The sequence below is a fragment of the Rhizobacter sp. P2_G4 genome, assembly GCF_056403575.1.
The window spans coordinates 225208-338050 of the sequence record NZ_JBFUFG010000005.1 but is presented as its reverse complement, the minus strand read 5'-3'; the positions used below and the strand labels follow the sequence as shown (position 1 = coordinate 338050).

Here is a 112843-nt window from a genome sequence, read left to right as displayed (position 1 = left end):
TGCTCACCGAGCTGTTGCGCTACGTCTCCGAGCGCGCAGCGGGCGGCGGCGCCAGCGCGGCCGACCGCGAGCGCGTGCGTGCCCGGGTGGCCGGTGCGCGCTCCAACATTGCCGACGGACGCGCGGGGCTGAAGGTGGCACTGCGCAACCTGGAGCGCCTGGTCGGCGCGGCACCGGCCCGCCTCGATGTGGGCGGCCCGTCCAGCCTGGGCATTCCTTCCGAGTTGAACGCAGCCAAGGCACTGGCCGTCGCACAGAACGACGACCTGCTCGCCGCACGCGCCGAGATCGAGGCGGCCGACTGGGCGCGCTCGGCGTCGCTGGCGCGCTTCCTGCCGAAGCTGTCGGTCGAAGTGAGCCATGGCCGCAACGTCAATGCGGCGGGCACCGAGAGCTACTTCCGCGACACGAAAGCCATGGTGGTGCTGACGGTGCCCCTGCTCAACGGCGGCACCGACTTCGCCCAAACGCGGGCCAACGTCGCCCAACGCGAAGAGAAGAAGGCACGGGCACTGGCAGTCGAACGCCGGCTGCTGCAGGAGCTGGATGCTGCCTACGCCAACCTCGAATCTGTGGCCGAGCGCTACCGCTCGGTGAGCGAAGAGCTCGAGGCCGACCGCGCCGTGGTCCAGGCCTTCCAGGCCCAGCTGACCGCGGCCAACCGCTCGCTGCTCGACGTGCTCGACGCCTACCAACGCCTCTACCAGACGCAGCTCGACATGACGGCGCTGGTGATCGGCGAAACCCAGAACCACCTGAAGGTGGCCCACCTCACCGGCACGCTGATGGGCGCGCTCGGTGCCGTGCCGGCCGCCGACAGGCCGGCACCCTGAGGCACGGCCATGGAAGGCGGCAAGACAGCCAACTACTGGCCCGGCTTCGTGGACGCGCTCACCAACGTCGTGATCGCGATGGTGTTCGTGATCGTCGTGCTGGCCATCGCGCTCTCGTTTGCAGCGCGGCTGATGGGCCAGCGCCTGGCCGAAGAGATCGTCAAGAAGCACACCGCGGCAGCCGCGGCATCGGCAGCGGCTGCGCCCACCGCCGCAGCTGCTGGCGACACCGCACCCCGCAGCGAACTGCCGGGACGCACGCGCATCGCGGTGCAGGGCAACGAACATGCAGCGTCATCAGCTGGCGGGCGCGTGCGCAACGTCGGCAACCTGCTGCAGCTCGACTTCGCGGACACCGCGTTGACACTCGACAGCGCAGCCGCACAGCGCCTGCGCGACGCGCTCGCGTCGGGCCGCTCTGCCGCACCGCAAGCCAAGGTGCAGATCGTGGCCACCGGCCCCGCGCTGCAGCTGACGGAAAACCAGCGCTCGGCCTACGTCCGCGTGATGGCGGTGCGCAACGAGCTGCTCGACCAGGGCTACGACGCCAAGCACATCAGCGTGCGCATCGACACGGCCGCCAACGCCGCCCGGCCGATGGTCACGGTTTCGATCTCCGCTCCATGAGGCCGCCCGCATGACCGCCCCGCAACCTGCATCCGACAACCTGGCATCGCTGCAGCGCGTGCTGTTCCATTTCGACGGTCAGCTCGGCACGGCACGCCGACTGCGCAAGCCGCGCGCCCTGCTCTACGCCACGGCCGCTGCCGCGGTGCTGCTGCTGGTCTGGGCGGGCTTTGCCAGCGTGGACCGCGTGGTGCGCGCGCAGGGCCGCGTGATCCCCTCGGGTAAGCAGCAGCTGGTGCAGCACCTGGAGGGCGGCATCGTGTCGCAGGTCTTCGTGAGGGAAGGCGACGTGGTCACCAAGGGACAGAACCTGCTGGCCGTGTCGGACCTGCAAGCCCAGGCAGCGCGCGGCGAGAAGAACGCCCGGCTCAGCGGCTTGCAGGCCCGTGCGGCACGGCTGCAGGCCGAGGCCGACGGTGCCGAGCGCTTCAGCATGCCCGCCGGCCTGGACGCTACGTCTCCCGAGGCCCGCAACGAAAGCGCTTCGTTCCAGGCGCGCCGCGCGCGGCTGTACCAGACCACGCGCGTGCTCGACGAGCAGATCAGCCAGAAGCGCCAGGAAAGCAACGAACAGGAAGCACGCCGACGCGGCCTCATGGGCGAGCGCGAGGTGGCGCAGCAGCAGCTCGCGCTGATCACCGGCCTCTTGGCCCGCAGCGCCGGCTCGCAGCTTGAATTGCTGGAGGCACGCGCCCGCGTCGAGCGGCTGGCGACGCAGATCCGCGAATGCGAAACCGCCATGCCGCGGCTGGCATCGGCCGCACTGGAGTTGCAGGCGCGGCTGGCCGAGACGGTGGCGCAGTTCCGCAGCGAATCGCGCGCGACGCTGGCCGACACGCAGGTCGAGATCCAGCGCCTGCGGCAAGATCTGCATGCCGAGGATGACCGCGTCAAGCGCACGATGGTCGTCGCGCCGGTGGCCGGCAGCGTCAACAAGCTGCTCTTCAACACCGTGGGTGGCGTGGTGAAGCCCGGCGACACACTGCTCGAACTGACCCCCGACGACGAGGCCGTTGCCATCGAGACCCGCGTCTCACCCGCCGAGCGCGGTGCGCTGCAGGCGGGGCAGAAGGCGATCGTCCGCGTGGCGGCCTTCGACTACACGGTCTACGGCACGCTGGCGGCGCGGGTCACCGAGATCAGCGCCGATTCGCTGATCGACGAACACGGCGAGCGCTACTTCCGCGTCGGCGTGATCGTGGACCCGCACAGCCGGCGCGAATTCGGACAGGTGCTGACGCCCGGCATGACTGTCAGCGCGGACGCCGTCACCGGCAGCCGCACGATCCTGCAATACCTGCTTTCGCCCATCCGGGGCATCGGTGCAACTGCCTTCAGGGACCACAAGTGAGCGAATCCATCACTCTCCAACGGCCGGTGCCTGCGCCGGCTACGCGCCAGGGGCGGTTGCCCCGGTACTTCGCGGTGCTGATCTGGGCGCCGCCGCTGTGCATCGTGCTCGGGGCCATGGCGTCCTGGCACTTCGTGTCGTTCGCCTTCGTCTCCAACCCGGCACTGAACGGCCTCATCCTGGCGGTGCTGTGCTGCGGCTGCGTCACGATGGTCAACCACGTGCGGCGTGTGTACCGCGAGGACGCGGTCTTCCACGCCGGCCTGGACTGGCTGCGGCTGGGCGCCTGGAGCGACGAGCCCGACCCGACGCTCGGCCCGAATGCGCACGTGCTGGGCATGCTCGGCCGGCTGGAGAAGCTGGGCCTCGGGCACCAGGTCTACATGCAGAGCACGGTGATGGAGCCGGAGCTGAAGGACCTCGAGGCCTTCTTCGAAAAGCGGCAGGAGCTGTCGCAGTTCATCGTCGGCCTGATGGTCGGCCTGGGCCTGCTCGGCACCTTCGTGGGCCTGCTCGAAACGCTGATCAACACCAGCACGCTGATCTCCACCATCGCCAACAGCGTGGGCGGCAGCTCCGGCGGCGGGGGCATGGAATCGGAATTCGCGCGCATCGTCGGCGGGTTGCAGAAGCCGCTGGAGTCGATGGGCACCGCGTTCTCGGCATCGATGTTCGGCCTGATCGGTTCGATCATGCTGGGCTTCCAGATGATCTTGGTGCGCAAGACGGTGGGCGTGTTCGTCGACCGCGTCCGCGAAGAAGTGCTCTCGCTGGCCGAGAAGACCAAGGTCAACGCCAACGTCGAGATCACCGAGCGCTTTCTCGCGACGCTGCTCGCCGACATCCTGGAGCAGCACCGGCAGACGGTGACGCGGCTCGATGGCGTCAGCGCGCAGCTGGCCGAACTGGTGCCGCAGGTGCGCGAAGCCGCGCTGTCTTCGGCCGGTCTGAACGAGCGCCTGCGCTCGCAGGAAGAAGTGCTGGAGCGCACCGTGAGCGCGGTGGCCAGCGTGCGCGACGTGGTGCCGGTGCTGGGCGAACTCGCGAGTGCGTCGAGCGGCGTCTTCCGCGAGTCGCGTGAAGCCAGCGACCGGGTCGCGCGCATGCTCGAGTTTTTGCCCGGCCAGACCCAGATGCTGGAACAGCTGAAGGGCGCGCTCGGCCACGTGGGCGCGCTGAGCGCCGAGGTCGACGCGATGAAGCAGCGCACCGGCGAGCTGCTGGGCGAGGTGCAGGCGCAGAACAGCGTCGTCAAGCGCCTGGACGCCACGCTGTGGAACAACGAGAAGGCCGAGCTGCGCAAGCTGCTCGAAGCCGATTGATGATGGGCCGCATGGGCTTCATCGACGACGTGATCAGCGGCCGCACGCCGCTGCCGACCGTGCCGCGCGTGGTGCACCGGCTGATCGCCGGCCTGCGCCGAAGCGATGCCAACCTGAACGACCTGGCCACCGAGCTGGCGCACGACCCGGTGCTGAGCGCCCGTGTGCTGCGCCTGGCCAATTCGCAGTTCTACAGCGGCCGGCGCTCGTCGGCGTCGATCAACGATGCGGTGGCTGTCGTCGGCACCGGCGCGCTGCAGACGCTGGTGATCGCCTGCGGCGTGTCGTCGGCCTTCGTCGAGGTGCCGGGCGTGAACCTGCGCCAGTTCTGGCTCAATGCCGTCGTCACAGCCGCCACCGCACAACTGCTGGCTCAGCAACTGGATGCCGATGCGCACAGCGCCCACGCGGCCGGCTTGCTGCTGGCCACCGGCCACCTGATCCTGTGCCAGTCGCACCCGGTTGCGGCCGCCGCCCAGTTCACCCGTTACCGCAACCTGCACGGGCAGGCCCTGGCCGAGCGCGAACTGGCCGCATTCGGCGTGGCCCACCCGGCCGTCGGCGCGCTGTGGGTCGACCGCCTGGGCTTCCCGCGCGAGGTGGTGCAGGCGATTGCCGGCAGCCTCGACCCCGGCGCCGTGGAGACCGGCTCGCCGCTGGCCGCGATCGTGCGCGTGGCCAGCGATGTGGCGAACTCGGTCACCGGTGGCGATGCCGCCGCGGATGCGGTGGCCAAACTCGACGCCAACTTGCTGCGTCGGCTCGCATTGAACGACTACGTCACCGCCACGGCATTTGCCGAGCGCTATGAGCAGATGAAAGATCTGCCCGCACCGACATGACCGCCTACACGCCACGCCGCAGGAGCGCCGCATGTCGGTGATCCGCCTCACCTGGGCCTGCATCACCGCCGGCTTTGCGCTGGTGATGCTGGCCTGCTCGCTGCTGTCGATCGGCATTGCGCGCCGGCACGTGGCCGAGGAGATCGGCCACGTCAGCGCGGCCGCTGCCTCGGCGCTGGCGCAGCCGGAACTCGACGCGCAGGGCCGTGCGGCGCTGGCAGCAGCGCGTGCGGCGCAAGAACAGTGGGCTGCTTACGAGCTAGCCGATGCCGCGGGGCACCCTTTGCTGCAGCACGCACACGCAAAGCCGGGCGGAGCCGCGCCGGCATGGTTCGTTCACGCCGTTCCGTTGGACGTATCGCCAGCACGGGTGCAGCTGCCGGCTGGGGGCACGACCGGCGGCTCAGTCTCGGTGCTGGCGCGAACCGATCGGGCCCATGAATTTTTGTGGACGCTCAGCTGGGCCTTGCTGCTGGCGGTGGCACTGTGTGGCGGCTTGCTGGTGGTCACGCTGACTCGGGTGTTGCGCTGGGCACGTCGCCCGCTCGAAGGGTTTCAGGAACAGATCCGCGCGTTGAGCGAGCGGCGCCTCGTCTCGATCGCGCAGCCTGACGTGACCGAATGGGTGGAGCTGTCGAAGGCACTCAACGTGATGGTCGCGCGCGTCGGCCTGATGCTCGACGAAAAAGACGCCCGGCTCGACGCCATGAAGAACGAGACAGCGCACGACGCGCTGACCGGCGTGGCCAGCCGCGGCGCCTTCATGCAGCGCCTGCAGCAGGCGCTGGCCGACCCGCAGGGCAGCCAAAGCGGCAGCGTGGTGATCGTGCGCGCCCACGACCTGGTGGGCATGAACCAGCGCTGCGGGCGTGAGCGCACTGATGATTTCCTGCGTGCGGTGACCACTGCGCTGCGCACGCGCGTCTACCCCTTCGAGGCGCAGGGTGGCCTGCTGGCGCGGCTGAACGGCGCCGACTTCTGCGTGCTGCTGCCGGGCGTGGATCGTGCGGCGCTGGAAACCTGGCTGGCGAGCGCCGCCAAGGCACTGACCGGGTTGCACGACGAGCGGATCTCGGAATCGTGGAACGTGGCGTGGCTGGGCGCGAGCACCTACAAGTTTGAAGAACCCTTCTCCGATGTGCTGACCCGCTCCGACGCAATGGTGATGGCCGCCGAGACGCGCCGCGAGCCCTACTGCATCACGACGCCGGCCGAGCCGCTGCACCTGATCACCGTGGCGCAATGGCGTGGCCTGATCGAAACCGCGTTGGACACCGGCCACGTGCAGCTGGCGTTCTTCCCGGTGCAGGGCCGCGAAGCCGACCTGTTGCACCGCGAGGCGCTGCTGCGGCTGCGCAGCCCCGATGGCACGCTGATGCCCGCTGCGGCCTTCATCCCGCCGGCCATTCGCACCGGCCGCGTGACGGACCTTGACCTGCGTGCCGTCGAGCTGGCGCTGGCCGAACTGGCGCGCAGCCCGGGCGACGTGGCGGTGAACGTGTCGCCGCATTCGATCCTGCGGCCGATCTTCCAGCGCCGGGTCGAAGAGATGCTCCAAGGCGCCGGCGCGGCGGCATCACGCCTGTGGATCGAGGTCGACGAGTTGGGCTTGTCGGAATCGCTCGACGAACTGCAGCGCTTCGCACTGAGCATGAAGACCTTGGGCTGCAAGGTCGGGATCGACCACTTCGGCAGCCGCATCTTTGCCCTGCCGCGGCTTGGCCGCATGGGCATCGGCTACATCAAGCTCGACCGCGAATACGGCGTCGGGGTGCACGACCAGCCCGGCCAGCGCGCGTTCGTGCGGGCGATCGTCGAGGTGTCCGCAGCGATGGGCGTCAAGGTGATCGCCGAAGGGCTCAACGATGCGCGCGATCTGAGCGTGCTCGAAGAAGTGGGCGTGGACGGTGCGACCGGACCGCTGGTCTCCAGCGCCCTGCTGCAGGCACCGCGTGAGGCGGCGCTCGCAGAGCCGCTCTGAAACACGCCTTCTGAAACCCGCTACTTGACGCTGAGTGCGTTGCTCACCAGACGCGAGGTGATGTCGACGATCTGGATCATGCGGTCGTAGGCCATGCGGGTGGGGCCGATGACGCCGAGCGTGCCCACCACCTGGCCGTTCACCTCGTACGGGGCCGACACCACCGAGAGCTCTTCGAACGGCACCACCATGCTCTCGCCGCCGATGTAGATGCGCACGCCTTCGGCGCGGCTGCTTACGTCGAGCAGGCGCATCAGCTGCGTCTTCTGCTCGAACAGGTCGAACAGCTTGCGCAGGCTGCCCATGTCGCTGGAAAAGTCTTGCACGGTGAGCAGGTTGCGCTCGCCGGAGATGACGACCTGCTCCTGGTTGTCTTGCATCGCCTCGCTGCCGGTCTGCACCGCCGCCTGCATCAGCGTGGCGATCTCGCTGCGCAGGGCGTCGACTTCGCTCTTCAGCCGCTCGCGCACTTCTTCGATGGTGAGACCGGCGTATTGCGCGGTGAGGTAGTTGCTGGCTTCGATGAGCTGGCTCTGGGTGTAGTCGTGCGTGGTCATGATCACGCGGTTCTGCACGTCGCCGTCGGGCGCCACCAGGATCACCAGCACGCGCCGCTCAGACAGGCGCAGGAATTCGATGTGGTGGAACACGCTGACCTTGCGCGGCGCCGTGACCACGCCCACGAAGCTCGACAGGTTGGAGAGCATCTGCGCCGCGTTGGCGATCACGCGCTGCGGCTGGTCGGGCGCGAGCTTGGTCTCGAGCGGCGCGGAGCCGAGGTCAATGGGCTGTGCTGTCAGCATGGTGTCGACAAACAGGCGGTAGCCCCGTGCGGTGGGGATGCGGCCGGCGCTGGTGTGGGGGCTGGCGATCAGGCCCAGCTCTTCGAGATCGGCCATCACGTTGCGAATGGTGGCCGGAGAAAGGTCGAGCCCGGATGCGCGCGACAGCGTGCGGGAACCGACCGGTTGACCGTCGGCAATGTAGCGCTCGACGAGCGCTTTCAGCAGGGTTCTGGCTCGCTCATCCATGATGCTTTTCATTGTAGGGCGCGGGTGAGTCTGAGGCCTCATGCGCGCAGGCGCTGTGGTGTAATCCCGCGCATGCCGTCACGCTTTCGACATGCCGCGCTCATAGGCAAATACCAGGCCCGGGGCATCCGCGGCGTGCTGGAAGAGATCGCACATTTTCTGGTCCAGCAAGGCCTGGAGGTGTCGCTCGAACGCGAGACCGCACTCAACACCGGCATCTCCGAATTCAACGCGCTGAGCCCGGCCGAAATGGGCAAGCACTGCGACATGGCCATCGTGCTCGGCGGCGACGGCACCATGCTCGGCATCGCCCGCCAGCTCGCCCGCTTCAACCTGCCGATGGTGGGCATCAACCAGGGGCGGCTTGGTTTCATCACCGACATTCCGGTGGGCCAGTTCGCCGAGAACCTGGCGCCCATCATCGCGGGCGACTACGAAGAAGAGCGCCGCACCATGCTCGAGGGCAATGTGTGGCGCGACGACCAGAAGATCTTCGACGGCTTCGCCATGAACGACGTGGTGGTGAGCCGCAGCGCCACCGCCAGCATGATCGAAGTGAAGGTCGACATCGGCTCCGAATTCGTGGCCAATCTGCGGGCCGACGGCGTGATCATCGCGTCGCCCACGGGCTCGACGGCCTATGCGCTCTCGGCCGGCGGGCCGATTCTTCACCCCGGCATCGGCGGCTGGCTGCTGGTGCCGATTGCGCCGCACGATCTGTCGAACCGGCCGATCGTGCTGCCCGACGGGCAAGACATCACCCTCGAGGTGGTGGCCGGCCGAGACGCCAGCGTCAATTTCGACATGCAAAGCCTGGCCAGCCTGCTGCCCGGCGACCGCATCGTGGTGCGGCGCTCGGGGCACCAGGTGCGCTTTCTGCACCCGCAGGGCTGGAGTTATTACGCAACATTGCGCCGTAAATTGCACTGGAATGCAGGAGTGACCTGAATGTTGCGGCGTCTGGCTCTTCGCGATTTTGTGATCGTGACCTCGCTTGAAGTGGAAATGTCCAGCGGCTTCTCGGTGCTGACCGGCGAGACCGGTGCGGGCAAGTCCATCCTGATCGATGCGCTGCAGCTGGCGCTGGGCAGCCGCGGCGACGCGGGCGTGGTGCGCGAAGGCGCGGCACGCGCCGAGATCACGGCCGAGTTCGATTCGCCCGCCAGCTTGTCGTCTTGGCTCGAAGACGCCGGTTTCGAAGCGAGCGACAGCCTGCTGCTGCGCCGCGTGATCGACGCACAGGGCAAGAGCCGGGCATGGGTCAACGGCAGCCCGGCCACCGTGGCGCAGCTGCGTGAAGCGGCCGACCACCTGGTCGACATCCACGGCCAGCACGCATGGCAAAGCCTCACGCGCAGTGCATCGGTGCGCGGCCTGCTCGATGCGTACGCCGGCGTCGACACCGCGCCGCTGACAGCGGTGTGGGCAACGTGGAAGGCCGCCGGCGAAACGCTCGCCAAAGCGCGCTCGCAGCAAGCCGATCTGGAGCGCGAACGCGAGCGGCTGGCGTGGCAGGTGGGCGAAGTCGACAAGCTCGCGCCCGGTGCCGACGAGTGGGAAGAACTCAACGCCGATCACCAGCGCCTGTCGAATGCGCAGTCGCTGATGGATGCGGCACGCACCGCACTCGATGCGGTCAGCGATGCCGACGTGAGCGCCGATGGCCTGGCCGGCCGCGCAGCGGATGCGCTGCAGGACGTGGCGGAGTTCGACACCCGCCTGGCCGAGGTGGCCGCCATTCTGCAAAGCGCGCAGACCCAGTTGCAAGACGCTGCCCACACGTTGAGCAGCTACCTGAACCACACCGACCTGGAACCCGAGCGCCTGCAGGAACTCGACGAGCGCCTGTCGGCGTGGATGAGCCTGTCCAAGCGCTACCGCCGGCCGCCGGCCGAGCTGCCGGCCCTGCTGCAGCAGTGGAAAGCGGAGCTTCGTGCGCTCGATGCAGCGTCTGACCTCGATGGCCTGGAGCGCGCGTTGAAAGATGCGCAGGCGGCCTTCAATACCGAAGCACGCCGCGTCTCCGTCCAGCGCAAAGCGGCGGCGCCCAAGCTTGCGGCGGCCGTCACGCAGGCCATGCAGCAACTGGGCATGTCGGGCGGGCGTTTCGAAGTGGCCTTGACGACGCAAGATGCGCCGCAATCCTTCGGCCTGGAGTCGGCCGAATTCCTGGTCGCAGGCCATGCCGGCAGCACGCCGCGGCCCATGGCCAAGGTGGCCTCGGGCGGTGAGCTGTCGCGCATTGCGCTGGCCATTGCCGTGACCACGAGCCAGCTTTCTCAATCTGGTGAAGCGGCCGGCACGCTGATCTTCGACGAGGTGGACGCCGGCGTTGGGGGCGCCGTGGCCGACACGGTCGGCCGGCTGATGAAGCAACTGGGCCGCGACCGCCAGGTGATGGCGGTGACGCACCTGCCGCAGGTGGCCGCCTGTGCCGATCATCATTTCGTGGTCAGCAAGGCCTTGCGCGACGGCAGCACACGCAGCGACGTGACGCCCGTGAACGGCGAAGCCCGCGTGGCCGAGGTGGCCCGCATGCTGGGTGGCGAGCGCCTGTCGGGCACGACGCTGGCCCATGCGCAGGAGCTGCTGGCCGTGGCGGCCGAGTCCGCCGTGGCAACTCCGACCCGCAACACCCGAAAACGCACATGAACGTGAACCCGGTGAGTGCAGGCGAAGCACCAGTGCCCGTGCCGGCGCCGCATGAAGTGGTGCTCGTGACCGGCATCTCCGGTTCGGGCAAATCGGTCGCGTTGCACGCGCTCGAAGACGCGGGCTTCTTCTGCGTCGACAACCTGCCGCCCGAGCTGCTGCGTGAGTTCTTGCGGCTAGAACACGAGCGGCTGCAGCGGCGCGTGGCGATCGCGGTGGACGTGCGCAGCGCGGGCTCGTTGCCGCACTTGCTACAACTCTTTCAGGAGCTGCTCAGCGAAGGCATCGTCATCCGGTCGATCTTTCTCGATTCGAGCACCGACGCGCTGGTGCGCCGTTTCTCGGAATCGCGGCGCCCTCACCCACTGACCCAGCAGGCGATGACGCGCCCGCCGGCTCGCCGCAGGGACGACGAGGCCTACGATGGCCACCATGCGCTGAACGACGCCATTGAGCTGGAGCGTGAATTGCTCGCGGGTCTGCGTGAGGTATCCACGGTGATCGACACCAGCCAGCTCCGCCCGGCGCAGTTGCGCATATGGATGCGCGACCTGGTGAAGGCCAAGCCGAACGCGCTGACGCTGGTGTTCGAGTCGTTCGCGTTCAAGCACGGCGTGCCGCTGGATGCCGACTTCGTGTTCGACGTGCGCGTGCTGCCCAACCCGCATTACATCCGCGAGCTGCGCGCCCAGACAGGACGCGACGGCGACGTGGTTGCCTACCTGCAGGCCCAGCCCGAGGTGGCTGAAATGATGTCGCAGATCGAGGCCTTCATCGCACGCTGGTTGCCCGCTTTCGAGAACGATCAGCGCAGCTACCTCACGGTGGCGATCGGTTGCACCGGCGGCCAGCACCGATCTGTCTACCTTGTTGAAACGCTTGCGAAGCGCTTTGCCAGCCGCGGCATCACGCTGATTCGCCACCGAGAGCTTGATGCCCGAGACTGATTCGTTGTTGATCCCGCTGTTTCCGCTGCAGGCGGTGCTCTTTCCTGGTGGGCTGCTGAGTCTCAAAGTGTTCGAGGCTCGCTACCTCGACCTCGTCAGCGACTGCCTCCGCGAAAGCAAGCCCTTCGGCGTGGTGTCGCTGCGCCAAGGCGCCGAGCTGCGCAAGCCGGGCGAGACGGTGGTGACCGAAAGCATCGGCACACTGGCCGAGCTGCTGGATGTGGACAGCGCACAGCACGGCATCTTGCAGGTGCGTTGCCGCGGCACGCAGCGCTTCGAGGTGTTGTCGCGCGAGCAGCAGGCCGATGGCCTGTGGCAGGCGCAGGCTCGCCTGCTGCCCGACGACGACGCCATGCTGCCGACCGACAACCTGATCGAGACCGTGCGTGGCCTGGCCAATGCCATCGCCACGCTGAAGCAGCAAGGCTCCGAACCTTTCTTGAAGCCGTTCCTGTTCGACAACTCGGGCTGGGTGGCCAACCGCTGGTGCGAGATCCTGCCGATCTCGGGAGCAGCCAAGCAGAAGCTGATGGAGCTGCCCGACCCGCAGGTGCGGCTTCAGCTGGTCGACGAGTTCCTGCGCACCAAGGGCGTCGTCAAGTAGACCGCAGCAAGAGCTTGCGCAGCGGCGCGGGCAGACCCATTGCCATCGCTTCTTCGAGCGTGAACCAGCCGCCTGAGGGCAGGCTCGCGGTGATGTCGGCGATCTGTTTTTTCGGCGTGCTGGTGGGCACATCCCAACGCAGCGGGTGGAGCGTCCAGTCGAGGTGAGTCAGCACGTGAGTAAAGCTGGGCAGCGCGGTAGCCACGCCCGGCCAAGCGGTGATGGCTTGCTCCAGCGCATCGGGTGAGTCGAACTCTGGCAGGCTCCAGAGGCCCGCCCATACGCCGCTGTCGGGCCGCTGGCACAGCCAGAGCTTGTCGCCCCATGCGAGCCACAGCCAGGCGTTGTTGCGCGCGCCGCGCTTGAGCTTGCGCGTCTTGACCGGAAAACTCTCTTGCGTGCCCGCCTGCCGCGCCGCGCAGTTGGCCTGCACGGGGCACAGCAGGCATAGCGGTGCGCGCGCCAGGCACACGGTGGCACCGAGGTCCATCAAGCCCTGGGTGTAAGCCTCGATCTGCTCGTGCGGCAGCAACTCGGTGGCCTGTTCCCACAGCTCGCGCTCGTGGCGCGCGACGGCCAGGTCGCCGTCGAACGCGAGAAAGCGCGTCAGCACCCGCTTCACGTTGCCATCGAGAATCGCCACGCGCTCGCCGAAGCAGAAAGCCGCGATCGCCGCGGCAGTCGAGCGGCCGATGCCGGGCAGCGTCTGCAGCACCGCGCTGCTGCGCGGAAATGCCCCGCCGTGTTCGGCCACGACCGCCTTGGCGCAGGCGTGCAGGTTGCGGGCTCGGCTGTAATAGCCAAGGCCGCTCCACAGACCCATCACCTCGTCTTGCGACGCGGCGGCCAGTGCCTTCACATCAGGGAATCGCTGCAGAAAGCGCTCGTAGTAAGCGAGCACCGTGGCCACCTGCGTCTGCTGCAGCATGATTTCTGACAGCCACACGCGGTAGGGGTCGGTGGTGCGCTGCCATGGCAGGCTGTGGCGGCCATGCTCACGCTGCCACGCGATCAGTGGCGTGGCGAATGAATCCGTCTTTGAACGGCTCAGGCGCGGACGGCGTAAAGGACGCCGGGCGCTGTGGCAGGCGACTCGACCGGCGGGTCGAGCCGCGACTGCTCCTTGATGCGAACGGCAAGCTCGGTGCTGCGCGCGTGCAACTGCTGCAGCTGCTCGTCTTGCGCTTCGAGCTCGGCGATGCGCTGCTCCAGATCGCCTGAAGCACTCTGGATTCGCTCCAGCGCTTCGCGGCGGCGACGGAAGCCGCGGCGCCGCTCGCGCAGCTGCGAGTCGACCTGGGCAGAAGCCATCTTGTTCCACAGCTCCATCTCGCTGCTGGCGTTCTCGAACACCACGCGCAGCTTGGAGACCAGCATGCGACGGAACTGTTCCATGAATTTGGGCTGTGACAAGCGCAAAGCCTGCGTGAGGCCGAGGTACTGGACGTAGTTGCGCTGGATCAGCGAAAGCTCGCGCGCAAAGCGCTCGAGGTCAGGCGTCTTGGTCACCGCGAGGCTGAAACCGAACTCGGCATTGAGCTTCGCGAACGACGCGTTCAGCATGTCGTGGATCTCGCCGGCGCGCACTTGCGACGCTTCGAGCAACTCGCGCAGGCGGGCGCACAGCGCGAGGAACGCCTTTTTCGCGCCGAGGTTCAGCAGCGAGGCGTTCATCGCCGTCTGCATCTCGTTGACCTCTTCACGCAGGCGGTCGCTCGTCAGGTCGACGAGCGCGTTCTTCAGCATGCGGCTGTGAACCATGCGCATGGCTTGCAAGCGCGCAGTGCACTGCTCGAACTCTGCTGTTTCGGCATCGACGCGTTCGAGCATCAGGCGCGTCTTGGCGCTGCTCTTGCCGCGCAAGCCGCGCAACTCGAGCATCTGCTCGGCCGTCTGGCGGCGGCGGTCGCCCAGGCGGCGGGCGACTTGGGATTCCATGCGCTGGGTAGCTTCGGCCACCATCTGCTGGAGCACATCGCGGCGCTGCGGCAGCAGCTGGGCACCGAGCGCAGCCTCGAGTGCCGGCAACCGGCTCTCGGCCAGCGCAGACTTGTCGCCGTCGATTCGCGCCGCTAGTGCTTGGCGGGCGGACAGCGGGAAGATGCGTGCGGGCGCGGTGTCGAGCGTGCGGGCCGTCGCCTGGCGTTGCTGTTCGATCTGGTCGCGCACCTGCTCTGCGGTCGCGAGCGGGTCGACCAAGGCGTCGATCTTGTTGAGCACCACGAAACTGGTGTCTGACGGCGAGCCGAGGTGGTCGCGCCAGATCGCCATGTCGGACTTGGTGACGCCGGTGTCGGCACCCAGGATGAACACCATCGCGTGCGCAGACGGAATCAGGCTCAGCGTGAGCTCAGGTTCGGCGCCGATGGCGTTGAGCCCCGGCGTGTCCAGCACCACCAGGCCTTGCTTCAGCAAGGGGTGCGGGTAGTTGATCATGGCGTGGCGCCAGGCCGGCACTTCGACGCGGCCATCGTCGTCGGTGGGCGGGTTGTCGTCAGGCTGGTCGTCGTTCCAGAAGCCCAGGGCCTTGGCTTCGTCGACGCTGACCCACTGGGTGCGCATGACTTCAAGCAAGGCTTCGGACAGCTTGTCGGGCGAGCTGATGTCGAGCGGGAGATGCGTCCAAGCCTTGGGTTGGCCGCGCAGTTCGGTGAGCGACAGGCCTTCGAGCCGCGTGGAAATGGGCAGCAGGGCAAGCGCCGGTTCTTCACCGGCCTCAAACCCGAGTTCGACCGGGCACATGGTCGTGCGGCCGGGCGTGGCGGGCAGAACGCGACGCCCAGTGTCGGAAAAGAAGATCGCGTTGATCAGCTCGGACTTGCCGCGTGAGAACTCTGCCACGAATGCGACGATGAGTTTTTCGCCTGACAAACGGCGGCGCAGGGTGTCCAGCGATTCGTGGGCGGCGGGGTCGGCGACGTCGTGTTCGCTGAGGAAGCGGCTGTACTCGTCAATGCGCTGCCCGAGCGTCGTGCGCCACTGGGACAGTTCGTCAAGACTGCTTGCGAAAGAAGAAGCCATGTGAGAGATCGCGGCCCAGCAAATAAGCGTTAGCCATGGTAGCGCAAGGTGCATTTGCCGCAGGGCAGCAGAAACATCTGGTCACCCAAGCGGGTCGCCGTTCGTGCGGTATTTGGCTAATCGAAAGAGGCGAAAAGAGTCGTTTCAGCGCCGCTGGCAAGTGGGGCAGAAGAAAGTCGAACGCTGCCCCTGGACGATGCGACGAATGGGCGTTGCACAGACGTGGCAGGGCTCACCTTCGCGGCCATAGACCTGGGCCTGGAGCTGGAACTCGCCGGCCATGCCGTGGGCGTCCCGGAAGTCGCGCAGCGTGGAGCCACCCAGTGCCAGCGCACGCGCCAGCGTCTCGCGCACCGCGATGGCCAGGCGCTCGGCGCGCGGCCGGCTGATCTTGTCGCTGCGCATCCGCGGGTCGATGCCGGCTGCGAACAGCGCTTCGCAGGCGTAGATGTTGCCGGCGCCCACGACGATGTCGCCCGACAGCAGCGCCAGCTTCACCGCGACGCGTCGCCGCTGCAAGGCGGCGTGCAGGTACGTGCCGCTGAACGTGGCATCGAAAGGCTCCACGCCCAGGCCGGCAAGCAGCTTGCTCGCCATGCCCTCGGTCTGGCTGGTCGACCACACCACAGCGCCGAAGCGGCGTGGGTCGGTCAGGCGCAAGGTGCCGTGGGTGGTGCCAAGGTCGAAGTGATCGTGGTTGCCGAGGGGAGCGCTGTCTTCGTTGAAGGCGAGCGAGCCTGACATGCCCAGGTGCAGCAACAAGCCGCCCTGGGACAAAGGCAACCAAAGGTACTTGCCCCGCCGCGTTGCATCACCTACGGTTTGGTTCAGCAGGCTGTCAGGCTCGCAACCCAACGGCCAGCGCAAGGGCTTGCCCAGGCGTACAGCAGTGACTTTGGCGCCAGAAATGCGATGGGCAAAACTCTGGCGCGTGACTTCAACTTCGGGAAGTTCTGGCATTTTGGGAATTATCGCGGCGGGCCCGGGTCGCAGTAGCTGACTAGAATCTTTTGCAGCCCTCAGGAGCACCCATGCACCCCCTTCCCTTGTTCCCCCGCGCCGCCGTGGCCCTGGCCTGCGCGCTGGTGTTGATGCATGGCGCCCATGCCCAGACCGACCTGGCAAAAGCAGAGTCCGTCGCCCCGGTCGAGAACTCTTCGCTCGACGCACCGCTGTTCTATCAGCTGATCATTGGCGAAATGGAGCTGCGCTCCGGCGAGGCTGGCACCGCCTACCAGGTGCTGCTGGACGCAGCCCGCAAGACGCGTGACGAATCGCTGTTCCGCCGTGCCACCGAGGTGGCGCTGCAAGAGCGTGCAGGCGATCAGGCGTTGGCTGCCACACAGGCGTGGCGTTCAGCGTTGCCTGAATCGCTGGACGCCGTGCGTTATCAGCTGCAACTGCTGATCGCGCTGAACCGCCCGGCTGACACGGTCGAACCTGTCCGCACCTTGATCAAGCTCACGCCAGCACTTGAGCGGCCGGGCGTGATCGCCACGCTGCCGCGCCTCTTCGACCGTGGCACCGACAAGACGCAGTCGGCAAAGCGCCTGGAGCAGGTGCTGCAGCCTTCGCTGGCCGCGCCCGAAACGCGCGTCGCCGCGCAAGTGGCCATGGGCCGCGCCTGGCTTTCCGCGGGCGACACCGCGCAGGCGCTCAGCCTCGCCAAGACAGCGCATGCGCAAGATCCCGCCGCCGAAGCCCCCGCCCTGCTGGCGCTCGAGCTGATGGCGACCACGCCAGCGGCCGAAGAGATCGTGACGGACCACCTTCAAGCCAAACCGACGAGCACGCCGATCCGCATGGTCTATTCGCGCGTGTTGAGCAGCTCCCAGCGCTATGCCGATGCGGTGCCGCAACTCGAGGCCGTCTTGCGCGCCGACAACCCACCGGCCGCCGCCTGGCTGACCTTGGGCGCGCTGCATCTGGAACTCAAGCACCCGGCTGAAGCCACCACGGTGCTGAACCAGTACCTGGCGCGCGTGCAGGCCGGCACGGTCGCACCCGCGGTGCCTGAAGAAGACGACGACAACGACCCGTCCACGCCGGACCTCGGCAGCACGCAGGCGTATCTGCTGCTGTCGCAAGCGGCCGAACAACAGAAAGACTTTGCCGGTGCCGAAGCTTGGTTGGCAAAGGTGAACAACCCGCAGCGCGCGCTCGACGTTCAGGCCCGCCGCGCTTCGCTGCTCGCCAAACAGGGCAAGCTGAAAGAAGCTCGCGAGCTGATTCGCCGCACACCTGAAAAGACGGCCGAAGATTCGCGCGCCAAGCTGCTCGCCGAAGCGCAGCTGCTGCGCGACGCCAAGCAATGGAGCGAGGCCAACACGGTGCTGGCCTCGGCCAACCAGAAGTTCCCGGACGACGCCGACCTGCTCTACGAGCAATCGATGATGGCCGAGAAGCTCAACCGCATGGACGAGATGGAGCGCTTGTTGCGCAAGGTGATTGAGCTCAAGCCCGACCACCACCACGCCTACAACGCGCTGGGATATTCGCTGGCCGAACGCAACCAGCGCCTGCCCGAAGCGCTGGGCCTGATCAAGAAAGCACTCGATTTGGCGCCCGGCGAGCCTTTCATCACCGACAGCCTCGGTTGGGTCGAATACCGCATGGGCAACCGCGACGAAGCGTTGCGGTTGCTGCAGCAAGCCTACAAGTCGCGGCCCGATGTCGAGATCGGCGCGCACCTGGGCGAAGTGCTGTGGATGAGCGGCCAGCGCGACGAAGCCCGCCGCGTGCTGCGCGACGCCCGCAACAAGGACAACGCCAACGACGTGCTGAAAGAAACGCTGGCGCGCCTGCGGGTGGATTTGTGACGCGTGCGGCGKCCGCGTGGCTGCTCGCTGCCAGTCTGCTGAGCGGCTGCGCTTCAGTGGGACAGCGTGCGCCCGCGGGCGCGGAGACGATCTCCGGCAAGCTCTCGGTAAGGGTCGACGCCAGCAGCGAAGCGCCAGCGCGCAGCGAGAGCGGCAACTTCGAGTTGAAGGGTACGGCCGACAACGGCCAGCTCAACTTGTCATCGCCATTGGGCACAGTGCTTGCCCAGGCACGCTGGTCGGGTCGCCGCGCTTGGCTGACCACATCGCAAGGCGAAACGGCCTACCCCGACTTGGACGCCCTGACCGAGGAGATGCTGGGCGAACGCCTGCCGGTCGCCGCACTGTTTGACTGGCTCCGAGGTCGTCCGTGGACCGGAGCGCCAAGCCAGGCTCGAACAGCCACGGCCGGGCCTGGATTCCAGCAATTGGGCTGGTCGGTTGACCTGGCCCGCTTCGGCGAAGGCTGGATCGTGGCCCAGCGCGCCCAGACACCCATCGTTACCGTGCGCGCCCGCGTCGACGCTCCCTGAACATGGCCCTGACCGCCCTGTACGACGTGGCCGCGCCGGCCAAGATCAATCTTTTCCTGCATGTGCTGGGTCGTCGTGCGGACGGTTATCACCTTCTGCAGTCGGCCTTTGTGTTGATCGATTGGGCGGACACGCTGCATTTCGAGCGGCGCAGCGACGGCTGGCTCGCTCGCCACGACCTCGGCGCGGCGCTGCCTGCCGACGATTTGTGCCTGCGTGCAGCAAAGGCGCTTCAGGCCGAATCAGGAACCCTGCTTGGCGCTGATATTTCCATCGACAAGCGGGTGCCCTGGGGTGCTGGCATGGGGGGTGGGAGTTCTGACGCCGCGAGCACGCTGCTGGCCCTGAATCGTCTGTGGGACCTGAACTGGCCCGTGGCTCGCCTCATGGCGCTGGGGCTAAAACTGGGCGCCGACGTGCCGTTTTTCCTGGGTGGGCACAACGCGTGGGTGGAAGGCATTGGCGAGCAATTGACGCCGATCACGCTGCCCAGCCAATGGCTGGCTGTCGTCAAACCGCCAACGGCCATCGAAACCCGTGCCATTTTTACCAGCCCGCTCTTGGTCAGAAATACCGATGCTGTTATAGTTGAAGGCTTCCTTGCAGGGGCTGGCATTGATGCTTTGGTAGGGGGTTTCGGCCGCAACGATCTGCAGCCACCCGCCGAGCATGAACGTTCTGAAGTGGCGCAGGCCACTCAGCTGCTCAGGGCTCGTTTCGGCAACAGCCGCATGACGGGTTCAGGCAGTGCAGTGTTTGCAAGGGCTGGCACACTCGCAGAACCCGAGGCGACGCTTCCGGTGGATCTTCCGCCGGGCTGGGTGGGGCGGATGTGCCGCAGTCTGGACCATCATCCCTTGCTGGGTTGGTGCTCAGACTGAGCGAAGAGCAGGTTTCAGGTGGGCTGCGCGAGCAGTCAACCGGTGTAGGGGAGTCGCCAAGTTGGTTAAGGCATCGGATTTTGATTCCGACATGCGAAGGTTCGAATCCTTCTTCCCCTGCCAAATTTCTCTTGATTCCCGGTGCCTCGGGTCACACCAGAAGGCACACCGGGGCTGATGTAAAAAGGGTGCGCTGTGCCCCAAGGATGCGCCCCATGAGCCTCGACGGAGGGAATGTGCTTTTCAATACCGTTCTGTTCACCGGGAATGCCAACCCAGCGCTTGCGCAGGAGATGGCCGTTAATCTCGGCATCGAACTCGGCAAGGCCAAGGTCGGCCGCTTCTCGGACGGTGAAGTCGACGTCGAGATCCAGCAGAACGTTCGCGCCCGCGACATCTTCATCGTTCAGCCCACCTGCGCGCCGACGAATGAGAATCTGATGGAGCTGTGCATCATGGTGGATGCGCTGAAGCGCGCTTCGGCCCGCCGCGTCACGGCCGTGATCCCCTACTTCGGCTACGCGCGCCAAGACCGCCGCCCGCGCTCGACCCGTGTGCCCATCAGCGCCAAGGTCGTGGCCAACATGCTGGAAGCGGTGGGCGTTGAGCGCCTGCTGACCATGGACTTGCACGCTGACCAGATCCAGGGCTTCTTCAACATCCCGGTCGACAACATCTACGCCTCGCCGGTGCTGCTGTCTGACCTGCAAAGCAAGCGTTACCAAGACCTCGTGGTCGTGTCGCCGGATGTCGGCGGCGTGGTGCGCGCTCGCGCGCTGGCCAAGCAACTCGGCTGCGACCTCGCCATCATCGACAAGCGCCGCCCCAAAGCCAACGTGTCAGAAGTGATGCACGTCATCGGCGAGATCGACGGCCGCAACTGCGTGATCATGGACGACATGATCGACACCGCCGGCACGCTGGTGAAGGCTGCCGAGGTGCTGAAGGAGCGCGGCGCCAAGAACGTCTACGCCTATTGCACCCATGCGGTGTTTTCCGGCCCGGCAATCGAGCGCATCAAGGCCTCGGCACTCGACGAAGTCGTGATCACCAACACCATCCCGCTGAGCGAGGATGGCAAGAAATGTTCGAAGGTGCGCCAACTGTCGGTGGCCTTCCTGTTTGCCGAAACCATCCGTCGCATTTCCGACGGCGAATCGGTGACGTCCCTGTTCGCGGAGCAGAACAACAACTTCTGATTCGTAACAAGCGGCGCACTGGTGTGTGCCGTTCCGCCAGGTCGCAAGACCTTTCTTTGACGCCTGGTCGCGGGCGTCAAATCCATTTTTGGAGAACACCATGAAATTCGTCGCTTACGAGCGCACAAAGCAGGGGACCGGAGCGAGCCGCCGCCTGCGCCTGGCCGACAAAGTGCCCGGTATCGTGTACGGTGCAGGTACGCCTGCCATGATCGAACTCGATCACAACGCCCTCTTCCACGCACTGAAGAAGGAAGCTTTTCACTCGACCATTCTCGACATGGAACTGAGTGGCAAGACGGAACAAGTGCTGCTGCGTGACTACCAGCTCCACCCCTTCCGCCAGATCGTGCTGCACATCGACTTCCAACGCGTCGATGCCACCACCAAGATCACGAAGAAAGTGCCTTTGCACTTCATCAACGAAGAAACCTCGCCGGCCGTGAAGACGGACTCGTGCTTGGTGAACCACGTCGTCACCGAACTGCGCATTCAGTGCCTGGCCTCCAAGCTGCCTGAATTCCTGACGGTCGACCTGGCCAACCTGACCAAGGGCCAGGCCCTGCACGTGAGCGACTTGAAGCTGGCCGACGGCATCACCGTCGTGACCCAGGGCAAGCCGAACCCGGTGATTGTCTCGACCTCGGTGCAAGCCGCCGAAGAAGAAGTGGTCGCCGCACCCGTGGCGGTTGCCGCTCCTGCGGGCAAGGCCCGCAAGGTCGAAAAGATCAACAACAAGAAGTAATCCTTCTTCGGAAGGTCTTCAAGCCCCGCCTAGGTGGGGCTTTTTTTCGTCCCTATCTGTCACGTCTCCCACCTCGGTGGGGCTGCCTGGATGCCTGCCCACCGGGATAATCCGCGAGATCATGATTCGACTGCTTGTTGGCCTCGGCAACCCCGGGCCCGAATACGAAGCCACGAACCACAACGCCGGGTTCTGGTGGATCGATGCCGTGGCGCGGCAACTCAAGACCTCGCTCACGCCCGAGCGCAGCTACTTCGGGCTGGTGGCCCGTCTCAACGCGGCGTCGCCGGGACGCGACGGGCCGCTGTGGCTGCTCGAGCCGCAGACGTACATGAACCTCTCCGGAAAATCGGTGGCGGCGCTGGCGCGCTTCTTCAAGATCGCCCCCGAAGAGATCCTGGTCGCGCACGACGAGCTCGACCTCATGCCGGGCCAGGTGAAGATCAAGCGCGGCGGAGGCCATGCAGGGCACAACGGCTTGCGCGATATCCATGCCCAACTCGGCACGCCCGATTACTGGCGGCTGCGCCTGGGCATCGGCCACCCTGGCGTCAAGGCCGAGGTGGTGGACTACGTGCTGCGCAAACCCACGCCGGCACACCGCGAGGCCATCCACGACTCCATCGCGAAGACGTTGCCCGCGCTAGACCTCATCCTGGCCGGCGAGATGGAGCGCGCGATGATGAAGATCAACGCCAAGCCACCTCGCCCGAAGCCGCCGAGGCCTGAAGGGCTACCTGCGGAGCCGAAACCGTGAAAGCACTCGTCCTGATGATGGGCCTTCTCTGCATCGGCAGCAGCCTGCAAGCCCAAACGGTCTACCGCTGCGGGCCTGATGGCCGGGTCTACTCGCAATCACCCTGCCCGCAAGGCCGTGCGGTGGATGTCAGCGACGAACGCAGCGCCACTCAACGCGCTGCCGCTCAAGCCCGGGCTCGCGACGACCAGGTGCGCAGCGACGCACTCGAGCAGGAACGGCTGGACCGTGAAGCTGGCAAGCCCGCTGCGCCGGGAAAGATCGGTGGCAAGGCGGCGCCTGYCACAGAGCCGGTCGCTTCAAAATCCAAGGCCAAGGCGTCGAAAAAGAAGAAGCCGAAAACCGAGCAAGCCAGCGATGATTTCAAGGCCATCGCGCCCGCGCCGGCCAAGAAAGCCAAGAGTCGTTCCTAAGCGGCTGCCTGCAGGCGCCGGTACTTCTCCCACAGTGTCTCTTTCGACTCCACGTGCTGTGGATCAACCGGAATGCAGCTCACCGGGCACACCTGCACGCACTGCGGCTCATCGAAATGGCCCACGCACTCGGTGCACTTGTCAGGGTTGATCTCGTAGATCTGCACACCCAGAGAGATGGCCTGATTCGGGCACTCGGGCTCGCAGACATCGCAGTTGATGCATTCGTCGGTGATCAGCAGCGCCACAGGATCTCCATCCACCTCAGTCGCCCGCTGTCGCTGCGACACGCGATTGCAGGCGCTTCAGGACCGAAGGTGACACAAACTTGGAAACATCACCCTTCAAGGTGGCAATCTCGCGCACGAAGGTGCCCGAAACGAACTGGAACTGATCGCTGGGCGTGAGGAACACGGTCTCCACCTTGGGCATCAGCGTGCGGTTCATGCCGGCCATCTGGAACTCGTACTCGAAGTCGCTGACGGCGCGCAGGCCGCGCACCACGACCTTGCCGCCATGGCTCATGACGAAATCGCTGAGCAGGCCGTCGAAGGCAATCACTTCCACATTGGGGTGCTTGACTGCAAGTTCCTGTGCGATCTCCAGGCGCTCGGCGAGCGAGAACATCGTGCGCTTGTGATGGCCAGTTGCTACCGCAAGAATCAGCCGCTCGAACAGGCGGCTCGCGCGGCGCATCAGGTCTTCGTGGCCGAGCGTCATCGGATCGAAGGTGCCAGGGTAGACGGCGGTGAGGCGGGTCACGGAGGTCAAAGGGCTTCCTTCAGCGGCACGGGGTTGAGGGCAGTTTAGCCGGGCTCAGCCCGCTGGATCAGGTGGAAGTGCACGGCCCCAGCCCGCCCATGGCGATGCAAGCGCAAACCGAGTTCGGCCAGCAAAGGGTCGTCGACAAAGGATCGACTCGCTTCCAGGTAGATGACCCCGCTCGGCACGACGACGCGCACAGCCGCTCTCAACGCCGGCACGAACAGATCGGCGTCGAAGGGCGGATCGATGAACACCAGATCGAAGCGGTCGGGCGCGCTGCGCGCCATCCAGGCCAAGGCGTCGGCGGCTTCGACGCGCACGGTCTCGGCGGCCTTCAATCGTTCTTGTACGGCACGCAACCCACGAACCAGTTTCGAGTCGCGTTCGATCAGCGTGACTTCGGCCGCGCCGCGCGATGCCGCTTCGAAGCCCAGCGCACCGCTGCCGGCAAACGCATCGAGGCAACGCCAGCCATCGAGGTCCTGCCCCAGCCAGTTGAAGAGCGTTTCGCGAACGCGATCCGGCGTAGGGCGCAGACCCGGCGCATCGGCCACCGGCAACTTGCTGCGCTTCCACTGACCGCCAATGATGCGCAGCTCATGCGAGGCCCCGCGGGCAGCTGGTTTGGATGCGGCCCGGCGCTCGGCCCGCGGCTGAGATGTCATTGCCGGATCGGAATGCCGCGGCTCGCCATCAAGGCCTTGGCTTCGCCCACCGTGTGTTCGCCGTAGTGGAAGATGCTGGCGGCCAGCACGGCATCGGCACCGCCTTGCTGGATGCCTTCGACCAGATGCTCGAGGTTGCCGACGCCACCTGACGCGATCACCGGGATGTCGACCGCATCGCTGACCGCGCGCGTGAGCGGCAGGTTGAAGCCGATCTTCGTGCCGTCGCGGTCCATGCTGGTCAGCAGGATCTCGCCCGCACCGTACTCGGCCATCTGCCTGGCCCACGCGACCGCGTCGATGCCGGTGTTCTTGCGCCCGCCATGGGTGTAAACGTCCCAGCCCGAGCCATCGGCGCGGCCCTTCGCGTCGATGGCGACGACGATGCATTGCGCGCCATATTTCTGCGACGCATCGCGGATCACCTGGGGGTTGGCCACGGCGGCCGAATTGAAGCTGACCTTGTCCGCACCCGCATTCAACAAGCGCCGCACGTCTTCGACGGTGCGCACGCCACCGCCCACCGTCAGCGGAATGAATACCTGAGACGCCACCGCCTCGATGATCGGCAAGATGAGGTCGCGGCCATCGCTGGTGGCGGTGATGTCGAGGAAAGTGAGTTCGTCGGCACCCTGCTCGTTGTAGCGGGCGGCAATCTCCACCGGGTCACCGGCATCGCGCAGTTCGACGAAGTTGACGCCCTTGACGACCCGCCCGCCGGTCACGTCGAGGCAGGGAATGATGCGTTTGGCGAGCATGCAGGCTTTCGGACGCTACGCGGCGCCGTTGAGTTCATCGGCGCGCGTCTGCGCCAATGCGAAGTCGAGTGCACCGGTGTAGATAGCCCTGCCGCAGATCACGCCTTCGATGCCCTCGCCTTCGACGGCGCAGAGTTTTTCGATGTCAGCGATGTTCGACAACCCGCCCGAGGCAAACACCGGAATGCTGAGCGCCTGCGCCAGCTTCACCGTGGCCTCGATGTTGATGCCGGTGAGCATGCCGTCGCGGCCGATGTCGGTGTAGATCACGCCTTCGACTCCGTAGTCCTCGAACTTCTTGGCCAGGTCGATCACTTCGTGGCCGGTCAGCTTGCTCCAGCCATCGGTCGCGACCTTGCCGTCCTTGGCGTCGAGGCCCACGATGATGTGGCCACCGAACGCGCTGCAGGCATCCTTCAGGAAGCCCGGGCTCTTCACCGCGGCCGTGCCGACGATGATGAAGCTGAGGCCGTCGTCGAGGTAGCGCTCGATGGTGTCGAGGTCGCGGATGCCACCACCCAGCTGCACCGGAATCTCGTCGCCCACCTCGGCGAGGATGGCCTTGATCGCCACCTCGTTCACCGGCTTGCCGGCAAAGGCGCCGTTGAGGTCGACCAGGTGCAGGCGCCGCGCGCCGGCATCGACCCATCGTCTGGCCATTGCGGCCGGGTCGTCACCGAAGGTGGTGGAGTCGGCCATGTCGCCCTGTTTCAGGCGCACGCACTGGCCATCTTTCAGGTCAATTGCAGGGATCAGCAGCATGGCCGAGTCAGATGTGTTGGAAGATGAGGAAGGGGGAATGCCCGAGATGACGCAAGAGATGACGCAGTAGACGGCGCATCAACGCAAAGGTGCGGTCAGGGTTTCCAGTAGAGGAAGTTGCGGTAGAGCGCGAGCCCGTGCTCGGCGCTCTTCTCGGGGTGGAACTGTGTGGCGAAAATGTTATCTCGTGCCAGCGCGCAGGTAAAGCGGGTGCCGTAGTCCGTTTCGCCCACGCTGTGGCGCGGGTCGGACGGCCGCGCATAAAAACTGTGCACGAAATAGAAGTACGCGGAGTCGGGCACGCCCTCCCAAAGCGGATGGGGGCGCGCCTGGACCACCTGGTTCCAGCCCATCTGCGGCACCTTGAAGCGGCTGCCATCGGGCTGCAATTGGCCTTGCAGCTGGAAACGAATCACTTCGCCCGGGATGAGGCCGAGCCCGTCAGCGGGGCCTTCTTCGCTGCGCGTCAGTAGCATCTGCATGCCGATGCACACGCCCATCAGAGGCTTGCGAGCCGCAGCATCGAGCACCGCCTCTTGCAGGCCGGACTGTTGCAGTTCCCGCATGCAATCAGGTAAGGCGCCCTGGCCGGGCAGCACGACACGCTCTGCCGCATACACCTCATCGGGCCGCGAGGTAACGACCACGTCGACCCCGCTGCCCCGAGCCACATGCATCACGGCTTGCGAAACGGAACGCAGATTGCCACTTCCGTAATCGACGACGGCCACGGTCCTGGTCATGTCAGCCCCTCGCCCGATGAATACATCAAGCGATCCCCCGAGGGGATACTCGCTTGCTTGGGGCGGCCCAGCGCGGCGCTCATGTCAAAGACTGCCTTTGGTCGAAGGAATAACGCCAGATGCCCGTGGATCGATCTCTAGCGCCATGCGCAGTGCCCGCGCGAAGGCCTTGAAGATCGTCTCGCACTGGTGATGCGCGTTGTCGCCTTCGAGGTTGTCGATATGCAGCGTCACGCCGGCGTGGTTCGAGAAGCCCTGGAAGAATTCGTAGACGAGTTGCGTGTCGAGCGCACCGATCATGCCGCTCTTGAAATCGACACGCATGTGCAGCCCCGGCCGGCCCGAGAAGTCGATCACCACGCGCGACAGCGCTTCATCGAGCGGCACATAGGCGTGGCCGTAGCGGCGCAGCCCCTTCTTGTCGCCCACCGCCTGCGCCATCGCCTGGCCGAGCGTGATGCCAACGTCTTCGACTGTGTGGTGGCCGTCGATATGCAAGTCACCCTGGGCATCGATCTCCAGGTCGATCAGGCCGTGGCGTGCGATCTGGTCGAGCATGTGGTCGAAGAAACCGATGCCGGTCGCGAGCTTGGCCACGCCGGTGCCATCGAGGTTGATGGCCACACGGATCTTCGTCTCATTGGTGTTGCGGGTGACGTCGCCCTTGCGGTCGGTCATGACAGGCTCTCTTTCAGCGCTCGAATCATCAGGTCGTTTTCTTCCGGCGTGCCCACGGTCAGGCGCAGGCAGTTTGCCAGCAGCGGGTGCAGCTTGGACACGTTCTTCACCAGCACGCGGCGCTGCTTCAGTGCTTCGAACAACGCAGCGGAGTCCGGCACACGGGTGAGGACCATGTTGGCCTCGCTGGGGAAAGGCGTCACACCCGGCATCGCCTTCAATGCCGCGATGAGCCGCGTGCGCTCGCTGCGCAGCACGGCGGCCTGGCGCGCAAACTCGTCGGCATGCTCCAGCGCAAACAGCGCCGCTTCGGCGTTGAGCACGCTCACGTTGTAGGGTGGGCGCACCTTGTCGATCTCGGCCACCAGCGCCTTCGGGCCGAGCAGGTAGCCCAGGCGCACGCCAGCCAGGCCGAACTTGCTGAGCGTGCGCATGATGAGCACCTTGTCATGGCCGGTGACGCGGTCCATGTAGCTGCGCGATGCGAAAGGCTGGTAGGCCTCGTCGAACACCACCAGGCCCGGCGCGGCCGAGATGATCTTCTCGATCACCGCATCGTCGAACAGGTTCGCCGTCGGGTTGTTGGGGTACGCGATGTAGACGATGGCCGGCTGGTGCTCGACGATGGCGGCGAGCATCGCGGCCTCGTCCAACTCGAAATCGGCCGTCAACGGCACACCGACGAACTGCACACCCTGCAAGCGCGCCGACATGTCGTACATCACGAAGCCCGGCACAGGAGCCAGCACCTTGGCTCCAGGCACGTCGCAGGCCATGCTCAGCAGCGTGATGATCTCGTCGGACCCATTGCCGAGGATCAGGTCGTAGCCTTCCGGTAAGTTGACGTAGCGGGCCAGCGCGGCTCGCAGGTCGTCGATGCGCGCACCCGGGTAGCGGTTGATCGCCACGTTGGCCAGCCGCTTGCCCAGCTCGTGTCGCAAGGCCTCGGGCAGCGGGAACGGGTTCTCCATCGCATCCAGCTTGACCATGCCGGCGCTGGGCTGGATGGCGTAGCCGTGCATGGACTGAACGTCCTGGCGGATGTAGCGGGCGATGAGCGGGGAGAGTGACATGTCGGCCTTCGAACAAATCAGCGCTTGAGCCGCATCTCTGCCGCGCGCGCATGCGCCTGCAGGCCTTCGCCGTACGCCAGCTCGGCAGCGATCACGCCCAGCTTCTGCGCACCCTCTTCGCTCACCTCGATGAGGCTGCTGCGCTTCTGGAAGTCGTACACACCCAGCGGCGACGAGAAACGCGCCGTGCCCGAGGTTGGCAGCACATGGTTCGGCCCGGCGCAGTAGTCGCCCAGGCTCTCGCTGGTGAAGGCGCCAAGGAAGATGGCGCCGGCGTGCTTCAAAAGCGGCTCCCAGCGGTGCGCGTCTTTCGAACTCACCTCCAGGTGCTCGGGTGCAATGCGGTTGCTGATGGCGCAAGCCTCTTCCATCGAACGCGTGTGGATCAGTGCACCGCGGCCTTCGAGCGAGGCGCGGATCACGTCACGTCGCGGCATGTCGGCCAGCAAGCGGTCGATGGCGGCCTTCACCTCGGCGATGTAGCCGGCATCGGGGCACAGCAGGATGCTCTGCGCCAACTCGTCGTGTTCGGCCTGGCTGAACAGGTCCATCGCGACCCAGTCGGCGGGTGTGGTCCCATCAGCGAGCACAAGAATTTCGCTGGGGCCGGCAATCATGTCGATGCCGACTTTGCCGAACACGCGCCGCTTGGCACTGGCCACATACGCATTACCCGGGCCGGTGATCTTGTCGACCGCCGGCACGGTGGCCGTGCCATACGCCAGTGCGGCCACGGCTTGCGCGCCGCCGAGCGTGAACGCGCGGTCCACGCCCGCGATGGCGGCAGCGGCCAGCACCATCGCATTGCGCTCGCCCTTGGGCGTAGGCACGACCATGATGATCTCGCCCACGCCGGCCACCTTGGCCGGTACGGCATTCATCAGCACACTGGACGGGTAGGCGGCCTTGCCACCGGGAACGTAAATGCCCACGCGATCGAGCGGCGTGACCTTCTGGCCCAGCAGGGTTCCATCTGCATCGCGGTAGCTCCACGAGCGGCCGCAGGCGTCGAGCTGGCGCTGGTGGTAGTCGCGCACCCGCTCGGCGGCGGCTTCGAGCGCCTGGCGCTGAGCCGGCGTGATGGCGGAGAGCGCCGCCTGCAGCTCGGCCTGCGTGATCTCCAGGGCGGCAACCGAGTCAGCCGCCAGGCCGTCGAAGCGCTGCGTGTACTCCAGTACGGCCGCGTCGCCACGCGCGCGCACGTCTTCGAGGATCGCAGCCACGCGCTCTTCGATCGCATGGTCGGTCTCGGCCGACCAGTGCAGTACGCGCTGGAACTCGGCTTCGAAATCGGCGGCGGTCGTTGCGAGCTGACGGATGTTGACGGTCATGGCATCACGGCACTGGGTATCAGGACTTAGGACTCAGGAATGGCCGATGCAAAGGCATCGATGATCTGGCGAATGGGTTCGCGCTTGAGCTTGAGCGCCGCCTGGTTCACGACCAGGCGGGCCGAGATCTGCATGATCTGCTCGACCTCGACCAGGTGGTTCGCCTTCAGCGTGCTGCCGGTCGACACGAGGTCGACGATGGCATCGGCCAGGCCGGTCAACGGCGCGAGTTCCATCGAACCGTAGAGCTTGATCACGTCGACGTGCACGCCCTTGTCGGCGAAGTGATCGCGCGCGCAGCTGGTGTACTTGGTGGCCACGCGCAAACGCGAGCCTTGCTTCACCGCAGCGGCGTAATCGAAGTCATCGCGCACGGCGACGCTCATGCGGCACTTGGCGATGCGCAGGTCCAGCGGCTGGTACAGGCCTTGGCCACCGTGCTCGAGCAGGATGTCCTTGCCGGCCACGCCGAGGTCGGCTCCGCCGTACTGCACATAGGTCGGCACGTCGGTGGCACGCACCAGCACCACGCGCACATCGGGGCGTGTCGTGCCGATGATCAGCTTGCGCGACTTTTCGGGGTCTTCGAGCACCTCGATGCCGGCCGCTTTGAGCAGCGGCAAGGTCTCTTCGAAGATGCGTCCTTTGGACAGGGCCAGTGTGATTGTCATTTCACGCGCTCGATGTCGGCGCCGATGGAGCGCAGCTTGGCTTCCATCTGGTCGTAGCCACGGTCCAGGTGGTAGATGCGCTCGACCACCGTCTCGCCATCGGCCACCAGGCCACCGATGACCAGACTGGCCGATGCGCGCAGATCGGTCGCCATCACGGTGGCGCCTGACAACTGCGGCACACCCGTCACCACCGCGGTGTGTCCATCGACCTCGATCTTCGCGCCCAGGCGAACGAGTTCATTCACGTGCATGAAGCGGTTCTCGAAGATGGTCTCGGTCACTTTGGCTGTCCCGCTTGCAATGCAATTCAGCGCCATGAACTGCGCCTGCATGTCAGTCGGGAAGGCGGGGTATTCGCTGGTGCGAAATCCAACCGCGCGCGGGCGCTTGTCGTTCGTCACGCGGATCCAGTCGTCGCCGCATTCGATGGTGGCGCCGGCTTCACGCAGCTTGTCGATCACCGCGTCGAGGTGGTCGGCGCGCGCGCGGCGCAAGATCACATCGCCACCAGCCGCGGCCACCGCGCACAGGAAGGTGCCGGTCTCGATGCGATCGGGCACGATGCGATGGTTCACGCCGTGCAGCGCGTCGACACCCTGGATGCGGATCTTGCTGGTGCCGTGGCCTTCGATCCGGGCGCCCATGCCAATCAACATTTCGGCCAAGTCGAGCACCTCGGGCTCCTGCGCTGCATTCTCGAGCACCGTTTCGCCATCGGCCAGCGTGGCGGCCATCAGCAGGTTTTCGGTACCGGTCACGGTCACCATGTCGGTGGTGATGCGGGCGCCCTTCAAGCGCTTGGCGCGGGCGAGGATGTAGCCGTGCTCGACGGTGATTTCGGCGCCCATCGCCTGCATGCCCTTGATGTGCTGGTCGACCGGGCGCGAACCGATGGCGCAGCCGCCCGGCAGCGAGACCTTGGCCTCGCCGAAGCGCGACAGCAGGGGTCCCAGCACGAGGATGGACGCCCGCATGGTCTTCACCAGGTCGTAGGTCGCTTCGCGCGAACTGACGTTGGCCGCGCTGATCGACACGAGCTCGGGCTGCGCCTCGCTGCGCTCGGCCGGCACGCCCAGCATGCGCAGCAGCTTGAGGGTGGTGTTGACGTCCTGCAGGCGCGGCACGTTGGTGAGCGTGACCGGCTCGGCGGTCAGCAGGGCTGCGCAGAGTTCAGGCAACGCCGCGTTCTTGGCGCCCGAGATGGTGAGTTCACCCTGGAGCCGACGGCCGCCGCGAATCAGAAGTTTGTCCATGAGCTTGTGTGCAGAGCGCCGAACCACCACAACACCGATTCCGCAATGGGAACCGGCCAGCCGCGATGGCGCCGGCTGTCGTTCAGTGGTGGTGGCGGGCCCGTCGTGACGAGAGCGCAGCGCCTTCGAGAGGGGACAACAAGGTCATTGCAGCAGCACGGGAAGGAGCAGCGATTCTATCGCCCGCAGGCAAAGCCCATGTGGCCCGCCGATTGCCCTGCCCTATCACCCACATCTCACGTCCAGAACGATCATGAGCGCTGACCCTGCCCCACGCCTGCCCGAACGAGTCAACCTCGGCGACCCCGCTGCCGTGAAGCAGTGGTGCGAGCATTTCGGCATCACGGCGGAGCAGCTTGCCGAGGCCGTCAAAGCCGCAGGCGACAACCCGGCAGCGGTCAAGGAACAACTCCTGAACCAGGGCGGCAGCGCCGGTGCCGGCTAGTGCCCGCGGCGAATCGCGGTCGCGATCGCTTTCGACGCCGCAGCGCATCCAGCGGGCGCTCAGCGGCACCTTCGGACTGAAGGAGCTGCGGCCGGGCCAGCGCCAGGTGATCGAGCGCGTGCTCGCCGGCCAGCCCACGCTCGCGCTGATGCCCACCGGAGCCGGAAAATCGCTGTGCTACCAGCTGCCCGCCCTGCTGCTCGAAGGCCGCACGATCGTGGTGTCGCCGCTGATCGCACTGATGAAAGACCAGTGCGACCACCTGGGCGCCCTCGGCATCCCGGCCGTGCAACTGAACAGCGCGCTCGATGCCGACACGGTGCGCGCCGCCGAAGCCGCCGTGGCCGATGGCTCGGCGCGCATCGTCTTCGTCACGCCCGAACGGCTGGCCGAGGCGGAGTGCCAGGCCTTGCTGCGAACGCACGCCACCGCGCTGCTGGTGGTGGACGAAGCGCATTGCATTTCGCACTGGGGCCACGACTTCCGGCCGGCATTCCTCGAGATCGGCCCGACGTTGCCGGCACTCGGCCGCCCCACCGTGCTGGCGCTCACGGCCACCGCCATCGACTCGGTGGCCGACGACATCGCGCAGCAGCTCGGCATCCCTCGCACCGGCATCGTCAACACCGGCACCTACCGCCCCAACCTGCACTACCGCGTCGAGCAGGTCACTCGCGAGGACGACAAGCTGGCTCGCACGCTCGCACACGTCAAGGAGACGGCCGGCTCCGGCATCGTCTACACCGCCACGGTGAAAGCCGCGACGGCCGTGCACGCCGCACTGAAGGAGGCCGGCGAATCGGTCGGCCTGTACCACGGCCGGCTGGCCGCGCGCCAGCGCGAGGCAGTGCAGAACGGGTTCATGGAGGGCCAGACGCGCGTGATGGTCGCCACCAACGCATTCGGCCTGGGCATCGACAAGGCCGACCTGCGCTTCGTGCTGCACTACCAGATGCCCTCGGGGCTCGACGCTTACTACCAGGAGTCGGGCCGCGCCGGGCGCGACGGCGAAACAGCGCACTGCACCCTGCTCTTTCTTCGCAGCGACAAGGCCGTGCAGCAGTTCTTCCTGGCCCACCGCTATCCGGCCGAGGAAGACACCACCGCTCTGTACCGACAGCTCCACGAGCCACCCACCGAAGGCGAGGCCTGGGATTTGTCAAGCTTGCAGCAAGCGATGCAGCGCCCGCGCGCCAAATTGCAGGTGGCCCTGAGCCTGCTGCGGCGCCAGCGCATTGCCGAGCGAGACCGGGCAGGCCAGATCCGCCTTGTGCGCCGTGGCCTGGACCCAGCCGCGCTGGCGGCCCTGGGCTCGGCCTATGAAAACAAGCGCGCCGAAGACCAGGCGCTTCTCGAACAGATGGTGTTCTACGCACAGACCGGCTGGTGCCGCTGGAAGGTGCTGCTCCAGCACTTCGGCGCATTGCCCGAAGGCTTCAGCCAGTGCGGCGGGTGCGACAACTGCGCACGGATCGCCTGGCATCTGCAAGAAGCGCTCGCCGCGCAGGCGCAGCAAGAAGAAGCCGAGCCCGATGCCGGCGCCAGCACGTCACGGGCTGCCTTTTCGGTGGGCGACGCCGTGCGCGTGCGGCGCTACGGGTTGGGCGTGGTGACGGCGGCCGACGCGTTGTCGGTCACCGTCGAATTCAAGAACGGCGAGCAGCGCTGCTTCTTGCCGGAATGGGTGAGCCGCGCAGCGGCCCGGCGCAAGGCCGGTCAGCCACCGGCCGCGCGCTGATGCTCGGCGGGGGTCAACACCTTCATCGACAGCGCATGGATCTCTTCACGCATGCGGTCGCCCAGCGCTGCGTACACCCGCTGGTGCCGGGCCACGCGGCTCAGGCCTTCGAACTCGGCGCAAACGATGGTGGCAAAGAAGTGGCGCCCATCGCCTTCGACCTCGACGTGCTGGCAAACCAGCCCGCGCTCGATGTAGTCGCGAACTTGGGCAGGGGTGGGGTCGGAGGCCATGTGGGATGAGTCAGGTTACGAGCGAATCTTGTAGCCGATGCGCAGCAAGTGCAAGCACAAGGCACACACCAGCGCCAGGCTGGTTGCGACGATCGCGAGGCTGAGCCAGGGCGACACATCGCTGGTGCCGAAGAAGCCATGCCGGAAGCCGTCGATCATGTAGAAGAACGGGTTCAGGTGGCTCAGGGCCTGCCAGAACGGCGGCAGCGACTTGATCGAATAGAACACGCCGGAGAGAAACGTCATCGGCATGATGATGAAGTTCTGGAAGGCCGCAATCTGGTCGAACTTCTCGGCCCACAGCCCGGCCACCAGGCCCAGCGCGCCCATCATCGCGGCACCGGCCAGCGCGAAGACGATGATCCACAGCGGGTTGGCGATGGACAGCGGTGCGAACCACACGGTGACCAGCATCACGCCCGAGCCGACGACCACGCCGCGCACCACCGATGCGCCCACGTAGGCCACGAACCACGCCCAGTGGCTCAGCGGCGTGACCAGCAGGAACACCAGGTTGCCGGTGATCTTGCTTTGAATGAGCGAGGAGCTGCTGTTGGCGAACGCGTTCTGCAGCACGCTCATCATCACGAGACCAGGAATCAGGAAACTCGTGTAGCCGACCTCGCCGAACACCTTCACCCGGCCCTCGAGCACGTGGCCGAAGATGAGCAGGTACAGCATGGCTGTCAACACCGGCGCGGCCACGGTCTGGAAGCTCACCTTCCAGAAGCGGAGCATCTCCTTGTAGAGCAGCGTTCGTGCGCCTGACAACATCGCCGTCATACCGCCACCTTCACTTGATCGATGGTCACCGGGGGGCCCTGCATGATCTCGAGGAACACGTCCTCCAGGTCGGCACGGCCGATCTCGAGGTCTTCGGGTTGACAGCCTGCGGCGCGCAAGGTGGCAAGCACCTGTTCGACCTCGGCGGCATCGTGTGTGGTGACCTGAACGATGCGGCCCGTCACACGCGCGTGTGCTGCGAGTTCGGGCGGCAGCGGCGTGTCGAGCTTGAAGCGCATCATCGTGCTCGCGGTGCCGGCCAGCAGCGCCGAGGTGCGGTCGAGTGCCACCACCTTGCCCTGCTTGAGCATCGCGATGCGGCCGCACAGCGCTTCGGCTTCTTCGAGGTAGTGCGTGGTCAGCAGCACCGTGTGGCCCTGCTTGTTGAGCCTGGCGACGAACTGCCACAGCGTCTGGCGCAGCTCCACGTCGACACCCGCCGTGGGTTCGTCGAGCACGATCACCGGCGGCTTGTGCACCAGCGCCTGCGCCACCAGCACGCGGCGCTTCATGCCGCCGGAGAGCTGGCGCATGTTGGCATTGGCCTTGTCGGCCAGGCCCAGGCCCTGCAGCAGCTCGTCGATCCAGGCACCGTTGTTGCGCACCCCGAAGTAGCCGCTCTGGATGACCAGCGCCTCGCGCACGCTGAAGAAGGGGTCGAACACCAGCTCCTGCGGCACGATGCCGAGGCTGCGGCGGGCGGTGGCGTAGTCGGTGACGACGTCGTGCCCCAGCACCGACACATTGCCGCCGGTGGCACGCGTGAGGCCGGCGAGGATGCTGATCAGCGTGGTCTTGCCGGCACCGTTGGGGCCGAGCAGGCCGAAGAACTCGCCGGGCTCGATGTCGAAGCTCACACCGTCCAGGGCCCGCACCTCGCGGCCTGCGGCAGAGTAGGTCTTGCTGACGTTCTGGAACGAGATGGCTGGCATGAAGGGCGCGATTGTAGGCAGGCGGTTCTTTTCTCGCTGGCCGCCGGCCAAGCCCCTGCGGCAGGCTTGCGCGGTGCTAGATTCGCCGCAAAGACAAACGAGATTCGAGACAACATGGCCCCTCCCCCGAAGAAGCCACGGCGCACTGCCGAGCGCATTCTGGAAGTGACGCTGGAGCTGTTCAACCGCTTCGGTGAACCCAATGTGTCCACCACGCTGATCTCGGCCGAGCTCAACATCAGCCCGGGCAATCTCTACTACCACTACCCCGCGAAGGACGAGCTGATCAACTCGCTCTTCACCCGCTACGAAGAAGCCCTGACCCAGCTGCTGCATGCGGCCGACGACGTGCGCAACGTCGAAGACGCCTGGCTCTTCTTCCACATGCTGTTCGAGCTGATCTGGAAGTACCGCTTCCTGTACCGCGACCTGAACGACCTGCTCAGCAAGAACCGCAAGCTGGAGACGCAGTTCCAGCTGGTGCTGAAGAACAAGTCGCATGCCGTGCAGGGTGTGCTCAACGGCCTGTCGCGCGGCAACGCCTTGCACATCGCCAGCCGCGAGGCCGAACCGGTGGCCACGGCCATGGTGGTGGTGCTGACCTACTGGCTGAGCTACGAATACGTGCGCGACCCGCGCAATGCGCTCGAGCCCGAAAGTGCGGGCTCGGCGCTGCTGCGCGGCGCCTTCCACGTGCTCAGCCTGTTGATGCCTTACCTCGAAGCCAACCAGCGCGAGCACCTGCTCGGGTTGGTCGGCCACTACAAAAAGCCTGACCCGAAGCCCTGACCTCAAGGAGACAAAACCATGGCCAAGTGGACCGCCTTCCCGTACGACGCAGACGACTACCTCTACGACGCCGCCACGCTGAAGAAGAAGTGGGCGCGGCTGCATGCCGGCGATGCCGAGCCGCTGCCCAAGGACGACAAGGTGCTGGCCGCCTGGGCGCTGTTCCACGCCGGCGAATTCCAGAAGGCCACGGAGGCCGGATTGAAGATCGGCGGCGCGGGCATCACCGTGGCCAACAAGGCGCAGTCCATCTACGCCAACTACCTGGAGAAGAGCGAGAAGAACAAGTTCGCGCTCTTCCTCGAAGTGGCCGGCCGCGCTGAAGCACAGGCCGCCGAAGACCCAAAGAACGCCAACGCGCACTATCAGATCGCCTACGCGCTCGGCCGCTACAGCCAGGGCATCAGCGTGGCGAAAGCCTTGGCGCAGGGCCTGGGCAGCAAGGTCAAGGGCGCGCTCGAGACCGCCATCAAGCTGCAGCCCAAGCATGCCGATGCGCACATCACGCTCGGTGCCTTCCACGCCGAGGTGATCGACAAGGTGGGCTCGCTGCTCGGCCGCACGCAAGGGGCCAGCAAGGATGCCGGGCTCACGATGTTCAAGACCGCGCTCAAGCTCAACCCCACGTCGGCGATCGCGATGGTCGAGTACGCGAACGGGCTGGTCATGCTCGAAGGCGACAAGAAGATGAAGGAAGCCGAGAAGCTCTATGCGGACGCAGCGGCCTGCGAACCGCTGGATGCGATGGAGCGGCTTGACGTCGAGATGGCCAAGGCCGAACTCGAAGACTGAACGTCACTCGCGCAGAGCCGGGCGTCTGCTGGTTCTGCACTGACCGAAGGCCGTGGCGCCGCAGCTGCCACGGCTTGCCCACTTGCGACTCCCCATCGCCCCACGGCCGGGGCGGCAATAGCCTTGCAAATGCGAACCATTCGCATTAGAGTCGCCTCACCCTGAAACGAACGAGCGCCTCTCCAGGCTGATCGGGCCTCTGCCCTCCTTTCGTTACCGGGCCGCGCATACGCCAGCCATGTCGCCAGCCGTGCTTTCTGAAAAGAACTCACAGACCGGACGATGGCCATCCACATCACGCGTACCGCGGGCGAAGCGCATGCCCGGCAGCAGTCGGCTCACGGCTCATGAACATCACGGCACACACCCTGATGAGCCTGAAGACCTACAGCCTCGACCGGCGCAACCACAAGCAGCGCCTCATCACGTACCGCCGCGAACGCAGCCTGTCGCTCGGTCCCTGCATGCGCCTGCAGTTCGAAGACGAGCAGACGGTGCGCTATCAAATCCAGGAAGTGCTGCACGCCGAGCGCGTTGACGACCTCGACGACGCACAGCACGAGATCGACACCTACGCCCACCTGCTTCCCGACGGCAGCAGTTGGAAGGCCACGCTGATGATCGAGCTGCCCGACGCGCAAGAGCGCGAGCGTGAACTGCCGCACCTCAACGAAGCCGCCCACCGCCTGTACATCGAGCTGCCGCGACACCCACGCGTGTTCGCACTGGCAAACGAAGACCTGCCCGACCGCCACCTCGCGCGGCCATCGGCTGTGCACTTCCTGCGCTTCCAGTTCCCTGCGCCGCTGCGCATTGCCCTGCTGGCCGGCGCCGGCGCCACGCTCGGCTGCGCGCACGACCAGTACGCCTTTCGCCGACTGATACCCCTCGCCACGATGGAGCGCTTGCGCTGCGACCTGACCTCGGTCCACCACGACTGAACACGGAGGCCCATGCTCATGAACCATGCACACGCCCATCCCCACGGCCAGAGCCTTCCGCTCGCCCAGAGCGAGGTCGGCAACGTGTCGACCTGTTCCTGCGGCGTGGTCACCATCACCCTGCACTACATGAGCCTGCGCTTCGAACCCGCGGCCTTTCGCGAGCTGCTCGGCATGCTCAATTTCGCGCAGCGCCGCCTCGACGGCGACCCCGCCATCCAGGCCGCCCTGCAGCCGCCGTCGTCCATGGACGCACCGCCGGTGCATTGAACCGGAACCCACGCATGTGCAAACCCGACCCCAACCAACTCGAGACCCTGGTGCGCCAGGCTGTCCTCGACACCGGCGCCACCGTTCTGACGATCAACCCGTCCCAAGGAAGCGCCGGGCCGCCCCAAGCTTCCTTGACCCCCGCGGGGGGCGGCGGCCGCAACGCGGACGCATGGGCGTCGTCATCGCCCACCGGCTCGCGCCGCCGCCGGCTGTGGGAGCTCGACAGCCACGCACACTGCCCGGTCGTCGGCGTGTGCCTGCCGATCGCCGCGCTGCGCCGCCTGGTCGGCAAGGTGCTCGAAGGCCAGGCGGTGGCCGACGACTACGAGCTGCACTGCGGCGTGATCGCCGAGTGCCGCCTGCGCACGCCCGTCGCCGAAGCGGTGCAGCGCGAGCTCGACCGGCGCTGCATGCTGCCACTGCGCCAGGCCGCCAAGGCCAAGACCACCGAGGCGCTCGCCACCTGGTGGCATGAGGCCTCGCATGGCAAGGACCTGGCCGGTGCCTTCTGGGCCACGCTGACTCACGCGCGTTGCACACCGGCGCTCGAACACCAGGTGCTCGGCGAAGTGCACATGCTGCAGCACCAAGTCGGCATGGCGCGCCGCGTCGGCCTGCAGCACTTCGAGAACCTGATCGACGAGAACGCGGTGCTGGCCCGCGAGATGGCCGCCGCGCAGCAGCGCAGCACGCGACAGGCCGACGAATACCGCCAGCGCAGCGAGACCCAGCAGACGCAGATCGTGCAGCTGCGCGCTCAGCTCATCGGTCGCGACACCATCATCGCCTCGCTGCGCGAAGACCTGCAGACACTGGAGGCCGCCGCCCCCGGCCTGAAGAGCCGCTTCGAGCTGGCGCGTGAAAGCGAACGCCAGATCGAGCGCCTGCACCAGCTGGAGCGCACGCTGCTGCAGGCCCAGCAGGAGGCCGAGCGCCAGCGCCGCCGTGCCGACGAACTCGCAGCCGAGCTGCAGCGCCGCGACGCCGCCACCGCCGAGCCGCTGCTGGCCGGCATCAGCCCTGCGGCCCGCTTCGACGACCAGGCCGTGCTCTGCGTCGGCGGCCGGCCCGCCAGCGTACCGGTCTACCGGCACCTGATCGAGCGCACCGGCGGGCGCTTTCTGCACCACGACGGCGGCGAAGAAGACAGCCCCGCGAAGCTCGACTCCACGCTCGCCGCTGCCGACCTCGTGATCTGCCAGACCGGCTGCATCAGCCACGACGCCTACTGGCGCGTGAAGGACCACTGCAAGCGCACCGGCAAACGCTGCGTCTTCGTCGAAAGCCCAAGCAGTGCGGGACTCAAGCGCGCGCTGCTGCAGCTGGTGCCAGTGCCGGTCACCGCGATCGAAGCCCCGCCCTGATCCCTTCCTTCCCGACCGCAACAGAACAGCCAAAGCGCACATGAAAAATAGAACACCTCCCAAGGAGGCTCGTCGCCATTCACGGGCACTGATCACGAGCGCCGCGCTCGTTGCGATGGCCAGCACGGCACACGCCCAGACCGCCGCGCCCGCAGCCCCTGCCGAGGCGGCATCCGCCCCCGAGACCACGCTGCCGGCGGTGAAGGTGAAAGCCGCGGCCGACAACGAAACAGGCACGGGCCCGGTCACGGGCTACCGCGCCAAGCGCAGCACCACCGCCACCAAGACGGACACGCCGCTCAACGAAGTGCCGCAGTCCATCTCGGTCATCACAGCCGACCAGATCAAGGACCAGAACGCCCAGACCATGCAGGAGGCGCTGCGCTACACCGCCGGCGTGCGCTCGGAGATGTACGGCCTGGATAACCGCGGCGACTGGTTCTCGCTGCGCGGCGGCAGCGAAGGCTCAGTCTTGCTGGACGGGTTGCGCGTGCCATTGACCGGCTGGTACGGCGTGGTGCGCAACGAACCCTACGCGTTCGAGCGTGTCGAAGTGCTGCGTGGGCCGGCCTCGGTAATCGCCGGGCAGAACGGCCCGGGCGGCGTGGTCAACATGGTCTCCAAGCGGCCGCAGGCGGAATCGCTGCGCGAGATCTCCGTCCAGTTCGGCAACAACGACCGCAAGCAGGTGGCTGCCGACTTCGGCGGCGCGCTGAACACCGAAGGCACACTGCAGTACCGGCTGGTCGGCCTCTACAAGGACAGCGGCACCCAGGTCGACCACGCGTTCGACGACCGTCAGTTCATCGCGCCGTCGCTCAGCTGGAAGCCGAACGCCGACACCTCGCTTACGGCCTACGCCGAATACCAGAAAGACGAGTCCGGCAACACCAACGGCTTCTTTCCGATCGTCGGTACGCTGCGGCCAGCGCCGAACGGCCCCATCCCGAGCAGCACCTTCATCGGCGAGCCCGACTGGGACACCTACGGCGGCACGCGCAAGCGCGTGGGCTACCAGTTCGAGCAGCGACTGAGCGATGACTGGACGCTGCGCCAGAACCTGCGCCACGACCGCATAGAAGGGAAGATGCGCAGCATGTATGCCAACTGGTGGGATGGCTTCGTAGACGCCACCGGCGCCGCTGACCCCAACGGCACCTACCTGAACCGCCTCTGGTACTCCACCAACGACACGGCCCGCATCACCAACGGCGATCTGCTCTTCGAAGGCAAGCTGAAGCTCGGCGGCATGCAGCACACCGTGTTGGTCGGCGTCGATGCGATGCACTCGAACGGCCAGGCAAAGTCGTGGGGCGACGGCGTGGCCACGCCGCTCGACGTCTACAACCCCGTGTACGGCAGCTTCCCCGAGCCAGCCAGCAACGACGCAGACGCCAACGTGACGACCACGCGGATGAGGCAGTTCGGCCTGTTGCTGCAGGACCAGATCAAGTTCGACGCGCGATGGGTGGGTGTCGTGGGGATTCGTCACGACCGTGTGAAGACCGACTCGGTGGCCAGCACGCCCACAGACCCTGACGCGGTCACGAAAGCGCGTGACTCGGCCACCTCGACGAACCTCGGCCTCGTCTACCTGGCCGATGGCGGCTGGTCGCCGTATGCGAGCTATTCCGAATCCTTCGAGCCGGTCGCACCGTCGAGCGAACAGACGTTTAAACCCAAGCGGGGCAAGCAGGTCGAGGCTGGTGTGAAGTGGTCGCCGGCCGACACCGGCGTCACGGCTGCGGCGGCGGTCTACGAATTGAAGGAGAAGAACCGGGTGATGTCTGCACCGACCGCTGACAACCCGAACTTGCAAGTGCAGAGCGGCGAGGTCACGGTGAAGGGCTTCGAGCTCGAAGCCACCGCCAACCTGCGTGCCTGGGAGCTGGTCAGCAGCTACACCTACATGGACGCACAGCAGACCGCCGTCGGCAATGATGTGAAGTACCTCGGCCAGCAGCTGTCGGGCATCCCGAAGCACTCGGCGGCGGTGTGGGCCACCCACAAGTTCGGCGCCTACGGCCTGCCGGGCTTCAAGGCCGGCCTCGGCGTGCGCTACGCCGGCGAGACCAGCGACGGCACCGGTAACAACACCGTGCCCTCGGTCACGCTGCTCGACCTGCTGCTGGCCTACGACCGCGGCCCGTGGCGGCTGGCATTCAACGTCAGCAACCTGACCGACAAGACCTACATCGCCACTTGTCTCGAGCGCGGCGACTGCTGGTTCGGCAATGAACGCAAGGCCGTCCTGTCGGTCGCCTACCGCTGGTGATCGCGGCTCCGAAATCATTGCCCTCGCGGAGGTTTTCCATGCGCCCCCTTTTCGTCCGACTTCACCGCTGGTTCGGTCTCACCGCCGCCTTGTTCCTTTTCATCGCCGGGGCCACGGGTGCGGTGATCTCGTGGGACCACGAACTCGATGAGTGGCTGAACCCCCACCTGTACCAGGCGCGCACGGCCGGCACGCCGCTGCCCGCGCTGGAGCTCGCGAAACGCATCGAAGCGGCCGACCCGCGCGTGCGTGTCACCTACATGCCGCTCGATGTGGAGCCGGGCCACACCTTCACCGCGTCCGTCTCGCCGCGTGTCGACCCCAAAACCGGCCAGCTCTTCGAGCCCGGCTACAACCAGATCGCGCTCGACCCCGCCACCGGCGAGATCCAAGGCAAGCGCGAGTGGGGCAAGGTCTCGCTGACGCGCGAGAACCTGCTGCCCTTTCTGTACAAGCTGCACTACAGCATGCACATCCCCGAGGGCTACGGCATCGAGTTCGGCATGTGGTTCATGGGCTTGATCGCGATCGCCTGGGTGGTCGACACGCTGGTCGCGCTGTGGATCTCGTTCCCGAACTGGCGTGCATGGCGGCGCTCGTTTGCCTTCCGCTGGAAGAGCGGCGGCCACAAGATGACCTTCGACCTGCACCGCTCCGGCGCCATGTGGGTCTACTTGCTGGTGCTGATGCTCGCCATCACCTCGGTCAGCATGAACCTGCGAGAGCAGGTGCTGCGGCCGGTGGTGTCGGTGTTCTCCGATCTGACACCTTCACCATTCGCGAGCCGCGTGCCGGCACCGCCGACGCAGCCGATCGAACCCTCGGTGTCGAACGAGCGGGTGATCGATCAGGCCCGTGCCGAGGCCTTGCGCCGCGGCTGGACGCAGCCGGCCGGTGGCCTCTTCGTCTCGCCCGATTTCGGCATCGTCGGCGTGGGCTTCTTCGAGGTGCATAACGGCCATGGCGACGGTGGCCTGGGCAACCCGTGGCTGTATTTCGACTCGCGCACCGGCGCACCGGCAGGCCACGATGTGCCGGGCACCGGCAGCGCCGGCGACATCTTCCTGCAGAGCATGTTCCCGCTGCACTCGGGTCGCATCATCGGCGTCACCGGGCGAGTGATGATGTCGGTCATGGGCGTGGTGATCGCAATGCTGAGTGTCACCGGCGTGCTGATCTGGGCGCGCAAGCGGCGGGCGCGTGTGCAACAACAGGTGCAGCTGGCCACGCCAGCCAAGCGCTTTACGGCGACGGACCTGGCGACCTGATTCGCGGTTTGCCCCTAGCGGTGGCGGCGCACCGGCTTGCCGAACAGCTCACTTGCCATCGACAAGTCTTGCAGCCACTGCGCAAAGGCCGCTTCGTGCTCGGCCGGGTCGCCACGCAGCAGGGCCGAGGGGTGCAGCGTGACCAGCACCTGCAAGCCGTGCAGGCCTTCGTGCCACTGCCCGCGCTCACGCATCACCGCAGCCGGCCGGCCCAGCAGTGAGCGCGCCGCCGTGGCGCCGAGGGCAACGAGTGCCTGCGGCTTTACCTGGTCAATCTCGCTTTCCAGCCAGTGCAGGCAGGCGGCGGCCTCGCGTTGGGCAGGCGTCTTGTGGATGCGGCGCTTGCCGCGCAGCTCGTACTTGAAGTGCTTGACCGCATTGGTCACGTAGAGCCGCTCGCGCTCCCAGCCGAGCTGAGCGATGGCGCGGTCCAGCAAGCGGCCGGCCGGGCCGACGAAAGGCCGGCCTTGCAGGTCTTCCTGGTCGCCAGGCTGCTCGCCCACCAACATCAGCGTGGCACCGACCGGGCCTTCACCGAAGACCGATTGCGTGGCGTGCTCGCCCAGCGGGCAGGCGCGGCAGCGGTCGGTGGCCGCGCGCAACAGGGCCAGCGCTTTCTTGGGATCGTCGGGCAGCTGCAAGGGATGCGACTCGCTCACGTCGGTCTCCTTCGGCGGTTGCTGCGCACCGGCTGCGATGCGCCGTCGGGTCATTGTGGCGGGCGCTTCGATCATTCGGCCGGTAAGCAGCAAAGCCTGCGTTGCCAGTGGGCTGATGAGTTCGGCCTCGGGAAGGTTGTGCCAGTACTTGAGCGGCATCTCCTTGCACATCATCGCGAGCTTGAGGCGCGCGGGGTTGAAGATGTGGCGGTAGTAGGTGAGCCACAGCGCTTCGCCGGCATCGGCGGGCGGTGCGTCATCACGCCTGCCACCGGGGCCAAATTCCAGCCTCTCGCCGTCCCATCGAACGCTCCGCTCGGGCGTGAAGATGGCCCAGCGCATCTGCGTGAAGCGGCGCATGAAGAAGGGCGCCACCGCTTCGACGATGTGGTGCTCGGGTTCGAACCAGGCCACGTGCAAGGCGGCCGCGCCTTCTTCGCCCGGCAGCACGCGGAAGCGCACGAAGGCCGTCATCTTGTGCAGGTCCCGTCGAACGGCACGTGCCATGAGCTCGGCTCGCATGCGGTCGGCATCGAGCGCGTCTTCGCGCAACGCTGGCTCGTGCGCCAGCCGCCACAGCAGGCGATAGAGCAGGCCGAAGCGACCCGGGTCGCGGTGAAGCACGGCGCTTTCGCACAACGCCATGAACCAGGGCGGCACGCTTGGGGGTTCGGCCGACGGGGTGGTGGCTTGCGTGTACGCCACGTCGACTGCGGCGGCAACGGTGTCGGCGAACAGGTCTTCGGCGGCTGCAGCCTGCGTATGCCATGTCACGGCTTCCGGCGGCACCTGCTGTGCAAGCAACGCGCGGGCGTGGCTGCGGAACCCAGGCCAGTCGGCGTCACCGGCGAGAACGACCGTGCGCTGGCTCATCGCCGATGTCGGAGCTAGAGACCCGGAAAGAGCGAGGCCTGTTGCGGAGCCGCCTCGGCGATGGGCGGCGTGCGACCTGGCCGGTGATCGGGCAGCAACACAAAAGGCATGACCTTGGCGAGCGGCACGCGCAAGCTCGAGAGATCGTCGCTGCGCAGGCGGCGCACGCGGCGGGCGGCAAGCAGGCGGTCGACTGTCTTGGCACCCAGGCCAGGCACGCGCAGCAGCATCTCTTTCGGCGCGGTGTTCAGGTCGACCGGGAAGCGCTCGCCGTGCGCCAGCGCCCAAGCGAGCTTCGGGTCGACGTCAAGCGACAGCATGCCGCTGCTTGATGCATTTGACGGCACGATTTCGTCGTGGGCGAACCCGTAGAAGCGAATCAGCCAGTCGGCTTGGTAAAGCCGGTGCTCGCGCACCAAGGGCGGCGCCTTCAGCGGCAGCGACGCAGCAGCATCCGGGATGGGGCTGAAGGCCGAGTAGTAGACCCGCCGCAGCCCGTAGGCGCCGTACAGGTTGGCGCTGGTCGCGAGGATCGTTCGGTCATCCGTCGCATCGGCACCGACGATCATCTGCGTGCTCTGGCCGGCGGGTGCAAAACGCGGCGGTGTGGCGCGCTGCGGAGACGCCTTGGGCAGCGAGACGATGCGCGGCGACTCCGCTTCCTTCGCCGCACTGCGGGCGTCGTCGATGTGCACACGCAAACGGGCCATCGAGCGCTTGATGGCGGGGCCGTCTTTCTCCGGTGCGAGCGCCGCAAGTCCTTGCTCGGTGGGCAGCTCGATGTTGATGCTCAGGCGGTCGGCATAACGGCCGGCGCGCTGCAGCAGTTCAGCCGACGCATCGGGAATCGTCTTCAGGTGGATGTAGCCGCGAAAGTCGTGCTCCTCGCGCAACACGCGCGCCACCTCGACCACCTGCTCCATCGTGTAGTCGGGGTTGCGGATGATCCCCGAGCTGAGGAACAGGCCTTCGATGCAGTTGCGCCGATAGAAATCGAGCGTGAGCGACACGACTTCGTCGACCGAGAAACGCGCACGCGGCACGTTGCTCGTGACGCGGTTGACGCAATACAGGCAGTCGTACTGGCAGAAATTGGTGAGCAGGATCTTCAGCAGCGAGATGCAACGGCCATCGGGCGCGTAGCTGTGGCAGATACCCGAACCTTCGGTCGAACCGATGCCGCGCCCGCCGACGGAATCACGCGTGCTCGTACCGCTGGAGGCGCACGAGGCGTCGTACTTGGCGGCGTCAGCGAGGATGGCGAGCTTGCGCTGGATGTTCACTGTACAAATATACAGTGATGCACCCTCACGCCGCCAATTCCCTCAGTCGGCCGTGGCCTTGCGCACGGCGTGTTCCCACTCGGCCATCAGCGCTTCAGCGCGCGGGCGCGACATGGTCGGGCGGAAGGTTCGGTCGACCTGCCATTGCGCACTCAGCTCGTCGAGGTTGCGGAAGACGCCGCTCGACAGCCCCGCGAGGTAGGCCGCGCCAAGCGCCGTCGTCTCGATGACCTTGGGCCGCACGACCGGGATGCCCAGCAGGTCGGCCTGGAACTGCATCAGCAGGTTGTTGACGCACGCCCCGCCATCCACTCGCAGCTCGGCCACCGGCGCGCCGCCGGCATTCACCGCATCACGGCTCATGGCCTGCAGCAAGGCCGCGCTCTGGAAGGCGATGCTCTCGAGCGCCGCGCGGGCGATGTGGGCCACGGTCGTGCCGCGCGTGAGGCCGACGATGGCGCCGCGCGCATCGGCATTCCAGTACGGCGCGCCCAGGCCGGTGAAGGCCGGCACGAACATCACGCCACCCGAGTCGGGCACGCTCTCGGCCAGCTGCTGCACTTCGCCGCTGGCCTTGATGGCGTTGAGCCCGTCGCGCAGCCACTGCACCACCGCGCCGCCGATGAACACGCTGCCTTCGAGCGCGAATTCGGGTGTCGCGGTCGGCTGCGCAGCACTCGTCGTGATGAGGCCATTGGTCGAGGTCTGGAACTGCGCGCCGGTGTGCATCAGCATGAAGCAGCCAGTGCCGTAGGTGTTCTTCGCGAGGCCGGCCTTGAAGCAGGCCTGGCCGAAGAGCGCGCTCTGCTGGTCACCCGCGATGCCACCGATCGGCAGCGACGCACCCAGCAGATCGGCATGCGTGTGGCCGTAGACGTGGCTCGACGGGTGCACCTCCGGCAGCATCTCGCGCGGCACGTCGAGGATCTTCAGCAGATCGTCATCCCACTCGTTGCGGTGCACGTTGAGCATCAGCGTGCGCGAGGCGTTGCTCACATCGGTGGCATGCAGCCGGCCCTTCGTCAGATGCCACATCAGCCATGTGTCGACGGTACCGAAGGCCAGCTCACCCTTGGCCGCCGCCGCACGCGCGCCGGGCACGGTGTCGAGGATCCACTTGAGCTTGGTGCCGGAGAAGTAGGCGTCGATGATCAACCCGGTCTTCTCGCGGAAGGTCGGCTCCAGGCCCTTCGCGCGCATGTCGGCACACACGGGTTCCATGCGCCGGTCTTGCCAGACGATGGCGTTGTAGATCGGCTGGCCGGTCTTGCGGTTCCACACCAGCGTGGTTTCGCGCTGGTTGGTGATGCCAATGGAGGCGATGTCCTTCGCTTCGAGCTTCGCCTTGGCGAGGGCTTCCTTGGCGGTGGCGAGTTGCGACTCCCAGATCTCGTTCGGATCGTGCTCGACCCAGCCAGGCTGCGGGTAGATCTGCCGGAACTCGCGCTGGGCCATCGCGACGATGTGGCCCTGGTTGTCGAAGACGATGCTTCGGGAGCTGGAGGTGCCTTGGTCTAGGGCGAGGATGTGGGTGGGGGTGGTCATGGTGTTCGCTCATCCGTTCGGGCTGAGGTATTGAAGCCTTGGTTTGCTTTCTTGTGGGTCTTGTTCACTGCGTGAGGCCGCGTCGGGATGTGCCCCCGACAGGGCAGTCCCTTTTCTTTGCTTCGCCAAAGAAAAGGAACCAAAAGAAAGGCGACCCGACGGTGGCGGTCGGCCTGTGGCCGACTGCTCTGCGGTGCTCGGTCTTCGGGGCCCGCGCCAAACTCGCTTCGCGGCCTGTGGCCGCTGCGCTCAGACAAACGGCGCGAAGTCAGATCACGAAGCGTGCTGCGCACGCGGCCCCAAAGCCCTGCGCTCCTCGACGCCCCCCACGGGGCCCAAGAGCAATTCGGTCGTTGCTTCGCAACTTCCCTGCACCTCGGTTCGCATCGGGCGCGAGCGAAGCGACGCGCCATCGTGCCGATGCGCAGCGAGGCGAATCTGGTGTTCGGGTCCCCGTGGGTGGCGTCGAGGAGCGCAGGCGTTTGGGGCCGCGCGCGATAGCGCGCATCAACAACTGACTTCGCGACGTTTGTCTGAGCGCCGTGAGCGTAGCGAACAAAGCGAGTTGGGCGCGAGGCCCCAAACACCGAGCACCGCAGAGCAGTCCGGCGCAGCCGGACCGTCAACGTCGGGTCCCCCTTTCTTTGCTTACTTTCTTTCGGGGAAGCGAAAGAAAGTGAGTCGGCTGTCGGGACGACATCCCGACGCAGCCTCACGCAGTGAACAAGAGCCTCATGCGAATGCAGCCACGGCATCAAGGGCACCGGGCTTCGATACCCGAACGAATGGCGCAAGCGCAACGCCCTCATTGCGCCACCTCGCACTGCACCCCCGCTTCGCTCAGAAGCGCCGGAAACGGCTCCGGCGGCGCCGCATCAGTGAACAACATGTCCACCTCTTCAAACTCCGCCAGCTTCACCATCGCCGGCCGATTGAACTTGCTGTGGTCAGCCGCGAGCCACACCTCGCGCGAGTGCTCGATGATGGCGCGCGCCACCTTCACCTCGCGGTAGTCGAAGTCGCGCAAGGTGCCGTCGTCCTCGATGCCGGAGATGCCGATCAGCCCGATGTCGACCTTGAACTGGCTGATGAAGTCGACCGTCACCTCGCCGATGATGCCGCGGTCGCGCGAGCGCACCACGCCGCCAGCGACGATGACCTCGCAGTCGGAGTTGTCGGACAGGATGGCCGCCACGTTGAGGTTGTTGGTGATGACGCGCAGGCCCTTGTGGTTCAACAGCTCGCGCGCAATGGCCTCGGTCGTGGTGCCGATGTTGATGATCAGCGAACAGCCCTCGGGCACGGCCTTGGCCACGGCCTTCGCGATGCGTTGTTTGGCCGCCTCATTGAGCTGCTGGCGCTGGCGGTAGGCGATGTTCTCGGTGGTCGAGCTCGGCAGGCGCACGCCGCCGTGAAAACGCGCCAGCAAACCGGCCTCGGCGAGCTGCTTCACATCGCGCCGCACGGTCTGCAACGTCACGCCGAACTGCTCGGCCAGGGCTTCGACCGACAGCGCGCCGCGGGCACGAACTTCCTGCATCAGCAAGGCTTGTCGGGGATTGGGAGTCATGCGCGGCGGGTGTCGTCAAGGCGATTTTGGTCGCGAGGGTAGCGGATAGGGAATGCCCATCAACTGATGGATTGCGAGCTTGCGCCATTTTCGTTTGTGGGCTAAAAAGAAAAAAGAGGAAAACAAACGAACAAAAACCGAACATGCCCGTGACCCAATCGGCAACCGACAAACAGCCGATCACCGAAGACCAGGAGACAGACAGCTTGAACCATCCGCACCCGGGCGCCGCCGACATGGCGCCGCCGGACCGCCAGCCTCCCGCCCAGTCGACCTGCGACGTGCTCGTCGTGGGCGGCGGCATCAATGGCGCCGGCATCGCGCGCGACCTCGCGGGCCGGGGGCTGAGCGTGGTGCTGTGCGAGAAAGACGACCTCGCGGCGCACACCTCGTCGTCGTCGACCAAGCTGATCCACGGCGGGCTGCGCTATCTTGAGTACTACGAGTTCTCGCTGGTGCGCAAGGCGCTGGCCGAACGCGAGGTACTGCTGAAAAGCGCGCCGCACATCATGTGGCCGCTGCGCTTCGTGATGCCGCACGACCCGAGCATGCGGCCGGCCCTGATGATCCGCGCCGGGCTGTTCCTGTACGACCACCTGGCCAAGCGCGAGGTGCTGCCCGGCTCGCGCGGCATCAACCTGCGCGAACACGTGGCCGGCAAGCCGCTGAAGCCGCAGTTCACCAAGGGCTTCGTCTACTCCGACGGCTGGGTCGACGACGCACGCCTCGTTGTGCTCAATGCGCTTGACGCAGCGGAGCACGGCGCCACCGTGCTCACCGGCTGGCGCTGCACCGATGCCCAGCGCAATGCCACCGGCTGGCAGATGCTATTGCAGGATGCGAACGGCGCACGGCGGCAGGTCAGTGCGCGTGCCTTGGTGAACGCCGCCGGCCCGTGGGCTGCGCAGTTCCTGCAGGAGCACGCTCACCTGCGTGAGTCCAAGACGCTGCGGCTCGTGAAGGGCAGCCACATCGTGGTGAAAAAACTCTTCGACCACGACCACGCCTACATCTTCCAGAACCCCGACCGCCGCATCATCTTCGCCATCCCCTACGAAGGCGAGTTCACGCTGATCGGTACCACCGACGTGGAAAGCGAAAGCCCGATCGGCAAGGCGCAGATCGACGACAGCGAGATCGCCTACCTGTGTGAGCAGGCGAGCCGCTATTTCGCAAAACCCGTCACCGCGGCCGACGTGGTGTGGACGTATGCCGGCGTGCGCCCCCTGCTCGGCGACGAGAGCAGCGACGCCTCGGCCGTCACGCGCGACTACATGCTCGACTTCGACACCCACGCCGCGCCGCTGCTCACGGTGTGGGGCGGCAAGATCACCACCTTCCGCAAGCTGGCGGAAGAAGCGGCCGATGGCCTGTGCCAGCACCTCGGCGTGAAGAAGCCGGCATGGACTTCGGGCTCGCACCTGCCGGGCGGCGACCTGAGCGCCTTCATCGGCACGGCGGTGCGGCCCGACACCGACTTCGCCCGCTTCGAAGCAGAGCTGGCGAAGCGCCACCCGCAATGGCCGGCCGCCGTGCGGCACCACCTGGCGCGTTGCTATGGCGGTCGCATCGACCTCGTGGTCGGTGCCGACGGCCTGGGCGAAGAAGTGGCACCCGGCCTGTTCGAGGCCGAACTGAATTACCTGCACAAGCACGAGTGGGCGAGAACCGCCGACGACGTGCTGTGGCGCCGCACCAAGCTCGGCCTGCACATGAGCGCGGCCGACCGCGAACGCGTGGCGGTCTGGTGCAAGGCGCGCTGGGCACCCATGAAACCATCTGTGGAGATCAAGACGTGAGCGCAGTGAACAAAGAGGCATCGACATGCAGTTGACCCTGGAGCGGGTCGACAAGCAGGTCGGCCCGCAAACCCACCTGTACCCGCTGGACCTGAGCCTCGTGCCGGGCGCCGTGACGGTGCTGCTGGGCGCCACCCAAGCCGGCAAGACCACGCTGATGCGATTGATGGCTGGGCTGGACGTGCCGAGCAAGGGCGTCGTGCGTGTCGACGGGAAAGACGTGACCGGCGTGGCCGTGCGCGACCGCAATGTCGCGATGGTCTACCAGCAGTTCATCAACTACCCGTCGATGACGGTGTTCGACAACATCGCCTCGCCGCTCAAGCTGCGCAAGGACAAGGGCATCGCCCAGCGCGTCAACGAACTCGCCGCGAAGCTGCACATCGAGCCGTTCTTGAAGCGCTTGCCGGCCGAGCTCTCGGGCGGCCAGCAGCAGCGCGTGGCCCTCGCCCGCGCATTGGCCAAGAATGCGCCGCTGATGCTGCTCGACGAGCCGCTGGTGAACCTCGACTACAAGCTGCGCGAAGAACTGCGCGACGAGTTGACACAGCTCTTCGCCGCCGGCGACTCCACCGTCGTCTACGCCACCACCGAACCGACCGAGGCGCTGCTGCTTGGCGGCTACACGGCGGTGCTGGACGCGGGCGAACTGTTGCAGTACGGCCCCACGGCCGAGGTGTTCCACCGCCCGCAGTCGATCCGCGTGGCACGCGCCTTCAGCGACCCGCCGATGAACCTCATCGAAGGCAATGCAACCGGCCTGTCCATCAGCCTGCCGGCCGGTGTGCAGCTGTCGGTGCCGCTCCCTTCATCACACGAGAAGGCACACACCAAGGCTCTGACCGTCGGCGTGCGCGCGAGTGCGCTGCACGTGAACCAGCGCCCCGGCGACGTGGCCTTGCCTGGCAAGGTCGAGCTGGCCGAGATCTCGGGCTCGGACACCTTCGTGCACATCGAAACCGCCGTCGGCGAGCTCGTCGCGCAGCTCACCGGCGTTCATTTCTTCGAGCTGGGCGCGCCGCTCACGCTGTACCTGAACCCCGAGCACGTGCATGTGTTCGATTCGGCCGGCGCCTTGCTCGTCGCCCCGGCGAAAGGAGGGCTCTGACATGAAGCCCCCACGCTCACTTTGTTCGCTGCCCCCCAAGGGGGCGCAGGCCTCCCTTGGGGCGGCCCGGCAGGAGTCCTGACATGGCCCGCATTGACCTTGACCTGGCACACGCCTACCGTCCCAATCCGCAGAAGGATGAGGATTACGCACTGCTGCCATTGAAGATGAGCTTCCGCGATGGCGGCGCCTATGCGCTGCTCGGCCCTTCGGGCTGCGGCAAGACCACGCTGCTCAACATCGTCTCCGGCCTCGTCATGCCCTCGCAGGGCACGGTGAAGTTCGACGGCGTCGACGTGACCGGCAAGACGCCGCAGCAGCGCAACATCGCCCAGGTGTTCCAGTTCCCCGTCATCTACGACACGATGACGGTGGCCGAGAACCTGGCCTTCCCGCTGAAGAACCGTGGCGTTGCGCCCGAGAAGATCAAGCAACGCGTGGGCGCCATCGCCGAGATGCTGGAGATGAGCGGCCAGCTCAACGTGCGCGCAGCCGGCCTCGCGGCCGACGCCAAGCAAAAGATCTCGCTCGGCCGCGGCCTGGTTCGTGAAGACGTGAGCGCCGTGCTGTTCGACGAGCCGCTCACGGTGATCGACCCGCACTTGAAGTGGCAGCTGCGGCGCAAGCTCAAGCAGATTCACCACGAGTTGAAGCTCACGCTCATCTACGTCACCCACGACCAGGTGGAGGCACTGACCTTCGCCGAAGAGGTGGTCGTGATGACGCGTGGCCGCGCGGTGCAGATCGGCTCGGCCGACCAGCTGTTCGAGCGGCCGAAGCACACCTTCGTCGGCCACTTCATCGGCTCGCCGGGCATGAACTTCCTGCCGGCCTCGCTGATGCCCGGTTCGCCGGACGGCGCTACGCTGCTCGGCATCCGGCCCGAGTACGTGAAGGTCACCGCGGCCAACACCCCCGGCGCGCTCGCCGCGGTGGTGACGCAGCGGCAAGACGTTGGCACCTACTGGCTCGTGACCGCCAAGGCCGGCGACAGCGTGATCCGCGCGCGCCTGAGCGCCGACACCACGCCACCCGCGGTCGGCGAGACCGCATGGTTCAGCGTGGCCGGCTCGCACACCTGCTACTACAAGAACGAGGAGTTGGTCGCATGACGGCAACCGCAGCGAAGCCTTTCATCCAGCCACGCTCCGAGGAACCGGCTTTGCCGGGCCTCTGGAGCGGCGCCCCTTGGGGGCAGGAGCAAAGCGACTGGGGGGCCCAATGAAACCCGTCAACCAGAAAGCTTGGTTCCTGATATTGCCGGTGGTGCTGTGCGTGGCCTTCTCGGCCGTGCTACCGCTGATGACGGTCGTGAACTACTCCGTGCAAGACATCATCTCGCCCGAGCGGCGCGTGTTCGTCGGCACCGAGTGGTTCAAGTCCGTGATGCGTGACGACGACCTGCAGGGCGCGTTGCTGCGCCAGATCATCTTCTCGCTGTCGGTGCTGCTGCTCGAGATTCCTATCGGCATCGGCCTTGCGCTGTCGATGCCGGCCACCGGCTGGCGCTCGTCGGCCGTGCTGGTGCTGGTCGCCATCTCGCTGCTGATTCCCTGGAACGTGGTCGGTACCATCTGGCAGATCTATGGCCGCACCGACATCGGCCTGATGGGCGCTGCATTGGCCAAGCTGGGCATCGAGTACAGCTACACCGGCAGCGCCACGCATGCGTGGCTCACCGTGCTGGTGATGGACGTGTGGCACTGGACGCCGCTGGTCGCGCTGCTGTGCTTCGCCGGGCTGCGTGCGATTCCCGACGCCTACTACCAGGCCGCCCGCATCGACGGCGCAAGCAAGTTCGCCGTGTTCCGCTTCATCCAGCTGCCCAAGCTGCGCGGCGTGCTGATGATCGCCGTGCTGCTGCGCTTCATGGACAGCTTCATGATCTACACCGAGCCCTTCGTGCTGACGGGCGGCGGGCCGGGCAATGCCACGACCTTCCTGTCGCAGTACCTCACGCAGAAGGCGGTCGGCCAGTTCGACCTTGGGCCCGCAGCGGCGTTCTCGTTGATCTACTTCCTCATCATCTTGCTGCTGTGCTTCATCCTCTACAACTGGATGCAGCGAGTCGGCACGGCCAGCACCGAAGGAGCCCAGCATGGATAGCCTGTCGCCGAGCCGCCTCAAGACAGGCGCTCCCCCTCGGGGGGACCGCGCGCAGCGCGTAGGGGGTTGCCATGAATGAGAAGCGCTTCCGCAAGCGGACGATCTTCCTGATCGCCTACCTCTTGTTCGCCGTGCTGCCTGTGTACTGGATGATCAACATGTCGTTCAAGACGAACGTCGAGATCCTTTCCAGCTTCAGCCTGTGGCCCCAGCACTTCACGTGGGAGCACTACCGCACCATCTTCACCGACGAGAGCTGGTATTCGGGCTACATCAACTCGATGATCTACGTGGCCATCAACACGGTGATCTCGCTGCTGGTGGCACTGCCCGCGGCCTACGCCTTCAGCCGCTACAGCTTCCTCGGCGACAAGCACGTGTTCTTCTGGCTGCTGACCAACCGCATGACGCCGCCGGCCGTGTTCTTGCTGCCCTTCTTCCAGCTGTACACCACGCTCGGCCTGATGGACACGCACATCGCGGTGGCGCTGGCCCACCTGCTGTTCAACGTGCCTCTGGCAGTGTGGATTCTCGAAGGCTTCATGAGCGGCATCCCGCGCGAGATCGACGAGACGGCGTACATCGACGGCTACTCGTTCCCGCGCTTCTTCCTGACGATCTTCATCCCGCTGATCAAGGCGGGTGTCGGCGTCGCAGCCTTCTTCTGCTTCATGTTCAGCTGGGTCGAGCTCCTGATGGCCCGCACGCTGACCAGCGTGAACGCCAAGCCCATCGTCGCAACGATGACACGCACGGTCAGTGCCTCGGGCATGGACTGGGGCGTGCTTGCCGCCGCGGGCGTACTCACCATCGTTCCGGGCGCGATCGTCATCTGGTTCGTGCGGCACTACATCGCCAAGGGCTTCGCCATGGGACGCGTGTGATGCACAGGAACGTGATGCACAGGGAAACACCGGTCAACCGAATGGAGACGAGACATGTTTGAGTGGATGGCATGGACGCTGCCCGTCGCCATATTTTTCTGCAGCATCGTGCTGATGCTCGTGGGCATGACGGTGTGGGAACTCAAGTCCCCCACCACCTTGCGCCGCGGCTGGCTGCCGATGGAGACGACGCGTGGCGACCGCTTGTTCATCGGGCTGCTGAGTGCGGCGTATGTGAATCTGGCCTTCGTGGCCGTCAGCGAAAAGATGGTGACCTGGTTCGGCCTGGAGCAGGAGCCTTCAATCTGGATCAGCTTCGTGGTCTCGATGCTCTTGCTGGCGCTGATCATGCGCAAGGGCTGAGGACTAAGAGCTGCAGCAACGACTTTTGAAAATTTGGAAAAGGCAGTCGGCCACCCCTTCCCAGCCGACAGTCCATGTGATGCGAGGGAAGCACCTGAGGAGACATACATGAAATTGCGCTTGAAAACCGTGGCCTTTGCCGCCGCTGCTTTGGCTCTGGGCCAAAGCGCGTGGGCCGGGGAGGCTGAAGCCAAGAAGTGGATCGACAACGAGTTCCAGCCTTCGACGCTGTCGAAGGACCAGCAAACTGCCGAGATGAAGTGGTTCATCGACGCGGCCAAGAAGCTGCAGGCCAAGGGCGTGAAGGAGATCTCGGTGGTGTCCGAGACCATCACGACGCACGAGTACGAATCGAAGACGCTGGCGAAGGCCTTCGAGGAGATCACCGGCATCAAGGTCAAGCACGACCTGATCCAGGAAGGCGACGTGGTCGAGAAGCTGCAGACCTCCATGCAGTCGGGCAAGTCGATCTATGACGGCTGGATCAGCGACTCCGACCTGATCGGTACGCACTACCGCTACGGCAAGATCATGAACCTGACCGACTACATGGCCGGCAAGGGCAAGGAGTGGACGAACCCCGGCCTGGACCTCAAGGACTTCATCGGCACCAGCTTCACCACGGCACCCGACAAGAAGCTCTACCAGTTGCCCGACCAGCAGTTCGCCAACCTGTACTGGTTTCGTGCCGACCTGTTCGCGCGCCCCGACCTGAAGGAAAAGTTCAAGGCCAAGTACGGCTATGACCTGGGCGTGCCACTGAACTGGAGCGCGTACGAAGACATCGCCGCGTTCTTCAGCGAAGACGTGAAGACGATCGACGGCAAGCCCATCTACGGGCACATGGACTACGGCAAGAAAGACCCGTCGCTCGGCTGGCGCTTCACCGATGCCTGGCTGTCGATGGCCGGCTCCGCCGACATCGGCATCCCGAACGGCATGCCGGTCGACGAGTGGGGCATCCGTGTCTCGCCGGACGGCTGCACGCCGCTGGGCGCCTCGGTCTCGCGCGGTGGTGCCACCAACTCGCCGGCCGCCGTCTACGCACTGACCAAGTACGTCGACTGGATGAAGAAGTACGCGCCGAAAGAAGCCACCGGCATGACCTTCGGCGAAGCCGGCCCCGTGCCCGCCCAAGGCCAGATCGCGCAGCAGATCTTCTGGTACACCGCCTTCACCGCCGACATGAACAAGCCGGGCCTGCCGGTCGTGAATGCCGACGGCACGCCGAAGTGGCGCATGGCGCCCGGCCCGAACGGTCCGTACTGGAAGCAAGGCATGCAGAACGGCTACCAGGACGTGGGCTCGTGGACCTTCTTCGAAGGGCATGACGCCAACAAGGTGGCAGCCGCCTGGCTGTACGCCCAGTTCGTGACGGCCAAGACCACCTCGCTGAAGAAGACGATCGTGGGCCTGACGCCGATCCGCGAGTCCGACATCCAGAGCAAGGCGATGACGGACCTGGCTCCCAAGCTCGGCGGCCTGGTCGAGTTCTATCGCAGCCCGGCACGGGTGGCGTGGACACCGACCGGCACCAACGTGCCCGACTACCCGAAGCTCGCGCAGCTGTGGTGGAAGAACGTGGCCGTGGCCGTGACGGGTGAGAAGACGCCGCAGCAGGCCATGGACAACCTCGCCGAAGAGATGGACCAGGTGATGTCCCGCCTCGAACGCGCTGGCATGGCCCGTTGCGCGCCGAAGCTGAACCCCAAGGGCGACCCCAACAAGTACCTGAGCGACAAGGGTGCCCCATGGAAGAAGCTGGCGAACGAAAAGCCGAAGGGCGAGACCATCGCCTACGACACGCTGCTGAATGCGTGGAAGGCCGGCAAGGTTCGCTGAAGATCCAGATCTGAAATCTTCCTGACCAGAAGCGAGCGCGCCGGACTGCCTTGGTGCAGCGGCCGCTCTTTCATGCCCTCGGTGCGACAGTGCCGAGGGCATTTTTGTTGTCGCGCTTGGTGCGGCGTGCGCCGAGAACGCTTCGTGCTGGGACGCCATCGGCCGCAAAAAACGGCTTGAGACTTGCTTAGTGCCTCGTGCAGGGTTCCAATGGCACCGCCGGTCGATGCCGACTGCGCAACAGCCAACGCGAGGACGCACCGATGAAGAAGAAACTTCCCCCGGCCCTCTGGATCCTGATCGCCATGGTGGTCGGCATCATCCTCGGCTACATGGTGTTCACGAGCTTTCCCGACAAGAAAGCCGCCGCGCAGATCGCGGGTTACGTGTCCATCGTCTCCGATGTGTTCCTGCGGCTCATCAAGATGCTGATCGGCCCGCTGGTGTTCTCGACACTCGTCGTCGGCATCGCGCACATGGGCGACGCGGCCTCGGTGGGCCGCGTGTTCGGCAAGGCGCTCGGGTGGTTCGTCACCGCCTCGCTGGTGTCGTTGATCCTCGGGCTCGTCATGGCCAACCTGCTGGAGCCGGGCAAGAACCTCGGTCTGCCGCTCCCCGACATCGGCGCCTCGGCCAACCTGGCCACCAGCAAGTTCACGTTGAAAGACTTCGTCAGCCACCTGGTGCCGAAGTCGTTTGCCGAGGCCATGGCCAACAACGAGATCCTGCAGATCGTCGTGTTCTCGATGTTCTTCGGCGTGGCGCTCTCGTCGCTCGGCGACAAGGCCAAGACGCTGGTCGCCGCGATCGACGAGCTGTCTCATGCCATGCTCAAGATCACCGGCTATGTGATGAAGCTGGCGCCGCTCGCGGTGATGGCCGCGATGGCGGCCACCGTCGCCGTCAACGGCCTCGAGATCCTGCTGAAGTTCGCGGTGTTCATGGGCGACTTCTACATCGGCCTGATCCTGCTCTGGGCCGTGCTGGTCGGCGCGGGCTTCCTCTTCCTCGGGCCGCGCGTGTTCAAGCTGCTGGTGCTGATCAAGGAGGCGTTCCTGCTGTCGTTCGCGACCGCGAGCTCGGAGGCCGCGTACCCGAAGATCCTCGATGCGCTCGATCGCTTCGGGGTCAAACGCAAGATCTCAAGCTTCGTGATGCCGATGGGCTACTCGTTCAACCTCGACGGCTCGATGATGTACTGCACCTTCGCCGTGCTGTTCATCGCGCAGGCCTACGGCATCGCATTGCCGATCGGCACGCAGATCACGATGCTGCTGATCCTCATGCTCACGTCCAAGGGCATGGCCGGCGTGCCGCGTGCATCGCTGGTGGTGATTGCCGCCACGCTGAACCAGTTCAACATTCCCGAGGCCGGGCTGCTGCTGATCCTGGGTGTCGACACCTTCCTCGACATGGGGCGCTCGGCCACCAACGCGGTCGGCAACTCGATTGCCACCGCCGTGGTCGCCAAGTGGGAAGGCGAGCTGCTGCCTGAAGCCGAGGCCGAAGCGAATGCGCGCACGCTGGACACGGCCCCTGAGCCGCAACTCGGCCACGCCTGAGAACGCAGCCATGAACGCGCGGCGTTTGAATCCGAGGCTGTGGCGATGGCTGCTCGCCGGCTGCCTCCTGCTGGCCAGCGCGACGTGGGCTGCGGCGCAGGGCGAAGAGACCCCCGTGCAGCTCACCGGCACGCTGGCCAAGGTGCGCGCAAGCGGCACCATCGTGCTCGGGCACCGCGAGTCGTCGGTTCCCTTCTCCTACCTGTCAACGCGCGGCGAACCCATCGGCTACTCGGTCGACCTGTGCAAGCTGCTGGTCGATGCCATCAGCGACGAAGTGGGCCGGACCATTGCGATCAAGTGGCAGCAGGTCACGTCCGAATCACGGCTCCAAGCCGTGGCCTCAGGCCAGGTCGACATGGAATGCGGCTCGACCACCAGCAACCTCGAGCGGCAGAAGCTCGTGAGCTTCTCGCCCACCATCTTCGTGTCGGGCACCAAGCTGCTGGTGAAGAAGAACTCGTCGATCAAGTCGTTTCGCGACCTGGCGGGCAAGAAGGTCGCCGTCACCGCCGGCACCACCAACGAGAAGACGATGAAAGACCTGGCCGTCAAGTTCAAGGTCGACATGGCCATCACGGCGGCCGCCGACCATGCGGCGTCGTTCGCCTTGCTCACCAGCGGGCAAGTGGATGCGTTTGCAACCGACGACGTGCTGCTCTATGGCCTGGTTGCGCAGAACAAGCTGCAGGGCGAGTACGTCGTCACCGGTGATTTCCTGTCGTACGACCCTTATGGCGTGATGTTCCGCAAGGGCGACGCGCCGCTCACGCGGCTGGTGAACGACACCTTCCACCGCCTGGCGGAAGACCGCGAGATCGAACGCCGCTACACGCGCTGGTTCTTGCGCAAGCTGCCCAACGGCGTGAGCCTGGACCTGCCGATGAGCCCGCAGCTCGAAACCATCATCCAGACGATGGTGGCGCGCACCGAGTAGTGCGGCGCGCCTGAAGCCCACGGCGCTAGGCTGAGGTGGAACTGCGGCGCTTGGCCGCCGGCTGAGCGGGCTCCACAGACGAGGCAGCCGGCCACGCGCGCATGGCGGCGTCGACCGTCGCCATCAGGCTGTCGCGCGACATGCCGTCCTTGGCCTGCATCGACATGCCTTGGTAAATGGTGGCGTAGAAGTTGGCCAGCACACCGGCATCGGTACCGGCAGGCAACTCGCCCGCATCGATGCCACGCTGGATGCGGGCCTGCATGTTGGCGACACCCAGGGCGCGGCGCTTGGCCAGTGCGACCTGGATGTGCTCGGCCGCCACCGAACAATTGGTCGCCGCCATGACCATCATGCAGCCCAGCGGGTGGCAGCCTTGCGTCAGCTCGGTGGCAGCTTCTTCGAGCAAACGCTCTATCGAGCCGCGTGCGGTGGGCTCTTCATCCAGTGCCCTCTGCCCGAAGCCGCCCGGGCCCTTGCCATAGCGCTCGATCGCCTCGAGGAACAAGTGCTCCTTGTCGCCGAAGGCGGTGTACAGGCTGGGCGGGGTGATGCCCATCGCGCTCGTCAGGTCGCTGATGGAAGCGGCTTCGTAGCCGCGCTCCCAGAACACGTGCATCGCCTGCTCGAGGGCGGCATCGCGGTCGAACGACAGGGGGCGGCCCCGTGGCTTGGCCGGTGCTTTCGCGCAGGCCGAGGGGGTTGCCGATGTCTCTGATGTACTTTTCATAACGACCACTACGAAATTACTTGACCAACGCGCTCGGGCTGAGTACATTGTGCCATATGTCGTAGTGATCACTACGAATATTTAGTTCCCCAGTTTCATAGCGAAAAGCCTCAAACCGCGAGGCCAGCCGCTGCTTTGCCAAAAACTTTGACCCACACCCGAGGATCCACCATGTCGCAACCGAAAACCCAACCCCGCGCCCGCCGCCTCTGGGCCGCCGGCACCGCGCTGACGGCGCTGAGCGCCGTTGTCACCGCCATCTTCATGCTGCGCACCGCACCAGCCGAAGCCACCACGTCCTCGGCCCCGCAGGCCACGCCGGTGTCGGTGGCAACCGTGGTGCAAAGCGAGGTCGCGACCTGGGACGAGTTCTCCGGCCGGCTCGAAGCCGTCGAACGCGTCGACATCCGATCGCGCGTTGCCGGCACCGTACAGTCGGTGCACTTCCGCGAAGGCGCGCTGGTTTCCAAAGGTGAGCTGCTCATCACCATCGACCCGGCCCCCTACGCCGCCGAGGTGGAACGTGCCGAGGCGCAAGTCGTCGCAGCGCAAGCCCGCACCACCTACACCAAGAGCGAATACGAACGCGCCAAGCGCCTGTTCGACGAGCACGCCATCGCTCAACGCGAGTTCGACGAGCGCAACAACGCCTACCGCGAAGCAGACGCCAATCTGCGCGCCGCCCAAGCCGCCTGGCAGACCGCGCAGCTGAGCCTCGGCTACACCCAAGTGCGTGCGCCGGTCGCCGGCCGCGTCGGCAAGCTCGAGATCACCACCGGCAATCTGGTGGCCGCCGGCCCCGGCGCCCCGGTGCTGACGACACTGGTGTCGGTGAGCCCGATCTACGCGAGCTTCGATGCCGACGAGCAGATCGTCGCGCGTGCACTGCAAAGCCTGCCGAGCGGCTCCAGCGCCCGTGCGCAACTCGAGCGCATTCCGGTTCAGATGGGCACGGCCGCCACGCTCGACACACCGTTCGTCGGCCACTTGCAGCTGGTCGACAACCAGGTCGACGCGAAGAGCGGCACGGTGCGCGTGCGCGCCGTGTTCGACAACAAGGACGGCACCCTGATCCCCGGCCAATTTGCCAAGCTGCGCATGGGCCAGGTGAAGAACTCGTCGGCCCTGTTGATCAACGAGCGCGCTGTCGGTACCGACCAGAACAAAAAGTTCGTGATGGTCGTCGGGCCGGACAACACCGCCGCCTACCGCGAGATCACGCTCGGCGCGCACGTCAACGGCCTGCGCATCGTCACCACCGGCCTGAAGCCGCAGGAGCGCGTGGTCGTCAACGGGTTGCAACGTGTTCGCCCCGGTGCGCTCGTGGCACCACAGGCGGTCGACATGGACCTGAAGGCGGCCGAGGCGGCCCGTACGCCGGGCACCAAGTCCTGAGTTCCACCCACTAGATACAGGCCGTGGCGCACCTCAGTCCGATCGGGCTGAGGTATCGAAGCCCTACTCCCGCGCTCATCGTGCGCGGCTTCGATACCTCAGCCTGAGCGGGGCGGTGTGCTTGCAGGACGGCGAAAGCCAGACACAAGAAAGACCCCCATGAACTTTTCTAAATTCTTCATCGACCGGCCGATCTTCGCCGGCGTGCTCTCGCTGCTGATCTTCCTCGGCGGCCTGATCGCGGTGCGCGGGCTGCCGATCTCGGAATACCCCGACGTCGTGCCACCCTCGATCGTCGTGCGCGCACAGTACCCCGGCGCCAACCCGCAGGTGATCGCCGAAACAGTCGCCACGCCGCTCGAAGAGGCCATCAACGGCGTCGAGAACATGCTCTACATGAGCAGCCAGGCGACCACCGACGGCCTGATGACGCTGACCGTCACCTTCAAGCTCGGCACCGACCCCGACAAGGCCCAGCAGATGGTGCAGAACCGTGTCGGCCGCGCGGAGGCCCGCTTGCCTGAAGAGGTAAAGCGGCTCGGCATCGTCACCATCAAGAGCTCGGTCGACCTGACGATGGTCGTGCACTTGCTGTCGCCCAACGGCCGCTACGACATGACCTACCTGCGCAACTACGCGGTGCTCAACGTCAAAGACCGCCTGGCGCGCGTCGAAGGCGTGGGCGACGTGCTGCTGTTCGGCTCGGGTGACTACTCGATGCGCGTCTGGCTCGACCCGCAGAAGGTCGCGCAGCGCGGCCTCTCGGCGAGCGACGTGGTGGCCGCCATCCGCGGGCAGAACGTGCAGGCCGCGGCCGGCATCGTCGGTGCATCACCGGGCCTGAACGGCGTGGACGTACAACTGTCGATCAACGCCCAAGGCCGCCTGCAGAACGAAGAAGAGTTCGGGGACATCATCGTGAAGACCGGCACCGACGGTGCCGTCACGCGGCTGCGCGACATCGCCCGCCTGGAGCTCGGCGCTGCCGACTACTCGCTGCGTTCGCTGCTCGACAACAAGGATGCGGTCGCGGTGCCCGTCTTCGCGGCACCCGGCTCGAACGCCATCGCAATCAGCAACGGCGTGCGCGAGACCATGGCCGAGCTGAAGAAGTCGATGCCGGACGGCGTGACCTACGAAATCGTCTACGACCCGACGCAGTTCGTGCGTGCCTCGATCGAATCGGTGGTGCACACGCTGCTCGAAGCCATCGCGCTCGTGGTGCTGGTGGTGATCTTGTTCCTGCAGACCTGGCGCGCATCGATCATCCCGCTGCTGGCTGTGCCGGTGGCCGTGGTTGGCACCTTCGCGGTGATGCATTTGTTCGGCTTCTCGATCAACGCACTGAGCCTCTTCGGGCTGGTGCTCGCCATCGGCATCGTGGTCGACGACGCGATCGTGGTGGTCGAGAACGTGGAGCGCAACATCGAGGCGGGGCTGAGTCCGCGCGACGCCACCTACCGCGCGATGCGCGAGGTGTCGGGCCCGATCATCGCTATCGCGCTGGTGCTCGTCGCCGTGTTCGTGCCGCTGGCCTTCATCAGCGGTTTGACGGGCCAGTTCTACAAGCAGTTCTCGCTGACCATCGCGATCTCGACGGTGATCTCGGCCATCAACTCGCTGACGCTGTCGCCCGCTCTCGCCGCGCTGCTGCTCAAGGGCCACGATGCCCCCAAGGATGCGCTGACGCGCGGCATGGACCGCGTGTTCGGCGGCTTCTTCCGCGGCTTCAACCGCCTCTTCAACCGCGGTGCCAATGCCTACAGCGGTGGTGTCACCAAGGCCATCTCGCGCAAGGCGGTGATGATGGCGGTGTACCTGCTGCTTGCGGCCGCCACGGTCGGCCTGTTCAAGATCGTGCCGAGTGGTTTCGTGCCGCCGCAAGACAAGCAGTACCTGATCGGCTTCGCGCAGTTGCCCGATGGCGCAACGCTGGACCGCACTGAAGCGGTGATCCGCCGCATGGGCGACATCGCGATGAAGCAACCCGGCATCGAGCACGCGATCCAGTTCCCGGGCCTGTCGATCAACGGCTTCACCAACAGCTCCAACTCCGGCATCGTGTTCGTCTCGCTGACGCCGTTCGACCAGCGCAAGGGCGCTGACCAGAGCGCCGGCGCAATCGCGGCCCAGCTGAACCAAAAGTTCGGTGCGATCCAGGAAGCGTTCGTCGTGATGTTCCCGCCGCCGCCGGTACAGGGTCTGGGCACGACCGGTGGCTTCAAGCTGCAGCTCGAAGACCGTGGCTCGCTCGGCATCAAGGGGCTGGACGACGCGGTCAAGGCCTTCATGGCCAAGGCTTATCAAACGCCTGAACTGGCCGGCATGTTCTCGAGCTGGCAGGTCAACGTGCCGCAGCTGTATGCCGACATCGACCGCACCAAGGCGCGCCAGCTCGGTGTGCCGGTGACCGACATCTTCGACACGATGCAGATCTACCTGGGCAGCCTGTACGCGAACGACTTCAACAAGTTCGGCCGCACGTACTCCGTGCGGGTGCAGGCCGATGCGGCCTACCGCGCACGCGCCGAAGACGTCGGCGCACTGAAGGTGCGTTCCGTCAGCGGCGAGATGGTCCCGCTGTCGTCGGTGATGAAGGTCACGCCGACCTTCGGGCCCGAGCGCGCCATGCGCTACAACGGCTTTCTCACCGCCGACATCAACGGCGGCGCAGCACCCGGCTATTCGTCGGGGCAGGCGCAGGACGCGATCAAGCGCATCGCCGCCGAAACGCTGCCGGCCGGCGTGACCTACGAGTGGACCGACCTCACCTACCAGGAGATCCTGGCCGGCAACTCGGCGATCTGGATCTTCCCGATCGCGATCCTGCTGGTGTTCCTGGTGCTGGCCGCGCAGTACGAGAGCCTCACGCTGCCGCTCGCGATCTTGATGATCGTGCCGATGGGCCTGCTCGCCGCGATGACCGGCGTGTGGCTCAGCAAAGGTGACAACAACGTCTTCACGCAGATCGGATTGATGGTGCTGGTGGGGCTGAGTGCGAAGAACGCGATCCTGATCGTGGAGTTCGCACGGGAGCTGGAGTTCGCCGGCCGCACTCCGGTGCAAGCTGCCATCGAGGCGAGCCGCCTGCGCCTGCGTCCGATCCTGATGACCTCGATGGCCTTCGTGATGGGTGTGCTGCCACTGGTGCTCGCCAGCGGAGCCGGTGCCGAGATGCGCCATGCGATGGGCATTGCGGTGTTCTTCGGCATGATTGGCGTCACCGCCTTCGGCATCTTCCTCACGCCGGTGTTCTACGTGCTGCTGCGCCGCCTGACAGGCAACCGCCCGCTGAAGCAACACGGCGAAGTGCCGGACGCATCGCACGTCGAAGCGCCCATCACGACGCCCGCACACGGTGGCGGTGCCGCCCACACGCTGCGCCCGCAGCCGGGTTCGCCGATCAGCCGCCACGAATGAACAAGGACACATGACATGAACAAGAAACTCATGACGTCGACAACACGCTGGGCCCTCGCCCCGCTACTCGCCGCGCTGGTGCTCGCAGGCTGTGCGAGCGGCCCGGCCTTCGAGCCGACTGCACCACCGGCCGCACCGGCCGCGTTCAAGGGCATCGACGGCCGTTGGGCTGCGTTGCCGCCCGCCGAGGCGCAAGCCCGCGGCGAGTGGTGGAAGGCCTTCGCCGACCCGGTTCTCGACGACCTGGTGGTGCGTGCCGACCGCAACAACACCAGCATCCAGCTCGCCGGAGCGCGACTCGCACAAGCGCGGGCCCTCGTGCGTGAGACCAATGCCGATCGCATCCCGCAAGTCGGTGTGAGCGCCGGCGCGGCACGCCAGCTCGCGCCGGTCAGCGGCGGCGGCACCGGCCAGCCAGCGAATGCATTCAACGCCGGCGCCAGCGTCTCGTGGGAAACCGATCTGTTCGGCCGCATCGCCAAGGCCGGTGACGCCGCCAAGCTCGACTTCCAGGCACGCGAAGCGCTGATGCAGAGCACGCGGCTGCTCGTGCAGTCTGACGTCGCGCAAACCTACTTCGTGCTGCGCGCACTCGACGCCGAACGCGCGCTGGTGCGCCAGTCGGTCACCGCCTACCGCGACACGCTGCGCCTGACCGAGCGCCGCTACCAGGCCGGTGACGTGGGCGAGCTCGACCTCGCCCGTGTGCGCACCGAGGTGGCCTCCACCGAATCGCAGGCCCTGGCCCTCGACCGCACCCGCGCGCAGTATGAGCACGCCCTCGCCACGCTGCTCGGCGAGCTGCCGAGCGGCTTCGCGCTGGCCGAGCTGGAGTGGAACGGCGCCTTGCCGCAGATCCCCGCCGGCGTGCCCAGCACGGTGCTCGCGCGCCGACCCGACGTGGCCGCCGCGCAGCGCACCATGCAGGCCGCGCAAACGCGCGTGGGCGTCGCTCGCGCCGCATGGTTCCCCGACCTCTCGCTCACTGCCTCGGGCGGCTTCGCGTCGTCAGAGTTGAGCGATTTGTTCAAGTGGTCCGCACGTGCCTGGGGCGTGGGTGCGCTGCTGTCGCTGCCGGTGTTCGACGGTGGCCGGCGTGACGCCGGCATCCAGAACGCCACCGCGCAGTGGGACGCAGCCGCGGCCGGCTACCGCGAGCAGGTGCTCGTGGCCTTCCGCGATGTCGAAGACCAGCTCTCCGCGCTGAGCCTGCTCTCCGACCAGGCCAAGGCGCAGGCCCAGGCCGTCGAATGGGCAGGTCGCGCCACGCTGCTGTCGACCTCTCGCTACCGCAACGGCTATGTGAGCCAGTTGGAGCTGCTCGATGCACGCCGCAGCGAGCTCGCCAACCAGCGGCAAGCAGTGCAAGTGCGCTCGGCGCAGTACCAGGCCACGGTCGGCTTGATCCGCGCGCTCGGCGGCGGGTGGGAAGCGCCCGCCCGCGCGGCCTCCACCGAAACCACCCCGGGCACGAAGCCCGGCTGATCCTGCAGCAGGCCTGAAGAGGGCTTGTTTTTGGTGCCTCCGATGCGAAAGTCTCGGAGGCTTTTTTCTTGATGCGTGCATGAAACGCGATGTTGCTTTGCGCGCCGATGAAGACCCGCTATGGTGTGGCTCGCGCGGCAGCCCGCCGGCAACTCACCGGAGAAGCGGACATGACGAAGAACTGGCTCATTGCAGGCGCGCTGTGCGGGGCAGGGTTGGTGCAGGCACAGGAATCGGGGTTCAACGTGTCGGTAGGCCTCAAAGGCTGGAACACGCAGTGGGACACCTTCAGCTACGACACCAACGCCGCCGGGGAGCGGGTGGTCACGCAGTCACCGGCCCGCGACAAGTTCGTGCTGATTCCCCAGCTGAGCGTTCGCTACCGCGACTTTCTCGGCTCGGTCAGCATGTACCCGTCGACCGACCATGAGTTCATCGATGGCAGCACCGGCACGCGCAAGGAGTTCGACCTCAACCTCGGCTATTACGTCATGCCCACCGTGGCGCTCACGCTCGGCTACAAGAAGCTGCAGCAGAGGGACACGACCAACATCTACGAGTTGGCCGGCCCGGTGGCAGGCGTCAGCGCCACGGCGCCGCTCGGACGCGACTTCTCGCTGTACGGCGCATTCGGCCTCGGCCGCCTGAAGGTGACGAGCGGCAGCAACGTCATCTTCGGAGACGCCAACTACCGGCTCAGCGAGCTGGGGGTGGCCTACACCTTGGCGACACCCAGCGTCACGAAGGCGCTGACCTTCACCGCCGGCTACCGCACCCAGGTTCTCAGCACGAAAGACGCGATCGAAGGCCAGGACGGGCGCGACCTCACACAGGGCTTGACCTTGGGTTTCGTGGCCACGTTCTGATCCGCAGCCTCAGTACGCGGGCGGCACCGGAACATCGTTGTCGCCCGGGCAGCCCGCAAAGCAGAACCTGCCGCTGAACGAGCCGTAGATGAACGGCGTCTGCCGCTTGCGGAATTTCTGCAACGTCTCCTGCTCCACACCGAGCGTCACCCGCTTGAAGAATTCTTCGACGTAGATGCCGCGCGTGCCGACGTGCTGCAGGATGTGCTTGGTCAGCGGGCCGTTGCGCCCTTCTCCGTCGAAGGCAACGTCTTTCGACGCCGTGGCGTAGAGAACCATGGTGCCGGGTGGCGCGTCCTTGATCGGCTGCAGACCGTTGCTCGCACCCGCCACGTCTTCGAGCGCCCTCACGAGGACCGAGCGTGACGCCGCCGCGCCGGCGCGTGCGCGGGAAGCCTGGCGCGGGGGTGGCGAAAAGAGGTCGGCACGGCAGGCGTCGAGGATCACGAGCTGGAACTTCGTCTTCTTCTTTCCCAGCCGATCGAACAGGTCGTCGACGTCGTAGAGAGAACGCGTCGGGTTCTCGGCTGCCGATTTGATCTGCACCTGTGTCGGGATCAGGTAGTTCGTGTTGCCTGCCTGCACGCCGTGGCCCGAGTAGTAGAAGACGCCCACCGAGTTGGGCCCGAGCTGGCCAACGTACTCCTTGACGTGGGCATCGAACTCCGCGCGGTCGCGCACATTGGTGAAGCAGAGCGTCTTGAAGCCGACTCTCTCGAGCGCGGCGCACATGTCAGCGGCGTCGTTCACCGGGTTCTTCAGCGGCACGACGTTCTCGTAGGCACCGTTCCCGATCACCAGCGCGAGCTTCGGCGGGGCACCGACCGGCCCGGAAGCACAGCCCGTCAGCAGCGCGGTGCACAAGGCCGCTGTCAAACCCAGTCGCGCTATCCAGCGCGATGTCAGTCGAGGTTCGTGGCGGCGTGCCGGCCAGTCGAGCAGTACGTGTCCCATGCGGTCGGTCCGAGGCGGTGTCGGCTGCCATCATGCATGTGAACGACGGAGTGCTCAATCTGCTGCCCCGAGCGGCATGCCCATGGCTCGTCCAACGTTCTAGGGATGGCATCTGCCGCCAGCTTGCGCACCATCCGCAAGGCACCGGAACAACGCCCTGTTTCGGTCCATCTGTTGGAGCCCCCGCCATGCGTCTTCTCCTCTGTGCCGTCGTCGCACTGTCAGCGGCTGGTGCCTGGGCGCAGGTTCCATCGACCGTCACGGGCCGCAGCGTGAAGCCGCAGGTCGAAGCCGCTCAGCACGCCAGGCAGCGCACGGCCGAGCTGCCTGCCAGCGCGTACGAGCGCCCGGCCGACATCAACCGGCACCGCGCGCTGGTGTCCGACATCGACACGACGGCACAGCTGGTCGAGCGCCGCGCCAGCACTCTGAGTGCGCGCGACTTGGCACTGTCGAAGTACTACCTCGCGCAAGCGAACGACAAGGCGGAGGTGCTCTCCACCCGGTCGCTGCAGCCAATCTCGGCCGGCTCGGTCGCCGAGCTGCGCACTGCGGTGGCCCCGGTGCGGACGCTGCGAGCAAAGCTCACGTCGGGCCAGCCGCCCTTCGGCTACCGCAAGGTGGTCGTGACGGTGAAGGCGCCGGCCGGCCAGCCGGAGCCGCCGCGGCTGCGCGTGTATGTGCTGCCGAGCGGCGTGCTCGACCGGCCCGAATACTTCGGCATCGACACCATTCGCGAGTGGCTGCAGGCCTTCTCCTTCGAGGAGCCAACCAGCCCGTCGCGAGGGACGGTGCCGCAAGGCGAGATGCGCGTGTGGGTCGGCCCCGACAGGATGTACGAGGCCATGGCCAAGCGCGTGTTCGAGCGCCAGCCCATCGCGTTTGCATTGCTGCACATCGCACCCGACAACGCACCCGAGCTGGCGCTTCGGTTCAATGCGCCCGGCGACATCGTGAAACCCTGACGAAGGAGCAGACACCATGGCACGTTCATCCACCTTTGCAGAGTTGTCGGCCGTGCTCGTGTCGGCGGCCGCGGTGATCACCACGATCTTCGGCCTCTTCAACTCGGTGTTGAAGGATTTGATGCCGGTGGTGGAAGGCGCCGCGCAGGCCGTCAACGTGGTGGCCTTCGGCACGCTCGTCGTTCTGCTCGCGCTGGTGCTGGTGATCCGCGCCCGGCTGACGAAAACATCTCAGTACCTGTGGGCCGGCGTGGGTGTCGTCTGCCTCGTGGCCTCGATGTTCGTGTACCTGCGCTTCAGCGACCTGGTGCGTGACCGCGTGTACTTCTATCCGCCGGCCACGGCGCCGGGCATCGAGCAGAAACCGTACGTCAGCGCGCCGTACCACGACGCTGGAAGGAAGCGCGCAGACGGCATGGACGTGGCGACCGCTGTCAGCCAGTACGGCGGCCCCGTGTCGGTGGAGGGTCGCGAAGTGCTGTGGAGCGAAGCGGCGCAGTCGCGCGTGATCGGGCTCTTCGTTCGCTACTACATGGCACTCACGTTCCTGATGACGACCGCGCTCTTCGTGGTGGCCATCGCCGTGTGGCGCAGCCTCGGCAACACCGGCGGCAGGCGCAAACCGGTTGCGGCCGACACACCCAAGGCGCCTCCGACCGAACCGCTGTCCGGCTCGGCAGGCTGAGCCGTTCGCGGCGCGCAACGCGCCGCATTGCCCGCGAAACGTCGGGGGCTTTGCCCCTGTTTCGTTCCTGGTCTGTAACCACCCCCCGGGTTCTTCCTCATGTCGGCTGACGTCGACGCTGCTGTAATCCACATCCCAAGTGGAAACGATTCCACTTTCTCTGAATCCAGCAAGGAACGCCCTGATGGCAGCCCCCGATTCCACAGCTTCGACATCACGTCTGGCCCCACCCGCCAACTCGCGGATGGCTTCCAAAGATTTCACCTGGGGCGTGGCCACGGCGTCGTACCAGATCGAAGGCGCCATCCATGCCGACGGCCGCCTGCCGTCGATCTGGGACACCTTCTCGGCCATCCCCGGCAAGGTGCTCAACGGCGACACCGGCGAGTTTGCCTGCGACCACTACCGCCGCTGGCCGGAAGACGTCGACCTCATGGCCCAGTTGGGCGTCGACGCCTACCGCCTGTCGACCGCCTGGCCACGTGTGATGGACGAGCACGGCAAGCCCAACACCAAAGGCCTGGACTTCTACAAGCGCCTGTTCGACGGCCTCGAAGCCAAGGGCATCGAGCGCTTCGTGACCCTCTACCACTGGGACCTGCCGCAGCACCTCGAAGACCGCGGCGGCTGGCTCAACCGCGACACCGCCTACCGCTTTGCCGACTACGCCGACCTGATGAGCCGTGAGTTCAAGGGCCGCGTGAAGGCCTGGTGCACGCTGAACGAGCCGTGGTGCTCTGCCTACCTCGGCTACGGCAACGGCCACCATGCGCCGGGCCGCACCGACCCGCGCTTCGCCACGCAGGCCATGCACCACCTGTTGCTGGGCCACGGCCTGGCGCTGCAGGCGCTGGAGGCCAACGACCCCGGTGCCATGCGCGGGCTGGTGGCCAACATCGGCCGCGGCACGACCGACCGCGACACGCCGGCCGACCGCGAGGCCGCACGCCTCTACGAACTGCAGCACAACGACTGGGTGCTCGGCCCGCTGCTCAAGCGCGAGTACCCGAAGGACCTGTTCAAGCTGTGGCCCGGCACCGAGCCGCTGGTGCTGCCCGGCGACATGGACGTCATCCGCGGCAAGCTCGATTTCCTCGGCATCAACTACTACTTCCACCTCAACCTGCGCAGCGACGGCAAGCACGGCTTCGTCGACGTGCCGCTGGAAGGCGTGGAGCGCACGCAGATGGGCTGGGAAGTTCACCCGCAGGGATTGCAAGACCTGCTGGTCGATTTCAAGTCGCGCTACCCGAACCTGCCGCCGATCTACATCACCGAGAACGGCATGGCGTCCGACGACAAGGTCGTGAACGGCACCGTCGACGACGCCCAGCGCATCTCGTTCCTGAATCGCCACTTCGCGGCGATATCGGGTGCGATGGACAAGGGCGTGGACGTGCGCGGCTATTTCGTCTGGTCGCTGATCGACAACTTCGAGTGGGCCTTCGGCTACGAGCGCCGCTTCGGCATCGTGCACGTGGACTACGAGACCCAACAACGCACGCTCAAGCAGAGCGCCAAGTCATTCACCGAGTTCCTCAAGGCACGCGCCGCAGGCTGACGCGGCGCATTCATATCCATTTCAAAGAAGGGCCCAGAGCCCACCAACCGGAGACCACGACATGCAATTCACACTCAAGCAACTCGCCCTGGCCGCTGCCCTGCTGGCCGCCAGCACAGCACACGCCCAGAAGGCCAACGTGATCCACTGGTGGACGTCGGGCGGTGAATCGGCCGCCGTCAAGGAACTTGCCGACGCCTACACCAAGGCCGGCGGCACCTGGGTCGACGAAGCCGTGGCCGGTGCCGACAACGCACGTGCCGCCGCCATCAACCGTATCGCCGGCGGCAACCCGCCCACCGCAGCGCAGTTCAACACCTCCAAGCAGTACCACGACGTGATCGCCGAGGGCCAGCTGAACGACATCGACGCGGTGGCCGCGAAAGAAGGCTGGGACAAGTGGATGCCCAAGCCCATCGTCGACGCGATCAAGGTCAAGGGCCACTACTACGCCGTGCCGGTCAACATCCACAACCCGTCGTGGTTCTGGTACTCCAAGTCCGCACTGCAAAAAGCCGGCGTGACGGGCGAGCCGAAGAGCATGGACGAGTTCTTCGCCGCGCTCGACAAGCTCAAGGCCGCCGGCCTGGTGCCGCTGGCCCTGGGCGGCCAGAGCTGGCAGGAATGGATCACCTTCTACAGCGTGCTGCTGCACGTGGGCGGCAAGGATGCGTACCTCAAGTTCTTCCGCGACCATGACGCCGCCAGCATCAACAGTGAAGGCATGCGCAAGACGCTGACCGCGTTGAAGAAGCTGCACAACTACGTCGACGCCGGCTCGCCGGGCCGCAACTGGAACGACGCCACCGCGATGGTCATCAGCGGCAAGGCCGGCTTCCAGATCATGGGCGACTGGGCCAAGGGCGAATTCGCCGGCGCCAAACAGACGGCCGGCAAGGAATACGGCTGCTTCGCCGGCTTCGGTGCCAACGCGCCGTACATGGTTGCAGGCGACGTGTTCGTGTTCCCGAAGACTACCGACAAGGCGGCCATCGAAGCGCAGCACAAGCTGGCCACGGTGTTCACCTCGCCGGTGACACAGGTCGCGTTCAACAACAAGAAGGGGTCGATCCCGGTTCGCACCGACATCGACAGCAGCAAAATGGACATCTGCGCCCAAGCCGGCGTGCAGGCCATGAAGGACCCGTCGCGCCAGATCGCCAACCCCGATGCGCTGATGACGCCCGACATGGTCGGCGCCGTGCAAGACGTGATCACCAAGTTCTGGAACGGCAACCAGTCGGTGGACGACGCGATCAAGGCCTTGCAAGGCGCAGTGAAGGGCTGAGTTCGCCCGGCATGCGCGAGCCGTCGACATGCGTTTCGGCTCGCGCTTTTCGTCACCCGCTCAGGCTGGGCGGGTGGCAGCGTGCCGGCCAAAGAAAAACGCAACCGATGACCTCTCGTTGTACTGCATGAACACCGCCACCCTGCCCCGACCCCAGCCCGTGCGCCGAAAGCGCGCCGTGGCCGCGCAGCTCGCCCTGCTGCCGATGGCTATCACGGTGCTCGGTGTCTACATCGGCACCGTGCTGTGGTCGCTGCGCATCTCGTTCAGCAGCTCCAAGATCTTCCCGAAGAACGACTTCGTCGGCTTCGCGCAGTACGAGCGCTTGTTCGCTACCGAGCGCTGGACCGTCTCTCTGCACAACATCGCCATCTTCGGCGTGCTGTTCGTCCTTGCGTGCCTGGTGCTCGGCTTCTTTCTGGCCGTGTTCCTCGACCAGCGGGTGCGCGGCGAGAACGTGCTGCGCACGATCTTTCTCTACCCCTACGCCATGTCTTTCGTCGCGACCGGCCTGGTCTGGCAGTGGATGCTCAACCCCGGCCTGGGCATCCAGGCCGCCGTGCGCAACCTCGGCTTTCCCGACTTCCAGTTCGACTGGATCGTCAACCAGGACAAGGTGATCTACACGCTCGTGATCGCCGCCGTGTGGCAGGCCTCGGGCCTGGTGATGGCGGTGCTGCTGGCGGGCCTGCGCGGCATCGACGAGTCGCTCTGGAACGCCGCACGCATCGACGGCGTACCACGCTGGCGCTACTACCTCAGCGTGGTGCTGCCGCAGCTTGGGCCGGCCTTCGGCACCTCGTTCGTGCTACTTGCCGTCGGCGTGGTCAAGGTCTTCGACGTGGTCGTGGCGATGACGCTCGGCGGCCCCGGCAACGCCAGCGAAGTACCGGCCAAGTTCATCATGGACAACCTCTTCAACCGGGCCAACGTGGGCCTCGCCTCGGCGGCCTCCACCGTGATGCTGCTGACCGTGCTCGCGCTGCTGATGCCCTGGTGGTACGCACGCTCGGTGCAGTCACGCAAGCTGGTGCATTCATGAGCGCAGTCGTGGAACGAATCAACCCCTCCGTCGCCGCCCCTGTGCAGCGCAAGGCCGCGCGGCCGAAGTCGCACTTCACGCCAGCACGGCTCGGCCTCTATGCGCTGCTCATCAGCTCGGCCGCGTTCTTCCTGCTGCCGCTGTACGTGATGCTCGTCACCTCGGTCAAGCCGATGGAAGAGATTCACCTCGGCCGGCTGTTCGCGCTGCCGCTTGCCGCGACCTTCGAGCCCTGGGTGCAGGCGTGGTCGAGCGCCTGCACCGGCCTCGAATGCCGCGGCATCCAGGTGGGCTTCTGGAACTCGGTGTGGATCGTCGTGCCGAGCACCATCGCGTCGATCTTCTTCGGCGCGCTCAACGGCTATGCGTTGTCGTTCTGGCGCGTACGCTGGGCCGGCTGGCTGTTCGGCGTGCTGATGTTTGGTGCCTTCGTGCCCTACCAGGTGATGATCTACCCGCTGGTGCGCTCGCTAGCCACGGTGAACCTGTTCGGCACGCTCCCTGGCATCGTGCTCATCCACACCATCTTCGGCATGCCGGTGATGACGCTGCTGTTCCGCAACTACTACGCCGGCGTGCCGATCGAGCTCTTCAAGGCCGCGCGCATCGACGGTGGCGGCTTCTGGCGCATCTTCTTCCAGCTCATGCTGCCGATGTCGGTGCCCATCATCGCGGTGGCGGTGATCATGCAGATGACCAACATCTGGAACGACTTCCTGCTCGGCCTGGTGTTCGCAGGTCGCGAAAACCTGCCGATGACGGTGCAGCTCAACAACGTCATCAACACCACCACCGGCGAGCGGCTGTACAACGTGAACATGGCCGCGACCATGCTCACCTCGCTGCTGCCGCTGGCCGTCTATCTGATTTCAGGCCGCTGGTTCCTCCGCGGCATCACCGCCGGCGCCGTGAAAGGCTAGTGATGACGGCCACCACGCTCACTTCGTTCACTGCCCCCCAAGGGGGCGCAGTCCTTCCTTGGGGCGGCCCGGCGGAAGTCCTGATTCAAGGTTGAATATGTCCAACGTCACGATAGAAAACCTGGCCATCCAGTTCTCCGGCGTCCGCGTCATCAGCGAGCTGAACCTCGACGTGCAGAGCGGCGAATTCCTCGTGCTGCTCGGCCCCTCGGGCTGCGGCAAATCCACGCTGCTGCACAGCATTGCGGGCTTGATCGACGTGCAGGACGGCCGCGTCGACATCGGCGGCAACGACGTCACCTGGGCCGACCCGAAGGACCGCGGCATCGGCATGGTGTTCCAGTCGTACGCGCTGTACCCGACCATGACGGTCGAGAAGAACCTCTCCTTCGGCCCGCGCATTGCCGGTGTCGCCAAGGCCGAGATCGCACGCCGTGTCGAGCGTGCAGCGACGATGCTGCAACTCACCGAGCTGCTGCAACGCAAGCCCGCACAGCTCTCGGGCGGCCAACGCCAGCGTGTCGCGATCGGCCGCGCGCTGGTGCGCGAGGCCGGTGTGTTCCTGTTCGACGAGCCGCTCTCCAACCTCGACGCCAAGCTTCGCGGCGAGCTGCGGCGCGAGCTGAAGCAGCTGCACCACCGGCTCGGTGCCACCATGATCTACGTGACACACGACCAGGTGGAGGCGATGACGCTCGCCAGCCGCATCGCCGTGATGAAGGACGGCAAGATCCAGCAGATCGACACACCCGCCAGCGTCTATGCACGGCCGGTCAACATGTTCGTCGCCGGCTTCCTCGGCGCGCCGAGCATGAACTTCGTCGAAGGCAAATTGCAGCGCAGCGAACGCGGCACGCATTTCGTCTCGCCCACGCTGAACATCGACGTATCGACCTACCCCTTCGTCACGCCGCCGCAGCCCGATCAGCCGGCCGTGCTGGGCGTGCGGCCGGAGCACATCATGCTCTCGCCCCACGGCACCGAGCTGGCTGGCAGCGCCATCGTGTCGCTGGTCGAGCCGATGGGCTCCAACCAGGTGGTGTGGCTGGACGCGCAAGGCGTGTCGCTCGCGGTGGATGCCGACGCGCAGTTCACCCCGGCACTCGACAACCGCATTGGCTTCACCATCGCGCCGGCACACGTGTCGCTCTTCGATCGGCAAACACAGGCGCGGCTCTGACACTGTGGCCACCATCAAGGACGTAGCCCGTCTGGCCGGGGTCGGTCTCGGCACCGCTTCACGCGCGATTTCCGGGCGCGGCCCGGTCTCGGAGAAAGCGCTCGCGAAGGTGAACGATGCGGTCGCCACGCTGCAGTTCCGCCCGTCGAACGTGGCGCGTGCGCTGGCCTCGAAGACGCTCGGCATGGTGGGCATATACGTTCCCGACTTCTCAGGCAGCTTCTACGGCCCCATCCTGCAGACGGTGGACGGCGAGCTGCGCGCGGTCGACCGCCACATGGTCGCGGCCAACGGCTGCGGCCATGGCGACGCGCGGCAACAAGCGCTCGACGGCATTCGCTTCCTCTACGAGCGCGAGTGCGACGGCGTGCTGGTGATGACCAACGACCTCACCGATGGTGACTTCGCCGAACTCTTCGTGCGCCACCCCAAGCTTGTGCTGCTCAACCGCCACACGCCGGCCCAGCCTGGCCGCTGCTTCAGCACCGACCACGTGCTGGGCGGGCGGCTCGCCGCGCGCGCGCTGCTGAGCCAGGGTCACCGCGAGATCGCACTCATCAGCGGCCCGCACAGCGCCCCCGACAACGAGCTGCGCATTGCCGGCTTCCTCGACGAACTGGCGCAGCACAAGGTGCGCATCCCCAAGCGCCGCCGCGTCGATGCCGACTTCAGCTTCAACGGCGGCTACGAAGCGGCCGAGGAGCTGTTCGCCCGTTCACCGCGCGACTACAGCGCCCTTTTCTGCGCCAACGACGTGATGGCCATGGCCGCCATCTCGCACCTCGACAAGCTCGGCATCGACGTGCCTGGTGATCTCTCGGTGCTCGGCTTCGACAACAGCGATTTCTCGCAGTACACCGCGCCGAAGCTGACGACCATCCACGTGCCGATCGTTGAAGCGGCCGCCGCGGCCTGCCGCGCGCTGCTGAACCAGTGCTATGGGCTGGCGTTGCCGGTGACGCACGACTTCACGCCCGAAGTGGTCTGGCGCAAGTCGGTGGCGGTGGGGCCGTATGGCGCCACCTCGCCGCAGGTGGCGGGCACGCGGTAAGTCATCAAGCAGCGTAATCGGTGTTGAGCGAGAGCTCGCGCCAGCTCTCGAGTTCAGCCTGCATGCCGGCGAGCTTGCTGCTCACCGACTTGAATGCAATGGCCCCTGCCGTGAAGCGCAAAGGCGGCACGGGTTCGTCGGCCAGCCACAGCATCGCCTTGGCCAGCTTCGCCGGGTCCCCCGGTTGCCGCCCGTTGCGCTGCTCGAACGATGCGCGCAACTGCGCTCGCCGTTCGTCGTAGTCGGCCACCTCGCTGCCGCCGAAGCGCAGCGACTCGGCGGTGAGAAAGTCGGTGCGGAAGGGGCCGGGCTCGACGATCGTGACGCGCACGCCGAACGGGGCAAGCTCCAGCGCCAGCGACTCCGAGAAGCCTTCGAGCGCGAACTTGCTGGCGCAGTACAGCGAGCCGAACTCCACGCCGCGAATGCCGGCCAGCGACGAGATGTTGAAGATATGCCCTCTGCGCGCGGCACGCATCGCCGGCAGCACCACACGGGTCACGTTGAAGACGCCGAAGAGATTGGTGGCGAACTGGGCACGCGCGTCATCGTCGCTCGTCTCTTCGAACAAGCCGAGGTGGCCGTAGCCGGCGTTGTTGACCAATACGTCGATGCTGCCGAACCGCGACAAGGCCGCATCGGCCGCGGCTTGCGCCTGGCGCTCGTTGTTGACGTTCAGCTCGACGGCGAGAAGCTGGTCGCTGTCGGGACCGAGGCTGTCGCGCACGCTGGCCCGGTTGCGCCCGGCCGCGACGACCCGATCGCCGGACGCGAGTGCGGCCTGGGCCAGGTGAGCACCCAGCCCGCGGCTGGCACCGGTGATGAACCATGTCTTTTGCATCTTTAGGCTCCTTCGATAAGAGCGTGCATTGAAACGCCGCGGCGAGCTCACGCGATAGCCCGATGCTGCCGGGCTCTTGCACGATCCTGCCAACCCTGATTGATTCGTGCGCACCGCCCTTGCCACGCACGGAGGCGCCGGGTACGGTGACGACATGACGAATGCGCTGCCAGAACTGAGAACGCTGATTGCCCGCCACGCGAGGCCTGACCGGTACACCACCACCGTCGAAGGTGTCCGTGTGATTGCCTCGTCAGTGACCACGCAGTCGATGCACCACGTGACCGAGCCGACGTTGTCGGTCGTGGCCCAGGGCGCCAAGCGCGCGGTCCTCGCAGACAAGGTGTTCGAGTACGCCACCGGCCAGTACCTGGTGGTGTCGGTCGACCTGCCCATCGCCGGCCACATCGCACGAGCCAGCACCGAAGAGCCCTTCCTCGGTTTCGCCATGACCTTGAAGCCGGCCGCCATCGCGACCTTGCTGCTGGAAACCGCCGCAAGCGACCGCACGCTCGTGGAGACTGCTGGCCTGGGCGTGAGCAATGCGCCGACGGACTTGCTGGATGCCGTCGTGCGCATGCTGCGGCTATTGGATCGCCCGAACGACATCGCCGTGCTCAGCCCGATGATCGAGCGCGAGATCCTCTGGCGGCTTCTCGCCGGCGAACAAGGCGCGATGGTGCGGCAGATCGGCCTCGCCGACAGCCGGCTCTCGCAGATCAGCCGGGCTATCCGCTGGATTCGCGTCCACCATGCGACGGCTTTCAAGATCGAAGAGCTGGCCGACCTGGCAGCGATGAGCGCGTCGTCGTTCCACCGGCACTTCCGTGCGGTGACGTCGATGAGCCCGCTGCAGTACCAGAAGCAGATCCGGCTGCAGGAGGCCCGCGCACGCCTGCTGGCGCAGTCGCACGATGTGGCGGCCGTCGGCTACAGCGTGGGCTATGACAGCCCCTCGCAGTTCAGCCGCGAGTACAGCCGCTTGTTCGGTGCGCCGCCTGCACGCGACGTAGCGCGGCTGCGAACCTTCTCGGCAGCGGAACGCAGCGTGGCTTGAGGCGTTCACCAGAACCCGACCGCGCACGAGGCGCGGCCGGTCTGGCCAAGATCAGGCCTGCGCTTCTTGGAGCACGCTCGGCCGCAGGGCGGCGGTACCGAGGCTCTGGTCGATGGTGCCGGCGACCATCTCGGCCGTCACCGCCGACAGCGTCCAGCCCAGATGCCCGTGGCCGGTGTTGTAGAACACCGTGGGCAGTCGGCCCCGGCCGACGCGAGGCAGCATGCTGGGCATCATCGGCCGCAGGCCGGCCCAGGGCACGACGCTCTTCGTGCTGACACCCGGGAAGCACTGCTCTACCCAACGGATCAGCGGGCGGATGCGATCGGCACGGATGTCCATGTCGTGGCCGTTGAACTCCGCCGTTCCAGCCACACGGAAGCGGTTGTCGCCGAGGCGGCTGGTGACGAGCTTGGTTGCGTCATCGAGCAGGCTGACCGTGGGTGCGGCCCGGCGGCTCGCTTCGTCATTCAGGTTGACGGTGATCGAGTAGCCCTTGACGGGGTAGATGTTGACCCGATCACCGAGGCTCGCGGCCAGCGAGCGGCTGACCGTGCCGGCGCAGATCACCACGCTGTCGAAGACCGCGGTGTGCGGGCCATCGGCGCTGCTGACCGTGACCTTGGCCTGACGCGCATCCGCGGTCACCGCGGTCACGTTCTGCTGGTAGAGGCAGGTGACACCCAGGCGCACGATGGCGTCGGCCAGGCCGCTGGTGAACTTGTGGATGTCGCCGGTGGAGTCGCTCTCGGTGAAGTAGCCACCGTAGTAGCTGCCGGCAAGCGTGGGCTCGATGGCGCGCATCTCGTCGGGCGTGACGGCCCGACGCGGCAAGCCGCCTTCGGCCAGCAGCTGGCTGACCCGGCCGGCGTGGTCGAAGCCGGCCTTGTCGCGGTAGATGTGCAGGATGCCGCGGCGCTTGAGGTCGAAGTCGATGCCTTCGGCGTCGGCCCAGTCGAAGAGGTGCTGTCGCGCGGCGATGGCCAGGCGCGTGGTCTCGATGGTGTTGCGCCGATAGTGCGGGATGTTGGCCACGAACTCGGCGAACCACGAGAGCTTGTGCCAGCTGGGCCTGGGGTTGACCAGCAGCGGGGCATCGCTCTTGAGCATCCACTTCAGGCCCTTGAGAAGGGTGCTCCAGTGGGTCCAGACCTCGGCGTTGGAGGCCGAAAGCTGGCCGCCGTTGGCGAACGAGGTTTCCATCGCTGCATAGCGATTCTTCTCGTAGAGGGTGACGGCGTGGCCGCGTTTGGCGAGGGCGTAGGCGGTGGTGACGCCGGTGATGCCGCCGCCGATGATGGCAATGGTTTTCATGGTGCTCGAAGCTCCGACCGTCGAGAGGTTGAGGCCCGCCACGCAGGACGCGTGCCGGACACCCCCTCTGTTCGGAACCTGAGAGATTCACGCAGCGCCGCGGGTGGCGACACTGCGCTTGCTCCTTCGGTGGGCCGGGCGACGATGGGCCTGGCCACTCTTCAGAGTTTCAACGCATGGCACCGGTCCGTGGGGCCTGAGAGTTTCCGGGGTGGTTGCTCCTTCGGCGCCGGGCATGTCACTGGTGTGAACGCGCCCGGACTCTCCCGATGCCAGCTCGGCTGTGAGCCGACCTGTTGTGAACTGCGCGGATACCATACCAGCGACCCGACCGCAGACCCTCCTTTGTAGCACGACGCGCATGTCCCACGGAAGACGCCCCACGCTTCGCGACCTGCTGGCCGAGCCACGGGCAGTGTTGCCGACCGAAGCCGCCCCTGTCGAAAGCAAGTGAGGCATTGCCATGGAAGCCGTGCCTGAACACTTCGAGCACCCGCACGACGCAGCGGAGTTCAAGCGCCCTGCCCGCGCCGGCGTGGAGCTGTACCGTGCGCACATCGTGCGGTATGCCTTCGACCCGCACACGCACGAAGCCTTCGGCCTGGGCGCGATCGAGTCGGGCGTTGAGCGCTTCCGCTACCGCGGTGGTGACCACCTGGCACCGGCCGACACGCTGGTGCTGATGAATCCCGACGAGCTGCACACCGGTCGCGCCGAGACCGAGCAGGGCTGGTCCTACCGCATGGTCTACCTCGATGCGGCAGTGCTGGAAGAGGTGACCGGCGAACGCGGCTGGTGGTTCGCGCAACCGACCGTGCACGACCCGCTGCGCGCGCAGCAGGTGAGCCGCGGTCTGGCTGCGATGTGGGACGCGCCCGACGCGCTGGGGGGCGACAGCGCGCTGTTCGAGCTGCTGCAGCTGCTGAGGCCCCATGCGCGCGTCGGCGTGCCGGGCGTAGCGTCTAGCGGCATGGCTGCCGATACCTCGTTGGCACGTGCTCTCGCCTTGATGCAGGACGAGTATGCGAGCGAAATGACGCTGGAGCGCTTGGCCCGCGAGGCGGGCTTGAGCCCGTTTCACTTCTTGCGCCGTTTCAAGCAGCGCTACCACGCCACGCCGCATCAGATGTTGATGGCGCTGCGGCTGTTTCGCGCCAAGCAACAGCTCGCGGCAGGTGATCGCCCTGCCGATGTCGCTGCGGCTGTGGGCCTCGTCGACCAAGCCCATCTGACCCGCCGCTTCGCGCGCATGTACGGTGTGACACCGGCGCGCTACCAGGCGCAATTTCGTACAAGACCCGCCTCTCAGGCCTGAGCCACACTCGGCAATGAGCACTGGTTTGTTGTACGCCCTCGCAGCAGGGTTGATGTGGGGCCTCGTCTTCGTCGGCCCCTTGATGCTGCCCGAATACCCCGCCACGCTGCAGTCGTTCGGGCGCTATTTAGCGTTCGGGCTGATCGCGCTGCCGCTCGGCTGGCTGGACCGCAAGCGCCTGGCCGAGCTGACGCGTGCAGATTGGATCGAATCACTCAAGCTCGCGGCGGTGGGCAACGTCATCTACTACTTGTTCCTGGCAAGCGCCATCCAGCGCGCCGGTGGGCCGCTGCCGACGATGATCATCGGCACCTTGCCGGTGGTGATTGCCATCACCGCTAACCTGCGCTCAAGCAACAGCCGCGAGGCCAAGCTGCCCTGGCTGCGCATGCTGCCCTCGCTGGGGCTGATCGGGGTGGGTATCGCGTTGGTCAACCATGTGGAGATCGCGCACCTGCAGCAGGACCCGAACGCCGACGTTGCCCGCTATGCACTCGGCGCGCTGCTGGCCGTCGGTGGCGTCGCCTGTTGGACCTGGTACCCGATCCGCAACTCCGAATGGCTGCGTGCCCACCCCGACCGCAACCCACGCAGCTGGGCCACCGCGCAAGGCCTCGCCACCTTGCCGCTGGCGCTGATGGGTTATGCGCTCGCCTGGATCTGGAGTGCGTTGAGCGGCGACTCCTTCGCCATGCCCTTCGGCCCGCGGGCAGGCGACTTTCTGCTGCTGATGTTTGCGATCGGCCTGTTCGCCTCGTGGCTGGGCACGGTGTGCTGGAACGAAGCCAGCCAGCGCCTTCCTCCTTCGCTGGCTGGGCAGCTCATCGTCTTCGAGACTCTGGCCGCACTCAGCTACGCCTACGTGCTGCGGCAGCAGTGGCCGCAGCCGCAAACCCTGGCCGGCATCGGCCTGCTCGTCGCCGGCGTGATGTGGGCCTTGCGCACCAAGCCCGAACCGCTGGCCGCCGAAGGGCACGCATCCTGAGCAATCCGGGCATAAAAAAGCCGGCCCGCAGGCCGGCTTCAAACCTAGGAAACGTCTTCTATCAGAAGGCGTGACGCAGGCCGAGTTCGAAACCGGTCGACTTCTGGCCGGCAGCCAAGGCCAGAGCCGAGGTGGCAATGGCAGTCTTCGACGCACCCTTGTTGTCAAGGCGAGAGTACGTGCCGTACAGCGCGGTGCGCTTCGACAGGTTGTAGACATAGCCGATTGCTGCCAACGTGATGTCGTCAGCGTCGCTCGTAGCGGTAGCGGTGGTGCCGCCGGAGAGGTCACCCTTGCCGAGCGAAACACGCAGAACGCCTTGGCCGATCGGGGCCGTAGCGCCGACGTAGTACATGCGTTCCTTGATGGTCAGGAACTTGATCTGAGAGAACGAGCCCATCACACGAACGACACCGAAGTCATACGCTGCACCAGCGGTAGCGACCTTGTACTTGTCTGTGGCGGCGTTCGCTTCGGTCGTGCCGTAAGCGCCCGACACGTCCAGGCCACCCGACGCGAAGCCGAGTCGGCCACCGACGTACTTGTTGCCAACCGTGCCTTCACCAGCAGCCACGGCAACCGAGCCGTACACGCCGCCGATGTTCTTGGGCAGGAAGTACTGGACTTCGTTGTCAGCACGGGTGTTGGTGTTGACCGTGGCCGTCAGCTTGGATTGCAGGTTGGAGAACTTGCCCACGCCGTTGTCGCCGAATGCGTCATAGGCAGACATGGCGGTGTAGGTCGGCGTGAAGTCACGGCCCAGGCGCACTTCACCGAGGGTGGCGCTTTCCAGGCTCACCGTCGAGCGGCGGTGCCAGAACTTGCCGCTGGAGTTGATGGTGCCTTCGTCAGGGTTCAGGCCGGCTTCGAGCCAGAAGCCTGCCTTCAGACCGCCACCGAGGTCTTCGGTGCCGCGGAAGCCAAGGCGGCTGCTGTTGTAGCCGTCGGTGCCTTCTTGCCAAATGTTGCTGCCGCCGTTCTTGATATTGCGGACATTGGCATCGATCACGCCGAACAGCGTAACGGAGGATTGAGCAGAAGCCACGCCGGCGAAACCGGTGAGGACTGCGAGCGCAAGGAGTGATTTCTTCATGATTTGGTATTCCAACGGTTGGATGGAGAGTCAGCAGCGCAACTTCAGTTGTTCGCGTCTGCCGCGGACAGGTCCTGCGGAAGCCGAAGATTAGATCAACGAAGTGGAAACCCCTACGGTTTATCCCTGTTGATTGAAGAGATCGTTGGATACATGCGACGGTGTCTTCCAACCCACCCTCTTCATGCTTCTGACATCTTTGCTTGCTAGCCGAACAAGGCCTCGTCCAGGACCTCGATCCAGTGCCTGACTGGCACGGTCGTGCCAGTTTGCAGGTGCTGGATGCAGCCGATGTTGGCCGACACGATGACCTGCGCCTGTACCGCCTCCAGCTGAGCGAGTTTGCGATCGCGCAAGCGATGGGCCAGTTCCGGCTGAAGCACGGAATAGGTGCCCGCCGAACCACAGCAGAGGTGACTTTCGCCGGCGGCGAGCTGGACATCGAAGCCCAAGGCGTTCAGGTGCGTTTCCACACCGCCCCGCAGCTGCTGGCCGTGCTGCAGGGTGCAAGGCGGGTGGAACACGAGTTCACGCGCCTTGGGTTTGCGCAGCTTGTTCTTGAGTTTGGGCCCAATGTCGGGCAGCAGCTCGCTGAGATCTCTGGTGAGTTCGCTGATGCGCCGCGCCTTGTCGGCATAGGCGGCATCGTTGGCCAGCGAATGGCCGTATTCCTTGACGGTGACGCCGCAGCCCGACGCGTTCATCACGATGGCTTCTATCTGGTTTGACGATACGAGTGGCCACCAGGCGTCGATGTTGCGACGCATGTCGGCCAGCCCACCTTGAGTGTCGGCAAGATGGGTGCGGATGGCGCCGCAGCAGCCTGAGCCGTCGGCCACCAGCGTCTGGATGCCTGCAGCATCGAGCACGCGGGCCGTGGCGCTGTTGATGTTAGGCATCATCGCCGGTTGCACGCAGCCCATCAGCATCAGCACCTTGCGCGGGTGCTCGCGGGTCGGCCACTGGTGCGCTCGCGGGCCGGCCTTGGCGGGCACTTTGTCCTTGAGCACGGCCGGCAGCGCCGGACGCAGCGCCTGGCCCAGCTTCATCGCGGGGCCGAAGGCCGGCGAGGTGAGGCCTTCCTTGAGCAGCCAGCGCACGACACGTTCCTTCGCGGGACGCGGCACTCGCTCTTCGACGATGCGGCGGCCGATGTCGACCAACTCGCCGTACTGCACGCCCGATGGGCAGGTGCTCTCGCAATTGCGGCAGGTAAGGCAGCGATCCAGGTGCAGCTGCGTCTTGGGCGTGACGGGCTCGCCCTCGAGCATCTGCTTCAGCAGATAGATGCGGCCGCGCGGGCCGTCGAGTTCGTCACCCAGCAGCTGGTAGGTCGGGCAGGTGGCGGTGCAGAACCCGCAATGCACACACTTGCGAAGAATGGCCTCGGCCGCCTCGCCGTCGCGCGTGCCCTTGAACTCGGGGGAGAGCTTGGTCTGCATCAGGCGAGCGTGTAAGTCGCGCCCCAGAAATGGGGCCACGCCGTCCATTCGAAGGCCGTGGCGCGGTCCCCGAGCAGGCGGCGAAGGCCATCGGCGTCTGGAAAGTTCTTCAACACCTCGTGGGTCGAGCCATCATCGAGGCGGCGGCTCTGGTAGGTGTTGCCCAGCTCGTCGCTCCGCGTGACCGGTTGGCTGCTGCCTTCGACATACCGGTTGTCGATGAGCACCACGCGGGCGCCCGGTTGCAGACAGGCGTGCAGGCCATCGAGCCACTCCGCGGTGCGCTCCAAGGGCACGTGCGACCACCAGAAGCCGGCAAAGGCCGCGTCGAACTGCCGGGGTAGATCAAGCGCATACGCGTCGGCGAGCCGAAAGTCGACGCGCTCGTGCGGCAGCGGCTTGGTCCGCGCCAGGGCGAGCACTTCGTCGTTGACGTCGGTCGCCGTCCAGGATGCGCATTGCGCTGCCGCATGCGGAGTCCAGTAGCCGGTGCCGCAGGCGACTTCGAGCACGCGCCGGCCTTCGAACTGCACAGGCAACCACGCCTTGATGGCGGCAATGTCCGCCTGCCTCTCCGGCTTGTCATAGATGCGCTCGTATTCGCTGGCGCGTTGCGCGTAATAACGCTGCATGCTGTCGACGGTGGCGTGGCTCATCATCTACATCCCAGGATAAAGCCGGCCCGGGTTGAACACCCCGGCGGGGTCGAAAGCCTTTTTCAGATCGCGGTGAATGCGGTCCAGCGGCGATTTGAGCGGCGCGAACGCACCCCCCGCCTTGTGCTTTGCCATGAACAGCGACGCGTGCCCGCCGGCGCGGGCGGCAGCCTCGCGCACCTTGGCAGCCGAGGCCGAGGTGCACAGCCAGCGCTGCGCGCCATGCCACTCGATGAGCTGCTCGCCGGGCAGGATCAGCGGATTCGCCGTCTGAGGAACCGACACCCGCCAGAGCGCCACGCTGCCGCCGGCCACCGCCGCCTGCGCCTTGAGAAAGTATTCGTCGGTGTGGTTGCGCAGCCCGTCCCAGAACGGGCTGGCGTGCGCCGGCTCGATGACATCACCACGCAGCGTGGCGATGGCTGCCTGCACGGCCGCGAGAGCACCGCGCAGGCGCAGCAGCAGCGTGCCGTCCCACCAGGCGCTGGCATTCAGCGGCAGCGGCAATGCGCCCCAGGCGTTCAGTTGCTCGAGAGCACTCACCTGGTCGAGCTGGAAGCGCAGCGTGGCGGTGGCCGGCGCCATCGGCAGCACCTTGAGCGACACCTCGAGGATCACGCCCAGCGTGCCCATCGAACCCGCCAGCAGGCGCGATACGTCGTAGCCCGCCACGTTCTTCATCACCTGGCCGCCGAAGCTCAGCACCTCGCCTTTGCCGTTCAGCATGCTCGCGCCGAGCACGTAGTCGCGCACCGCGCCCACCGACGCACGCGACGGGCCCGACAAGCCGGCTGCCACCATGCCACCCACCGTGGCACCGGTGGCCGCATGGGTCACAAAGTGCGGCGGCTCGAAAGGCAGGCACTGGCCGCGCTCGGCCAACACGGTCTCGAGCTCGATCAAGGTGGTGCCGGCGCGGGCCGTCACCACCAGTTCGCTGGGTTCGTAGCTGGAGATGCCCGTCAGTCCGGTGGTATGCAAGGGTTCGCCCAGCGGCGCTTCACCATAGAAGCTCTTGCTGCCACCACCGCAGATGTTGAGCGGTGTGGCCGCAGACTGGGCAGCAAGCACTTGGTCGATCAGGGTCTGGAGCGCAGGGTCGGTGGGATTCATGTCTGCGCATATTCTCGCGCGGCTGCGTGCGGGTCCGCACGATCGCCCCGGCCGGCCCGCTCCACCTGCTTTCGCAGGCCGTCGAGGTCGAGCACGCGCAAGCCGCCGTACTCGATGCGGATCAGGCCCAGCGCCTGCAGCGAGTGCAAGGCCTCGTTCACCCGCTGGCGCGACAGGCCCACCAGGTAACCGAGCTCTTGTTGCGTGATGCGCAACAGGTTGCCCACGCCCGGGTAGAGCAGCGGGTGGAACAACGCCGCCAGACTGCGCGCCACGCGCGCATCGGGGTCGTTCATGCGGTCGATCTCGCGCGCGCCGATGAACTGGCCCAGCCGTTCGTTGAGCTGCTGCATCACGAAGCGGTTGAAGGGAATGCTGCGGTCGATCAACCAGTGGAAGGTGTCGACGCTGATGCCCGCCACCACGCTCTTGCGCAGCGCCTGGATGTTGTAGCGGTAGACCTCACGCTTGAGCACCGTGCCTTCGCCGAACCAGCCGCCAGGCGGTACGCCGGTGAAGGTGATGGGCATGCCAAGGTTCGAGTCGTTGCTCATCTTCAGCAGGCCGTCGATCACGCCGAACCAGTAGGTGGCCGCCCGGCCGACGCGGCACAGCAATTCGCCGGGTGCCACGTTGACGACCTTGACATCGCCGACCACCCGCTCGCGCTCGTCGGCCTGCAAGGTCGTGAGCCACGGGATGTCCGCCAGCTCGCCGGGCGTGGCAGCACGCGCACGCGCCACCAGCGGCGTGCTGGCGTGCGATGGATCCGGCGCGTGGCGCGAGGTCATGACGAAGAACGTGCGGGTAAGAACCGGGAGGACTGTCCCTAGGATTGTCGTTAGAACGACAGCACGGCGTCAAACTTCTTCCTACAGTCGGGCCCATACAGGATGGAGAACCGAACTTGGTGACAACCACCTTTCCGCGACTGATGCTCGAGCACGCCGCCCAACGGCCCGTTGCGCCTGCGTTGCGCGAGAAAGAGTTCGGTATCTGGCAGACGCTGAGCTGGCAGCAGCTCGCCACGCTGGTGCGCGAGATCGCTGGCGGCCTGGCGGCCGCGGGCCTGCGACGTGGGCAGCACATGGTGGTCGTCGGCGAGAACCGGCCGCGCCTGTACGCGGCCATGCTGGCGGCGCAGGCGCTCGGCGCCATCCCGGTGCCGCTGTACCAGGACGCTGCGGCACGCGAGTTCGCCTTCCCCATCGTCAACGCCGAGGTCGCCTTCGCCGTGGTCGAAGACCAGGAGCAGGTCGACAAGATGCTGGAGGTGCGCCAGGAATGCGCGGGACTCACCCACATCTGGTACGACGACCCGCGCGGCCTGCGCCACTACAGCGAGCCCGGGCTGGACTCGATCGACGCCCTGATCGCGCTCGGCCGCGCCTTCAACACCGACCAGCCGGCCTACGTCGACGCCGAAATCGCCAAGGCCGTGACCACCGACACCGCGGCGATGTTCTTCACCTCGGGCACCACCGGCAACCCGAAAGGCGTGGTGCATACCCACCTGTCGCTGATCAACCGGGCCCAGGCCGGGGCGGTGTTCGACAAGTTGACGAACCGCGAAGAAGTGCTGGCCTACATGCCGCTCGCGTGGATCGGCCAGAACGTCTTCTCCTACGCGCAGTGGCTGGCCTGCGGCTACACGGTGAACTGCCCCGAGTCGCCGAGCACGGTTCACATCGATCTCTGCGAAGTCGGCCCGACGTATTACTTTGCGCCGCCGCGCGTCTTCGAAGCCATGCTCACCAGCGTGATGATCCGCATGGAAGACGCGAGCGCCCCCAAGCGCTGGCTGTTCGAGCGCTTCATGGCACTGGCCCGACGCGTGGGGCCGCAGCGCATGGATGGCAAGCAGGTTGGCACCGTCGACCGCCTGTTGTATGCGCTGGGCAACCTGGCCGTCTACGGCCCCTTGCGCAACTCGCTGGGCCTGTCGCGGGTGCGCGTGGCCTACACCGCCGGCGAGGCCATCGGCCCCGACCTCTTCAGCTTCTACCGCTCGATCGGCATCAACCTGAAGCAGCTTTATGGCTCCACCGAAACGGCGGTGTTCGTCTGCCTGCAGCCTGATCACGAAGCACGCTCCGACACGGTGGGCATCCCGATCGATGGTGTGGAGATCCAGGTGGCCGACAACGGCGAGATCCTGGTGCGCTCGTCGGGCCTCCTGCGCGGCTACTACAAGAACGAAGCCGCCACCGCCGAAGTGCTCACGGCCGAGGGCTGGTACCACACGGGCGACGCCGGCTTTCTCGACGCTGCTGGCCACCTGAAGATCATCGACCGCGCCAAAGACGTCGGCCGCATTCGCGGCGGCGCGAGCGACGGCGCCATGTTCGCGCCAAAGTATGTGGAGAACAAGCTCAAGTTCTTCCCGCACATCAAGGAGGCCGTGGCCTTCGGCGACGGGCGCGAGAAGGTCTGCGCCTTCATCAACATCGACATGGAAGCCGTGGGCAACTGGGCCGAGCGGCGCAACCTGCCCTACGCCGGCTACACCGACCTGGCGCAGAAGCCCGAGGTCTACGAGCTGGTGCGCGACTGCATCGAGAAGGTCAACGCGGACCTCGCCGCCGACGAGCTCCTGGCAGGCAGCCAGGTCACGCGCTTCCTCGTGCTGCACAAGGAGCTCGACGCCGACGATGGCGAACTCACGCGCACGCGCAAGGTCCGCCGCGGCTTCATCGGCGAGCGCTACCAGGTGCTGGTGGACGCGCTGTACGCCGGCAAGAGCTCGCAGTACATCGAGACGGCAGTGAAGTTCGAAGACGGCCGCACCGGCATGGTGGCCGCCGACTTGCGCATCATGGATGCGAAGACCTTTCCTGCGATGAAGAGGGCCGCGTGATGTCGAGAAAGGTGGGCGACGTCATCCTCGACGTGCAGAACATCAGCCTCGCCTTCGGCGGCGTGAAGGCGCTCACCGACATCAGCTTCAACGTGCGCGAGCACGAGGTGCGCGCCATCATCGGCCCCAACGGCGCCGGCAAGAGCTCGATGCTCAACTGCATCAATGGCGTGTACCAGCCACAGCACGGCTCCATCACCTTCCGCGGCAAGACCTTCAAGCACATGAACTCGCGCCAGGTGGCCGAGATGGGCGTGGCGCGCACCTTTCAGAACCTGGCGCTGTTCAAGGGCATGAGCGTGCTCGACAACCTCATGACCGGGCGCAACCTGAAGATGCGCAGCAACCTGCTGATGCAGGCCATCCGCAACCCGTTCGGCATCGGGCCGGCCGAGCGCGAAGAGATCGAACAGCGCGCCGTGGTCGAACGCATCATCGACTTCCTCGAGATCCAGGCCTACCGCAAGACGCCGGTCGGCCGCCTGCCCTACGGGCTGCAAAAGCGCGTCGACCTCGGCCGTGCGCTCGCGATGGAGCCGCAGGTGCTGCTGCTCGACGAACCCATGGCGGGCATGAACGTCGAAGAGAAGCAGGACATGAGCCGCTTCATCCTCGACATCAACGACGAATACGGCACCACCATCGTGCTGATCGAGCACGACATGAGCGTGGTGATGGACATCAGCGACCGCGTGGTCGTGCTCGACTACGGCAAGAAGATCGGCGACGGCACGCCGGACGAGGTGCGCCGGAACGAGAACGTGATCGCGGCTTACCTGGGGGTTGCCCATTGAGCACAGCACACAGTTTTGCGACAGGAACATCCCGTCGAAAGTGTGACGGAGCGGCGCACTGATGGCCTTCTTCCTCGAAACCCTGCTCGGCGGCCTGATGGCCGGCATGCTCTATTCGCTCGTCGCCTTGGGCTTCGTGCTGATCTTCAAGGCCTCGGGCGTCTTCAACTTCGCGCAGGGCGCGATGGTGCTGTTTGCCGCGCTCGCGATGGCACGCTTCAGCGAGTGGATTCCGCAGTGGACGGGCATCGAGAACAAGGTGCTCGGCGACGTGGCGGCGTTCGTCATCGCCGCGATGATCATGTTCGCGGTGGCGTGGCTGATCGAGCGCCTCGTGCTGCGCCACCTCGTCAACCAGGAGGGCGCGACGCTGCTGATGGCCACCATCGGCATCACCTACTTCATGGAAGGCCTGGGCCAGTCGCTCTTCGGCAGCAGCATCTACAAGATCGACATCGGCATGCCCAAGGACCCGATCTTCGTGCTGGAGTCCACCTTCCAGGGCGGCGTTCTGATCAACAAGGAAGACCTCTACGCCGCGCTCATTGCCGCCACACTGGTCGCGCTGCTGAGCCTGTTCTTCCAGAAGACGGCGACCGGGCGCGCGCTGCGTGCCGTGGCCGACGACCACCAGGCCGCGCAGTCGATTGGCATTGCGCTCAGCCGCATCTGGGTCATCGTGTGGTGCGTGGCCGGCGTGGTGGCGCTGGTGGCCGGCATGATCTGGGGCAGCAAGCTGGGCGTGCAGTTCTCGCTCTCCACGGTCGCGCTGCGTGCGCTGCCGGTGGTGATCCTGGGCGGGCTCACGTCGGTGCCGGGCGCGATCATCGGCGGCTTGATCATCGGCGTGGGCGAGAAGTTGTCAGAGGTCTATCTCGGGCCCTACGTCGGTGGCGGCATCGAAATCTGGTTTGCGTATGTTCTGGCGCTTGGGTTCCTGCTGATCAGGCCTCAGGGCTTGTTCGGCGAAAAAATCATTGACCGGGTCTGACCATGCTCTACAGAGAAAACGGTCAGTTCAAGACGACCTACCGCGCCGATCAGCAGATCTTCCCGATCCTGCAAGACCGCGTGGTGGTGCTGCTGTTCGTGGCCTTCGCCATCGTGGCGGTGCCCATGCTCGCGAGCGACTACCTGCTGCGCGCAATCCTGATTCCCTTCGTGATCATTTCGCTCGCGGCCCTGGGCGTGAACATCCTCGTCGGCTACTGCGGGCAGATCTCGCTCGGCTCGGGGGCGTTCATGGCGGTCGGCGCCTATGGCGCCTACAACGTGATCGCGCGCATCCCCGGCATGCCGCTGATTCCGGCGCTGCTGCTCGGCGGTTTCTTCGCGATGCTGTTCGGCATGTTCTTCGGCCTGCCAAGCCTGCGCGTGAAGGGCTTGTACCTCGCGGTGGCCACGCTGGCGGCGCAGTTCTTCGCCGACTGGATGTTCCTGCGCATCAAGTGGTTTACGCTCGACAACTCGTCAGGTTCGGCCGCGGTGTCGAACCTGCAGGTCTTCGGCTACGCGCTCGAATCGGACGCAAGCAAGTACCTCTTCTGCCTGGCGTTCCTGATCGTGATCGCGCTCGCCGCCAAGAACCTGGTGCGCGGCGCCATCGGCCGCGAGTGGATGGCGATACGCGACATGGACGTGGCTGCCGCCGTGATCGGCATCCGGCCGATGTACGCCAAGCTCAGCGCCTTCGCCGTGAGCTCGTTCATCATCGGCGTGGCGGGTGCCCTGTGGGGGTTCTTCTACCTCGGCGCCTGGGAGCCGGCCGCCTTCTCGGTCGACCAGTCGTTCCGGCTGCTCTTCATGGTGATCATCGGCGGGCTGGGGTCGATCATGGGCAGCTTCTTCGGCGCGGCCTTCATCGTCGTGCTGCCGATTGCGCTGAGCCAGGCCCTGCCGGCGATCGCCGGCCTCTTCGGCGTGCAAATCTCGACCTCGGCCCTGTCGCACGCAGAGCTGATGGTGTTCGGCGCTCTGATCGTCTGGTTTCTCATCGTCGAGCCCCACGGGCTCGCGCGGCTGTGGTCCATCGGCAAGGAAAAGTTGCGTCGGTGGCCCTTCCCTCATTGAGCGTTCTGCGGTGGTTTATGCGGTAGTTCCTCGTTTCATTCGACAGGAGACAAATATGAAGACTCGACAACTCTCGCTTGTGCTCGCCATGCTGGCGACCAGCGCTTCGTCACTGGTTCACACGGGCGCAGCGGCACAGGCGAAGGAACAGTTCATTCCCGTGCTGTCGTACCGCACCGGGCCGTACGCACCCAATGGCATCCCCATCGCCAACGGCATCGTCGACTACTACAAGCTCGTCAACGCCCGCGGTGGCATCAACGGCGTGAAGATCGCGTTCGAAGAGTGCGAAACCGGCTACGACACCGCGCGCAGCGTCGAATGCTATGAGCGCCTCAAGGGCAAGAACGGCGGCGCAAGCGTGGTGCAGCCGTGGTCGACGGGCGCCACCTTCGCCATCACCGAGAAGGCGGCCGTCGACAAGATTCCCATCGTGACCCTCGGCTATGGCCGCAGCGAGAGCGCTGACGGCACGGTCTTCAAATGGAACTTCCCGCTCGCCGGCAACTACTGGGTGGCGGCCGACGCGCTCGTGCAGGCCATCGGCCAGAAGGAAGGTGGGCTCGCCAAGCTGAAGGGCAAGAAGATCGCGCTGGTCTACCACGACAGCCCCTTCGGCAAGGAGTCGATCCCGCTGCTCGACGAGCGGAGCGCCCAGCAAGGTTTCGAGCTGCTGAAGCTGCCCGTCACCGCCCCTGGCGTGGAGCAGAAGGCCACCTGGCTGCAAGTGCGCCAGGCGCGCCCCGACTACGTGATCCTGTGGGGCTTCGGCGTGATGAACTCCACCGCGCTGAAGGAGGCGCAAGCCACCGGCTACCCGCGCGAGAAGATGTACGGCGTGTGGTGGTCGGGTGCCGAACCCGATGTGAAAGACGTGGGCGAAGGCGCCAAGGGCTACAACTCCGTCACGCTGCAAAACAGCACCGACTACAACGCCAAGGTCGTGAAGGACATGCTGGCCATGGTGTACGACAAGGGCCAGGGCACCGGCAACCGCGAAGAGGTGGGCCAGGTGCTGTACCTGCGCGGTGCGATGGGTTCGATGCTCACCGTCGAAGGCATTCGGGCGGCGCAGGAGCGCTTCGGCAAAGGCAAGGTGATGACGGGCGAGCAGATCCGCTGGGGTCTCGAAAACCTGAACCTCACGCAGGCCAAGCTCGACGCGCTGGGCTTCGCCGGCGTACTGCGCCCCATCAGCACCTCGTGTGCCGACCACATGGGCGCTTACTGGGCGCGCATCCACACCTGGGATGGCAAGGCTTGGAAGTTCACGACCGACTGGCTGCAGGCCGACGAGCAGATCATCAAGCCGATGGTGAAGGCGGCGGCGGCGAAGTACGCGACCGAAAAGAAGCTGACGCCGCGCACACCGGCGGAATGCCAAAGCTGAGCGTGGTGCTCATGTCCCTTGCCCGCAAACCACCGTTCGGGCTGAGCCTGTCGAAGCCGGCGTGCTGCTCGGCGATTGCGCATCGGCAAGCTCAGTGCGAACGGAAGATTTTCGGAGCCATGCACTCATGAGCGATGCTTCCATCCTGCTCAACGTCAACGGCATCGAGGTGATCTACAACCACGTGATCCTCGTGCTGAAGGGCGTGTCGCTTCAGGTGCCTGAAGGAAAGGTCGTGGCACTGCTGGGTGGCAACGGCGCGGGTAAGACCACGACGCTGCGTGCCGTCAGCAACCTGCTGCGCAGCGAGCGCGGCGAGGTGACCAAGGGCTCGATCGAGTTGCGCGGCGAGCGTATCGAGCGCATGACCACCTCTGACATGGTCGAGCGGGGTGTGGTGCAGGTGATGGAAGGCCGGCATTGCTTCGCGCACCTCACGATCGAGGAGAACCTGCTGACCGGCGCCTACACGCGCCGCGACGGCAAGGCCGCGGTGGCGCACACGCTCGAGAAGGTCTACACCTACTTTCCGCGGCTGAAGACGCGGCGCACCTCGCAGGCGGCCTACACCTCGGGCGGCGAGCAGCAGATGTGCGCCATCGGCCGCGCGCTGATGGCCAACCCGAAGATGGTGCTGCTCGACGAACCCTCGATGGGCCTCGCACCGCAGATCGTGCAGGAGGTGTTCGACATCGTGAAAGACCTCAACACCCGCGAGCACGTGACCTTTCTGCTGGCCGAGCAGAACACGAGCATGGCGCTGCGCTACGCCGACTACGGCTACATCCTCGAGAACGGCCGCATCGTGATGGACGGTGCCGCGAGCTCGCTGGCCGACAACGAGGACGTGAAGGAGTTCTACCTCGGCACCGGCGGCGCGAAAGACGGTGTCGAGCGCAAGAGCTTTCGTGACGTGAAGAGCTACAAGCGAAGGAAAAGGTGGCTGACATGAGCGACCCCGGCGACGACTTCTTTGCTCCCCCGGCGTTCAAGCCCGACGAAGCGCTGACCACGCTCAAGCGCCAGCTGCGCGACCAGCGCCCGCTGGCCGAACGCGGCAACCGCTTCGAGCTGAATGGCAAGCCGGTGATCGAGCTGACGGCCGAGGCCGCCACGATCCAGGCGCGCATCGCTAAGCGGCCCGCCACATCGCCCGAGTGGGAAAAGCTCACGCTGAAGAACAGCGCCGACGTGCGCAAACTCGTCGACGAGGTGAAGAAGCGGCTCTCCCGATGGCAGCAGGACGCAGAGTGATGAACGACCACTACGACGCGCTGGAAAGCCGCTCACAAGACGAGCGCGAACGCGCGCAGATGGCGGCGCTGCCGTTGCAGGTGGCGCATGCACAGGCGCATGCCACGGCCTTTGCGCAGCGGCTGCAAGGCGTCGTTGCCAATGAGGTCAACACCCGCGCAGCCTTGGCGCGCCTGGCCGTCACGCGCAAGCATGACCTGATGGAGCGCCAACATGCCGAGCGCGAGAGCGACGTGTTCGGCGGCTTCGCGGCCATCGGCTGGGTCGGTCAGCGCACGACGCAAGGCGTGCGCCGCGTGTTCCAGTCACCGGGGCGCCTGTACGAACCTGAAGGTCCTGCCCCGGATTACTGGCGCGCGGCGCGCGCGCTGTACGCCGCCGGCTTTCGCCGCGGTGATCTCGCGCACAACAGCTTCAGCTACCACTTCACGCCTGCCGGTTCGATGATGGAAACGGGTGCCCATGCGCTGGGCTGCGGCGTGTTCCCGGCCGGCACCGGCCAAACCGAACTGCAAGTGCAGGCCATCGCCGACCTGAAGCCCGCGGGCTACATCGGCACGCCGAGTTTCCTGAAACTCATCCTCGACAAGGCGGCCGAACTCGGCGTGGCCTTGCCGTCGCTGAAGAAGGCGATGGTGAGCGCCGAGGCCTTCCCGCCCAGCCTGCGTGACTGGCTCGCCGAACGCGGCATCACCGGCTACCAGTGCTACGCCACGGCCGACCTCGGGCTCATCGCCTATGAGACGCAGGCGCGCCAGGGACTGGTGTTGGATGAAGGCGTGATCGTGGAGATCGTGCGCCCCGGCACCGGCGACCCGGTGCCCGAAGGCGAAGTCGGCGAACTCGTGGTCACCACGCTCAACCCCGACTACCCGTTGATCCGCTTCGGTACCGGCGACCTCTCCGCCGTGCTGCCCGGCACCTGCCCGACCGGCCGCACCAACACCCGCATCAAAGGCTGGATGGGCCGCGCCGACCAGACCGCCAAAGTCCGCGGCCTGTTCGTCCACCCCAGCCAGATTGCCGAGGTCGTGAAGCGCTTTGCAGAGATCAGCAAAGCGAGATTGGTGATCAGCGGCGAAATGGCCAACGACCGCATGACGCTGAAGGTGGAAACCAGCGCGATCCCCGAAGCCCTCAGCTCCCGCATTGCCGAAGCGATACGTGACGTCACCAAACTCCGCGGAGAAGTCGAGCTGTGCCCACCAGGCACCCTACCCAACGACGGCAAAGTCATCGACGACACCCGCAAATACGACTAGCCAATCAAAGCGAGCGAAGCAAGCGCCCCATCAAGCAACGCCCGCGGATCCGGCTTTGCCGGTCCGCAAGGCGGCGCCCCCTGGGGGCAGGAGCGATAGCGACTGGGGGGCCGTCAGATATCAGCTTTTACTTTGCCGTCCTTGACGACTTTGCTCCACAGCGCAATCTCGCTGTGGATGAAGTTCACAAACTTCTCGGTCGAGCCGCCGCCGTCTTCGGCACCGTAGCTGTCCAGGCGCTCCTGCACGTCGGGCATGGCGAGCACCTTGTTGACGTCTTCGTTGATGCGCTTGGCCATGCCCTTGGGCAACTTGCCCGGGCCGACCAGGCCGTACCAGGTGGTGGCCTCGAAGCCGGGGTAGCCCTGCTCCACCATCGTCGGTACGGTCGGGTGACCCTTGGCACGCTTGGCGCGCGTCTGCGCGATGGCGAGCAACTTGCCGCCCTTCACGTGCGGCGTGGCAGCCGTCATCGTCTCGAAGGCGTAGTTGATCTGGCCGCCGATGAGGTCGGTGATCACCGGAGCGCTGCCCTTGTACGGCACGTGGATCGCTTCGACGCCGGTGCGCAGCTTGAAGAGCTCGAGCGCGAGGTGCTGCGCCGACCCGTTGCCGGCCGAGCCGAAGGTGATCTCGCCCGGCCTGGCCTTGCACAGCTTGACGATGTCGGCCACGGTCTTGGCCGGCTGCTCCTGGTTGCACACCAACAGGTTGGGCGTGACACCCACCAGCACGATAGGCACGAAGTCGCGCTCGACGTTGTAGTTGAGCTTGGGTTGCAGGCTGGGCGCGAGGGCATGGCTGTTGATGTGGGCCATCAGCAGCACGGTGCCGTCGCTCGGCTGCTGCGCCACGTAGTCGGCGGCGAGCACACCAGCCACGCCGGCCTTGTTCTCGATGATGACCTGCTGGCCCCACATCACGCCGAGCTTCTGCCCCACCACACGGGCCAACGCATCGGTACCGCCGCCGGGCGGGAAGCCTACGATGATGCGGACCGGGCCGCTGGGCAGCTCCTGCGCATACAGACGCGGTACGCCGAGCGTGGCGACACCGGCGGCTGCGGCTCGGAGGATGGAACGACGTTGCATGCTTGGCTCCTGGTCAGCAAGGTTGGGGTCAGTTACGTCCCGATGATAGGAGCGGTCAGGCGGCTGCCTTCAACGCCACCCGTTGTTGCGGATGCGACGCGAAGAAATCCATCGCCGCCTGCACACCGCTGCCCGTCAGCGACACGCCGGAAAGCTTCAGCCCCATCTCGACACCCGAGAGCGCCGCCATCAGCGTGAGGTCATTGCAGTCACCGAGGTGGCCGATGCGGAACATGCGGCCTTTCACCTTGCCGAGGCCGGTGCCGAGCGACAGGTCGAACCGGTCGTGGATCAGCTTGCGAACCTGGTCTGCATCGACACCGACCGGCGTGATCACGCCGGTGAGTACTGGCGAATAAACCGCCGGGTCGGCGCACTGGATCGGCAAGCCCCAGGCCTGCACTGCGTTGCGCACGCCTTGGCCCCAGCGTTGGTGGCGCGCGAACACGGCATCCAGACCCTGCTGTAGCAGCATGTCGAGCGCTTCGCTCAACCCGTAGAGCAGGTTGGTGTTGGGCGTGTAGGGCCAGTAGCCGCTCTTGTTCATCTCGACGATCTCGTCCCAGGCCCAGAAGGCCTTCGGCAGCTTGGCCGACTTGCTGGCCTCGATGGCCTTGGGCGACAGCGCGTTGAAGCTGATGCCCGGCGGCAGCATCAAGCCCTTCTGCGAGCCGCTGATGGTGACGTCGACACCCCACTCGTCGTGCTTGTACTCGGCGCTGGCCAGGCCCGAGATGGTGTCGACGAGCAGCAGCGCGGGGTGCTTGGCCGCGTCGATCGCGCGGCGCACGGAGGCGATGTCGGAGGTGACGCCGGTGGAGGTCTCGTTGTGCACCACGCACACGGCCTTGATGGCATGGCCCGTGTCGGCGCGCAGGCGCTTCTCGATCACTTCGGCATCGACGCCGTGGCGCCAGCTCACCGGCAGGCCGGTGGCCTCATCGACACCTGGCAGGCTCAGGAACTCGGGCTTGATGCCAAGGCGCAGGGCCATCTTCTGCCACAGCGAAGCGAAGTGGCCGGTCTCGAACATCAGCACCGCGTCGCCTGGGCTCAGCACGTTGACAAGCGCAGCTTCCCACGCGCCGGTACCCGAAGCCGGGTAGATCACGACCGGGTGCCTGGTGCGAAAGATCTGGCGGATGCCGTCGAGCACCTTGAGGCCGAGCACGCCGAACTCGGGACCACGGTGGTCGATGGTGGGCAGGCTCATCGCCCGCAGGATGCGGTCGGGCACGGGGCTCGGGCCGGGGATCTGCAGGAAGTGGCGGCCACTGGGGTGGTTGTCGAGAGGCAGCATGAGGTTCTCCGTAACGAGCGCCTAGTTTTGCATACAAAATTCATTTGTCAACAAAGCTCATCTATACTGGAACCACAAATCTACCCATCCGGTTTGCATACGGTCAGGCTTTTCCATGGCAGAGATCATTTCCATTCCGCGGCAGGTGCTGCACCAGGAGGTCGCTGTGCGCTTGCGCCAGCGCATCGTCGAAGGCCACCTGGCACCGGGTGCCAAGCTGAACGAGCGGGAGCTGAGCGAGTCGCTGCACGTGTCGCGCACACCGCTGCGCGAAGCCATCAAGATGCTGGCGGCCGAGGGCCTGGTCGAGCTGCTGCACAACCGTGGCGCCGTGGTGGCACAGATGTCGCAGCAAGACGTGGCCGACACCTTCGAGGTGATCGCAGGGCTCGAAGGCCAGTCCGGCGCATTGGCGGCACAGCGCATCACCGACGATGAGCTCGCCGAAATCCGCGCACTGCACTACGAGATGCTGGCCGCCTACACGCGGCGTGACCTGCCCACCTACTACAGCATCAACGCGCAGATCCACACGCTGATCAACGCAGCCGCGCGCAACCCGGTGCTCACGCAAACCTGGCGTACGGTGAATGCGCGCCTTCAGGCGATGCGCTTTCGATCCAACGTCGACGAGGCCAAGTGGAAGCGCGCCGTGAAGGAACACGAACGCATGGTCGAACTGCTGGCGCAGCGCGATGCGAACGCGCTGCGCGAACTGATGGCCCAGCACCTGGAGCACAAGCGCGATGCGGTGCTGGAGCTGATGCGCGCAGGCCAGGCCCAGGCATGAACGCCCCGCTGCCTGCCGACGTGATGCGTGTTGCCCCGGACACCGCCGAACTGGCCCGGCGCCTCGCCAAGGAAACCGAAGGCGAGGTGATGTTCGACGCCGCCTCGCGCGGCCGCTACGCCACCGATGCGTCGATCTACCAGATCATGCCGCTGGGCGTTTTCGTGCCCAAGACTGCGCAGGACGTGGCCACCGCGCTCGCCATCGCCCGCGACACCAAGGCCCCCTTGCTGCCACGCGGCGGAGGCACCTCGCAGTGCGGCCAGACCACCGGCCCCGCACTGGTGATGGACTTCAGCAAGCACCTGCGCAAGGTGCTGTCGCTCGACCTCGATAAAGCCATGGCCGTGGTCGAGCCCGGCATCGTGCTCGACCACCTGAACGCCCAGCTCAAGCCGCACGGCCTGTGGTACCCGGTGGACGTATCGACCAGCGCACAGGCCACCCTGGGCGGCATGGCGGGCAACAACTCGTGCGGCAGCCGCAGCATTGCCTACGGCAACATGGTGCACAACGTGGTCGGTGCCGACGCGTGGCTGGCCGACGGCAGCAGCGTGTCCTTCGGCCCGTTGGCCACGCTCGGTGCGAAAGAGCGTGCCATCGCCGAGTACGTGCGCGGCCTGGCCGACTCGCTCGCGCCAGAAATCGACGAGCGCTGGCCGACAGTGCTGCGCCGTGTGGCCGGCTACAACCTCGACATCTTCCGCCCGCGCAGCGAGCGGCCGTACACGAGCGATGGCAGCGTGAACCTGGCGCACCTGCTGGTGGGCGCTGAGGGCACGCTCGCGGTCACGCGCAGCCTCACGCTCCAGCTCGCGCCGCTGCCGCGTGCCAAGGTGCTGGGTGTCGTCAACTTCACGAGCTTTCACACGGCAATGGATTCGGCGCAGCACATCGTGAAGCTCGGGCCGAGCGCGGTGGAGCTGGTCGACCGCACGATGATCGAGCTCTCGCGCGCGAACCCCGCCTTCCGACCGGTGATCGAAAAGGCGCTGATCGGCGTACCCGAGGCGATCCTGCTGGTCGAGTTCAGCGGCGAAGACAAGACTGCGCTGCTACGCCAGCTGCAATCGCTGGTCGAGCTGATGGGCGACCTGGGTCTCCCGGGCAGCGTGGTCGAGATGCCCGACGAAACGCCGCAGAAGGCACTGTGGGAAGTGCGCAAGGCCGGCCTCAACATCATGATGAGCCTGAAGGGCGACGGCAAGCCGGTGAGCTTCATCGAAGACTGCGCGGTGCCGCTCGAACACCTGGCCGAGTACACCGACGGCCTGACCGAAGTGTTCCAGCGCCACGGCACACGCGGCACCTGGTATGCGCATGCCTCGGTCGGCACACTGCATGTGCGGCCGATCCTCGACTTGCGGCGAGACGGCGCGAAGCACATGCGCCAGATCGCCGAAGAGGCTGCCGTGCTGGTGCGCAAGTACAAGGGCGCCTACAGCGGCGAACACGGCGATGGGCTGTGCCGCGGCGAGTGGATCCGCTGGCAGTTCGGCCCGCGCATCGACGATGCGTTCCGCGCGATCAAGAACCACCTCGACCCCGAGCACCTGCTCAACCCCGGCAAGATCATCGACCCGCCGAAGATGGACGAGGCGAGCCTGTTCCGCTTCCCACCGAGCTACCGCACCATCCCGCTGAAGCCGGTGCTCGACTGGTCCGCTTGGAACGTGCAGAACGATCCGGCGACTGAGACCACCACCGCGCCCGGCACCGGCGGCGACACCACCGGCGGCTTCGCCAAGGCGGTGGAGATGTGCAACAACAACGGCCACTGCAGAAAGTTCGACGCCGGGACCATGTGCCCCAGTTACCGCGTGACGCGCGACGAACAGCACCTCACGCGTGGTCGCGCGAACACGCTTCGCCTGGCGCTCTCCGGCCAGCTGGGGCCCGACGCGTTCACCGACGAGCCGGTCAAGCAAGCGCTCGACCTGTGCGTCGGCTGCAAAGGCTGCAAGCGCGATTGCCCGACCGGCGTCGACATGGCGCGCATGAAGACCGAATTCACCGCGCACTACAAGGCGCGCCACGGCCACACGCTGCGCGACCGCGTGATCGCCCATCTGCCGCGGTATGGCCACATCGCCAGCCGCTTTCCGGCGTTGCTGAACCTGCGCAACCGCTTGCCGCTGCTGGCGCGCCTGGGCGAACGCCTGCTCGGCTTCTCGGCACGCCGCAGCTTGCCGCGCTGGCGCCGCGACACCTTCTGGAACGTTGCAGGCTCGTTGCGCCTGGCAAGCGCCACGGAGGCGTTGGCCGCGCCCAAGGCGGTGGTGCTGTGGGTGGACACCTTCAACGGGACCTTCGAGACGGAGAACGCGAGTGCCGCGGTCCGTGTGCTGCAGGCCGCCGGCTATGCCGTGCACGTGCCACAGCGGCCAGCCGGCCAGAGCGGCCACCTGTGCTGCGGCCGCACCTATCTGTCGACCGGCATGGTCGACGAGGCCAAGGCGCGTGCGCGTGAGTTGATTGACGTGCTGCTGCCGTTTGCGCAGCACGACATCGCCATCGTCGGCCTCGAGCCTTCGTGCCTGCTGTCGCTGCGCGATGAAACGCTGGTGATGGGGCTGGGCGATGCAGCGCAGGCGGTCTCGCAGCAGGCCTTGATGTTCGAGGAGTTTCTTGCCCGCGAAGCCAAGGCCGGCCGCTTTGCGCCCACGCTCAAGCCGGCAACGCAGGCGATGCGCGTTCATGGCCATTGCCACCAGAAGGCCTTCGGTGCAATGCAGCCGGTGATGGACGTGCTGAAGCTGATCCCAGGAGCCGCACCCGAGCTGATCGAGAGTTCGTGCTGCGGCATGGCCGGCAGCTTTGGCTACGAGGTCGAGCATCACGCGGTGTCGATGCAGATGGCTGAGCTGAGCTTGCTGCCCGCTGTACGTGCCGCGCCCGACGCGTTGATCGTGGCCGACGGCGCGAGCTGCCGCCACCAGATCGCCGACGGCATCGCCCGCGAAGCGCAACACGTGGCACGCGTGCTCGCCGACCACCTGGCCTGACCTGCCCAGAGCCCCCACAAGGCGTGGGGAGTCTTACGTAGTTTCCGTCATGGCGCGGGCGCCGGGGCTATCGACAATGGATGCCGTCCATACAGATTGCTCCCCGAAAGGAAGCCCCATGAAGCGCCTTCTGCTCACCCTGCTGGCCCCGCTCGCAGTCACCAGCGCCTTCGCTGAATACCCGGAAAAGACCGTCACGGTCGTGGTGCCGTTCGCGGCTGGCGGCCCCACCGACAAGGTGGCTCGCGACTTCGCCGAGGCCGTGCGCAAGCCGCTGGGCGGCCAGACCGTGGTGATCGACAACGTGGCCGGCGCGGGCGGCACGCTCGGCAGCGCCAAGGTGGCCAAGGCCGCACCCGACGGCTACACGCTGCTGATCACACACATCAGCATGGCGACCTCGCCGGCGCTGTACCGCAACCTGCAGTTCAAGCCGCTCGAAGACTTCGAGTTCCTCGGCCTCATCAACGAAGTGCCGATGACGTTGATCAGCCGTCCGACACTGGAAGCCAAGACCTTCACCGAGCTTTCCGCCTGGATCCAGGCCAACAAGGGCAAGGTCAACATCGCGAACGCCGGCGTGGGCTCGGCCTCTCACCTCTGCGGCATGCTGCTGCAGAGCACGCTGAAAGCCGACATGACCCCGGTGCCTTACAAGGGCACGGCGCCGGCGATGAACGACCTGCTGGGCGGGCAAGTCGACATCATGTGCGACCAGACCACCAACACCACCGGCCAGATCGAAGCCGGCAAGGTGAGGGCCTTCGCGGTGACCACCACCAAGCGCCTCGCCATTCCGGCGCTGGCCAAGTTGCCCACGCTCGACGAGGCGGGCCTCAAGGGCTTCAACGTGACCATCTGGCATGCGCTGTACGCCCCGAAGGGCACGCCCAAGCCTGTGCTCGACAAGATCAACGCCGCACTGAAGGTGGCCCTGAAAGACGGCACCTTCATCAAGAACGAAGAATCGCTTGGAGCCGTGGTCGCTTCCGACGCACGCGTGAACCCGGCAGAGCACAAGAAGTTCGTCGAGGCCGAGATCAACAAGTGGTCGCCGATCATCAAGGCCAACGGCCAATACGCTGATTAATTAGCCCCCCAGTCGCTTCGCTCCTGCCCCCGAGGGGCGCCAACGCGACGGCCGGGCAGAGCCCGTTCCGTGCGTTGTTGCTTGAGGGGCGCGTTGCTTCGCTCGCGCGTGTGCGCGTTAGCTGCGTAGCGTGATGGGGATGGTGATGGGGCCGTCGTTGACGAGGTGCACTTGCATGTCGGCGCCGAACTCGCCGGCAGCCACCACGGGGTGCTGGGCACGCGCCGTCGTCAGCACGCGTTCGTAGAGGCGTCGCCCGAGTTCTGCGGGTGCCGCACCGGTGAAGCTGGGTCGGTTGCCGGCCGATGTGTCGGCAGCGAGTGTGAACTGGCTGACGATCAGCAGGCCGCCTTGGACGTCGACGACGTTGCGGTTCATCTTGCCGGCTTCGTCCGAGAAGATGCGCAGCTTGAGCAGCTTGGCGACAAGCTTGTCGGCGATCGCGTCGGTGTCGGCCGGTTCGGCGCACACGAATACCAGCAGGCCTTGGTCCATGGCGCCGATGACCTGGCTCGCGACTTCGACGCGCGCCTGCTTCACTCGCTGAATCAGCGCCAGCACGTCAGCGATCCATTCGCTTCAGCTCGTCGCTGAGGAACTTGGCGGCCGGCATCTCGCGCCCGTCGGTGAAACGGATGACATACGGCTCATCGCTGGTGCTCGACTTGGATGCGATCTGCTCGATGAACTGCTGCGCCGTGTTGACGTGCTCACCCATCTTGTCGAACTTGCCACGCAAGAACTTGCCCGCATCCTTGGCCGAATAGTCGTTTCCGTTGCGCACGAAGCGAATGTCTTTCTGCGCTTCGACAAAGTCGATCAGCCGCTCGATGCGCGCCCGTTCGGCGGGCGGCGGCGCAGCCCACGAAGAGGCCGCGCCGAGCAGCGCCGCCATCAGCACGCTGCGCCGGCGCATGCTCAGCTCAGGGTGACGCGCGCGAACTTGCGCTTGCCGACCTGCACGACGTAGGTGCCGGCGGCAAGCTTCAAGCCCTTGTCACTGACGACGCTGCCATCGATGCGCACGCCATTTCCATCGATCAGACGCGTCGCCTCGCTGCCCGAGGGCGCCAGCCCCGCCTGCTTGAGCAAGGCGCCGATGCCGAGCGGCGCACCGCTGAGCGCGACTTCGTCGATCACGTCCGGCACGCCACCTTTGGCGCGGTTGTTGAAGTCTGCTTCGGCAGCCTCAGCAGCGGAGGCGTTGTGGAAGCGCGTGGTGATCTCCTTGGCCAGCTGCACCTTCGCGTCTTTGGGGTTGCGCCCGGCATCAACCTCGGCCTTCAGCTTCGCAATCTCGGCCTCGGGGCGAAAGCTCAGCAGCTGGAAGTACTTCCACATCAGCACGTCATTGATCGATAGCAGCTTGGCGAACATGTCGTTCGCCGGCTCGGTGACCGCGATGTAGTTGCCCTTGCTCTTGGACATCTTCTCGACGCCATCCAGGCCTTCGAGCAGGGGCATGGTCAGGATGCACTGCGGCTCCTGGCCGTACTCGCTTTGCAGCGCGCGGCCCACCAGCAGGTTGAACTTCTGGTCGGTCCCGCCAAGTTCCAGGTCGCTTTTCAGCGCCACCGAGTCGTAGCCCTGCATCAGCGGGTAGAGGAACTCGTGCACGCTGATCGGCGTGCCGCTCTTGAAGCGCTCGTGAAAGTCGTTGCGCTCCATCATGCGCGCCACGGTGTAGCGCGACGCCAGCTGGATCATGCCGCGCGCACCCAGCGGGTCGCTCCATTCGGAGTTGTAGCGAATCTCGGTCTTGGCGGGGTCGAGCACCAGGCTCGCCTGCTTGTAGTAGGTCTGCGCGTTGGCTTCGATCTGCTCGCGGGTGAGCGGCGGGCGGGTGGTGTTACGACCCGATGGGTCGCCGATCATGGACGTGAAGTCGCCGATCAGGAAGATCACCGTGTGCCCCAAGTCCTGAAGTTGCCGCATCTTGTTCAAGACCACGGTATGCCCGATGTGGATGTCAGGGGCAGTCGGGTCGAGACCGAGCTTGATGCGCAGTGGCACGCCGGTTGCTACTGATCTGGCCAGCTTGGCCACCCAGTCGGCTTCTGGCAACAGTTCGTCGCAACCGCGCTTGCTGATCGCCAGGGCTTCGAGGACCTTGTCGGTGACGCGGTGCTTGGAGGGCGTGGCCTGGGTTTCGGACTGGGACATGAGAGCGTTCGGAATCGTGGGGGATTTCCGGAAATTAGGAAAAAGGGCGGCCGCTATACTGCCGCGCACCCAACGGACAACCCCGTGAAACAGGGGCTCGCCAAGCGCTCACGATTCTAGTGGACGCCCCGTGAGCATCAAGACCAACCAGAGCGCTGCCCTCGTCGCGGCGCTCGCAGACGAGCCTCACGGCTCCATGAACAAATTGAGTTCGTTGGCAACACTATTACGCGCAGCTGCTCAGGTCCCCACACGCATTGCAGATATCGGCGCTCGGCACCCGCGCACGCTCACCGGCGTGCTGGTCGCAGGCTTGATGGGCTTCGGCGTCACCGCCTTCGGTATCGCGCCGCTCGCACCCGATGCATCTGACCTCCCGCGACGCCTGGTGACGGAAATCGTCACTGCCGAGAACATCCCGTCGCAGCTCGAAACGCTGGCCAGCCACCCGATCGAGCTCTATCGCAGCGACCTGACCCGCAATGCCGACACGGCCGACAGCCTGCTGGCCCGCCTCAATGTGGCCGACGCGGCCGCAGCGGCATATCTGCGCAGTGACAAGACTGCACGCAAGCTGCTCGAAGGACGCGCGGGCAAGATGGTTCGCGTTCGTACCTCAGCCTCGGGCGAGCTGGAAGAGCTGGTCGCCCGCTACCCGGCCGAGAACCCGGAGCAGTTCGGCACGCACTTCTCGCGCTTGCGTGTGTCGCGCGTCGATGGCGCCTTGCAGGCACAGATCGAAGTGGCCGAGTTGGACAGTCAGGTTCGCCTGGGCAGCGGCACCATCCGCAGCTCGTTGTTTGCGGCAACCGATGAGTCGCGCATCCCCGACCCCATCGCCACGCAAATGGCCGACATGTTCTCGACCGACATCGATTTCCACCGCGAGCTGCGCAAGGGCGATACCTTCACCGTCATCTACGAAGCGCTGACGGCCGACGGAGAACCCATCACCTGGAACCAGGCCTCCGGCCGCGTGCTGGCCGCCGAATTCGTCAGCAACGGCCGCAACTACTCGGCCGTGTGGTTCAAGGACAGCAACGGCAAGGGCGGTTATTACGGCTTCGACGGCGAGAGCAAGCGCCGCGCGTTTCTCGCCAGCCCGATGGAGTTCTCGCGCGTGACCTCGGGCTTCTCGATGCGCTTTCACCCCATCCTGCAAAACTGGCGCGCCCATCTGGGAGTGGACTACGGCGCCCCGACCGGCACGGCGGTGCGAACGGTTGGCGACGGCGTCGTCGACTTCGCTGGCTGGCAGAACGGCTACGGCAACGTGATCCAGATTCGTCACAGCAACGACCGCACCACGCTGTACGGCCACCTGAGCCGCATTGAGGTGCGCAAGGGACAACACGTCGAGCAAGGCATGCGCATCGGCGCTGTCGGCGCCACGGGCTGGGCCACCGGCCCGCATCTGCACTTCGAGTTTCGCGTGAAGGGCCAGCATCAGGATCCGCTGGCCATTGCCAAGACCTCTGAAGCGATCGTGCTGTCGGCGGCATCGCGGGCGCAGTTTGCAACGATGGCGCAGTCGCTGCGCCAGCAGTTGCAAGCCGCTGAGGCAGCGCCTCAGGGCACGGCATACGTGGAATAAGCGCCGCGCCGTTGCACAATTCCGCGATGGCTGAATTGTTTGCAGGTTTGATGTCGGGCACCTCGCTCGACGGCGTAGACGGCGTGCTGGCCGAGTTCTCGTCGAGCGGTTCGCTCAAGGTGGTGTCGCACGCTTACCGTGCCTTCCCCGAACCACTGCGCAACGAACTGCTGGCACTGAACACGTCGGGCCCAGATGAGCTGCACCGCTCCGCCCTGGCCGCCAGCACGCTGGCGGGCCTTTACACAGAAGTGGTGGTCGAGCTTCTCGTTCGCGCCAATGTGAAAGTCGGAGCGGTTCGAGCCGTCGGCAGCCATGGTCAGACCGTCCGCCACCGACCGGGGCTTGGCTACACATGGCAGATCAACAACCCGGCCATGCTCGCCGAACGCAGCGGCATCGCCGTAGTGGCTGACTTTCGCAGCCGCGACGTGGCGGCCGGCGGCCAAGGGGCACCCCTAGTGGCCGCGTTTCACCGGGCACTCTTCGGCACTCCGGGCGAAACCCGTGCGGTGCTCAACCTGGGCGGCATCAGCAACTTGACCGCCCTGCTTGMTGACGGGCACACCACTGGCTTCGACTGTGGCCCAGCCAATGTGCTGATGGATCTCTGGAGCCTACGTCACACGGGCCAACGCTTCGACGCCGACGGTGCGTGGGGCGCCAGCGGAGTCATTCAACCAACGCTGCTGAGCGTGCTGCTCGAAGAGCCGTATTTCGCAGCGGCGCCGCCGAAGAGCACGGGGCGCGACCTGTTCAATGCCGACTGGTTGAGTGGTCGGCTGCAGCACTTTGACGAAGCGTGCCCTCCCGAGGACGTGCAGGCCACCCTGTGCGAACTGACCGCAATCACCTGCACGCAAGCCGTGATGGCGCATGCGGGATTGGCCCATGAACTGCTGGTGTGCGGCGGTGGCGCATTGAACAAGCACCTCATGCAGCGCCTAGAGCACCACCTGCCCACCATGGCGGTTCGCCTGACTGACGACCGTGGCCTGCCAGCGCAACACGTCGAAGCCGCAGCATTTGCCTGGCTGGCCTACAAGCACATGCACGGCGAGCCCGGGAACCTGAGTTCGGTCACTGGTGCCGAGGGACCGCGCGTATTGGGCGCTTGTTACCCAGCGTGAGATTTCTGCAGCGGTATAGAAAAAGGCCGCCCGCAGGCGGCCTTGATTCAGCGCCGAACGATCAAACCGAGAAGCTGGACCCGCAGCCGCAGGTTGTCGTCGCGTTCGGGTTCTTGATGACGAACTGAGCGCCTTGCAGGTCGTCCTTGTAGTCGATCTCTGCGCCAGCCAGGTATTGCAGGCTCATCGCGTCGATCAGCAGCGTGACACCGTTCTTGCTCATCTGGGTGTCGTCTTCGTTGACGATCTCATCGAAGGTGAAACCGTATTGGAAGCCGGAGCACCCGCCACCTTGCACGAACACCCGCAACTTGAGGTCGGGGTTGCCCTCTTCGTCGACGAGTTCCTTCACCTTGCCAGCTGCGCTGTCCGTGAAGACCAGCGGAACCGGCGGCATTTCGGCCTCGGGAGCGTGAACATTGCTTGCAACTGCACTCATGGCAAATCCTTCCAGACAATGGCCGGATTATCCACCCCGCCGAGAAATTTCAAGCGGCAGCGGAAGCAGCCAACTTAATGAGTGCGGGCTTTTCTTCGGCTTTCAAGGGGTGCAGCTCGCCGTCGATGGTTGCGCCTTGGTGCATTTCGAGCGCTTCGTATTTCACGTCACCGACGATCACCGCCTTCGGCTGAAGCTCCAGTAGCTCCGTCGACTGCACCGGGCCTGTGACGTGGCCGTTGATGATCACGTGGCCAGCCTTGATCTTGCCGATGACTCGGGCCTTTTCGCTGATGACCAGGATGCTGTGCTCCTGTGTGCTCGCGATCACGTCGCCCTGCACTTCGCCATCGATGCGCAGGCCGTCAGTGAACAGAAGTTCGCCACGAATGACCGTACCCTCGCCAATCAAAGTGCGAATGGGGGGCTGCTTCTTCTTTGCGAACATGTACTGACTCCTTGCGTTAATGACGGCTCACCCTAGCGCATCCGCTCTAGGTATTCACAACTTCACTGTCTGGGTGGCTTTGACGCCACCCTGGTTGTCGGTCACTTTGACCTGTACGGTTTTGACGACCGCCTCTTCCGGGTAATTGACCATGCCCTCAAGTCGCGCAGACTGCTTGACCTGCAGAAGCTTCGGCCCACCCGGCTGCGATATCGTCCAGGGCTTGTCGCCGAGTGTGCCGGACAGAACGATGTCGTAGCGGCCGACAAACTCAGGAATATTGCGGCCTATTTGCATGATCAGTACCTGGAACTTCAGGTGCCCCGGTGATTTAGCTTCTGCCTGCAGTGCGCGAACATTCAAGCCTTCGGCTGCGTTGGCCGGCAAAAGCCGCTGGAAAAAGCCCAGGTCGCCTTTAAGCGACAAGTTCTCGGATTCAATTTGCTTGATCTGCTGCGCCAAATGCTCCTGCGCCACTTTTTCGGCTTTCAAGAGGCTTTGCGCTGTGTTGGCAATCGACTGCGCGCCTTCGCGTTCTTCACGCAGCCTTGCCACTTCCACCCTTAGTTGAGCCAATTCAACCTTGGCGTCCCGGTCAAGCCCGGCAATGCTTTTGCCGAACTCAAAAGCCCACAACGCCAGAGCCGCCGAAAAGCCAAATACCAACGCCACCACCACCCAGCGCAACGGCCATGGAARATGACTGCGAACGATCATGCGCGGTGCACTGATCGAGAGTCGTCGGCGGAGTAGTTTCCAGCGCATTCGCGAGGCAATCGAGCCAATTCAGCTGTTGAGGCGCGATTGTAGAAGTGCACTTTGACCACATCCTGTGACCAAACCTTGCAGGTGTGTGCATCCACCTCGCCAAATGAAAAAGGCCGCTGAAAGCGGCCTTTTTGCACGAAAACCCCGAAGGGTTCCGAAGATCAGCGCTTGCTGAACTGCTTGCGGCGACGCGCACCGTGCAGACCAACCTTCTTGCGCTCGACTTCGCGCGCGTCACGCGTCACGAAGCCTGCATGCTTGAGGGCGGGCTTCAAAGTCTCGTCATAGTCGATCAGCGCACGGGTGATGCCATGGCGTACCGCCCCGGCTTGACCCGACTCGCCACCGCCATGAACGTTGACCTTGACGTCAAACGCACCATCGTTCGAGGTCAGCACCAGGGGCTGCTTGACCACCATGATGGAGGTCTGGCGCCCGAAGTACTCGTCAACGGTCTTTCCATTGACGAGAATCTGGCCGGTGCCCTTCTTGATGAAGACACGTGCCACCGAAGATTTGCGGCGGCCGGTTCCGTAGTTCCAATTTCCGATCATGACCGCTCCTTAGATTTCCAGCGCTTTGGGCTGCTGGGCGGTGTGGGGGTGGGAACCACCGGCATACACCTTCAGCTTCTTGACCATCGCGTACCCCAACGGACCCTTCGGAAGCATGCCCTTGACAGCCTTTTCCAGGGCGCGCCCGGGGTGCTTGGCTTGCATGTCCTTGAAGGTCGTGGCGTGAATGCCGCCCGGGTGACCCGAATGACGGTAGTACACCTTGTCGGTGGCTTTGTTGCCGGTCACGCGGAGCTTGTCTGCGTTGACGACGACGATGAAATCACCGGTATCGACGTGAGGCGTATAAATGGCCTTGTGCTTGCCGCGCAAACGGAGTGCCACTTCGCTGGCAACACGTCCGAGCACCTTGTCGGTGGCGTCAATCACAAACCACTCGTGCGTCACTTCGGCCGGCTTGGCGCTGAAGGTCTTCATGAGTTTCTTTCAATGAACCTGCCCTTGGCGGGCGAGGCTGGAGGGCTCAATCATCGACATGCCTTCCGATCTCGGTGCTGCTTATTTCAGGCAGCCTCTCAAACACCGGCTAGTCGATTTCTTTCCCAGGAGCCGAACGGGAAAGCCTTCTAGTGTAGCCGAATTGCAGCGATGGAGAGCAATCGGCCGTTAGACATCTCCCCGTCTCTTTGTCCAGCCGTCTTAGAATTAGGGTTTCTACCAATAGAGGTCAGCATGGATTCGTCGGGCACTCCCAGTCCCAGGCACACCGCCGCGAACGGCGGACGCATCAGGCCGTCATGGGTGCCGGTTCGTTCGCTGGCAAAGCGTCACCGCAAGCGAATCTCCACCCACCTTCTTTCCTTGGACGAGAGCGATCGCTATCTACGATTTGGCTTTCCCGCCACTGATGAACAGATCCAGCGCTATGTCGATTCGCTGAACTTCGATCGAGACGAAGTCTTTGGCATCTTCAATCGGCGCCTGGAGCTGATCAGCATGGCGCACTTGGCTTACTTGCCTGCTTCAGGCGGCGAGGCGGCGGAAAGCAGGACTGCTGCCGAATTTGGCGTCTCCGTGATCAAGCGCGCTCGGGGTCGAGGTTACGGAGCGCGTCTGTTTGAACACGCGATGCTGCATGCACGCAACCGGGGCTGCGACCGCCTGTTCATCCACGCGCTGAGCGAGAACACTGCCATGCTCAAGATCGCCCGCAATGCGGGCGCGATCGTGCATCGAGACGGGCCTGAAGCTGAAGCGTGGTTGCAACTGCCGCCGGACAACATTTCATCGCTGGTTGGAGGGATCGTCGGACAGCACTTTGCTGAGTTTGACTACCAACTCAAAGTTCACGCACATCGCCTGAATGATTGGTTGAATGTGTTGTCCGAAGTCAAGACTCACATGGGCGAAACTGGCCGTACTGCTTCGGAGTAGCGCTCCCTCTGTCGCCATCATTGACAAGGTTTTTAACGAAACCGACACACACCCATGTCGGGGATGGGATGCGGCTGTAAGCGCAAGGTAGCATCCAAGTCAGTCGTCCCCTTCTAGGCATCCCACCGGCGCCATGGTCGACGCTCACCAGAGTCCGTGTCGTGAACATGCCAAACCTTCCCTGGCTTCCTTGGGCCGCACTGGGCGCCGTTGCTGCGCTGGCTGTCGCCTTGGTCTTTCTGCTGATGAAAGAACGCAAGCCCAAGCCGAAACCGCTTCCTGTGGAGTGGGCCCTGACAGGTCGGCCGGTGTTCAGCACAGATGAGCGCCGCATCTACCGCTTGCTGCGTGAAGCGCTGCCTCATCACATCATTCTTTCGAAGCTGCCATTGGTTCGCTTCTGCCAACCCACAGATCCCAGCGAAGTGCGCTTCTGGTACGACCTGCTGGGCACGAACCATGTGACC

General features: G+C 65.7%; 106 protein-coding genes, 1 tRNA gene and 1 riboswitch (2 of these 108 running past the window's edge). Of the genes, 66 read left to right on the top strand and 41 right to left on the bottom strand.

Annotated features, from left to right (window positions below; all coding sequences use genetic code 11):
- The 6 genes in view from AC1DYS_RS20460 to AC1DYS_RS20435 are tightly spaced (at most 31 nt apart) and all read left to right on the top strand, a layout consistent with a single transcriptional unit that may run on beyond the window.
- Positions 1 to 833: the 3' portion of a TolC family protein gene (locus AC1DYS_RS20460; RefSeq protein WP_477902511.1), read on the top strand. Its footprint begins 571 nt before the window's first position; 833 of the gene's 1404 nt are visible here — the last part of the coding sequence; the start codon falls outside the window, past its left edge; the stop codon is at positions 831 to 833.
- A 9-nt stretch (positions 834 to 842) separates the two neighbouring features.
- Positions 843 to 1460 (top strand): hypothetical protein, encoded by a 618-nt coding sequence (locus tag AC1DYS_RS20455; protein ID WP_477902509.1) that lies wholly within the window; start codon positions 843 to 845, stop codon positions 1458 to 1460.
- 10 nt (positions 1461 to 1470) lie between these two features.
- Positions 1471 to 2811, top strand: coding sequence for an HlyD family type I secretion periplasmic adaptor subunit (locus AC1DYS_RS20450; protein WP_477902507.1), 1341 nt, complete (start codon positions 1471 to 1473; stop codon positions 2809 to 2811).
- Complete coding sequence (locus tag AC1DYS_RS20445) at positions 2808 to 4133, top strand: hypothetical protein (RefSeq protein WP_477902505.1); 1326 nt, start codon at positions 2808 to 2810, stop codon at positions 4131 to 4133. The genes AC1DYS_RS20450 and AC1DYS_RS20445 overlap by 4 nt, the downstream gene beginning before the upstream one ends.
- Positions 4133 to 4975, top strand: coding sequence for an HDOD domain-containing protein (locus AC1DYS_RS20440; RefSeq protein WP_477902503.1), 843 nt, complete (start codon positions 4133 to 4135; stop codon positions 4973 to 4975). Before AC1DYS_RS20445 ends, AC1DYS_RS20440 begins: the two co-directional genes overlap by 1 nt.
- A 31-nt stretch (positions 4976 to 5006) precedes the next feature.
- A complete protein-coding gene (locus tag AC1DYS_RS20435; protein ID WP_477902501.1) occupies positions 5007 to 6956 on the top strand; it encodes a bifunctional diguanylate cyclase/phosphodiesterase in 1950 nt (649 codons plus the stop codon).
- A gap of 20 nt (positions 6957 to 6976) precedes the next feature.
- On the opposite strand, the gene hrcA is transcribed toward AC1DYS_RS20435, so the two are convergent.
- Positions 6977 to 7990, bottom strand: coding sequence for a heat-inducible transcriptional repressor HrcA (hrcA, locus tag AC1DYS_RS20430; RefSeq protein ID WP_477902706.1), 1014 nt, complete (start codon positions 7988 to 7990; stop codon positions 6977 to 6979).
- Positions 7991 to 8059: 69 nt separating this feature from the next.
- On the opposite strand from hrcA, the gene AC1DYS_RS20425 reads away from it, so the two are divergent.
- Genes AC1DYS_RS20425 through AC1DYS_RS20410 form a run of 4 tightly spaced genes read left to right on the top strand, consistent with a single transcriptional unit; the run spans position 8060 to position 12190 of the window.
- Positions 8060 to 8935, top strand: coding sequence for an NAD kinase (locus AC1DYS_RS20425; RefSeq protein WP_047488301.1), 876 nt, complete (start codon positions 8060 to 8062; stop codon positions 8933 to 8935).
- Entirely contained in the window at positions 8936 to 10639 is a 1704-nt protein-coding gene (recN, locus tag AC1DYS_RS20420) for a DNA repair protein RecN (protein WP_477902498.1), read from the top strand.
- Positions 10636 to 11586 carry an RNase adapter RapZ gene (rapZ, locus tag AC1DYS_RS20415; protein ID WP_477902496.1) on the top strand — a complete coding sequence of 317 codons (951 nt, stop codon included), beginning with the start codon at positions 10636 to 10638 and terminating at the stop codon, positions 11584 to 11586. The genes recN and rapZ overlap by 4 nt, the downstream gene beginning before the upstream one ends.
- Positions 11573 to 12190, top strand: a complete 618-nt coding sequence (locus AC1DYS_RS20410; RefSeq protein WP_477902494.1) for an LON peptidase substrate-binding domain-containing protein — start codon at positions 11573 to 11575, stop codon at positions 12188 to 12190. Before rapZ ends, AC1DYS_RS20410 begins: the two co-directional genes overlap by 14 nt.
- Here the strand turns inward: AC1DYS_RS20410 and mutY are convergent.
- The 3 genes from mutY to mutM all read right to left on the bottom strand — a co-directional run bounded on the left by mutY (position 12183) and on the right by mutM (position 16171).
- Positions 12183 to 13241, bottom strand: a complete 1059-nt coding sequence (gene mutY, locus AC1DYS_RS20405) for an A/G-specific adenine glycosylase (RefSeq protein ID WP_477902704.1) — start codon at positions 13239 to 13241, stop codon at positions 12183 to 12185. The genes AC1DYS_RS20410 and mutY overlap by 8 nt on opposite strands.
- Positions 13238 to 15211, bottom strand: a complete 1974-nt coding sequence (locus AC1DYS_RS20400) for a dynamin family protein (protein ID WP_477902492.1) — start codon at positions 15209 to 15211, stop codon at positions 13238 to 13240. Before AC1DYS_RS20400 ends, mutY begins: the two co-directional genes overlap by 4 nt.
- A gap of 144 nt (positions 15212 to 15355) precedes the next feature.
- Positions 15356 to 16171, bottom strand: coding sequence for a bifunctional DNA-formamidopyrimidine glycosylase/DNA-(apurinic or apyrimidinic site) lyase (mutM, locus tag AC1DYS_RS20395; RefSeq protein WP_477902490.1), 816 nt, complete (start codon positions 16169 to 16171; stop codon positions 15356 to 15358).
- Between the two features lie 71 nt (positions 16172 to 16242).
- On the opposite strand from mutM, the gene AC1DYS_RS20390 reads away from it, so the two are divergent.
- The 8 genes from AC1DYS_RS20390 to AC1DYS_RS20355 all read left to right on the top strand — a co-directional run bounded on the left by AC1DYS_RS20390 (position 16243) and on the right by AC1DYS_RS20355 (position 22558).
- The gene (locus tag AC1DYS_RS20390) at positions 16243 to 18030 is read left to right on the top strand and encodes a tetratricopeptide repeat protein (RefSeq protein ID WP_477902488.1); all 1788 of its coding nucleotides are present in this window, start codon (positions 16243 to 16245) and stop codon (positions 18028 to 18030) included.
- A 56-nt stretch (positions 18031 to 18086) separates the two neighbouring features.
- The gene (locus AC1DYS_RS20385; RefSeq protein WP_477902486.1) at positions 18087 to 18563 is read left to right on the top strand and encodes an outer membrane lipoprotein LolB; all 477 of its coding nucleotides are present in this window, start codon (positions 18087 to 18089) and stop codon (positions 18561 to 18563) included.
- A 2-nt stretch (positions 18564 to 18565) separates the two neighbouring features.
- Positions 18566 to 19444, top strand: coding sequence for a 4-(cytidine 5'-diphospho)-2-C-methyl-D-erythritol kinase (ispE, locus tag AC1DYS_RS20380; protein ID WP_477902484.1), 879 nt, complete (start codon positions 18566 to 18568; stop codon positions 19442 to 19444).
- A 46-nt stretch (positions 19445 to 19490) separates the two neighbouring features.
- Positions 19491 to 19567: transfer RNA gene (locus AC1DYS_RS20375), tRNA-Gln, on the top strand.
- Between the two features lie 92 nt (positions 19568 to 19659).
- Positions 19660 to 20643: a ribose-phosphate pyrophosphokinase gene (locus AC1DYS_RS20370; protein WP_052197489.1), complete on the top strand. Its 984-nt coding sequence runs from the start codon at positions 19660 to 19662 to the stop codon at positions 20641 to 20643.
- 100 nt (positions 20644 to 20743) lie between these two features.
- Positions 20744 to 21388 carry a 50S ribosomal protein L25/general stress protein Ctc gene (locus AC1DYS_RS20365; RefSeq protein ID WP_477902482.1) on the top strand — a complete coding sequence of 215 codons (645 nt, stop codon included), beginning with the start codon at positions 20744 to 20746 and terminating at the stop codon, positions 21386 to 21388.
- 121 nt (positions 21389 to 21509) lie between these two features.
- Complete coding sequence (gene pth, locus AC1DYS_RS20360; RefSeq protein WP_477902480.1) at positions 21510 to 22145, top strand: aminoacyl-tRNA hydrolase; 636 nt, start codon at positions 21510 to 21512, stop codon at positions 22143 to 22145.
- Positions 22142 to 22558 (top strand): DUF4124 domain-containing protein, encoded by a 417-nt coding sequence (locus AC1DYS_RS20355; RefSeq protein WP_477902478.1) that lies wholly within the window; start codon positions 22142 to 22144, stop codon positions 22556 to 22558. Before pth ends, AC1DYS_RS20355 begins: the two co-directional genes overlap by 4 nt.
- Here AC1DYS_RS20355 and AC1DYS_RS20350 read toward each other — a convergent pair.
- The 11 genes from AC1DYS_RS20350 to murA form a co-directional block, all read right to left on the bottom strand.
- Entirely contained in the window at positions 22555 to 22806 is a 252-nt protein-coding gene (locus AC1DYS_RS20350) for a YfhL family 4Fe-4S dicluster ferredoxin (RefSeq protein WP_477902476.1), read from the bottom strand. The genes AC1DYS_RS20355 and AC1DYS_RS20350 overlap by 4 nt on opposite strands.
- 16 nt (positions 22807 to 22822) lie before the next feature.
- Positions 22823 to 23329 (bottom strand): pantetheine-phosphate adenylyltransferase, encoded by a 507-nt coding sequence (coaD, locus tag AC1DYS_RS20345; RefSeq protein WP_477902474.1) that lies wholly within the window; start codon positions 23327 to 23329, stop codon positions 22823 to 22825.
- Between the two features lie 35 nt (positions 23330 to 23364).
- A complete protein-coding gene (gene rsmD, locus AC1DYS_RS20340; protein WP_477902472.1) occupies positions 23365 to 23988 on the bottom strand; it encodes a 16S rRNA (guanine(966)-N(2))-methyltransferase RsmD in 624 nt (207 codons plus the stop codon).
- On the bottom strand, positions 23985 to 24746 hold the full coding sequence (gene hisF, locus AC1DYS_RS20335) for an imidazole glycerol phosphate synthase subunit HisF (RefSeq protein WP_477902470.1): 762 nt from the start codon (positions 24744 to 24746) through the stop codon (positions 23985 to 23987). The genes rsmD and hisF overlap by 4 nt, the downstream gene beginning before the upstream one ends.
- Before the next feature lie 15 nt (positions 24747 to 24761).
- On the bottom strand, positions 24762 to 25508 hold the full coding sequence (gene hisA / locus AC1DYS_RS20330) for a 1-(5-phosphoribosyl)-5-[(5-phosphoribosylamino)methylideneamino]imidazole-4-carboxamide isomerase (RefSeq protein ID WP_477902468.1): 747 nt from the start codon (positions 25506 to 25508) through the stop codon (positions 24762 to 24764).
- A gap of 95 nt (positions 25509 to 25603) precedes the next feature.
- Complete coding sequence (gene hisH, locus AC1DYS_RS20325; RefSeq protein ID WP_477902466.1) at positions 25604 to 26251, bottom strand: imidazole glycerol phosphate synthase subunit HisH; 648 nt, start codon at positions 26249 to 26251, stop codon at positions 25604 to 25606.
- Positions 26252 to 26335: 84 nt separating this feature from the next.
- Positions 26336 to 26929: an imidazoleglycerol-phosphate dehydratase HisB gene (hisB, locus tag AC1DYS_RS20320; RefSeq protein WP_477902464.1), complete on the bottom strand. Its 594-nt coding sequence runs from the start codon at positions 26927 to 26929 to the stop codon at positions 26336 to 26338.
- Positions 26926 to 28002, bottom strand: a complete 1077-nt coding sequence (hisC, locus tag AC1DYS_RS20315) for a histidinol-phosphate transaminase (RefSeq protein ID WP_477902462.1) — start codon at positions 28000 to 28002, stop codon at positions 26926 to 26928. Before hisC ends, hisB begins: the two co-directional genes overlap by 4 nt.
- 17 nt (positions 28003 to 28019) lie before the next feature.
- Entirely contained in the window at positions 28020 to 29333 is a 1314-nt protein-coding gene (hisD, locus tag AC1DYS_RS20310) for a histidinol dehydrogenase (protein WP_477902460.1), read from the bottom strand.
- A gap of 26 nt (positions 29334 to 29359) precedes the next feature.
- The gene (gene hisG, locus AC1DYS_RS20305; protein ID WP_477902458.1) at positions 29360 to 30004 is read right to left on the bottom strand and encodes an ATP phosphoribosyltransferase; all 645 of its coding nucleotides are present in this window, start codon (positions 30002 to 30004) and stop codon (positions 29360 to 29362) included.
- Positions 30001 to 31260, bottom strand: a complete 1260-nt coding sequence (gene murA / locus AC1DYS_RS20300; RefSeq protein WP_477902456.1) for a UDP-N-acetylglucosamine 1-carboxyvinyltransferase — start codon at positions 31258 to 31260, stop codon at positions 30001 to 30003. Before murA ends, hisG begins: the two co-directional genes overlap by 4 nt.
- A gap of 253 nt (positions 31261 to 31513) precedes the next feature.
- Between murA and AC1DYS_RS20295 the strand changes: the two genes are divergently transcribed.
- Complete coding sequence (locus tag AC1DYS_RS20295; protein ID WP_477902454.1) at positions 31514 to 31705, top strand: DUF3606 domain-containing protein; 192 nt, start codon at positions 31514 to 31516, stop codon at positions 31703 to 31705.
- Positions 31695 to 33443, top strand: coding sequence for a RecQ family ATP-dependent DNA helicase (locus AC1DYS_RS20290; RefSeq protein ID WP_477902452.1), 1749 nt, complete (start codon positions 31695 to 31697; stop codon positions 33441 to 33443). The genes AC1DYS_RS20295 and AC1DYS_RS20290 overlap by 11 nt, the downstream gene beginning before the upstream one ends.
- Here AC1DYS_RS20290 and AC1DYS_RS20285 read toward each other — a convergent pair.
- The 3 genes from AC1DYS_RS20285 to AC1DYS_RS20275 are packed head-to-tail and all read right to left on the bottom strand — an operon-like array spanning position 33422 to position 35391.
- The gene (locus AC1DYS_RS20285) at positions 33422 to 33676 is read right to left on the bottom strand and encodes a BolA family protein (protein ID WP_477902450.1); all 255 of its coding nucleotides are present in this window, start codon (positions 33674 to 33676) and stop codon (positions 33422 to 33424) included. The genes AC1DYS_RS20290 and AC1DYS_RS20285 overlap by 22 nt on opposite strands.
- A gap of 15 nt (positions 33677 to 33691) precedes the next feature.
- Positions 33692 to 34459 (bottom strand): ABC transporter permease, encoded by a 768-nt coding sequence (locus AC1DYS_RS20280; protein WP_477902448.1) that lies wholly within the window; start codon positions 34457 to 34459, stop codon positions 33692 to 33694.
- Complete coding sequence (locus AC1DYS_RS20275; protein WP_477902446.1) at positions 34456 to 35391, bottom strand: ABC transporter ATP-binding protein; 936 nt, start codon at positions 35389 to 35391, stop codon at positions 34456 to 34458. The genes AC1DYS_RS20280 and AC1DYS_RS20275 overlap by 4 nt, the downstream gene beginning before the upstream one ends.
- A 114-nt stretch (positions 35392 to 35505) precedes the next feature.
- Here AC1DYS_RS20275 and AC1DYS_RS20270 point away from each other — a divergent pair, with 114 nt between their 5' ends.
- From AC1DYS_RS20270 to AC1DYS_RS20240, 7 genes are all read left to right on the top strand, one after another.
- Positions 35506 to 36180 carry a TetR/AcrR family transcriptional regulator gene (locus tag AC1DYS_RS20270; RefSeq protein ID WP_477902444.1) on the top strand — a complete coding sequence of 225 codons (675 nt, stop codon included), beginning with the start codon at positions 35506 to 35508 and terminating at the stop codon, positions 36178 to 36180.
- Positions 36181 to 36198: 18 nt separating this feature from the next.
- Positions 36199 to 36972, top strand: coding sequence for a tetratricopeptide repeat protein (locus AC1DYS_RS20265; RefSeq protein ID WP_477902442.1), 774 nt, complete (start codon positions 36199 to 36201; stop codon positions 36970 to 36972).
- 347 nt (positions 36973 to 37319) lie between these two features.
- Entirely contained in the window at positions 37320 to 37913 is a 594-nt protein-coding gene (locus AC1DYS_RS20260) for a DUF3501 family protein (protein ID WP_477902440.1), read from the top strand.
- An 18-nt stretch (positions 37914 to 37931) separates the two neighbouring features.
- Positions 37932 to 38183 carry a hypothetical protein gene (locus AC1DYS_RS20255; protein WP_477902438.1) on the top strand — a complete coding sequence of 84 codons (252 nt, stop codon included), beginning with the start codon at positions 37932 to 37934 and terminating at the stop codon, positions 38181 to 38183.
- A 14-nt stretch (positions 38184 to 38197) separates the two neighbouring features.
- Positions 38198 to 39550 (top strand): DUF2325 domain-containing protein, encoded by a 1353-nt coding sequence (locus AC1DYS_RS20250; protein ID WP_477902436.1) that lies wholly within the window; start codon positions 38198 to 38200, stop codon positions 39548 to 39550.
- Between the two features lie 40 nt (positions 39551 to 39590).
- On the top strand, positions 39591 to 41825 hold the full coding sequence (locus AC1DYS_RS20245) for a TonB-dependent siderophore receptor (RefSeq protein ID WP_477902434.1): 2235 nt from the start codon (positions 39591 to 39593) through the stop codon (positions 41823 to 41825).
- Positions 41826 to 41863: 38 nt separating this feature from the next.
- Positions 41864 to 43093 (top strand): PepSY-associated TM helix domain-containing protein, encoded by a 1230-nt coding sequence (locus AC1DYS_RS20240; protein WP_477902432.1) that lies wholly within the window; start codon positions 41864 to 41866, stop codon positions 43091 to 43093.
- A 14-nt stretch (positions 43094 to 43107) separates the two neighbouring features.
- On the opposite strand, the gene AC1DYS_RS20235 is transcribed toward AC1DYS_RS20240, so the two are convergent.
- From AC1DYS_RS20235 to AC1DYS_RS20220, 4 genes are all read right to left on the bottom strand, one after another.
- A complete protein-coding gene (locus AC1DYS_RS20235) occupies positions 43108 to 44625 on the bottom strand; it encodes a UdgX family uracil-DNA binding protein (protein ID WP_477902430.1) in 1518 nt (505 codons plus the stop codon).
- A 14-nt stretch (positions 44626 to 44639) separates the two neighbouring features.
- On the bottom strand, positions 44640 to 45908 hold the full coding sequence (locus tag AC1DYS_RS20230; protein ID WP_477902428.1) for a putative DNA modification/repair radical SAM protein: 1269 nt from the start codon (positions 45906 to 45908) through the stop codon (positions 44640 to 44642).
- A gap of 42 nt (positions 45909 to 45950) precedes the next feature.
- Positions 45951 to 47453: a glycerol kinase GlpK gene (gene glpK / locus AC1DYS_RS20225; RefSeq protein ID WP_477902426.1), complete on the bottom strand. Its 1503-nt coding sequence runs from the start codon at positions 47451 to 47453 to the stop codon at positions 45951 to 45953.
- A gap of 805 nt (positions 47454 to 48258) precedes the next feature.
- Positions 48259 to 49023 (bottom strand): DeoR/GlpR family DNA-binding transcription regulator, encoded by a 765-nt coding sequence (locus AC1DYS_RS20220; protein ID WP_477902424.1) that lies wholly within the window; start codon positions 49021 to 49023, stop codon positions 48259 to 48261.
- A 236-nt stretch (positions 49024 to 49259) separates the two neighbouring features.
- Between AC1DYS_RS20220 and glpD the strand changes: the two genes are divergently transcribed.
- The 9 genes from glpD to AC1DYS_RS20175 all read left to right on the top strand — a co-directional run bounded on the left by glpD (position 49260) and on the right by AC1DYS_RS20175 (position 59624).
- The gene (glpD, locus tag AC1DYS_RS20215; protein ID WP_477902702.1) at positions 49260 to 50822 is read left to right on the top strand and encodes a glycerol-3-phosphate dehydrogenase; all 1563 of its coding nucleotides are present in this window, start codon (positions 49260 to 49262) and stop codon (positions 50820 to 50822) included.
- 25 nt (positions 50823 to 50847) lie between these two features.
- On the top strand, positions 50848 to 51930 hold the full coding sequence (locus AC1DYS_RS20210) for an ABC transporter ATP-binding protein (RefSeq protein WP_477902422.1): 1083 nt from the start codon (positions 50848 to 50850) through the stop codon (positions 51928 to 51930).
- Positions 51931 to 52013: 83 nt separating this feature from the next.
- Positions 52014 to 53042 (top strand): ABC transporter ATP-binding protein, encoded by a 1029-nt coding sequence (locus tag AC1DYS_RS20205; RefSeq protein ID WP_047488205.1) that lies wholly within the window; start codon positions 52014 to 52016, stop codon positions 53040 to 53042.
- A gap of 109 nt (positions 53043 to 53151) precedes the next feature.
- Positions 53152 to 54036, top strand: coding sequence for a carbohydrate ABC transporter permease (locus AC1DYS_RS20200; protein WP_477902420.1), 885 nt, complete (start codon positions 53152 to 53154; stop codon positions 54034 to 54036).
- A gap of 71 nt (positions 54037 to 54107) precedes the next feature.
- Positions 54108 to 54920, top strand: coding sequence for a carbohydrate ABC transporter permease (locus AC1DYS_RS20195; protein ID WP_477902418.1), 813 nt, complete (start codon positions 54108 to 54110; stop codon positions 54918 to 54920).
- 54 nt (positions 54921 to 54974) lie between these two features.
- Entirely contained in the window at positions 54975 to 55283 is a 309-nt protein-coding gene (locus AC1DYS_RS20190) for a DUF2160 domain-containing protein (protein WP_477902416.1), read from the top strand.
- Positions 55284 to 55391: 108 nt separating this feature from the next.
- Entirely contained in the window at positions 55392 to 57125 is a 1734-nt protein-coding gene (locus AC1DYS_RS20185) for an ABC transporter substrate-binding protein (RefSeq protein WP_047488192.1), read from the top strand.
- Positions 57126 to 57388: 263 nt separating this feature from the next.
- Positions 57389 to 58687: a dicarboxylate/amino acid:cation symporter gene (locus tag AC1DYS_RS20180; RefSeq protein WP_477902414.1), complete on the top strand. Its 1299-nt coding sequence runs from the start codon at positions 57389 to 57391 to the stop codon at positions 58685 to 58687.
- A gap of 10 nt (positions 58688 to 58697) precedes the next feature.
- Entirely contained in the window at positions 58698 to 59624 is a 927-nt protein-coding gene (locus tag AC1DYS_RS20175) for an amino acid ABC transporter substrate-binding protein (RefSeq protein WP_477902411.1), read from the top strand.
- A 25-nt stretch (positions 59625 to 59649) separates the two neighbouring features.
- On the opposite strand, the gene AC1DYS_RS20170 is transcribed toward AC1DYS_RS20175, so the two are convergent.
- The gene (locus tag AC1DYS_RS20170; protein WP_477902409.1) at positions 59650 to 60354 is read right to left on the bottom strand and encodes a TetR/AcrR family transcriptional regulator; all 705 of its coding nucleotides are present in this window, start codon (positions 60352 to 60354) and stop codon (positions 59650 to 59652) included.
- A gap of 171 nt (positions 60355 to 60525) precedes the next feature.
- Between AC1DYS_RS20170 and AC1DYS_RS20165 the strand changes: the two genes are divergently transcribed.
- The 4 genes from AC1DYS_RS20165 (at position 60526) to AC1DYS_RS20150 (ending at position 67520) form a co-directional block, all read left to right on the top strand.
- The gene (locus AC1DYS_RS20165; protein WP_477902407.1) at positions 60526 to 61749 is read left to right on the top strand and encodes an efflux RND transporter periplasmic adaptor subunit; all 1224 of its coding nucleotides are present in this window, start codon (positions 60526 to 60528) and stop codon (positions 61747 to 61749) included.
- Between the two features lie 159 nt (positions 61750 to 61908).
- Positions 61909 to 65169 (top strand): efflux RND transporter permease subunit, encoded by a 3261-nt coding sequence (locus AC1DYS_RS20160; RefSeq protein WP_477902405.1) that lies wholly within the window; start codon positions 61909 to 61911, stop codon positions 65167 to 65169.
- A gap of 15 nt (positions 65170 to 65184) precedes the next feature.
- Entirely contained in the window at positions 65185 to 66654 is a 1470-nt protein-coding gene (locus tag AC1DYS_RS20155; protein ID WP_477902403.1) for an efflux transporter outer membrane subunit, read from the top strand.
- Positions 66655 to 66824: 170 nt separating this feature from the next.
- On the top strand, positions 66825 to 67520 hold the full coding sequence (locus AC1DYS_RS20150; protein ID WP_477902401.1) for a hypothetical protein: 696 nt from the start codon (positions 66825 to 66827) through the stop codon (positions 67518 to 67520).
- 9 nt (positions 67521 to 67529) lie between these two features.
- Here AC1DYS_RS20150 and AC1DYS_RS20145 read toward each other — a convergent pair whose 3' ends face one another.
- Entirely contained in the window at positions 67530 to 68474 is a 945-nt protein-coding gene (locus AC1DYS_RS20145) for a caspase family protein (protein ID WP_477902399.1), read from the bottom strand.
- 188 nt (positions 68475 to 68662) lie between these two features.
- Here AC1DYS_RS20145 and AC1DYS_RS20140 point away from each other — a divergent pair, with 188 nt between their 5' ends.
- The 8 genes from AC1DYS_RS20140 (at position 68663) to AC1DYS_RS20105 (ending at position 77166) form a co-directional block, all read left to right on the top strand.
- On the top strand, positions 68663 to 69439 hold the full coding sequence (locus AC1DYS_RS20140) for a hypothetical protein (protein ID WP_477902397.1): 777 nt from the start codon (positions 68663 to 68665) through the stop codon (positions 69437 to 69439).
- A 16-nt stretch (positions 69440 to 69455) separates the two neighbouring features.
- Positions 69456 to 70124 carry a hypothetical protein gene (locus AC1DYS_RS20135; RefSeq protein ID WP_477902395.1) on the top strand — a complete coding sequence of 223 codons (669 nt, stop codon included), beginning with the start codon at positions 69456 to 69458 and terminating at the stop codon, positions 70122 to 70124.
- Positions 70125 to 70308: 184 nt separating this feature from the next.
- A complete protein-coding gene (locus AC1DYS_RS20130) occupies positions 70309 to 71685 on the top strand; it encodes a GH1 family beta-glucosidase (RefSeq protein ID WP_477902393.1) in 1377 nt (458 codons plus the stop codon).
- A 61-nt stretch (positions 71686 to 71746) separates the two neighbouring features.
- The gene (locus AC1DYS_RS20125) at positions 71747 to 72973 is read left to right on the top strand and encodes an ABC transporter substrate-binding protein (RefSeq protein ID WP_477902391.1); all 1227 of its coding nucleotides are present in this window, start codon (positions 71747 to 71749) and stop codon (positions 72971 to 72973) included.
- A gap of 127 nt (positions 72974 to 73100) precedes the next feature.
- Positions 73101 to 74015: a carbohydrate ABC transporter permease gene (locus tag AC1DYS_RS20120; protein ID WP_477902389.1), complete on the top strand. Its 915-nt coding sequence runs from the start codon at positions 73101 to 73103 to the stop codon at positions 74013 to 74015.
- The gene (locus tag AC1DYS_RS20115; RefSeq protein ID WP_477902387.1) at positions 74012 to 74935 is read left to right on the top strand and encodes a carbohydrate ABC transporter permease; all 924 of its coding nucleotides are present in this window, start codon (positions 74012 to 74014) and stop codon (positions 74933 to 74935) included. The genes AC1DYS_RS20120 and AC1DYS_RS20115 overlap by 4 nt, the downstream gene beginning before the upstream one ends.
- A 97-nt stretch (positions 74936 to 75032) precedes the next feature.
- The gene (locus AC1DYS_RS20110; protein WP_477902385.1) at positions 75033 to 76115 is read left to right on the top strand and encodes an ABC transporter ATP-binding protein; all 1083 of its coding nucleotides are present in this window, start codon (positions 75033 to 75035) and stop codon (positions 76113 to 76115) included.
- A gap of 4 nt (positions 76116 to 76119) precedes the next feature.
- Positions 76120 to 77166, top strand: coding sequence for a LacI family DNA-binding transcriptional regulator (locus AC1DYS_RS20105; RefSeq protein WP_477902383.1), 1047 nt, complete (start codon positions 76120 to 76122; stop codon positions 77164 to 77166).
- A 4-nt stretch (positions 77167 to 77170) separates the two neighbouring features.
- Here AC1DYS_RS20105 and AC1DYS_RS20100 read toward each other — a convergent pair whose 3' ends face one another.
- Positions 77171 to 78007 (bottom strand): oxidoreductase, encoded by an 837-nt coding sequence (locus tag AC1DYS_RS20100; protein ID WP_477902381.1) that lies wholly within the window; start codon positions 78005 to 78007, stop codon positions 77171 to 77173.
- Positions 78008 to 78113: 106 nt separating this feature from the next.
- On the opposite strand from AC1DYS_RS20100, the gene AC1DYS_RS20095 reads away from it, so the two are divergent.
- A complete protein-coding gene (locus AC1DYS_RS20095) occupies positions 78114 to 79064 on the top strand; it encodes an AraC family transcriptional regulator (RefSeq protein ID WP_477902379.1) in 951 nt (316 codons plus the stop codon).
- 51 nt (positions 79065 to 79115) lie between these two features.
- Here AC1DYS_RS20095 and AC1DYS_RS20090 read toward each other — a convergent pair whose 3' ends face one another.
- Entirely contained in the window at positions 79116 to 80378 is a 1263-nt protein-coding gene (locus tag AC1DYS_RS20090) for a D-amino acid dehydrogenase (RefSeq protein ID WP_477902377.1), read from the bottom strand.
- Positions 80379 to 80551: 173 nt separating this feature from the next.
- Positions 80552 to 80657: riboswitch (glycine riboswitch) on the bottom strand.
- A gap of 184 nt (positions 80658 to 80841) precedes the next feature.
- Between AC1DYS_RS20090 and AC1DYS_RS20085 the strand changes: the two genes are divergently transcribed.
- Both AC1DYS_RS20085 and AC1DYS_RS20080 read left to right on the top strand, forming a co-directional pair.
- Positions 80842 to 81693, top strand: coding sequence for an AraC family ligand binding domain-containing protein (locus AC1DYS_RS20085; protein ID WP_477902375.1), 852 nt, complete (start codon positions 80842 to 80844; stop codon positions 81691 to 81693).
- A gap of 13 nt (positions 81694 to 81706) precedes the next feature.
- Complete coding sequence (locus tag AC1DYS_RS20080) at positions 81707 to 82678, top strand: DMT family transporter (RefSeq protein ID WP_477902373.1); 972 nt, start codon at positions 81707 to 81709, stop codon at positions 82676 to 82678.
- Positions 82679 to 82739: 61 nt separating this feature from the next.
- On the opposite strand, the gene AC1DYS_RS20075 is transcribed toward AC1DYS_RS20080, so the two are convergent.
- The 5 genes from AC1DYS_RS20075 to AC1DYS_RS20055 form a co-directional block, all read right to left on the bottom strand.
- The gene (locus tag AC1DYS_RS20075) at positions 82740 to 83771 is read right to left on the bottom strand and encodes a porin (RefSeq protein WP_477902371.1); all 1032 of its coding nucleotides are present in this window, start codon (positions 83769 to 83771) and stop codon (positions 82740 to 82742) included.
- Between the two features lie 206 nt (positions 83772 to 83977).
- Positions 83978 to 85213, bottom strand: a complete 1236-nt coding sequence (gene glcF, locus AC1DYS_RS20070) for a glycolate oxidase subunit GlcF (RefSeq protein ID WP_477902369.1) — start codon at positions 85211 to 85213, stop codon at positions 83978 to 83980.
- Positions 85213 to 85869, bottom strand: a complete 657-nt coding sequence (locus AC1DYS_RS20065) for a class I SAM-dependent methyltransferase (protein ID WP_477902367.1) — start codon at positions 85867 to 85869, stop codon at positions 85213 to 85215. Before AC1DYS_RS20065 ends, glcF begins: the two co-directional genes overlap by 1 nt.
- Positions 85870 to 85872: 3 nt before the next feature.
- On the bottom strand, positions 85873 to 86982 hold the full coding sequence (gene glcE / locus AC1DYS_RS20060; protein ID WP_477902365.1) for a glycolate oxidase subunit GlcE: 1110 nt from the start codon (positions 86980 to 86982) through the stop codon (positions 85873 to 85875).
- Complete coding sequence (locus AC1DYS_RS20055) at positions 86979 to 87773, bottom strand: Crp/Fnr family transcriptional regulator (protein ID WP_477902363.1); 795 nt, start codon at positions 87771 to 87773, stop codon at positions 86979 to 86981. Before AC1DYS_RS20055 ends, glcE begins: the two co-directional genes overlap by 4 nt.
- Before the next feature lie 119 nt (positions 87774 to 87892).
- Here AC1DYS_RS20055 and AC1DYS_RS20050 point away from each other — a divergent pair, with 119 nt between their 5' ends.
- The 8 genes from AC1DYS_RS20050 (at position 87893) to AC1DYS_RS20015 (ending at position 96609) form a co-directional block, all read left to right on the top strand.
- Positions 87893 to 89839, top strand: a complete 1947-nt coding sequence (locus AC1DYS_RS20050; protein ID WP_477902361.1) for an AMP-dependent synthetase/ligase — start codon at positions 87893 to 87895, stop codon at positions 89837 to 89839.
- The gene (locus AC1DYS_RS20045; RefSeq protein ID WP_477902359.1) at positions 89839 to 90633 is read left to right on the top strand and encodes an ABC transporter ATP-binding protein; all 795 of its coding nucleotides are present in this window, start codon (positions 89839 to 89841) and stop codon (positions 90631 to 90633) included. Before AC1DYS_RS20050 ends, AC1DYS_RS20045 begins: the two co-directional genes overlap by 1 nt.
- Positions 90634 to 90694: 61 nt before the next feature.
- The gene (locus AC1DYS_RS20040) at positions 90695 to 91624 is read left to right on the top strand and encodes a branched-chain amino acid ABC transporter permease (protein ID WP_477902357.1); all 930 of its coding nucleotides are present in this window, start codon (positions 90695 to 90697) and stop codon (positions 91622 to 91624) included.
- A 2-nt stretch (positions 91625 to 91626) separates the two neighbouring features.
- Complete coding sequence (locus AC1DYS_RS20035) at positions 91627 to 92703, top strand: branched-chain amino acid ABC transporter permease (protein WP_477902355.1); 1077 nt, start codon at positions 91627 to 91629, stop codon at positions 92701 to 92703.
- A 55-nt stretch (positions 92704 to 92758) separates the two neighbouring features.
- Complete coding sequence (locus AC1DYS_RS20030; protein WP_477902353.1) at positions 92759 to 94093, top strand: ABC transporter substrate-binding protein; 1335 nt, start codon at positions 92759 to 92761, stop codon at positions 94091 to 94093.
- Between the two features lie 127 nt (positions 94094 to 94220).
- Positions 94221 to 95045 carry an ABC transporter ATP-binding protein gene (locus AC1DYS_RS20025; protein ID WP_477902351.1) on the top strand — a complete coding sequence of 275 codons (825 nt, stop codon included), beginning with the start codon at positions 94221 to 94223 and terminating at the stop codon, positions 95043 to 95045.
- The gene (locus tag AC1DYS_RS20020; protein WP_047488123.1) at positions 95042 to 95347 is read left to right on the top strand and encodes a hypothetical protein; all 306 of its coding nucleotides are present in this window, start codon (positions 95042 to 95044) and stop codon (positions 95345 to 95347) included. Before AC1DYS_RS20025 ends, AC1DYS_RS20020 begins: the two co-directional genes overlap by 4 nt.
- Positions 95347 to 96609: a phenylacetate--CoA ligase family protein gene (locus tag AC1DYS_RS20015; RefSeq protein ID WP_477902349.1), complete on the top strand. Its 1263-nt coding sequence runs from the start codon at positions 95347 to 95349 to the stop codon at positions 96607 to 96609. Before AC1DYS_RS20020 ends, AC1DYS_RS20015 begins: the two co-directional genes overlap by 1 nt.
- Before the next feature lie 113 nt (positions 96610 to 96722).
- Here AC1DYS_RS20015 and AC1DYS_RS20010 read toward each other — a convergent pair whose 3' ends face one another.
- Positions 96723 to 97700, bottom strand: coding sequence for a Bug family tripartite tricarboxylate transporter substrate binding protein (locus AC1DYS_RS20010; protein WP_477902347.1), 978 nt, complete (start codon positions 97698 to 97700; stop codon positions 96723 to 96725).
- Positions 97701 to 97755: 55 nt separating this feature from the next.
- Positions 97756 to 99000 carry a pyridoxal-phosphate-dependent aminotransferase family protein gene (locus tag AC1DYS_RS20005; protein ID WP_477902345.1) on the bottom strand — a complete coding sequence of 415 codons (1245 nt, stop codon included), beginning with the start codon at positions 98998 to 99000 and terminating at the stop codon, positions 97756 to 97758.
- A gap of 115 nt (positions 99001 to 99115) precedes the next feature.
- On the opposite strand from AC1DYS_RS20005, the gene AC1DYS_RS20000 reads away from it, so the two are divergent.
- The 3 genes from AC1DYS_RS20000 (at position 99116) to AC1DYS_RS19990 (ending at position 103885) form a co-directional block, all read left to right on the top strand.
- A complete protein-coding gene (locus tag AC1DYS_RS20000) occupies positions 99116 to 99790 on the top strand; it encodes a GntR family transcriptional regulator (RefSeq protein ID WP_477902343.1) in 675 nt (224 codons plus the stop codon).
- Positions 99787 to 102795, top strand: a complete 3009-nt coding sequence (locus tag AC1DYS_RS19995; RefSeq protein ID WP_477902341.1) for an FAD-binding and (Fe-S)-binding domain-containing protein — start codon at positions 99787 to 99789, stop codon at positions 102793 to 102795. The genes AC1DYS_RS20000 and AC1DYS_RS19995 overlap by 4 nt, the downstream gene beginning before the upstream one ends.
- A 118-nt stretch (positions 102796 to 102913) precedes the next feature.
- The gene (locus AC1DYS_RS19990) at positions 102914 to 103885 is read left to right on the top strand and encodes a tripartite tricarboxylate transporter substrate-binding protein (RefSeq protein ID WP_477902339.1); all 972 of its coding nucleotides are present in this window, start codon (positions 102914 to 102916) and stop codon (positions 103883 to 103885) included.
- A 117-nt stretch (positions 103886 to 104002) separates the two neighbouring features.
- Here the strand turns inward: AC1DYS_RS19990 and dtd are convergent, their stop codons facing one another.
- From dtd to tyrS, 3 genes are read right to left on the bottom strand one after another with little or no spacing between them, the layout of a single operon-like run.
- Positions 104003 to 104446, bottom strand: a complete 444-nt coding sequence (dtd, locus tag AC1DYS_RS19985) for a D-aminoacyl-tRNA deacylase (protein ID WP_477902337.1) — start codon at positions 104444 to 104446, stop codon at positions 104003 to 104005.
- Between the two features lies 1 nt (position 104447).
- Positions 104448 to 104801, bottom strand: a complete 354-nt coding sequence (locus tag AC1DYS_RS19980) for a DUF5329 family protein (RefSeq protein WP_477902335.1) — start codon at positions 104799 to 104801, stop codon at positions 104448 to 104450.
- A gap of 2 nt (positions 104802 to 104803) precedes the next feature.
- On the bottom strand, positions 104804 to 106048 hold the full coding sequence (tyrS, locus tag AC1DYS_RS19975; protein ID WP_477902333.1) for a tyrosine--tRNA ligase: 1245 nt from the start codon (positions 106046 to 106048) through the stop codon (positions 104804 to 104806).
- Between the two features lie 130 nt (positions 106049 to 106178).
- Between tyrS and AC1DYS_RS19970 the strand changes: the two genes are divergently transcribed.
- Both AC1DYS_RS19970 and AC1DYS_RS19965 read left to right on the top strand, forming a co-directional pair.
- On the top strand, positions 106179 to 107642 hold the full coding sequence (locus AC1DYS_RS19970; protein ID WP_477902331.1) for a peptidoglycan DD-metalloendopeptidase family protein: 1464 nt from the start codon (positions 106179 to 106181) through the stop codon (positions 107640 to 107642).
- Between the two features lie 26 nt (positions 107643 to 107668).
- Positions 107669 to 108772: an anhydro-N-acetylmuramic acid kinase gene (locus AC1DYS_RS19965; protein WP_477902329.1), complete on the top strand. Its 1104-nt coding sequence runs from the start codon at positions 107669 to 107671 to the stop codon at positions 108770 to 108772.
- 61 nt (positions 108773 to 108833) lie between these two features.
- On the opposite strand, the gene erpA is transcribed toward AC1DYS_RS19965, so the two are convergent.
- From erpA to rplM, 5 genes are all read right to left on the bottom strand, one after another.
- The gene (gene erpA / locus AC1DYS_RS19960) at positions 108834 to 109211 is read right to left on the bottom strand and encodes an iron-sulfur cluster insertion protein ErpA (protein WP_047488096.1); all 378 of its coding nucleotides are present in this window, start codon (positions 109209 to 109211) and stop codon (positions 108834 to 108836) included.
- Positions 109212 to 109260: 49 nt separating this feature from the next.
- On the bottom strand, positions 109261 to 109659 hold the full coding sequence (locus AC1DYS_RS19955) for a bactofilin family protein (protein WP_047488093.1): 399 nt from the start codon (positions 109657 to 109659) through the stop codon (positions 109261 to 109263).
- Between the two features lie 54 nt (positions 109660 to 109713).
- Complete coding sequence (locus AC1DYS_RS19950) at positions 109714 to 110376, bottom strand: DUF6776 family protein (RefSeq protein ID WP_477902326.1); 663 nt, start codon at positions 110374 to 110376, stop codon at positions 109714 to 109716.
- Between the two features lie 212 nt (positions 110377 to 110588).
- Positions 110589 to 110981: a 30S ribosomal protein S9 gene (rpsI, locus tag AC1DYS_RS19945; protein WP_047488085.1), complete on the bottom strand. Its 393-nt coding sequence runs from the start codon at positions 110979 to 110981 to the stop codon at positions 110589 to 110591.
- A 9-nt stretch (positions 110982 to 110990) separates the two neighbouring features.
- Complete coding sequence (rplM, locus tag AC1DYS_RS19940; RefSeq protein WP_047488081.1) at positions 110991 to 111419, bottom strand: 50S ribosomal protein L13; 429 nt, start codon at positions 111417 to 111419, stop codon at positions 110991 to 110993.
- Between the two features lie 255 nt (positions 111420 to 111674).
- Between rplM and AC1DYS_RS19935 the strand changes: the two genes are divergently transcribed.
- Both AC1DYS_RS19935 and AC1DYS_RS19930 read left to right on the top strand, forming a co-directional pair.
- Positions 111675 to 112376, top strand: a complete 702-nt coding sequence (locus AC1DYS_RS19935) for a GNAT family N-acetyltransferase (RefSeq protein ID WP_477902323.1) — start codon at positions 111675 to 111677, stop codon at positions 112374 to 112376.
- 230 nt (positions 112377 to 112606) lie between these two features.
- Positions 112607 to 112843, top strand: partial view of a DUF2726 domain-containing protein gene (locus AC1DYS_RS19930; protein ID WP_477902321.1) — the 5' end (the start) only. 486 nt of this gene lie beyond the right edge of the window; the window shows 237 of its 723 coding nt (coding positions 1-237); the start codon lies at positions 112607 to 112609; the stop codon falls past the right edge of the window.

Bases quoted from the DNA above. Each gene is read 5' to 3' on its own strand.
- AC1DYS_RS20455 (WP_477902509.1), top strand. From the start codon at position 843: ATGGAAGGCGGCAAGACAGCCAACTACTGGCCCGGCTTCGTGGACGCG.
- AC1DYS_RS20450 (WP_477902507.1), top strand. From the start codon at position 1,471: ATGACCGCCCCGCAACCTGCATCCGACAACCTGGCATCGCTGCAGCGC.
- AC1DYS_RS20440 (WP_477902503.1), top strand. From the start codon at position 4,133: ATGATGGGCCGCATGGGCTTCATCGACGACGTGATCAGCGGCCGCACG.
- AC1DYS_RS20435 (WP_477902501.1), top strand. From the start codon at position 5,007: ATGTCGGTGATCCGCCTCACCTGGGCCTGCATCACCGCCGGCTTTGCG.
- AC1DYS_RS20425 (WP_047488301.1), top strand. From the start codon at position 8,060: ATGCCGTCACGCTTTCGACATGCCGCGCTCATAGGCAAATACCAGGCC.
- recN (WP_477902498.1), top strand. From the start codon at position 8,936: ATGTTGCGGCGTCTGGCTCTTCGCGATTTTGTGATCGTGACCTCGCTT.
- rapZ (WP_477902496.1), top strand. From the start codon at position 10,636: ATGAACGTGAACCCGGTGAGTGCAGGCGAAGCACCAGTGCCCGTGCCG.
- AC1DYS_RS20410 (WP_477902494.1), top strand. From the start codon at position 11,573: ATGCCCGAGACTGATTCGTTGTTGATCCCGCTGTTTCCGCTGCAGGCG.
- AC1DYS_RS20400 (WP_477902492.1), bottom strand. From the start codon at position 15,211: ATGGCTTCTTCTTTCGCAAGCAGTCTTGACGAACTGTCCCAGTGGCGC.
- mutM (WP_477902490.1), bottom strand. From the start codon at position 16,171: ATGCCAGAACTTCCCGAAGTTGAAGTCACGCGCCAGAGTTTTGCCCAT.
- AC1DYS_RS20390 (WP_477902488.1), top strand. From the start codon at position 16,243: ATGCACCCCCTTCCCTTGTTCCCCCGCGCCGCCGTGGCCCTGGCCTGC.
- ispE (WP_477902484.1), top strand. From the start codon at position 18,566: ATGGCCCTGACCGCCCTGTACGACGTGGCCGCGCCGGCCAAGATCAAT.
- AC1DYS_RS20370 (WP_052197489.1), top strand. From the start codon at position 19,660: ATGAGCCTCGACGGAGGGAATGTGCTTTTCAATACCGTTCTGTTCACC.
- AC1DYS_RS20365 (WP_477902482.1), top strand. From the start codon at position 20,744: ATGAAATTCGTCGCTTACGAGCGCACAAAGCAGGGGACCGGAGCGAGC.
- pth (WP_477902480.1), top strand. From the start codon at position 21,510: ATGATTCGACTGCTTGTTGGCCTCGGCAACCCCGGGCCCGAATACGAA.
- rsmD (WP_477902472.1), bottom strand. From the start codon at position 23,988: ATGACATCTCAGCCGCGGGCCGAGCGCCGGGCCGCATCCAAACCAGCT.
- hisF (WP_477902470.1), bottom strand. From the start codon at position 24,746: ATGCTCGCCAAACGCATCATTCCCTGCCTCGACGTGACCGGCGGGCGG.
- hisA (WP_477902468.1), bottom strand. From the start codon at position 25,508: ATGCTGCTGATCCCTGCAATTGACCTGAAAGATGGCCAGTGCGTGCGC.
- hisH (WP_477902466.1), bottom strand. From the start codon at position 26,251: ATGACCAGGACCGTGGCCGTCGTCGATTACGGAAGTGGCAATCTGCGT.
- hisB (WP_477902464.1), bottom strand. From the start codon at position 26,929: ATGACCGACCGCAAGGGCGACGTCACCCGCAACACCAATGAGACGAAG.
- hisC (WP_477902462.1), bottom strand. From the start codon at position 28,002: ATGTCACTCTCCCCGCTCATCGCCCGCTACATCCGCCAGGACGTTCAG.
- hisD (WP_477902460.1), bottom strand. From the start codon at position 29,333: ATGACCGTCAACATCCGTCAGCTCGCAACGACCGCCGCCGATTTCGAA.
- hisG (WP_477902458.1), bottom strand. From the start codon at position 30,004: ATGACAATCACACTGGCCCTGTCCAAAGGACGCATCTTCGAAGAGACC.
- murA (WP_477902456.1), bottom strand. From the start codon at position 31,260: ATGGACAAACTTCTGATTCGCGGCGGCCGTCGGCTCCAGGGTGAACTC.
- AC1DYS_RS20295 (WP_477902454.1), top strand. From the start codon at position 31,514: ATGAGCGCTGACCCTGCCCCACGCCTGCCCGAACGAGTCAACCTCGGC.
- AC1DYS_RS20285 (WP_477902450.1), bottom strand. From the start codon at position 33,676: ATGGCCTCCGACCCCACCCCTGCCCAAGTTCGCGACTACATCGAGCGC.
- AC1DYS_RS20280 (WP_477902448.1), bottom strand. From the start codon at position 34,459: ATGACGGCGATGTTGTCAGGCGCACGAACGCTGCTCTACAAGGAGATG.
- AC1DYS_RS20275 (WP_477902446.1), bottom strand. From the start codon at position 35,391: ATGCCAGCCATCTCGTTCCAGAACGTCAGCAAGACCTACTCTGCCGCA.
- AC1DYS_RS20270 (WP_477902444.1), top strand. From the start codon at position 35,506: ATGGCCCCTCCCCCGAAGAAGCCACGGCGCACTGCCGAGCGCATTCTG.
- AC1DYS_RS20265 (WP_477902442.1), top strand. From the start codon at position 36,199: ATGGCCAAGTGGACCGCCTTCCCGTACGACGCAGACGACTACCTCTAC.
- AC1DYS_RS20260 (WP_477902440.1), top strand. From the start codon at position 37,320: ATGAACATCACGGCACACACCCTGATGAGCCTGAAGACCTACAGCCTC.
- AC1DYS_RS20255 (WP_477902438.1), top strand. From the start codon at position 37,932: ATGAACCATGCACACGCCCATCCCCACGGCCAGAGCCTTCCGCTCGCC.
- AC1DYS_RS20250 (WP_477902436.1), top strand. From the start codon at position 38,198: ATGTGCAAACCCGACCCCAACCAACTCGAGACCCTGGTGCGCCAGGCT.
- AC1DYS_RS20245 (WP_477902434.1), top strand. From the start codon at position 39,591: ATGAAAAATAGAACACCTCCCAAGGAGGCTCGTCGCCATTCACGGGCA.
- AC1DYS_RS20240 (WP_477902432.1), top strand. From the start codon at position 41,864: ATGCGCCCCCTTTTCGTCCGACTTCACCGCTGGTTCGGTCTCACCGCC.
- AC1DYS_RS20235 (WP_477902430.1), bottom strand. From the start codon at position 44,625: ATGAGCCAGCGCACGGTCGTTCTCGCCGGTGACGCCGACTGGCCTGGG.
- glpK (WP_477902426.1), bottom strand. From the start codon at position 47,453: ATGACCACCCCCACCCACATCCTCGCCCTAGACCAAGGCACCTCCAGC.
- AC1DYS_RS20220 (WP_477902424.1), bottom strand. From the start codon at position 49,023: ATGACTCCCAATCCCCGACAAGCCTTGCTGATGCAGGAAGTTCGTGCC.
- glpD (WP_477902702.1), top strand. From the start codon at position 49,260: ATGGCGCCGCCGGACCGCCAGCCTCCCGCCCAGTCGACCTGCGACGTG.
- AC1DYS_RS20210 (WP_477902422.1), top strand. From the start codon at position 50,848: ATGCAGTTGACCCTGGAGCGGGTCGACAAGCAGGTCGGCCCGCAAACC.
- AC1DYS_RS20205 (WP_047488205.1), top strand. From the start codon at position 52,014: ATGGCCCGCATTGACCTTGACCTGGCACACGCCTACCGTCCCAATCCG.
- AC1DYS_RS20200 (WP_477902420.1), top strand. From the start codon at position 53,152: ATGAAACCCGTCAACCAGAAAGCTTGGTTCCTGATATTGCCGGTGGTG.
- AC1DYS_RS20195 (WP_477902418.1), top strand. From the start codon at position 54,108: ATGAATGAGAAGCGCTTCCGCAAGCGGACGATCTTCCTGATCGCCTAC.
- AC1DYS_RS20190 (WP_477902416.1), top strand. From the start codon at position 54,975: ATGTTTGAGTGGATGGCATGGACGCTGCCCGTCGCCATATTTTTCTGC.
- AC1DYS_RS20185 (WP_047488192.1), top strand. From the start codon at position 55,392: ATGAAATTGCGCTTGAAAACCGTGGCCTTTGCCGCCGCTGCTTTGGCT.
- AC1DYS_RS20180 (WP_477902414.1), top strand. From the start codon at position 57,389: ATGAAGAAGAAACTTCCCCCGGCCCTCTGGATCCTGATCGCCATGGTG.
- AC1DYS_RS20175 (WP_477902411.1), top strand. From the start codon at position 58,698: ATGAACGCGCGGCGTTTGAATCCGAGGCTGTGGCGATGGCTGCTCGCC.
- AC1DYS_RS20170 (WP_477902409.1), bottom strand. From the start codon at position 60,354: ATGAAAAGTACATCAGAGACATCGGCAACCCCCTCGGCCTGCGCGAAA.
- AC1DYS_RS20165 (WP_477902407.1), top strand. From the start codon at position 60,526: ATGTCGCAACCGAAAACCCAACCCCGCGCCCGCCGCCTCTGGGCCGCC.
- AC1DYS_RS20160 (WP_477902405.1), top strand. From the start codon at position 61,909: ATGAACTTTTCTAAATTCTTCATCGACCGGCCGATCTTCGCCGGCGTG.
- AC1DYS_RS20155 (WP_477902403.1), top strand. From the start codon at position 65,185: ATGAACAAGAAACTCATGACGTCGACAACACGCTGGGCCCTCGCCCCG.
- AC1DYS_RS20150 (WP_477902401.1), top strand. From the start codon at position 66,825: ATGACGAAGAACTGGCTCATTGCAGGCGCGCTGTGCGGGGCAGGGTTG.
- AC1DYS_RS20145 (WP_477902399.1), bottom strand. From the start codon at position 68,474: ATGGGACACGTACTGCTCGACTGGCCGGCACGCCGCCACGAACCTCGA.
- AC1DYS_RS20140 (WP_477902397.1), top strand. From the start codon at position 68,663: ATGCGTCTTCTCCTCTGTGCCGTCGTCGCACTGTCAGCGGCTGGTGCC.
- AC1DYS_RS20135 (WP_477902395.1), top strand. From the start codon at position 69,456: ATGGCACGTTCATCCACCTTTGCAGAGTTGTCGGCCGTGCTCGTGTCG.
- AC1DYS_RS20130 (WP_477902393.1), top strand. From the start codon at position 70,309: ATGGCAGCCCCCGATTCCACAGCTTCGACATCACGTCTGGCCCCACCC.
- AC1DYS_RS20125 (WP_477902391.1), top strand. From the start codon at position 71,747: ATGCAATTCACACTCAAGCAACTCGCCCTGGCCGCTGCCCTGCTGGCC.
- AC1DYS_RS20120 (WP_477902389.1), top strand. From the start codon at position 73,101: ATGAACACCGCCACCCTGCCCCGACCCCAGCCCGTGCGCCGAAAGCGC.
- AC1DYS_RS20115 (WP_477902387.1), top strand. From the start codon at position 74,012: ATGAGCGCAGTCGTGGAACGAATCAACCCCTCCGTCGCCGCCCCTGTG.
- AC1DYS_RS20110 (WP_477902385.1), top strand. From the start codon at position 75,033: ATGTCCAACGTCACGATAGAAAACCTGGCCATCCAGTTCTCCGGCGTC.
- AC1DYS_RS20100 (WP_477902381.1), bottom strand. From the start codon at position 78,007: ATGCAAAAGACATGGTTCATCACCGGTGCCAGCCGCGGGCTGGGTGCT.
- AC1DYS_RS20090 (WP_477902377.1), bottom strand. From the start codon at position 80,378: ATGAAAACCATTGCCATCATCGGCGGCGGCATCACCGGCGTCACCACC.
- AC1DYS_RS20085 (WP_477902375.1), top strand. From the start codon at position 80,842: ATGGAAGCCGTGCCTGAACACTTCGAGCACCCGCACGACGCAGCGGAG.
- AC1DYS_RS20080 (WP_477902373.1), top strand. From the start codon at position 81,707: ATGAGCACTGGTTTGTTGTACGCCCTCGCAGCAGGGTTGATGTGGGGC.
- AC1DYS_RS20075 (WP_477902371.1), bottom strand. From the start codon at position 83,771: ATGAAGAAATCACTCCTTGCGCTCGCAGTCCTCACCGGTTTCGCCGGC.
- glcF (WP_477902369.1), bottom strand. From the start codon at position 85,213: ATGCAGACCAAGCTCTCCCCCGAGTTCAAGGGCACGCGCGACGGCGAG.
- AC1DYS_RS20065 (WP_477902367.1), bottom strand. From the start codon at position 85,869: ATGAGCCACGCCACCGTCGACAGCATGCAGCGTTATTACGCGCAACGC.
- glcE (WP_477902365.1), bottom strand. From the start codon at position 86,982: ATGAATCCCACCGACCCTGCGCTCCAGACCCTGATCGACCAAGTGCTT.
- AC1DYS_RS20055 (WP_477902363.1), bottom strand. From the start codon at position 87,773: ATGACCTCGCGCCACGCGCCGGATCCATCGCACGCCAGCACGCCGCTG.
- AC1DYS_RS20045 (WP_477902359.1), top strand. From the start codon at position 89,839: ATGTCGAGAAAGGTGGGCGACGTCATCCTCGACGTGCAGAACATCAGC.
- AC1DYS_RS20040 (WP_477902357.1), top strand. From the start codon at position 90,695: ATGGCCTTCTTCCTCGAAACCCTGCTCGGCGGCCTGATGGCCGGCATG.
- AC1DYS_RS20035 (WP_477902355.1), top strand. From the start codon at position 91,627: ATGCTCTACAGAGAAAACGGTCAGTTCAAGACGACCTACCGCGCCGAT.
- AC1DYS_RS20030 (WP_477902353.1), top strand. From the start codon at position 92,759: ATGAAGACTCGACAACTCTCGCTTGTGCTCGCCATGCTGGCGACCAGC.
- AC1DYS_RS20025 (WP_477902351.1), top strand. From the start codon at position 94,221: ATGAGCGATGCTTCCATCCTGCTCAACGTCAACGGCATCGAGGTGATC.
- AC1DYS_RS20020 (WP_047488123.1), top strand. From the start codon at position 95,042: ATGAGCGACCCCGGCGACGACTTCTTTGCTCCCCCGGCGTTCAAGCCC.
- AC1DYS_RS20015 (WP_477902349.1), top strand. From the start codon at position 95,347: ATGAACGACCACTACGACGCGCTGGAAAGCCGCTCACAAGACGAGCGC.
- AC1DYS_RS20010 (WP_477902347.1), bottom strand. From the start codon at position 97,700: ATGCAACGTCGTTCCATCCTCCGAGCCGCAGCCGCCGGTGTCGCCACG.
- AC1DYS_RS20005 (WP_477902345.1), bottom strand. From the start codon at position 99,000: ATGCTGCCTCTCGACAACCACCCCAGTGGCCGCCACTTCCTGCAGATC.
- AC1DYS_RS20000 (WP_477902343.1), top strand. From the start codon at position 99,116: ATGGCAGAGATCATTTCCATTCCGCGGCAGGTGCTGCACCAGGAGGTC.
- AC1DYS_RS19995 (WP_477902341.1), top strand. From the start codon at position 99,787: ATGAACGCCCCGCTGCCTGCCGACGTGATGCGTGTTGCCCCGGACACC.
- AC1DYS_RS19990 (WP_477902339.1), top strand. From the start codon at position 102,914: ATGAAGCGCCTTCTGCTCACCCTGCTGGCCCCGCTCGCAGTCACCAGC.
- AC1DYS_RS19980 (WP_477902335.1), bottom strand. From the start codon at position 104,801: ATGCGCCGGCGCAGCGTGCTGATGGCGGCGCTGCTCGGCGCGGCCTCT.
- tyrS (WP_477902333.1), bottom strand. From the start codon at position 106,048: ATGTCCCAGTCCGAAACCCAGGCCACGCCCTCCAAGCACCGCGTCACC.
- erpA (WP_047488096.1), bottom strand. From the start codon at position 109,211: ATGAGTGCAGTTGCAAGCAATGTTCACGCTCCCGAGGCCGAAATGCCG.
- AC1DYS_RS19955 (WP_047488093.1), bottom strand. From the start codon at position 109,659: ATGTTCGCAAAGAAGAAGCAGCCCCCCATTCGCACTTTGATTGGCGAG.
- rpsI (WP_047488085.1), bottom strand. From the start codon at position 110,981: ATGATCGGAAATTGGAACTACGGAACCGGCCGCCGCAAATCTTCGGTG.
- rplM (WP_047488081.1), bottom strand. From the start codon at position 111,419: ATGAAGACCTTCAGCGCCAAGCCGGCCGAAGTGACGCACGAGTGGTTT.
- AC1DYS_RS19935 (WP_477902323.1), top strand. From the start codon at position 111,675: ATGGATTCGTCGGGCACTCCCAGTCCCAGGCACACCGCCGCGAACGGC.